This is a genomic window from Algoriphagus iocasae (assembly GCF_014206875.1).
Taxonomy (GTDB): domain Bacteria; phylum Bacteroidota; class Bacteroidia; order Cytophagales; family Cyclobacteriaceae; genus Algoriphagus; species Algoriphagus iocasae.
Genome location: NZ_JACIJO010000002.1, coordinates 749729 through 865071 on the forward strand (window position 1 = coordinate 749729; position 115343 = coordinate 865071).

96 protein-coding genes and 1 pseudogene (2 of these 97 running past the window's edge) are annotated in these 115343 nt (G+C 39.1%); 55 read left to right on the top strand and 42 right to left on the bottom strand.

Going from position 1 to position 115343, the window contains the following annotated elements:
* A protein-coding gene (locus FHS59_RS10710) for a DUF4139 domain-containing protein (protein ID WP_184495136.1) crosses the window boundary here: on the bottom strand, positions 1 to 7 show its 5' portion. Its footprint begins 1871 nt before the window's first position; the window shows 7 of its 1878 coding nt (coding positions 1–7); it begins with the start codon at positions 5 to 7; its stop codon lies beyond the left edge, outside the window.
* Between the two features lie 128 nt (positions 8 to 135).
* A complete protein-coding gene (locus FHS59_RS10715; protein WP_246388457.1) occupies positions 136 to 2550 on the bottom strand; it encodes a S9 family peptidase in 2415 nt (804 codons plus the stop codon).
* Between the two features lie 1121 nt (positions 2551 to 3671).
* Between FHS59_RS10715 and FHS59_RS10720 the strand changes: the two genes are divergently transcribed.
* From FHS59_RS10720 to FHS59_RS10735, 4 genes are all read left to right on the top strand, one after another.
* Positions 3672 to 4859, top strand: a complete 1188-nt coding sequence (locus tag FHS59_RS10720) for a helix-turn-helix domain-containing protein (protein WP_184495138.1) — start codon at positions 3672 to 3674, stop codon at positions 4857 to 4859.
* A gap of 249 nt (positions 4860 to 5108) precedes the next feature.
* A complete protein-coding gene (locus tag FHS59_RS10725) occupies positions 5109 to 6164 on the top strand; it encodes an HAD family hydrolase (protein ID WP_184495139.1) in 1056 nt (351 codons plus the stop codon).
* Positions 6165 to 6211: 47 nt separating this feature from the next.
* Positions 6212 to 7834 (top strand): arylsulfatase, encoded by a 1623-nt coding sequence (locus tag FHS59_RS10730; protein WP_184495140.1) that lies wholly within the window; start codon positions 6212 to 6214, stop codon positions 7832 to 7834.
* Positions 7835 to 8063: 229 nt separating this feature from the next.
* A complete protein-coding gene (locus tag FHS59_RS10735; protein WP_184495141.1) occupies positions 8064 to 9638 on the top strand; it encodes an arylsulfatase in 1575 nt (524 codons plus the stop codon).
* A gap of 241 nt (positions 9639 to 9879) precedes the next feature.
* Here the strand turns inward: FHS59_RS10735 and FHS59_RS10740 are convergent, their stop codons facing one another.
* Positions 9880 to 10641 (bottom strand): DUF2490 domain-containing protein, encoded by a 762-nt coding sequence (locus FHS59_RS10740; protein WP_246388400.1) that lies wholly within the window; start codon positions 10639 to 10641, stop codon positions 9880 to 9882.
* A 577-nt stretch (positions 10642 to 11218) separates the two neighbouring features.
* Here FHS59_RS10740 and FHS59_RS10745 point away from each other — a divergent pair.
* From FHS59_RS10745 to FHS59_RS10765, 5 genes are all read left to right on the top strand, one after another.
* The gene (locus tag FHS59_RS10745; protein ID WP_221444488.1) at positions 11219 to 11782 is read left to right on the top strand and encodes a type 1 glutamine amidotransferase domain-containing protein; all 564 of its coding nucleotides are present in this window, start codon (positions 11219 to 11221) and stop codon (positions 11780 to 11782) included.
* 179 nt (positions 11783 to 11961) lie between these two features.
* On the top strand, positions 11962 to 12750 hold the full coding sequence (locus tag FHS59_RS10750) for a hypothetical protein (RefSeq protein ID WP_184495144.1): 789 nt from the start codon (positions 11962 to 11964) through the stop codon (positions 12748 to 12750).
* A 49-nt stretch (positions 12751 to 12799) separates the two neighbouring features.
* On the top strand, positions 12800 to 13876 hold the full coding sequence (locus tag FHS59_RS10755) for a hypothetical protein (RefSeq protein WP_246388402.1): 1077 nt from the start codon (positions 12800 to 12802) through the stop codon (positions 13874 to 13876).
* Positions 13873 to 14571, top strand: coding sequence for an outer membrane beta-barrel protein (locus tag FHS59_RS10760; RefSeq protein ID WP_184495145.1), 699 nt, complete (start codon positions 13873 to 13875; stop codon positions 14569 to 14571). Before FHS59_RS10755 ends, FHS59_RS10760 begins: the two co-directional genes overlap by 4 nt.
* Positions 14572 to 14656: 85 nt before the next feature.
* The gene (locus FHS59_RS10765; protein WP_184495146.1) at positions 14657 to 15154 is read left to right on the top strand and encodes a hypothetical protein; all 498 of its coding nucleotides are present in this window, start codon (positions 14657 to 14659) and stop codon (positions 15152 to 15154) included.
* 4 nt (positions 15155 to 15158) lie between these two features.
* Here FHS59_RS10765 and FHS59_RS10770 read toward each other — a convergent pair whose 3' ends face one another.
* The gene (locus tag FHS59_RS10770; RefSeq protein ID WP_184495147.1) at positions 15159 to 15602 is read right to left on the bottom strand and encodes a DoxX family protein; all 444 of its coding nucleotides are present in this window, start codon (positions 15600 to 15602) and stop codon (positions 15159 to 15161) included.
* Between the two features lie 186 nt (positions 15603 to 15788).
* Here FHS59_RS10770 and FHS59_RS10775 point away from each other — a divergent pair, with 186 nt between their 5' ends.
* Complete coding sequence (locus FHS59_RS10775) at positions 15789 to 16634, top strand: glycoside hydrolase family 16 protein (RefSeq protein ID WP_184495148.1); 846 nt, start codon at positions 15789 to 15791, stop codon at positions 16632 to 16634.
* 2 nt (positions 16635 to 16636) lie between these two features.
* On the opposite strand, the gene rluF is transcribed toward FHS59_RS10775, so the two are convergent.
* The 3 genes from rluF to mfd form a co-directional block, all read right to left on the bottom strand.
* On the bottom strand, positions 16637 to 17368 hold the full coding sequence (rluF, locus tag FHS59_RS10780) for a 23S rRNA pseudouridine(2604) synthase RluF (RefSeq protein ID WP_184495149.1): 732 nt from the start codon (positions 17366 to 17368) through the stop codon (positions 16637 to 16639).
* An 81-nt stretch (positions 17369 to 17449) separates the two neighbouring features.
* Entirely contained in the window at positions 17450 to 18673 is a 1224-nt protein-coding gene (gldJ, locus tag FHS59_RS10785; RefSeq protein ID WP_184495150.1) for a gliding motility lipoprotein GldJ, read from the bottom strand.
* A 175-nt stretch (positions 18674 to 18848) separates the two neighbouring features.
* Positions 18849 to 22202, bottom strand: coding sequence for a transcription-repair coupling factor (gene mfd, locus FHS59_RS10790; protein ID WP_184495151.1), 3354 nt, complete (start codon positions 22200 to 22202; stop codon positions 18849 to 18851).
* A 124-nt stretch (positions 22203 to 22326) separates the two neighbouring features.
* Here mfd and FHS59_RS10795 point away from each other — a divergent pair, with 124 nt between their 5' ends.
* Both FHS59_RS10795 and FHS59_RS10800 read left to right on the top strand, forming a co-directional pair.
* The gene (locus FHS59_RS10795) at positions 22327 to 22941 is read left to right on the top strand and encodes a cytochrome c oxidase subunit 3 (protein WP_184495152.1); all 615 of its coding nucleotides are present in this window, start codon (positions 22327 to 22329) and stop codon (positions 22939 to 22941) included.
* A 7-nt stretch (positions 22942 to 22948) separates the two neighbouring features.
* Complete coding sequence (locus tag FHS59_RS10800; RefSeq protein WP_184495153.1) at positions 22949 to 23392, top strand: SRPBCC family protein; 444 nt, start codon at positions 22949 to 22951, stop codon at positions 23390 to 23392.
* Here FHS59_RS10800 and FHS59_RS10805 read toward each other — a convergent pair.
* Positions 23389 to 23862, bottom strand: a complete 474-nt coding sequence (locus FHS59_RS10805; protein WP_184495154.1) for a Fur family transcriptional regulator — start codon at positions 23860 to 23862, stop codon at positions 23389 to 23391. The two genes, FHS59_RS10800 and FHS59_RS10805, sit on opposite strands and share 4 nt — an antisense overlap.
* 289 nt (positions 23863 to 24151) lie before the next feature.
* Between FHS59_RS10805 and FHS59_RS10810 the strand changes: the two genes are divergently transcribed.
* The 11 genes from FHS59_RS10810 to moaA all read left to right on the top strand — a co-directional run bounded on the left by FHS59_RS10810 (position 24152) and on the right by moaA (position 33977).
* Positions 24152 to 25324, top strand: coding sequence for a pepsin/retropepsin-like aspartic protease family protein (locus FHS59_RS10810; protein WP_246388404.1), 1173 nt, complete (start codon positions 24152 to 24154; stop codon positions 25322 to 25324).
* 121 nt (positions 25325 to 25445) lie between these two features.
* Positions 25446 to 26036 (top strand): LemA family protein, encoded by a 591-nt coding sequence (locus FHS59_RS10815; protein WP_184495156.1) that lies wholly within the window; start codon positions 25446 to 25448, stop codon positions 26034 to 26036.
* A gap of 9 nt (positions 26037 to 26045) precedes the next feature.
* Positions 26046 to 26483, top strand: a complete 438-nt coding sequence (locus FHS59_RS10820) for a TPM domain-containing protein (protein ID WP_184495157.1) — start codon at positions 26046 to 26048, stop codon at positions 26481 to 26483.
* Entirely contained in the window at positions 26461 to 27264 is an 804-nt protein-coding gene (locus FHS59_RS10825; RefSeq protein ID WP_184495158.1) for a TPM domain-containing protein, read from the top strand. Before FHS59_RS10820 ends, FHS59_RS10825 begins: the two co-directional genes overlap by 23 nt.
* Before the next feature lie 194 nt (positions 27265 to 27458).
* Entirely contained in the window at positions 27459 to 28631 is a 1173-nt protein-coding gene (locus tag FHS59_RS10830) for a molybdopterin molybdotransferase MoeA (RefSeq protein WP_184495159.1), read from the top strand.
* Entirely contained in the window at positions 28628 to 29230 is a 603-nt protein-coding gene (locus tag FHS59_RS10835) for a molybdenum cofactor guanylyltransferase (RefSeq protein WP_184495160.1), read from the top strand. Before FHS59_RS10830 ends, FHS59_RS10835 begins: the two co-directional genes overlap by 4 nt.
* A 104-nt stretch (positions 29231 to 29334) precedes the next feature.
* Entirely contained in the window at positions 29335 to 29571 is a 237-nt protein-coding gene (locus FHS59_RS10840) for a MoaD/ThiS family protein (RefSeq protein ID WP_184495161.1), read from the top strand.
* A 1-nt stretch (position 29572) separates the two neighbouring features.
* Complete coding sequence (locus FHS59_RS10845) at positions 29573 to 30604, top strand: HesA/MoeB/ThiF family protein (protein ID WP_184495162.1); 1032 nt, start codon at positions 29573 to 29575, stop codon at positions 30602 to 30604.
* The gene (locus FHS59_RS10850) at positions 30585 to 31013 is read left to right on the top strand and encodes a molybdenum cofactor biosynthesis protein MoaE (protein ID WP_184495163.1); all 429 of its coding nucleotides are present in this window, start codon (positions 30585 to 30587) and stop codon (positions 31011 to 31013) included. The genes FHS59_RS10845 and FHS59_RS10850 overlap by 20 nt, the downstream gene beginning before the upstream one ends.
* 1046 nt (positions 31014 to 32059) lie before the next feature.
* On the top strand, positions 32060 to 32977 hold the full coding sequence (gene moaCB / locus FHS59_RS10855) for a bifunctional molybdenum cofactor biosynthesis protein MoaC/MoaB (protein WP_184495164.1): 918 nt from the start codon (positions 32060 to 32062) through the stop codon (positions 32975 to 32977).
* Positions 32961 to 33977, top strand: coding sequence for a GTP 3',8-cyclase MoaA (gene moaA / locus FHS59_RS10860; protein ID WP_184495165.1), 1017 nt, complete (start codon positions 32961 to 32963; stop codon positions 33975 to 33977). The genes moaCB and moaA overlap by 17 nt, the downstream gene beginning before the upstream one ends.
* Before the next feature lie 141 nt (positions 33978 to 34118).
* Here the strand turns inward: moaA and FHS59_RS10865 are convergent, their stop codons facing one another.
* From FHS59_RS10865 to FHS59_RS10880, 4 genes are all read right to left on the bottom strand, one after another.
* Positions 34119 to 35777: a serine hydrolase domain-containing protein gene (locus FHS59_RS10865; RefSeq protein WP_184495166.1), complete on the bottom strand. Its 1659-nt coding sequence runs from the start codon at positions 35775 to 35777 to the stop codon at positions 34119 to 34121.
* 73 nt (positions 35778 to 35850) lie between these two features.
* Positions 35851 to 37014, bottom strand: a complete 1164-nt coding sequence (locus tag FHS59_RS10870; RefSeq protein WP_184495167.1) for a helix-turn-helix domain-containing protein — start codon at positions 37012 to 37014, stop codon at positions 35851 to 35853.
* Between the two features lie 173 nt (positions 37015 to 37187).
* Entirely contained in the window at positions 37188 to 37847 is a 660-nt protein-coding gene (locus FHS59_RS10875) for a response regulator (protein WP_184495168.1), read from the bottom strand.
* A gap of 218 nt (positions 37848 to 38065) precedes the next feature.
* Positions 38066 to 38488, bottom strand: a complete 423-nt coding sequence (locus FHS59_RS10880) for a nucleoside-diphosphate kinase (protein ID WP_184495169.1) — start codon at positions 38486 to 38488, stop codon at positions 38066 to 38068.
* 187 nt (positions 38489 to 38675) lie between these two features.
* Here FHS59_RS10880 and FHS59_RS10885 point away from each other — a divergent pair, with 187 nt between their 5' ends.
* Genes FHS59_RS10885 through FHS59_RS10900 form a run of 4 tightly spaced genes read left to right on the top strand, consistent with a single transcriptional unit; the run spans position 38676 to position 41840 of the window.
* Positions 38676 to 39710 (top strand): DHH family phosphoesterase, encoded by a 1035-nt coding sequence (locus FHS59_RS10885; protein ID WP_184495170.1) that lies wholly within the window; start codon positions 38676 to 38678, stop codon positions 39708 to 39710.
* A 47-nt stretch (positions 39711 to 39757) separates the two neighbouring features.
* Complete coding sequence (locus tag FHS59_RS10890; RefSeq protein ID WP_184495171.1) at positions 39758 to 40684, top strand: FKBP-type peptidyl-prolyl cis-trans isomerase; 927 nt, start codon at positions 39758 to 39760, stop codon at positions 40682 to 40684.
* Positions 40685 to 40730: 46 nt separating this feature from the next.
* Positions 40731 to 41285 carry an FKBP-type peptidyl-prolyl cis-trans isomerase gene (locus FHS59_RS10895; RefSeq protein ID WP_184495172.1) on the top strand — a complete coding sequence of 185 codons (555 nt, stop codon included), beginning with the start codon at positions 40731 to 40733 and terminating at the stop codon, positions 41283 to 41285.
* 3 nt (positions 41286 to 41288) lie between these two features.
* Positions 41289 to 41840, top strand: a complete 552-nt coding sequence (locus FHS59_RS10900) for an FKBP-type peptidyl-prolyl cis-trans isomerase (RefSeq protein WP_184495173.1) — start codon at positions 41289 to 41291, stop codon at positions 41838 to 41840.
* A 13-nt stretch (positions 41841 to 41853) separates the two neighbouring features.
* On the opposite strand, the gene FHS59_RS10905 is transcribed toward FHS59_RS10900, so the two are convergent.
* Positions 41854 to 42444 (bottom strand): methyltransferase family protein, encoded by a 591-nt coding sequence (locus FHS59_RS10905; protein WP_246388406.1) that lies wholly within the window; start codon positions 42442 to 42444, stop codon positions 41854 to 41856.
* 147 nt (positions 42445 to 42591) lie between these two features.
* Between FHS59_RS10905 and FHS59_RS10910 the strand changes: the two genes are divergently transcribed.
* Positions 42592 to 43800: an NAD(P)-dependent oxidoreductase gene (locus tag FHS59_RS10910; protein ID WP_184496097.1), complete on the top strand. Its 1209-nt coding sequence runs from the start codon at positions 42592 to 42594 to the stop codon at positions 43798 to 43800.
* A gap of 6 nt (positions 43801 to 43806) precedes the next feature.
* Entirely contained in the window at positions 43807 to 44472 is a 666-nt protein-coding gene (gene deoC, locus FHS59_RS10915; RefSeq protein ID WP_184495175.1) for a deoxyribose-phosphate aldolase, read from the top strand.
* Here the strand turns inward: deoC and FHS59_RS10920 are convergent.
* On the bottom strand, positions 44469 to 45578 hold the full coding sequence (locus FHS59_RS10920) for a Na/Pi symporter (RefSeq protein ID WP_184495176.1): 1110 nt from the start codon (positions 45576 to 45578) through the stop codon (positions 44469 to 44471). The two genes, deoC and FHS59_RS10920, sit on opposite strands and share 4 nt — an antisense overlap.
* Positions 45579 to 45815: 237 nt before the next feature.
* On the opposite strand from FHS59_RS10920, the gene FHS59_RS10925 reads away from it, so the two are divergent.
* The 4 genes from FHS59_RS10925 (at position 45816) to FHS59_RS10940 (ending at position 50747) form a co-directional block, all read left to right on the top strand.
* Positions 45816 to 46952: a hypothetical protein gene (locus tag FHS59_RS10925; RefSeq protein ID WP_184495177.1), complete on the top strand. Its 1137-nt coding sequence runs from the start codon at positions 45816 to 45818 to the stop codon at positions 46950 to 46952.
* Positions 46953 to 46957: 5 nt separating this feature from the next.
* Positions 46958 to 47401, top strand: a complete 444-nt coding sequence (locus FHS59_RS10930) for a nucleoside deaminase (protein WP_184495178.1) — start codon at positions 46958 to 46960, stop codon at positions 47399 to 47401.
* A 104-nt stretch (positions 47402 to 47505) separates the two neighbouring features.
* The gene (locus FHS59_RS10935; protein ID WP_184495179.1) at positions 47506 to 48111 is read left to right on the top strand and encodes a superoxide dismutase; all 606 of its coding nucleotides are present in this window, start codon (positions 47506 to 47508) and stop codon (positions 48109 to 48111) included.
* Between the two features lie 206 nt (positions 48112 to 48317).
* Complete coding sequence (locus tag FHS59_RS10940; RefSeq protein WP_184495180.1) at positions 48318 to 50747, top strand: outer membrane beta-barrel family protein; 2430 nt, start codon at positions 48318 to 48320, stop codon at positions 50745 to 50747.
* Between the two features lie 39 nt (positions 50748 to 50786).
* Here FHS59_RS10940 and FHS59_RS10945 read toward each other — a convergent pair whose 3' ends face one another.
* Complete coding sequence (locus FHS59_RS10945) at positions 50787 to 51947, bottom strand: hypothetical protein (RefSeq protein WP_184495181.1); 1161 nt, start codon at positions 51945 to 51947, stop codon at positions 50787 to 50789.
* Between the two features lie 54 nt (positions 51948 to 52001).
* Between FHS59_RS10945 and FHS59_RS10950 the strand changes: the two genes are divergently transcribed.
* Together FHS59_RS10950 and FHS59_RS10955 are read left to right on the top strand one after the other, a co-directional pair.
* Positions 52002 to 52652: a TatD family hydrolase gene (locus tag FHS59_RS10950; protein ID WP_184495182.1), complete on the top strand. Its 651-nt coding sequence runs from the start codon at positions 52002 to 52004 to the stop codon at positions 52650 to 52652.
* Positions 52645 to 53370, top strand: a complete 726-nt coding sequence (locus FHS59_RS10955; RefSeq protein ID WP_184495183.1) for a tRNA threonylcarbamoyladenosine dehydratase — start codon at positions 52645 to 52647, stop codon at positions 53368 to 53370. Before FHS59_RS10950 ends, FHS59_RS10955 begins: the two co-directional genes overlap by 8 nt.
* On the opposite strand, the gene FHS59_RS10960 is transcribed toward FHS59_RS10955, so the two are convergent.
* On the bottom strand, positions 53371 to 53835 hold the full coding sequence (locus FHS59_RS10960; RefSeq protein ID WP_184495184.1) for a MaoC family dehydratase: 465 nt from the start codon (positions 53833 to 53835) through the stop codon (positions 53371 to 53373).
* Positions 53836 to 54036: 201 nt separating this feature from the next.
* Between FHS59_RS10960 and FHS59_RS10965 the strand changes: the two genes are divergently transcribed.
* The 5 genes from FHS59_RS10965 (at position 54037) to mtgA (ending at position 61409) form a co-directional block, all read left to right on the top strand.
* Positions 54037 to 55887 (top strand): DUF3857 domain-containing protein, encoded by a 1851-nt coding sequence (locus FHS59_RS10965; RefSeq protein WP_184495185.1) that lies wholly within the window; start codon positions 54037 to 54039, stop codon positions 55885 to 55887.
* A 90-nt stretch (positions 55888 to 55977) separates the two neighbouring features.
* Complete coding sequence (locus FHS59_RS10970; protein ID WP_184495186.1) at positions 55978 to 57903, top strand: DUF3857 domain-containing protein; 1926 nt, start codon at positions 55978 to 55980, stop codon at positions 57901 to 57903.
* Positions 57903 to 59840 (top strand): DUF3857 domain-containing protein, encoded by a 1938-nt coding sequence (locus tag FHS59_RS10975; protein WP_184495187.1) that lies wholly within the window; start codon positions 57903 to 57905, stop codon positions 59838 to 59840. Before FHS59_RS10970 ends, FHS59_RS10975 begins: the two co-directional genes overlap by 1 nt.
* Before the next feature lie 66 nt (positions 59841 to 59906).
* Positions 59907 to 60704, top strand: coding sequence for a class I SAM-dependent methyltransferase (locus FHS59_RS10980; RefSeq protein ID WP_184495188.1), 798 nt, complete (start codon positions 59907 to 59909; stop codon positions 60702 to 60704).
* 9 nt (positions 60705 to 60713) lie between these two features.
* Positions 60714 to 61409: a monofunctional biosynthetic peptidoglycan transglycosylase gene (mtgA, locus tag FHS59_RS10985; protein WP_184495189.1), complete on the top strand. Its 696-nt coding sequence runs from the start codon at positions 60714 to 60716 to the stop codon at positions 61407 to 61409.
* 449 nt (positions 61410 to 61858) lie between these two features.
* On the opposite strand, the gene FHS59_RS10990 is transcribed toward mtgA, so the two are convergent.
* A complete protein-coding gene (locus FHS59_RS10990; RefSeq protein ID WP_184495190.1) occupies positions 61859 to 63637 on the bottom strand; it encodes a chloride channel protein in 1779 nt (592 codons plus the stop codon).
* Between the two features lie 69 nt (positions 63638 to 63706).
* Complete coding sequence (locus tag FHS59_RS10995; RefSeq protein ID WP_184495191.1) at positions 63707 to 64630, bottom strand: M28 family peptidase; 924 nt, start codon at positions 64628 to 64630, stop codon at positions 63707 to 63709.
* 70 nt (positions 64631 to 64700) lie between these two features.
* Between FHS59_RS10995 and FHS59_RS11000 the strand changes: the two genes are divergently transcribed.
* On the top strand, positions 64701 to 65684 hold the full coding sequence (locus tag FHS59_RS11000) for an NTPase (RefSeq protein ID WP_184495192.1): 984 nt from the start codon (positions 64701 to 64703) through the stop codon (positions 65682 to 65684).
* 193 nt (positions 65685 to 65877) lie between these two features.
* On the opposite strand, the gene yjjX is transcribed toward FHS59_RS11000, so the two are convergent.
* Entirely contained in the window at positions 65878 to 66444 is a 567-nt protein-coding gene (gene yjjX, locus FHS59_RS11005; protein ID WP_184495193.1) for an inosine/xanthosine triphosphatase, read from the bottom strand.
* A gap of 26 nt (positions 66445 to 66470) precedes the next feature.
* Complete coding sequence (locus FHS59_RS11010) at positions 66471 to 67178, bottom strand: YebC/PmpR family DNA-binding transcriptional regulator (protein ID WP_184495194.1); 708 nt, start codon at positions 67176 to 67178, stop codon at positions 66471 to 66473.
* A gap of 145 nt (positions 67179 to 67323) precedes the next feature.
* Between FHS59_RS11010 and FHS59_RS11015 the strand changes: the two genes are divergently transcribed.
* Together FHS59_RS11015 and FHS59_RS11020 are read left to right on the top strand one after the other, a co-directional pair.
* Positions 67324 to 68655, top strand: a complete 1332-nt coding sequence (locus FHS59_RS11015) for an NAD(P)/FAD-dependent oxidoreductase (RefSeq protein WP_184495195.1) — start codon at positions 67324 to 67326, stop codon at positions 68653 to 68655.
* Between the two features lie 89 nt (positions 68656 to 68744).
* A complete protein-coding gene (locus FHS59_RS11020) occupies positions 68745 to 69176 on the top strand; it encodes a DUF4890 domain-containing protein (protein ID WP_184495196.1) in 432 nt (143 codons plus the stop codon).
* Between the two features lie 93 nt (positions 69177 to 69269).
* Here FHS59_RS11020 and FHS59_RS11025 read toward each other — a convergent pair whose 3' ends face one another.
* From FHS59_RS11025 to mutY, 5 genes are all read right to left on the bottom strand, one after another.
* Positions 69270 to 70748: a glutamate synthase subunit beta gene (locus FHS59_RS11025; protein ID WP_184495197.1), complete on the bottom strand. Its 1479-nt coding sequence runs from the start codon at positions 70746 to 70748 to the stop codon at positions 69270 to 69272.
* Position 70749: 1 nt separating this feature from the next.
* Positions 70750 to 75240: a glutamate synthase large subunit gene (gltB, locus tag FHS59_RS11030; protein ID WP_184495198.1), complete on the bottom strand. Its 4491-nt coding sequence runs from the start codon at positions 75238 to 75240 to the stop codon at positions 70750 to 70752.
* 393 nt (positions 75241 to 75633) lie between these two features.
* Positions 75634 to 76983: a gliding motility-associated protein GldE gene (gldE, locus tag FHS59_RS11035; protein WP_184495199.1), complete on the bottom strand. Its 1350-nt coding sequence runs from the start codon at positions 76981 to 76983 to the stop codon at positions 75634 to 75636.
* Between the two features lie 69 nt (positions 76984 to 77052).
* Entirely contained in the window at positions 77053 to 77508 is a 456-nt protein-coding gene (locus tag FHS59_RS11040) for a single-stranded DNA-binding protein (RefSeq protein ID WP_184495200.1), read from the bottom strand.
* 46 nt (positions 77509 to 77554) lie between these two features.
* Positions 77555 to 78622, bottom strand: coding sequence for an A/G-specific adenine glycosylase (gene mutY, locus FHS59_RS11045; RefSeq protein WP_184495201.1), 1068 nt, complete (start codon positions 78620 to 78622; stop codon positions 77555 to 77557).
* A gap of 145 nt (positions 78623 to 78767) precedes the next feature.
* Here mutY and FHS59_RS11050 point away from each other — a divergent pair, with 145 nt between their 5' ends.
* From FHS59_RS11050 to FHS59_RS11060, 3 genes are all read left to right on the top strand, one after another.
* The gene (locus FHS59_RS11050) at positions 78768 to 79076 is read left to right on the top strand and encodes an HU family DNA-binding protein (RefSeq protein WP_074225800.1); all 309 of its coding nucleotides are present in this window, start codon (positions 78768 to 78770) and stop codon (positions 79074 to 79076) included.
* 19 nt (positions 79077 to 79095) lie between these two features.
* Entirely contained in the window at positions 79096 to 79911 is an 816-nt protein-coding gene (locus FHS59_RS11055; protein WP_184495202.1) for a tetratricopeptide repeat protein, read from the top strand.
* 181 nt (positions 79912 to 80092) lie between these two features.
* Positions 80093 to 81664: an Rne/Rng family ribonuclease gene (locus tag FHS59_RS11060; protein WP_184495203.1), complete on the top strand. Its 1572-nt coding sequence runs from the start codon at positions 80093 to 80095 to the stop codon at positions 81662 to 81664.
* Positions 81665 to 81766: 102 nt separating this feature from the next.
* On the opposite strand, the gene FHS59_RS11065 is transcribed toward FHS59_RS11060, so the two are convergent.
* From FHS59_RS11065 to FHS59_RS11120, 13 genes and pseudogenes are all read right to left on the bottom strand, one after another.
* A complete protein-coding gene (locus tag FHS59_RS11065; protein WP_184495204.1) occupies positions 81767 to 82873 on the bottom strand; it encodes a DUF4221 family protein in 1107 nt (368 codons plus the stop codon).
* 47 nt (positions 82874 to 82920) lie between these two features.
* A complete protein-coding gene (locus FHS59_RS11070) occupies positions 82921 to 84138 on the bottom strand; it encodes a hypothetical protein (protein ID WP_184495205.1) in 1218 nt (405 codons plus the stop codon).
* Between the two features lie 11 nt (positions 84139 to 84149).
* Positions 84150 to 84902, bottom strand: a complete 753-nt coding sequence (locus tag FHS59_RS11075) for a LytR/AlgR family response regulator transcription factor (protein ID WP_184495206.1) — start codon at positions 84900 to 84902, stop codon at positions 84150 to 84152.
* On the bottom strand, positions 84899 to 85972 hold the full coding sequence (locus FHS59_RS11080; RefSeq protein ID WP_184495207.1) for a sensor histidine kinase: 1074 nt from the start codon (positions 85970 to 85972) through the stop codon (positions 84899 to 84901). Before FHS59_RS11080 ends, FHS59_RS11075 begins: the two co-directional genes overlap by 4 nt.
* Positions 85973 to 86050: 78 nt before the next feature.
* The gene (locus FHS59_RS11085) at positions 86051 to 86695 is read right to left on the bottom strand and encodes a tetratricopeptide repeat protein (protein WP_184495208.1); all 645 of its coding nucleotides are present in this window, start codon (positions 86693 to 86695) and stop codon (positions 86051 to 86053) included.
* A gap of 11 nt (positions 86696 to 86706) precedes the next feature.
* Positions 86707 to 88866, bottom strand: coding sequence for a TonB-dependent receptor (locus FHS59_RS11090; protein WP_184495209.1), 2160 nt, complete (start codon positions 88864 to 88866; stop codon positions 86707 to 86709).
* Positions 88867 to 89038: 172 nt separating this feature from the next.
* Positions 89039 to 90700, bottom strand: a complete 1662-nt coding sequence (locus FHS59_RS11095) for a DUF748 domain-containing protein (RefSeq protein ID WP_184495210.1) — start codon at positions 90698 to 90700, stop codon at positions 89039 to 89041.
* 83 nt (positions 90701 to 90783) lie between these two features.
* Positions 90784 to 92583 (bottom strand): M14 family metallopeptidase, encoded by a 1800-nt coding sequence (locus FHS59_RS11100; RefSeq protein ID WP_184495211.1) that lies wholly within the window; start codon positions 92581 to 92583, stop codon positions 90784 to 90786.
* 73 nt (positions 92584 to 92656) lie between these two features.
* On the bottom strand, positions 92657 to 94039 hold the full coding sequence (locus tag FHS59_RS11105; protein ID WP_184495212.1) for a sulfatase: 1383 nt from the start codon (positions 94037 to 94039) through the stop codon (positions 92657 to 92659).
* A gap of 26 nt (positions 94040 to 94065) precedes the next feature.
* Positions 94066 to 95400 (bottom strand): glucuronyl esterase domain-containing protein, encoded by a 1335-nt coding sequence (locus tag FHS59_RS11110; RefSeq protein ID WP_184495213.1) that lies wholly within the window; start codon positions 95398 to 95400, stop codon positions 94066 to 94068.
* A 103-nt stretch (positions 95401 to 95503) separates the two neighbouring features.
* Positions 95504 to 96070, bottom strand: a complete 567-nt coding sequence (locus FHS59_RS23605; protein WP_394353571.1) for a carboxylesterase family protein — start codon at positions 96068 to 96070, stop codon at positions 95504 to 95506.
* Positions 96050 to 97162: pseudogene (locus FHS59_RS11115) on the bottom strand (carboxylesterase/lipase family protein); the annotation flags it as partial. The gene FHS59_RS23605 and the pseudogene FHS59_RS11115, both read right to left, overlap by 21 nt.
* A gap of 289 nt (positions 97163 to 97451) precedes the next feature.
* Positions 97452 to 99983 (bottom strand): M14 family metallopeptidase, encoded by a 2532-nt coding sequence (locus tag FHS59_RS11120; protein ID WP_184495215.1) that lies wholly within the window; start codon positions 99981 to 99983, stop codon positions 97452 to 97454.
* Between the two features lie 217 nt (positions 99984 to 100200).
* Here FHS59_RS11120 and FHS59_RS11125 point away from each other — a divergent pair, with 217 nt between their 5' ends.
* The gene (locus FHS59_RS11125; protein ID WP_184495216.1) at positions 100201 to 100515 is read left to right on the top strand and encodes a rhodanese-like domain-containing protein; all 315 of its coding nucleotides are present in this window, start codon (positions 100201 to 100203) and stop codon (positions 100513 to 100515) included.
* A 64-nt stretch (positions 100516 to 100579) separates the two neighbouring features.
* Positions 100580 to 100708, top strand: coding sequence for a hypothetical protein (locus FHS59_RS23450; protein WP_262890865.1), 129 nt, complete (start codon positions 100580 to 100582; stop codon positions 100706 to 100708).
* 67 nt (positions 100709 to 100775) lie between these two features.
* Here FHS59_RS23450 and FHS59_RS11130 read toward each other — a convergent pair whose 3' ends face one another.
* The gene (locus FHS59_RS11130; RefSeq protein ID WP_184495217.1) at positions 100776 to 101354 is read right to left on the bottom strand and encodes a hypothetical protein; all 579 of its coding nucleotides are present in this window, start codon (positions 101352 to 101354) and stop codon (positions 100776 to 100778) included.
* Positions 101355 to 101444: 90 nt separating this feature from the next.
* On the bottom strand, positions 101445 to 104261 hold the full coding sequence (uvrA, locus tag FHS59_RS11135; RefSeq protein WP_184495218.1) for an excinuclease ABC subunit UvrA: 2817 nt from the start codon (positions 104259 to 104261) through the stop codon (positions 101445 to 101447).
* Positions 104262 to 104401: 140 nt separating this feature from the next.
* On the opposite strand from uvrA, the gene pnuC reads away from it, so the two are divergent.
* Genes pnuC through FHS59_RS11150 form a run of 3 tightly spaced genes read left to right on the top strand, consistent with a single transcriptional unit; the run spans position 104402 to position 107067 of the window.
* Positions 104402 to 105016 (top strand): nicotinamide riboside transporter PnuC, encoded by a 615-nt coding sequence (gene pnuC, locus FHS59_RS11140; RefSeq protein ID WP_184495219.1) that lies wholly within the window; start codon positions 104402 to 104404, stop codon positions 105014 to 105016.
* A complete protein-coding gene (locus tag FHS59_RS11145) occupies positions 105006 to 105530 on the top strand; it encodes an AAA family ATPase (protein WP_184495220.1) in 525 nt (174 codons plus the stop codon). The genes pnuC and FHS59_RS11145 overlap by 11 nt, the downstream gene beginning before the upstream one ends.
* 10 nt (positions 105531 to 105540) lie before the next feature.
* On the top strand, positions 105541 to 107067 hold the full coding sequence (locus FHS59_RS11150; RefSeq protein ID WP_184495221.1) for an arylsulfatase: 1527 nt from the start codon (positions 105541 to 105543) through the stop codon (positions 107065 to 107067).
* Between the two features lie 23 nt (positions 107068 to 107090).
* Here FHS59_RS11150 and FHS59_RS11155 read toward each other — a convergent pair whose 3' ends face one another.
* Positions 107091 to 108176 (bottom strand): serine hydrolase domain-containing protein, encoded by a 1086-nt coding sequence (locus FHS59_RS11155; protein ID WP_184495222.1) that lies wholly within the window; start codon positions 108174 to 108176, stop codon positions 107091 to 107093.
* Positions 108177 to 108301: 125 nt separating this feature from the next.
* Positions 108302 to 109846 (bottom strand): M20/M25/M40 family metallo-hydrolase, encoded by a 1545-nt coding sequence (locus tag FHS59_RS11160; protein WP_184495223.1) that lies wholly within the window; start codon positions 109844 to 109846, stop codon positions 108302 to 108304.
* 278 nt (positions 109847 to 110124) lie between these two features.
* Between FHS59_RS11160 and FHS59_RS11165 the strand changes: the two genes are divergently transcribed.
* The 4 genes from FHS59_RS11165 to FHS59_RS11180 form a co-directional block, all read left to right on the top strand.
* On the top strand, positions 110125 to 111171 hold the full coding sequence (locus FHS59_RS11165) for a family 43 glycosylhydrolase (protein WP_184495224.1): 1047 nt from the start codon (positions 110125 to 110127) through the stop codon (positions 111169 to 111171).
* 24 nt (positions 111172 to 111195) lie between these two features.
* A complete protein-coding gene (locus FHS59_RS11170; RefSeq protein ID WP_184495225.1) occupies positions 111196 to 113343 on the top strand; it encodes a beta-L-arabinofuranosidase domain-containing protein in 2148 nt (715 codons plus the stop codon).
* Positions 113336 to 114883 carry a glycoside hydrolase family 43 protein gene (locus FHS59_RS11175; protein ID WP_184495226.1) on the top strand — a complete coding sequence of 516 codons (1548 nt, stop codon included), beginning with the start codon at positions 113336 to 113338 and terminating at the stop codon, positions 114881 to 114883. The genes FHS59_RS11170 and FHS59_RS11175 overlap by 8 nt, the downstream gene beginning before the upstream one ends.
* A 64-nt stretch (positions 114884 to 114947) precedes the next feature.
* Positions 114948 to 115343: the beginning of a glycoside hydrolase family 2 protein gene (locus FHS59_RS11180; protein WP_184495227.1), read on the top strand. The gene runs 1458 nt beyond the window's last position; the window shows 396 of its 1854 coding nt (coding positions 1–396); the start codon lies at positions 114948 to 114950; its stop codon lies off the right edge, out of view.

A 115343-nucleotide genomic window follows, 5' to 3' on the forward strand; every position in this document is an offset into this window, starting at 1 on the left:
GTTTCATAAAAAGCAGGCTACGATTCAAATAAATTTTTAGTAATCAACGTAAAAAACAAAGCATTGGCAACTCTTGGCATAAAAAAACCTCTCCAAAATAATTTTCGGAGAGGTTTTTAACTAAAGAAAGATTACTTATTCTGTTCCTTTCTGAATATCATTTTTGTTCTTCACATATTTCTCCAGCCAGGTATTCATTTCCCATAAGGTGTGCAAAATAGATTCCTCGGCGGCATAACCATGACTTTCATTCGGCAAGAAAACCAATCTAGCTGTCGCACCATGGCCTTTCAAAGCATTGTAATAACGCTCAGATTGAATTGGGAATGTACCGGAATTGTTGTCGGCCTGTCCATGAATCAGCAAAATCGGAGTTTCTACTTTGTGAGCGAAAGAGAAAGGAGACATGTTGAAATACACATCTGGAGCTTCCCAATAAGTTCTTTGCTCATACTGGAAACCAAATGGTGTCAAAGTTCTATTGTAAGCACCACTTCTCGCGATTCCCGCAGCAAACAAATTGGTGTGGGAAAGAAGATTTGCCGTCATAAATGCACCGTAAGAATGGCCTCCTACAGCAATACGATCTCTATCCCCAATACCTAATTCAACGATATGATCGATGGCTGCTTCAGCATTTGCCACCAACTGCTCGATGAAATAATCATTCGGTTCTTTATCTCCTTCACCTACAATTGGCATCTCTGTTTGATCCATAATAGCATATCCTTGAGTCACCCAATAAATCGGAGAACCCCAGCTTAATCTGGTAAAGGCATATTTCGAACCACGAACCTGAGCCGCTACTTCTTTAGACTTATATTCTCTTGGATAAGCCCACATTAAAACTGGAAGAGGTCCGTCTTTGGCAGCATCATATCCAGCAGGCGTATAAATTACCGCAGATAAATTCAGTCCATCATTTCTTTTATAGGTAACCAACTGTTTTTGGATGCCTTTTAAAGACTCATAAGGATGAGCAAATGCGGTCACCTGAATTGGGGCCATTCTCTTTTTGGTATTTACCAACCAATAGTTAGGCTGGATATCAGTGCTTTCTTTCAAGGTGATAAATTCAGTGCCGTTATCGTCAAGCACTTTGACTACCCGCTCGTAATACGGAGCTTGTGATCTCCATAGGATTTCCTGCTCTTTCGTTTTAGTGTTGAAAGTAGAAAGGAATGGCATATTTCCTTCTGGAGATCCGCCTGGGCTAGTCATGAAAACCAGATCACCTTTGCGAAGCAATACATTTCTACCAAACTCATTTTCTGTATACAAAGGATCCCCAGGATCGTTGTACAAATCATCAGATGATCTTTCGATGATTACCTTTTTCGGTTGAGAAGGATCTGATGGATTGATTACAGAACGAACCTCTTTTCTGGATTGAGACCAGCGCTCATTTAGAATGGCGAAAGAATCATCAGACCAAGCAATTCCAGCATATCGATACGGAGTGGAGGCTAATTTTTTCTTTTGAGCAGTAAAAGGTGCATCAAGTGTAAAGACAACATCTCTTTCCTTCGTGTCGACTCTCGCATCTCCTCCATCTTGTGCCTCTACCCAATATAAAGTAGATGGCTTATCTGCTCTCCAGCTTATATTTCTTGGGCCAGTCACAGTAGCATCAAAACCAGTTGGTCTGTTTTCATCCAAAGGAATTTGAGCCAAAGTCTTTACCTTTTTGCCATCCTTGGACCAGATTTCCACGTCGTAAGGGAATCTGGATGCTGGAACGAGATAAGAAAATGGCTTTTTGATCAAATCCACCATGATGTAAGAACCATCTGGAGATAGATCCATTCCTTTGATCATTCCACTTGGGCCAATTGGCTTTTTGCTACCATCCAGATTCACTAGCATAATCTGAGAATCCATGAAGTAAGCAAAAAGTGCTTCATCGTACGGATCTGCCAGTAAATCTTGGTAAGTTCGGCTAGGAGCCGCATCTCCAGATGTTTCCTGGATGATGGGACCTGCTGGAGCTGCCGGTCTTTGAGGAATTGAGCCGCGGCTTGGATTTGCTGCTTTTACCAGCAATTGATTTTCTGGGGTCCAAAGTATTGAATTTCCATAGACATCATTGACGATGGCATCTGTCAATTTTTTTGCTTCAAAAGTGCTTAAATCCACCACCCAAAGACTGATTCCATTTGCTTCAGTCTGAGTAAAAGAAAGATATTTCTCATCATGTGACATAGAGAAATCTCCCATATTAGGATTAGAAGGCAAGCCAGTAATTTGTGTTTCCTCACCACCACGGGTCATTTTGATTTTGATGTTTTCTACTCCTCTTCCTCGACTTGGGCCTGAGGTGGCTGGATTGATCCTTAAACCGGCAATTCTTAATTCCGGTTGGGAGAGGTCTTCAATACTAGGGTTGTCAGCCCTTTCCAAAAGCAGCATCCAGCTTCCATCTTTACTAAAATTGACGGAAGGAGTGCTCGGTGCATTTACCAGATCCAAAATGGATTTTGGAGGTTTCTGATAGGTGGTTTGAGCTTGCGTTCCAGGTAGAACAGCCAAAGCCAAAATCCCTATCATCATGCTGATAGTAAATCTTTTAGTCATATTTTTTGGTTTATTTTCTCTAGTGAAATTAATTAATTCAATTCCGATTAATACCTAAAAAACCATCAATGGTTAGAATCTTGGATGAAGTCGCATATTGGCTTCCTTAAGTGAAAATTAGATTTCTCAAGTTGATTTGACTAATAAGAAAAATTGAATTGAAAAAAGTATCGAGTATAACCCTGAATATTTCGTGAGACATTAAATATTTTGCGATTTAGTTCAGCATTCAATAAAACTATCTGGGCTTCTATGTAACTCAAGCTGTAGAAGTATCACACCTAAACAAAACTAGTACTATCTCCCTAGGTGCTCCCTTAATCCTCCCTTGCAGTTCCCTTGATTCTCCGAGTGATTTAGGGAGGTTCAAGGGAATAGTGAGGAATTTGCAGTGGTACATAGTAAGCTTTGATACGACTCTGAGTCGGCTATTACCCTACTTAGATATGAACCATCTACAATGGTATATCGAAGGAGCATCGTACAAGCATCGGAGAAGGATCGTAGGAGATTAGACTTTTCATGTATGGCATTTATTCAGATATACTCTCTGAATGCTGGATTTTTTCTGCCGAGAATTCAGGTGCTACTTAGGTATAAGAAGTCATTGAGATTAATGTATAAAATCAGAAGTTAATTGGGAAAGCATAGTACATTATACTAAAGGGTTCATATCTGTTTTTATGAAAAATAGGGACGGTTTTATTGCACTAATTACTGACAAGAACAAGTAATAAATTGACTTGGAGATCATTCTTGCTATGCACAACACCCTGGTATTAAGGGGAAAAGCCACTAATGAGACTTTTAGCTGGGTTTACTATGCCATCAGTTGGTTAAAGAGAAGATTTTGGGAATCAAACATATCATCATGCCAAACTACCATAATGAATTTTTTACAAGCTCAATAGAAAATAATTTGAATGGAAACTGTTTGGAAGACTGATTCTTATTTTATTTTCGTCTAAATCCAGAGTTCTAATATGATTAAAAACTAATAGTAGAGACCTTCCCAAAGAAGTTTTATTTTTTTTAAAAGAATCAAAGCAAGGTGTTTAATTTATGGGGATTTTTCATGGAAGTAATCAGTAAGATAAATGCAACTTGAACTCAATTTCTTTAATTTCATCTATATTATTTCTTGTGCTTTTGGCTATGTATTAGGATTAGTTTTACTAACCTATGGGGTTAAGAAAAAGTCTACCAGTATCCTTTTAGGTTTAAGTTTTTTATTCCTTTCCCATGCTATATTGTTGGCTGGATTGATTGATTCTGGTTTGATCATTCATTTTCCGAATCTTTTTAGAACAGGAAATGTGGCGGCTTTGATCTATTCTTTTTTGCCTTTTTTATACATTCAATATTCCTTGTTTCAACCAAAATTTAGGATTTGGCATTTCATTCACTTTCTTCCTGCGATGATCTTCATCATCGATTTTATGCCGGTATTTCTGATGGATACAGCTGATAAAGTAACAATGATTTCTTCACAGGTCAATGATCCTTCTTTAATAGTCAGTTATACTCAAAGCAGATTTTTCCCAGATAATTTCTATACTGAATTTAGAACTATCCTGATCAGTATTTATTGGATTAGTAGTGTCATTCTTGTTTGGAGGTATAAGAACAAAAATCCCCAACTTGGAAGTAAGCAAATCCTATTCAGATGGATTCAGACGTATTTGTTTTTTCAGATAATCATAATTGCTCCCTTTTATTTAACATTCCAAAGCTCAAACAGTGATTTGGCGTATAAAGCAGTTCATTTTTCTGGCGCTCTTATGAATTTGGGTACAGGTATTTTTCTTCTTTATTTTCCCAACATACTTTATGGGACCAATTTTTATAGTAAAAAGAACGTCTCTTATGAAAAAGAGGATGTTCAGACATCTAAAGATGAAAGATCTGTTGAAATCGATAGTGAAAAAGCGGCGGAACTCAATAAGACATTGGACGAACTTTTAAAAACTCAAAAAGTGTATCTTAGAAAAGGCTATTCAGTTTATGACCTGTCGAAAGATTCTGGGATTCCTCATTATTTGCTGAGTCAGTTTATGAATCAGCATCTTGGAGTTTCATTTCCAGAATTTATCAATAGGTCAAGAGTGATCCATAGTTGCGAGCTCCTGGAACAAGCACAAACGGAAAATTATACCCTAGAAGCTATAGGAGAATTGTCAGGATTCAGCAATCGAAATTCTTTTTCTTCAGCTTTTAAAAAGGTGACTGGCAAATCCCCCTCAGTTTATCTAAAAGAGAAAGGATTTATGGGCAAAGAGGGATGATCATTCATTATTTATGCACAAATCCCCCTGATTTTTGCAAATTCAAGAATACAGTGTAATAGTTCCTTACTTCAGTTTTTTACCTTCATTGGTCCTTTTTCCCAATGAGAAATATTAGAAAAAATATAGATTAACTCAAGGTTAATATTTATGCTTTCTGGCCATTTTAAGGCTAATTAATAGGATTTTCTTGTTCCTATTTTTAATTTATAATATCCTTTTATTTGTACACTTCCATCTTCACTGTTTATGAATCCTCAATATTCTAGTAAGCTATCGCAATTTCTTTTCTTATTATTAGCGATTTCAATTCTAATCTCATGTGGATCTCCACAAGAAAAATCCCCTACCACTTCAGGAAATCTAGAAGCAACGGAAAATTCTCAAGATAATTTGTCTTCTTGGGAAGATGGGCCAAAGAACAAAATTATGGATTGGGTTAAGTCCACTACGACGGAAGGCTCAACAGAATTTATTCCTGAAAAAGACCGGATTGCTGTATTTGACAATGACGGGACACTCTGGTCTGAGCAGCCGTATTATTTCCAATTGGCATTTGCTATTGATGAGGTAAAAAGATTAGCTCCTGAGCATCCAGAATGGAAAAATGACTCTTCTCTGGACGCCTTGATCAAAGGAGATATGGCTGGCTTTATGGCTGGTGGAGAAAAAGCCCTTCTTACTGCTATAGCGATGACCCATGCAGGGATGACAGCCGAAGAATTTGATTCCAGAGTCAAAAACTGGATCAAAACTGCTACCCATCCCAAAACAGGGAAACATTATAATGAAATGATTTTTCAGCCCATGCTTGAATTGCTTCAATATCTGAGAGCAAATGGATTCAAGACCTTTATTGTTTCTGGAGGAGGAATAGACTTTATGAGAGCTTGGACAGAAGAGGCTTATGGAATCCCTCCTTATCAAGTGGTAGGTTCTCAATTTGGATTATCCTATGTGGACACTACAGCTAGTCCTGAATTGATAAAGATTCCTGAGCTTTTTTTTAATGATGATAAAGCAGGAAAGCCAGTTGGGATTTACCGAAATATAGGGAAGAGACCAGTTTTTGCCGGTGGCAATAGCGATGGCGACTACCAAATGCTTCAATATACTTCAACTGGAGACGGCGCTCGCTTTGGATTGATAGTTCACCATACCGATTCCGTGAGAGAGGTTGCGTATGATCGGGAATCACATATCGGACAATTGAATAAAGGGCTTGATGATGCCGCAAAATACAATTGGCTAATTGTGGATATGGCGAAGGACTGGAAAGTCATTTACCCCTATGAGTTAAAGTAGTTTTAATTAGCAAATTTTAAACATGTAATAACTTTTAATTTATATCTATGAAACAAAAATTATCAATTTTAAAAACTGCCATTTTTGCCTTGCTGTTTTTGCCTTTTTTGGCGAATGCACAGGACAAACCAAACATCGTCGTCATTTGGGGCGATGATATTGGGTATTGGAATGTGGGTGCTTATACGCACGGAATGATGGGTAGAACACCAAATATTGATGGAATTGCCCGGGATGGAATGCTTTTTACAGACCACTATGGACAACCAAGTTGTACTGCAGGTAGAGCAGCTTTCATCATGGGGCAATTGCCGGTTAGAACGGGAATGACTACGATTGGCATTCCTGGTTCCACACAAGGAATCCAAGCTGTGGATCCTACTTTGGCTCAAGTACTGAAAGCACAGGGGTATGCTACTGCTCAGTTTGGTAAAAATCACTTGGGTGATAGAAATGAATTCTTGCCTACCATGCACGGTTTCGATGAGTGGTTTGGTAATCTATACCACCTAAATGCTGAAGAAGAGCCAGAAGAATTGGATTACCCAGGACAGAAAAATCCTGCATACAAAGAAAAATTCGGTCCTCGAGGAGTGTTGCATACTTGGGCCACAGATACCGATGATCCTACTGTAGATCCGAAGTTTGGTAAGGTCGGTAAACAAAGAATCCAAGATACGGGACCCCTTACCCGCAAAAGAATGGAAACCATCGATTCTGAAGTTACCGATGAGACTTTGAAATACCTGGACAGAGTGGGCAAAGAAGATAAACCTTTCTTTGTTTGGTATAATACCACTGCCACTCATATCTGGTCACATAGTACCAACAAATACATCCAGGCTGCTGTTGACGAAGGACGTGCAGAAGAAGATGTCGTTCGTGCAAAAATGATTGAGCATGATGAATTGATTGGTAAGATTCTTCAGAAGATCAAAGACATGGGAGAAGAAGATAACACCATCGTGATCTACTCTACAGACAATGGTAATGAATTGATGTACTGGCCTGATGGCGGATATGCTCCATTCCGTGGTGAAAAAGGAACTACCTGGGAAGGTGGACTGAGAGTGCCAATGTTAGTAAAATGGCCAGGTAAAATCCCTGCTGGTACTTATTCGAATGGTATCCAAAGTCATGAGGATCTTTATGTTACTCTTGCAGCGGCTGCAGGTGCTCCAAACTTGAAAGAAGAGTTGTTGACAGGTAAAAAAATAGGGAATACTACATTTAAGACGCATTTGGATGGTTACAATAACCTGGATCTGTGGACTGGAAAAACTGATAAATCAGCCCGAAGAGAAATGTTCTATTACGATGAATCCGATTTAATGGCAATTCGTGTAGATGCTTGGAAAATGCACATTGGGGTGAAACATGGAGGAAGCTGGTTTGATGAAAAATCATATCCTAGTGTACCTTACATTGTGAATCTATTGATGGATCCAATGGAAAAAATGACTCCAGATTCGGAAGAATGGGGATATGCAGGTAGAAAATTTGTAGCCCAAAAACTTTGGGCGCCAACTGCAGCTGTTCCGTTCATTCAAGCACATTTGAAATCACTTCTAGATTATCCACCAAGTCAAGGTGGTGAGTCTTTGAATATGAAAGCGTCTATAGAGAGAGCAATGAAAGCGATGGAGCAACCGACCGGTGGAGTTCATTAATATTAATTAGTTACAACTTGATAAAATACCAAGCAGGACATCTTTAAAAATGTCCTGCTTTTTTTGAGCATTTACATCTTCTATAAATTGATAAGAGTCAAAACAGGAACCAAATTTTTAAATGCCAAATGGATTATTTAAAGAATTAAGTTTAACTTTTGGACAAATCTATCTATAAAAAAACTTGATATGTAATTTCTTTATCGACAACTTTTAAATTTTAACAGCGATGAAACACAAATTTTCAATTTTAAAATCAGCCATCCTGATGCTTTTTTGCTTACCAGTGTTGGCACAAGCCCAAGACAAACCAAATATTCTTGTGATTTGGGGAGATGATATCGGTACCTGGAATATAAGCCATAATAACCGGGGAATGATGGGGTATATGACTCCTAATATTGATAGAATTGCAAGGGAAGGTGTAGGATTTACGGACTATTATGCACAGCAGTCCTGTACGGCGGGTAGAGCAGCATTTATTGGGGGAAATGTTCCAGTAAGAACTGGTATGACAAAAGTAGGTATGCCAGGAGCGAAAGAGGGTTGGCAAATGTCAGACATCACCATGGCAACTGTGATGAAAAACTTAGGTTATGCAACAGGCCAATTTGGTAAAAACCACCAAGGTGATCGTGATGAACATCTTCCTACTATGCATGGATTTGATGAATTTTTTGGAAATCTATACCATTTAAATGCAGAAGAGGAACCTGAAAACATGGATTATCCAACAGGTCTTGAATTGAAAAATGGACAAAAATTTGAAGAAGTATATGGACCGAGAGGAGTGATCCATAGCTGGGCAGATGGGAAAGGTGGGCAGAAGATCGAAGATACAGGGGCTTTAACTAAAAAGCGAATGGAAACTATCGATGACGAAACCATCGCCGCAACCAAAGAATTTATCAAAAAGCAAGTAGCGGATGGCAAACCTTTCTTTACTTGGTGGAATGCCACCCGCATGCATTTTAGGACCCATGTGAAAGAGGACCATAGAGGAATCAGTGGACAGGATGAATATTCCGATGGAATGGTGGAGCACGACATGCACGTGGGTGAATTACTGGCTCTTTTGGATGAATTGGGAATTGCTGACAATACTGTTGTGATGTATTCTACAGACAATGGACCTCATTATAATACTTGGCCAGATGCAGGCACGACTCCATTTCATGGAGAGAAAAATAGTAGCTGGGAAGGAGCATTTAGAGTTCCTGCCTTTATCAAGTGGCCTGGTAAATTTCCTGCTGGCGTAACTCTTAATGGAATAGTTTCACATGAAGATTGGTTACCTACATTTGCTGCTATCGGAGGGGATCCTAATGTCAAGGAGAAAATCATGAAAGGTGTTACCATGGGTGGAAGAACCTACAAAAATTACATTGATGGGCATAATCAATTAGATTACTTAATGGGTAAAGTAGAAGAATCTCCTCGAGAAGGTTTTATTTATGTGGACGATGCAGGGTCAGTTGCTGCTCTTAGGTACCAAGATTGGAAGGCGATGTTTATGGAAAACAGAGCAGATAAATTGCAGATCTGGCTAGAACCATTTGTGGAATTGAGAGCTCCGTATTTATTCAATCTGAGAAGAGATCCCTTTGAGAAAGCATTGTTAGGATCTAATACGTATTATGATTGGTATATCGATCGCGCTTTTATTTTGATTGCGATGCAGGGATATGCATTTAATTTCCTTTCTACTTTCCAAGATTATCCTCCTAGCCAAACTGCAGGAGATTGGAGCTTGAGCAAAGTAGAAGAACAAATAAATAATATGGTCAAAGCAAACAACCAATAAAAATAAGAGACCGATCAGTAACTGATCGGTCTTTTTTATTTAATCCAATGGATTTGATGCTATATAAAAAAACAAGACTAAATTATGCCTGAACCGGATTTCTAATATTGAGCAAGCAAAAGCACAATAACATATACTCAGGATAGAAGTTTTCAGTCTCAGCCTGCAGTACTGCTAGGGTTACATCGGTCAAATAGCAATGAATACCAATAAGGTTTCTGGCATTTTTACCGACAATATTTTAATCCACATCATTACTTACCATATCAAAGGTCTCTCTGATTTTGGGTTGGAAATTCCACTTCAAGGCTACCGTTGGTCCGTAATACACGTCAAATTGAGATCCGTTACTGCGTAGTTGCATCTGAGCAATTATGCCAGTAAGTACCGTTAAGTTTTTTGTAAGCCCAGCAGAGTAATAAACTGATTGTCGGAGAATATCAAAGCGGTTTTCAGCATAATCCTTTGAAGGAAACTTGAACATGATCTCCGTGTAATAAGAGATGTTCTGAGAAGTGAAAATTGGATTTTCCTTTTGTTTCAGGTAATGATTGACTCCAAACCGACCTCTTAATCGAGGGATCGTCCGCTTAATACCGTTTTTATCATCAAAGAATTTCGTCTCGAATCTTACCTGCTCAAAAAGACTTCCCTTTACCATTTTTTGCATATAAGTCCCCATCAGGATCAGTCGCCTTTCTAGTATTTCCGGATTTCCGGCCTCCTTAATCTCATATTTCTTGTTTCGTGCGTAGCCAACATAAAACTTCATATGCTTAAAACCTGAGTAGACCAGCCACGGCCTTACTACAAAGCGTTGGACATAAGCATAAGGATTTGAATTGGTATAAGCACCTTGGGAAACTAATTGTACATCTACTTGGCCTGAAATTTTCCATTTTTCGATCATTGGGAAAGCCACATCTATTTCTGAAATCGAGGCAGGAATAAACCCTAATTTGTATTGGGGTTCAGATTGTGCAGATAATTTGAATGGGTTCAAAAAGGATAAAATGAGCACAAGACCGAAAAAAATTGAAATTTTGATTCTTTCCTCAAAAAAGTTTTTATTAAAAATTTCCATAAGTGTGAGGTGGTAGTGGAGCCCGATTTAAATAGCTACTGAATTTAATCTATATGGTAGAATATTTTAATCTTTTTGACAATTGCTATGAATATTTTATAAATGTTAAATGATACCTATTTTCTTTTCATCATTCATTGCTATTCGTGATTTGTAATCGATAAATCAAAATCCTAATACTTGAAGTCCGATTTCATAAAAAGTGAAACATTCTTATCACGATAAACACATCCTAAGGTCTCGACTTTACAATTCCCAACTCTCACATCTAAAATCTATAAGTAGAAATTCCTAAAAAGGCCATCATTAATTCTTCCCAAATACTTGAATAGATTTCTCATTTCGTGGAAATAGTCCAAATCATAAAAAACAACAATCCCCCCTAAACGGGAGTTGAGCAGGATTTATTTTGTGGAACAGTCTTGGTAAACTTTTAATAGCTTCCAAACCGAAGCTACTTTTTGCAAAGAAAGTATTTACCAACTTAACCACTAGTATGATGAGTTTACTAAAAGATGTAAGAGTCGCGATACTTGCGACAAACGGATTTGAAGAATCGGAATTGATTGAGCCAAAACGAGCCCTTGAAAAAGAAGGCGCTGAGGTTTTTATTATATCACCTGAGAATGATGAAATCAAAGGTTGGAAGAATGGAAATTGGAGTGATGCTATAAAAGTAGATGCTCGTGTAGATCAAGTGAGCGCCACTGATTTTGATTCTTTAGTGCTTCCAGGCGGTGTAATTAATCCCGATCTCTTGAGAAGAGATCTGGCTTCCGTGGATTTTGTGAAGAGTTTTTTCCAAGAACATAAGCCAGTAGCTGCTATTTGTCATGGTCCGCAAATGCTGATTGAAGCAGAAGTAACAAATGGCCGCACCTTGACTTCCTTTGAATCAATTCGGAAAGATCTGGAAAATTCTGGTGCCAAATGGGTAGATGAAGAGGTCGTGGTAGACAGTGGATTAGTCACCTCGCGAAGTCCGAAAGATTTGCCTGCCTTCAATAAAAAGATGGTAGAAGAATTCCGGGAAGGAAAACATGCCAGACAAACTGCTTGATAGTTGAAATCCCGATTAAATTATTTAATCGGGATTTTTTTATAAATTTTTTGGGATTCCCATATCCTATTTTTTTCTTTCTTTAGGAATACTTGAAGTGAATAAACTTTAATTCTTTAAATTTAATTACCAGATTTTCAATTTTTTGATTTCTATAAACAACTACTTATTTGATGACCATGAAAAAAATTCTACTCTCCGCACTCATATTTTCCCTTGGAGTAAGTATTTCATATGCCCAGGATGATGCAGCAGAGTTGGCTAAAAAACTTGCTAACCCGATTTCGTCGCTAATTTCAGTTCCATTCCAAAACAACACGGATTACGGAATAGGATCTTGGCAAGGAACTAGAAATACCATGAATATTCAGCCGGTTGTTCCGATTTCAATCAACAAGAATATCAACATGATCACTAGGATTGTTGTCCCGGTAATCACTCAATATAATATCACCGCTCCAGGCGAAAAGCAGGCTGGTTTGGGAGATGCAGTCATGTCTGCTTTCTTCTCTCCTACTAATTCAGAAAAACTTACTTGGGGGGTTGGTCCAGCTCTTTTACTTCCCGTAGGAACAAATGATTTTCTAACGACAAAGAAATTTGGTATGGGGCCAACTGCAGTTGCTTTGAAACAAACCAATGGTTGGACAATTGGAGGTTTAATCAATCAAATCTGGTCTGTGGCAGGAAGTGCAGATAGACCTGATGTCAGCCAGATGTTTGTGCAGCCTTTTGTGGTTTATAATTGGAAATCCGGAGCAGGATTAGGAGCAAATATGGAATGGACCCAGAATTGGAAAGCCTCTACTTCGACAGTTTGGCTAAACCCAACCATTTCTGCCGTAACCTCTTTAGGAAAGCAAAAAACTCAATTTGTCGTAGGCCCAAGGTTAAACCTTGCCGCGCCTGATGGAGGGAAAGCAGATTGGGGATGGAGAGCGGTTGTTATTTTCCTGTTTCCAAAATAGAAAAAGAATTAGTTGAGTTTTTCTACTCTCGAACATAAAATTTATTGAAGTGAGAATACAACAACTTTTAGGTGAAAGATTTACGTTTGGCAGAAAGGCATATTTTATTGTAATCCTCACAATAGTTTTAATTTGCCCAACTCAGCTTTATGCTCAAGGAGCGCAAAAAGTTTTCAATTCAGTTCATGATGCCTATTTCGATAGCCTTAGAAATATGGATTATCCATATACCTTTCCAATCCTTGGAAAAGGGGCGGCTAAAAGAGGATATGACTTGCCTTATGCTTGGGGTGTAAGCGGAATTTATTTTACCCAAAAGCAGGAAATTAACATCAATAGTACTTCCATTGGTTTTAATGGAAGTGAAATGGTTGACCTAAGTAATTTCATAAAATTTGGTCCTACAATTGCCACAACCAATGCCTATACTGTAAGACCTGATCTTTGGGTTTTGCCTTTTTTAAATGTGTATGGGATTTTTGGTGGAGGTACTACCCAAACGGATGTCACACTTTTAAGTCCTGTAGGTTTTGAAACGAGTCAACGGTTTTCTGTGGATAGTTATGGTTTAGGAGCTACTCTCACTGGAGCTTTTGGTCCTATATGGGTGGCTTGGGATAATAACTACAACTTTGCTGATGTAGAAGTAGTCGTGGAACCTGTCCCAGCTTTCAACAGTAGCCTCCGCATCGGTCATGCTATCTCAGATTATAATGACCCCGAAAAAACATTGTCTATTTGGGCAGGAGTGTTTTATCAGGTAATACAAAATGATACCCAAGGAAGTATATCTGTTGCAGAAATTTTCCCTGGTTTTGGTGGAGGAAATTTCATTGGTACATTGAATGACTGGGCAGATGGATTGCCTCCGGCACAAAAGGTTATCGCGAAGCAAATTATTGGTAAACTGGAAGATGCAGCAAATGGTATTGATACATCTTCTAGTATGATTAATTACAAGCTAGAAAAAGAAGTAGCAGCCCCCTTTAATTTAATTTTCGGTGCCCAATACCAATTTAATAAGCACTGGATGCTTCGGTCAGAATTGGGGGTTTTTGGCAAAAGAAGTCAATTTTTACTTAATCTTAACTGGAGATTTCCGGGTTTTAAAAAAGCATCACTATGAAGTTTAAAGCCATATTAATTATTCTACTTTTTGGTCTTCAAACTTCCCTTCGAGCTCAGGTAATCATGAGCTTGATCTTTGGGGACAAATTGAATAATGAGAACAATCTCTTTGGAATTCATTTGGATTACAGTTTGAATAACATGTCTATGTCTGGTGCCCAAGATCCATTGAAATCATTTAATTTGGGGCTCTTTTACTCCCATAAGTTTGATGAGAATTGGCATATGAATATTGACCTGATGGCTAAGTATCGACGTGGAGCAGGCGGAATAGCTGCCTACGACTTAGAAGATTCCAGCCTTAATTCTTTTTATGCTGATTCTGAATTGACTCGGAAGATTAATTATTTTAGTATTCCTGCTTCCATGCGTTATGCCTTCCAGGGAACCTATTTTGTTGAATTAGGACCTCAAGTTTCATTTCGATTAAAGGCTCAGGACATCTTTACTTCTGACCTTACTCAAGGAGATTTGACATTAGAAAAGGATATCCGAGAGCAGGTTAAGCGTTTTGACTTTGGATTTGTTTCAGGTATAGGAATGTATATAGGAAAAGATAAGGTCAATGCCTTCGGACTTCGATATCATGGTGGATTTTCAGATGTGATGAAAAATTATGAGGGAAAACAAAACCATAGTCAGATAGCCATTTACGCAAACCTTCCTATTGGAAGAGGAAAAGCTGGGCTTTAATTAGCTGATTTTCATGTAGCTTTTGGCTTTTAATGTCCGTATTGTCAAAAATTTCCTTTTCACTATTTCTTCAAAGAAATCTGATATGAAAACTAGAACTGCATTTATTCTTTGTTTATTGGCCCTATGCTTTATATCCTGTAAAGACAAGGAAGAAATGTTGCCATTAACTCCATTAGAGGGAACTTGGGAATATGCTTTCTACAATTCCGACCAAAATTTCTTTTTTATCTACCAGTACATTTTTGACCCCTCAGGAACCATGGAGAAAAATATACTAGTGAGAGAAAGTGAATCTCCGACCATTTTGGGATATTATAGTCATTCAACCGGAAGTTATGAGCTCCGGGGTGAGGAATATAAAGAAGTGGTTTCCAAGCAATATGAATTGGCATTAGATGCATACCTTTTTTATGTCCCAAAAGATAAATTAAAGGAAACATCAGTCAACGCCTCTCCAAAGCAAACCGGGAAGCTTACTTTTTCACCGAATAACAGATCTTTTGAACTCCTCTATCCTTGCAATGACACACCTTCATCAAATTGTTTAAGTGCTTTAACCTATCGACGGGTAGATAATTAAGTCTTTATTCATTTGGATGCTTTTTCATCCAGTGATCAACCGAGAATTTTCCTGATCCATAAACAAGAAATACGATTAATAGAATCAGGACAACCAAAGAAATTCCAAATTCAAGGTTGTTGGAGACGGAAAGAAAACCTTGTTGGCTATTGACAAAAAGCACTGCTCCTAATAAGATGGGAATCTGAAAGGAAACGGCGATTCTCGTCACTAGCCCCATGGCGATCAAAAGCCCTCCCACTAAGTGAGCAAAAGCTACAAAGTGAGCCAATCCTAAATTCACAAACTGCAAATCGGCATTGTTCATTATTGCCAAAAGGGCATCTGTGTCTGAAATAAAGAGAATCCCCTTATAGAGAATAAATAGACCTAAAATAATTCTTAGGAAGTCGATCCATTGTGGATGATGGGCATCTGCCCAGTGTTCAATTTTGGTGACTGTGTTCATGGCATTTTGGGTTAGGTACAGTGTTTTTTACGAAAAAAGTAAATTAATGATTTGAAATTCAGCTGATTATATTCTTGTTTTTCTTTGGACTCCAAATCACTAAACAGAATATTCAAGTTTAGAAATTGGAAAAATTAGTCTTCAACAATTATAAAACTGTTAATTTGGATAAATAACCTTATTCCTATGACCTCAATTTTAAGATTTATTTCGAGCGCCTTTCTACTCTCTGTTTTCAATTTTTCAGTTGCCCAGCAGTTACCAAGAGGATATCAATTGGTTTGGCAGGAGGAGTTCGAAAAGGAAGGTGCGGTAAGTGATGAAAACTGGAATTTTGAAAAGGGATTTGTAAGAAATAATGAAATGCAATGGTATCAGGAAGCCAATGCTGGTCAGAAAGGCGGAATGCTTTTTATAGAAGGCAGAAGAGAAAAAGTGGCGAATCCAGCATATGAGCCTGGAAGTGAAAACTGGAAAAAATCCAGAGAGTTTGCAGAATACACCTCTTCCAGCATCAATACCAGAGGCAAATTTGAGTTTCAATATGGGATTTTGGAAGTCAAAGCAAAGATTGACACGGCCTCTGGTATGTGGCCAGCGATTTGGACTTTGGGTATTTCAAAGCCTTGGCCGGCAAATGGCGAAATTGATGTGATGGAGTTTTATCAGGTCAAAGGTGAGCCAACGATTCTGGCCAATGCTGCTTGGGCAGATGCCAGCAAAAGAGCAAATTGGGATGAAGCTAAAATCCCATTTGCAAATTTTTTAAAGAAAGACCCTGAATGGGCAGAGAAATTTCACATCTGGAAAATGGATTGGACCGAAGACTATATCCGGCTTTATCTTGATGGTGAACTTTTAAATGAGGTAAATCTGAAGGAAACTATTAATCCAGATGGATTTAACCCGTTTCATCAGCCACATTATATACTGCTAAATCTTGCTTTGGGATCCAATGGAGGTGATTTGTCTCCTACTGATTTTCCAAGGGAGTATGTGGTGGATTATGTAAAAGTTTATCAGAAGAAGTAGGTTTATTCAAAGGTTTTGGAACTGTCAGAAACCAAGTAATTCAGCTCTTTAAGTTCCTTTTCAGTCAGATCTCTCCACTTTCCTACTGGAATATCCAAGTGAACATTCATAATCCGGATTCTTTTAAGCTGCTTCACTTCGTATCCTAAATATTCACACATTCTTCTGATTTGTCGGTTTAGCCCTTGGGTAAGTATAATCCGGAATTTAAAGCGTGAAATTTTTTCCACTTTGCAAGGATCTGTGACCGTATCGAGTATGGGAATTCCACCTGACATTCGTTGAATAAACCGATCGTGAATAGGTTTATCCACTGTTACGATATACTCTTTTTCGTGATTGTTTTTAGAGCGGAGAATTTTATTCACAATGTCCCCTTCGCTGGTAAGGAAGATGAGACCTTCGCTGTCTTTGTCTAATCGACCAATCGGAAAAATCCTTTGCGGATGACCGATATAATCAATCATATTGTCTTTTTCCCCCTTTGTATCAGTAGTCGAAACAATTCCAACAGGCTTATTGAAAGCGATGTAAACATGGTTTTGAATGGGCTTTCCAACAGGCTTTCCATCTACACGGACGATATCTGCAGGCATTACTTTGGTGCCAACCTCTGGTATTTTGCCATTAAGAGTGATTCTTCCAGCCTCCAATAATTTATCTGCTTCTCTCCTCGAGCAAAATCCTACCTCGCTTAGATATTTATTGATACGGATTCCCTGTTTCTCTTCCATGATGCAAAATTCCGGATTCTATGAAAATAAAAAAGCCCCGAGGAAATTTTTCTCTCGGGGCTCTTTAAATATTATAATGGATTACTTTCCTTTTTCTCCAATTGAAATCATTGCACATCTGAAACCGATAGAATTGGTTGCAGAGTCTTGGTGCATAAATCTACGTGTACCTGGGGCTAGCCAATAAGCAACATCTTTCCAAGATCCACCTTTATAAACTCTAAACTCATCGCTTAGCATGGAAGTCTCATAATTATCAACTTCGTCATATACTCCATCTTTTCTTAATGGGTTTAAGTCATCAAAATCCTGATAAGAAAGTGGGCGATAGATATCATAAACCCACTCATTCATGTTTCCAGCCATGTGATACAAGCCAAAATCATTTGGAGCCATGTCATACACGTTGGTAGGAAGGATTTCACCGTCATTTCTTTGGTTACCCGCGATACCCGCGTAGTCACCACGACCTCTTTTAAAGTTGGCCAAGAAATCACCTTGTTTTCCTTTTCTCTTTACGTTGTATGGATTTCTAACACCACGACCATCCCAAGGATAAATTCTCCCGTATTCTTGATTTTCGTCTAAGTATTGAGTTCCGATCATTGCTTTTGCTGCATATTCCCACTCACCTTCGTTTGGTAAACGGAAATCAGCCATAGCAACACCTCGCTCGATCAATTGATTCTTAGTAAAAGTAGAGTCAATCTCTCTTTCCTTTCTAATGATTTCCTGAACGTATTCAGTTCTCCACTTAGAATAGACATTTGCTTGAACCCAAGAAACACCTGCTACTGGATAGAAGTTAAATCCAGGGAATCTAAAGTAGTAAGACTGGTAAAGATCGTTGAAAGACATAGCACCAGACCATACATTTTCGGAAGGCTCCAATTTCAACAATGAATCTGCGCTGACATTTTTCTTCATTGCGAAAAGAAATTCACGATAATCATTGTTAGTGATTTCTGTTTCATCCATGTAGAAATTTGAAATCGTAACAGTTCTTTCCTGATTATCACGGAAGGCCATTACATCCTCTTCCTGAGAACCTAAAACTGCTCTACCACCTTGAATAAATTTCAAGTTTGGCCCAGGTATTTGCTCGGCATTCTTAGCCACAAAAAAGTTCGTGGAGTCGTTTTCATCGAAACTGAACTCGGCTCCTGTCGTCGCACTTTTTTTGCCTGGGTTATTGGCAGTTCTTCTACCGTAACCTGGAGTTTTGTTACAAGAGGTTAAAATTGAACCTGCGACAATTGCCAATGCCGCTGTCCACATTCCCCATGATTTGTTACTCAGACGCATATTTATATCTATTTTGGTCTTGATCAATTTGTAAATATAGAAGCAATAGACACTACTTCCAATCAAATTTATAGAACGCAAGTTTATGAAAAGGTGCTTATTATGCAAATTTCAAAGTATTCTACAAAATTGGTATGGAAAACTGCAATATTTATGCCAGTTAAAGTTTAATATTTCAGGCGTTTGACATTTCTTTCAATGCGATCTGGGCCTTGTTAATATTAGGTATTTCAGATACTGTAAGTATCAAACGGTTTTTGTGTTCTTTTATTTTGCTACGCTTCGCATGAAGCTGAACAAATTTCATGATTTTGCCGAAAATTTCTGAGGAATAAAAATCATCTCTGGAAGAAGGCAACAAATAACATTTCATCTGATTTCCTTTTAGACTTAGTTTCTCAATCCCCAGACGTTCAGCCATCCATCTCAATCTTACCGTTTCCATCAAATCCTCCACAGAATTTGGCAATGGACCAAATCGGTCAAGCAACATGCTGGAAAACTTAGCAAGCTCTTCCTCATTTTTGATGGCATCGAGTTTAGAATAAAGTCCCAATCTTTCGGAAATATTAGACACATATTCCTCTGGAATTAGAAGTTCCAAATCAGTTTCGATGGTACAATCCTGAACTAAAACTTTTACTTTTTCTTTGAGATCCACTTCGAATAAAGCAGCAAATTCATTTTCCTTGAGCTCTTGGACTGCTTCATCCAAAATTTTGTGATACATCTCGAATCCTAAATCGGTGATGAATCCGCTTTGCTCCGCTCCCAATAAATTTCCTGCTCCACGAATGTCCAAATCTTTCATGGCAACTTTAAAACCATCTCCAAGATCAGAGAATTCCTCCAATGTTTGGAGACGTTTTCTAGCTTCTGGAGTCAATCCCGACATAGGCTGAGTCAATAGATAGCAAAATGCTTTTTTATTACTTCGGCCCACACGACCTCGCATCTGATGCAGATCGCTCAAACCAAACATATGCGCTCTATTGATGATAATTGTGTTGGCATTTGGAATATCCAGTCCTGACTCGATGATATTGGTGGAGACCAAAACATCGTATTCATGATGAATAAAGTCCACCATAATTTTTTCCAACTTCTTCCCATCCATTTGCCCATGGGCTCCAATAACTCTGGCATCTGGCACCAATTTCATGATCAAATTGGCGATGCTATCAATTTCTCCCACTCTGTTATGGACAAAGAATACCTGTCCACCTCTTCTTAACTCATAAGCTACAGCATCTCGAATGGTTGCTTCTTGGAAAGTAGCTACCTCTGTCGTCACAGGCTGCCTGTTTGGGGGCGGTGTTGCGATGACTGAAAGGTCTCTTGCACCCATCAATGAGAAATGTAGCGTTCGAGGGATTGGAGTGGCAGTCAATGTCAAGACATCGACATTCACTCGAAGATTCTTAAGCTGGTCTTTCACTTTCACTCCAAACTTTTGCTCCTCATCAATAATCAAAAGACCGAGGTCACGGAAAACGATGTCTTTGTTGACAATTTTATGCGTTCCTACCAAAATGTCAATCTCACCGGTTTTCACCTGAGCAATAATTTCTTTGATCTCTTTGGCAGTTCGGAATCTGTTGATGTATTCAACTTTTACCGGCAAGTTTTCCAATCGCTCGCTAAATGTCTGGTAGTGCTGCATGGCCAAAATGGTCGTAGGTACCAAAACAGCCACTTGTTTTCGATCATTCACGGCTTTGAATGCCGCCCGTATTGCTACTTCGGTCTTTCCAAATCCAACATCTCCACAAACCAGTCGATCCATTGGATATGATTTTTCCATATCGGCTTTGACATCAGAAGTGGCCATGGCCTGATCTGGAGTGTCTTCGTAAATGAAAGAAGATTCCAATTCCACCTGTAGGACAGAATCCCTGTTAAAAGCAAATCCCGGAGCGGATCTTCTTTTTGCATAAAGCGCGATCAAATCCTTAGCGATGTCCTTAACCTGCCTTTTGACTTTACTTTTCTTATTGTCCCACTCAGGTGAGCCAAGTTTGGACATAGAAGGCATGGTTCCCTCTTGGCCAGAATATTTAGAGATTTTGTGAAGTGAGTGAATGTTTACATACAGCAAATCATCATCCCGAAAGACCAGTCGAACGGCCTCCTGAAGTTTGCCATTCACATCTACTTTTTCCAGTCCTGCGAATCTTCCAACTCCATAATCAACGTGGACAATGTAGTCTCCAGGATGAAGGGCTTTTAATTCTTTGATCGTAAGCGCCTTGGATTTACTTGCTTTGTTTCTGGTTTTATACCGGTGAAATCTTTCAAATAGTTGATGGTCTGTATAGCAAACCAATTTTAGAATTCGGTCTTCAAATCCTTCTCTAAGCCCCAGAAGCATACTTTGCACTTGCAAAGTCGGATCAAGTTCCCTGAATATGCCAAGCAAACGTTCGATCTGCTTTTCGTTTTCAGCAGTTAGTATATTGGTAAAGCCCTTCTTTTCATTTTCTGCAAAATTGCTGACCAACAAGTCAAAATTCTTATTAAATGAAGGCTGCGGGTGACTTTCCCATTTGATCTCTTTTGCGCCTTTGAGGTAAAATTGCTTTCCAAACTCGATTTGGGAATGTGCCTCAACCAAGGCTGAAAAGTCCTTTCCTTTGTCAAAAAGATCGGATGGCTTGAGCATCAACTTGTCTGTCTGAGTTTGTTTTGCGATCACTTCAAAAGCCTGCTCGGCTTTGTGAAAGCACTCATCCATCACATCTTTCGTCAGCTGAAAATCCTTGTGCCATACCTTTGCATGCTCAGGCAAAAAGCTCAAAAACGATTGTCTGACTTCCTGTAAGAGCTTGGTTTGAACATTTGGAATCAATGAAATCTGATCCACACTTGCGATAGAAAGCTGAGATTCCGGGTCAAAAGTCCGGATACTTTCTATCTCTTTTCCGAAGAGTTCTAAACGATATGGATGCTCATTGGAAAAGGAGAAAACATCCAAAATACCTCCCCGGATGGCATATTGCCCAGGTTCGTAAACGAAATCAGTCTTTTCGAAATCATAGCTGGTCAATATCTCAGCGACAAATTCCATATCCACTGATTCACCAACTTTTGCCGAAAATGTGTTTTCCAGCAAGGATCGTTTGTTAATTACCCGCTCGTAAAGAGCTTCGGGATAAGTGATAATAACTTTTGATTGGGAATTGGATTCCAAAACCTGATTTAGAATTTCCGATCGCATCAGGACATTGGCGTTGTCCACTTCTTCATATTGATAAGCCCTTTTGAAACTCGAAGGGAAAATCATGTGATCCTCGATTTGAAGCAAGTTTTGAAGATCCGAGTTGAGATAGGCGGCTTCTTCTTTATCAATCGCCACGATCAGATGAAATCCTCCGTGCTGCTGGAAATAGTTGGAAAAAAGCACCATATCCAGACTGCCGGCAAGACCTTTTAGTTGAATCTTGAATTTTTCCTTCTGATTTAATTCATGAGAAAGCGTCTGAAAAATAGGGTCTGACTGATATATTGATAGAAATGACTGGCGATCCAAAATAATAATGTTTGTGGCGAAAGTTTCGGAAGCCCAAATTTAGGGCATTCTATTGTCTTTAAAGCTAAATTGAATTGATTTAGAAAATTCTGAACCTACAGGCTTTTAAAATGTTTAGCTAAACATGGGCAGAACAAAAGAAGATCAAACCTGGTTTCAAAGGCTGGAAAATCTGCATCCATATGAAACCATTTTATACCTAGGCATGCTGGGAAGTGGTCTGATCTTTCTTTTTTTAGTGGTTGCTTTTCTTTTTTCCGGGTTAAATCAACTTGCTGGTCTGAACCACCAAATTCCAATCGCATTTTTGATTTCTACCTTTCTGATCATCCTTAGTGGATATACGGCTACAAAAATGCGAGTCTTTTATGTTGAGGAAAATACTGAAAAGCTTCAGGTTTCACTTAGAAACACCCTGATTCTAGGAGTTGCATTTACTGTTTTTCAGTTTGTGGGCTGGAAGGAGCTCAGTGATATGGGAATCAATTTCACCGGTATTCCAAGTGGAAGTTTTCTTTATGTCCTTTCTGGAATTCATATTTTCCACTTGATTGGAGCAATGATTTTTGCCCTGATTATGTGGATTCAGCTGAAAAAATATCAGCGTGATCAAATCAAAAATCTGGTTCTTTTGACCAATCCTTATGAGAAGATGAGGATTCGCCTGTTTACCATTTATTGGCATTTTATGGATGCGATCTGGTTGGTTTTGTTTTTTCTGTTTGTATTGAGTTTTTAAAGAAAGAATGAAGATAAAAATCAAAACCAAGGTTGAGCAGGATTACCTCAGTGTAAAAGAGGGGTTTAATGAATCACTTTTTAAAAAATTGAGTCCGCCATTTCCACCCGTAAAACTGATTCGATTTGATGGCTCTCAAAAAGGAGATTTGGTGGCTTTGGAGTTGAATTTTTTGCTTTTCCGACAAAATTGGGTCAGTGAAATTATTGAAGATCAAACTGATAATAAGGAGTTCTATTTTATTGATAAAGGAATAGAATTGCCATTTTTTCTAAAATCATGGACCCATAATCATCGAGTGATCAAAAAAGGTAATGGAAGTATTATTCAAGATGAAATCAGCTTTCAGGCACCATTTTTTCTCCTGACGCTGCTTTTATATCCAGCAATGCTACTTCAGTTTGGATATAGAATTCCTATTTACAAGAAGATTTTCAAAAGGGGGAATTAGTGAAGAGTAGGTTTGTTTTCACAATTTTCGATCAGACAATCTCCATATAGAACAAGAGAATGGCTTTTGATCGAGGATTGAAATTCCTTGCCCATCGCTTCTTTGATCTGATTGATTTTCGGGTCAGAAAACTCACGGATTTTTCGACATTGAATACAGACATGATGATCGTGGTGTTTGTAAGTCAGTGCCTGTTCATAAAGGGCAACTTTATCTTTAAACTGATGTTTAACAGCCAGTCCACTTTCGACCAAAAGATCCAGCGTGTTATAAATAGTGGCTCGACTAATGGTATACCCTTTATTCCTCATACTTAAAAAAAGCCCTTCTACATCCATGTGCTCATCTTCGGGCAAGGAATATAATTCATCAATTACCGAAAACCTTTCAGTGGTTTTTCTGCTTCCTTGTTTAGCTAGGAAGTTTTCAAAAATCTTTTTTGCTTTTTCTATGAGTGCTTTGTCAGCCATAATTTGGGTTGCTAAAAAATAAAGATGGATTATTCTTCAAATTTTGGCAAGGAAGGCACCAAATTCGACCCTTATTTGGTTTAAGTCTAATTTAACAAAGCAATAGCTTTTGCGTAAAACAAGAAGTAGAAATGGATTTTGAAAAATAGTGTATGTATATTTTTCAAAAAAGGCTAACTTAATTCTGTCACCCTGTTTTCTTACCCAAATGACTCTGAGAATTGTAATTCTTACATTTTTTTATTTTCTGCTGTCGGTCCGAGGACATGCACAGATTCCTGGGTTTTTTATGAAAGAGGAGCAGCATAAAGTAGAATTACCATTTTATGCTTCCAATAATCTCATTATCGTCACTGTTTCTATCAATGATAATTATCCGGTAAACTTCTTAGTGGATACAGGGGTCCGGGCAAATATTCTCTTTAGTAAAAATCTAGGTGACGCCATGGGTTTGACCTATTCCCGACAACTAAATTTAGTCGGGGCTGATGGAGCTGCAAGTTTGGTGGCTTTTGTTTCCGCTACAAACCATATGGACTTAGGCCCAGTAGAAGGGCTTTTCCAGAATTTACTGGTTTTAGAAAAGGACTTTTTGGAATTGGAAACGGTTATCGGGGTTCCGGTTTATGGAATTATTGGCTATGAATTTTTCAAAAATAATCCTGTAAAAATCGATTATGACAAAGGGATAATCAGTTTTTATGAAACGGAAGCCCTGAAATGGAAACCATTATTCTACAAAAAAATACCGATCTCCATCGAAAACCATAAGCCTTATATCACAGCAAGAGTCAAGCAACAAGCTGGACCTGTGTTAGATGCTAAATTGCTGGTCGATACTGGCGCAAATCATGGGCTATTATTGAATAAAGAAACCTCTGACCAGATCACACTTCCAGAACTATTCATAGAAACAGAGCTGGGACAAAGTCTCGGAGGAGAACTTTTTGGGTTTGTAGGTCGTGTCAAAGATTTGAATATTTCAGGATATCATTTGCAAAACGTACTCACCTCTTACCCAGAGGAAACGCCATTTAGTTTTGTCATAGAGGAATCAGGTCGCCAGGGAAGCCTTGGTTCTGAGGTGCTGGGCAGGATGAAGCTGATTTTTGATTATCCCAGAAATAGGATGTTGATTCAACGTGGGGATAAGTATTATGCGCCATTTGAATACGACATGAGTGGTCTCTCTGTGAAAAAAGTGCCTAATGACGAAAACCGGATTTATGTAGGTCAAGTCAGGGTAAATTCTCCGGCCTCTGAAGTTGGAATAATTGAATTCGATGAAATTCTTTCTATCAATAAGATTCCGATTTTTATTTGGGAACTTTCTGATATCATAAAATTATTTAGATCTGAAGAAGGAAAAGAAATAGAATTGGAAATCCGGAGGTATGAGGGATTGGATTTGGAAAAATACGAAGACCTCGTTTTTCGAATAATACTCAAAAAGCAGATTTAATCTTGGATCCTCTGCATTGGAATAAAAAATGGATACTTTTGATCTTATTGGAGAATTAATTTTCGAACCTCTTTCCGGGATTTTCGTGATTATTTCCGATTTATAAACCAAAAAACAGACTATGAAAAAGCTATTGATTCCTATTTTGATTTTAGCCGTTTTGGGTATTTACATGTATACCAAGGCAGTAGGAACTTATAATCAATTTGTTCAGACCGAGGAGCAAATCAATGGTCAATGGGCAGAGGTGCAAACTCAATATCAAAGAAGAGCAGACCTGATTCCAAACTTGGTTAATACTGTTAAAGGGTATGCAGAATTTGAGCAGGAAACATTGACAGGTGTTATCGAAGCAAGAGCGAAGGCTACCTCTGTAAATGTCGATGCAAGTAATTTAAGTCCAGAAAAACTGGCAGAATTCCAGCAGGCTCAAGATCAACTTTCCGGTGCCTTAAGCCGATTATTGGTTACTGTGGAGCGTTATCCTGATTTAAAGGCAAACCAAAATTTCTTGGAGCTTCAGGCACAATTGGAAGGGACCGAAAATAGAATAGCTGTGGCCAGAAGGAACTTTAACGAGTCTGTTCAGGCTTATAATGCAAATCTGAGAACCTTCCCGAACAATATCTTTGCGGGATGGTATGGCTTTGAGGCCAAAGGCTATTTTGAAGCATCTGCCGGTGCTGAGAATGCCCCTTCCGTACAATTTTAAATAACCATCATGGCAGAAAAGTTATTTTCTTCTGCGGACAAGAAAGCAATTGTTGATGCTATCAAGTCCGCAGAAGTTGCTACTTCCGGAGAAATTCAGGTACATATCGAAAGTCGCTGTAAAGGCGATGTGTTAGATCGTGCAGTGGATGTATTTGATAAGCTGAAAATGTATCAGACAAAGGACCGAAACGGTGTTTTGTTTTATCTGGCTGTAGAAGATAAAAAGTTTGCAATCCTTGGAGATGCCGGCATCAATAAAGTAGTTCCGGAGAATTTCTGGGAGCAAATAAAAGAACAAATGACCATCCAATTTAAGGCTGGTAAATTTACTGAAGGTCTGATCGAAGGCATTAAATCTGCCGGAAACCAACTTGGTGCCCATTTCCCATATCAGGGCGATTCAGACATAAACGAACTTCCAGATGAAATTTCTTTTGGATCCTAAGATCCGATCACTAGTTTTCATTTTACTCTTAGTTGCAGGAACTGTGTTTGCACAGGATTTTCCTCCTGTTCCTAATCCTCCGAGGTTGGTAAATGATTTCACCAACACACTTTCCAATTCGGAAAAGCAACAATTGGAGAATAAACTAGTGGCCTATAACGACAGCACCTCAACCCAGATTTCTATTGTGATGATGCGCTCAGTGGGTCAATATGACATTTCTGATTATGCATTTAAGCTAGGAGATGCCTGGGGAATCGGAGGGTCTAAAAATGACAATGGGATTTTGATTTTGGCAGCCATGGATGATCGGAAGGTTTTCATTGCAACTGGATATGGTTTAGAAGGAGCAGTTCCCGATGCCTTGGCAAAGCGAATTGTTGAGCAATTGATTGTTCCAAATTTTAAAATGGAGGCTTATTATCAAGGATTGGATCAGGCAACTGACATGATTATCAAATTGGCTTCTGGCGAATACAAAGCCGAAGATGTAGAATCTCAGGGTAAAGGTGGAGGCGCTATTTTTCTGCTGCTGATATTCATTTTCTTCTTCGTTATTCTTCCTTTGATCAGAAACAAAAACGACAATGATAACCACATGGGTGGTCGAGGCGGTGGAGTGGATCTTTGGACTACCATTATGCTTGCAAATATGCTTGGTGGAGGTGGTCGTAGAGGTGGTGGCTTTGGCGGCGGAGGCGGCTTCGGTGGTGGCGGCGGAGGCTTTGGTGGCTTCGGAGGAGGATCCTTTGGTGGAGGCGGTGCCGGAGGAAGCTGGTGAGATAAAAAGTCAGAAATTAAAATTCAGAAATCTGAATGGCCTGAAATCGAAATTGGTTTCAGGCTTTTTTTGAGTTTAATTTCTTAAAAGGACAATTCTTTGGGAAGTTTTAGTGGATTCCTACAAAACTCTGTGGCCCAAACGTGCATTTCTACTTAGGACTATGTATACTTAGTATTCTGACATTAATAACTATGATTTCTGTATTCCAAGCACTTTCCATCATAGATCAGCACACGACAATACTGGATTCAGTTGTATTGCCTTTGGACCAAATCAATGGATCAGTTTTGGCAGAAGATGTGTTTGCACCGATGAATTTGCCTCCTTTTCGTCAATCCGCGATGGATGGATATGCATTTCGATTTGGTGACCCAAATGAATTAAGCTTGAAAGGTGAAAGTAAGGCTGGGGATTTTGTGGAATTGCCGATCCAAGCTAATGAAACGATCCGGATTTTTACAGGAGCGAGGGTTCCCGATCAGGTAGATACTGTCGTGATTCAGGAGCATGTTGAAAAGCTAGAAGGAGGGATCAGAATTCTTAAGAAGCCTGCAAAAGGAACCAATGTACGCGCTGTTGGTGAGCAAATTAAAAAAGGTGAGCTGGTTCTAAAAAAGGGCACAAAAATCAATGCTGCGATTGTAGGTTTTTTGGCAGGGATGGGGATTGCAGAAGTACCAGTAGTACGAAAATCAAAAGTTGCTTTGATTGTCACAGGCAATGAACTTCAAGAACCGGGAACTGAATTGAAACCAGGATCGATCTATGAAAGTAATCGAGGGATGCTGGAAGCTGCGCTGGAAAATGAACTAGTCGATTTGCAGTCTTCAGTACATGTACTAGACAATCCTGATGCTACTTATGAATCTATTAAAGAAGCACTGAAGGCAGATTTGGTATTGATTTCCGGAGGGATATCTGTTGGAGATTACGATTATGTCAAGGAAGCATTAGAGAAAAACCAGGTTGAAGAGAAATTTTACAAAGTCAATCAAAAGCCCGGTAAACCGCTTTGGTATGGTAAAAAAGGGAAAACCCAAGTATTTGCTTTGCCAGGAAATCCAGCTTCTTCCCTTACCTGCTTTTTAATTTATGCGGTGGCTGCGATCCGCAAAATGAACGGAACTGCCAAAATTGATATCAATCTCAAGAAAGGGAAAATGAAGGGTACTTATGTGAATCAATTTGAAAAAGCTCTTTTTCTCCAAGTAAAAGAGAAAGCAGGCGAACTTGAAGTTTTCCCAAAACAAGTTTCAAGCATGTTGGTTTCATTCACTCAGAGCAATGCTTTTTTGTTTGTTCCGGAGGATGTAAAAGAAATCCAGGATGGTGATGAAGTAAGTTTTATTCCCTTCAAATTATGAAAGACCAAATAACTGAGAGAATAGCTGTTTATATTCTTTGTGGGGGGAAAAGCACTAGGATGAATGCTGAAAAAGGACTGGTCGAGTACCAAGGAAAAGCCTTTCTCCAATGGATTCTTGAAGCAGTTTTACCTTTGACAAACCAGATTAAATTGGTAACTCAAAACGAAGCATATGCTCAATTTGGATTTCCATTGATCGGAGATTTAGTGGAGGACAAAGGTCCTGTGGGAGGAATTTATACAGCATTAGCCGATTCTAAGATTTATTTAAACCTGATCTTAAGCTGCGATATTCCTAAAATTTCGACAAAGTTGATTTCCCATCTTATCCAATCGGCACAGTCTTCCAAAAAAGAGGTATCAATGTTGACAGACGGAATGCATGATTATCCTTTGATCGCTTGCTATAGAAAATCGGTTGAAGAGGATTTTAAAATAGCGATCAAGCAGAATCATTTAAAACTTTGTGCATTGGTGGAGAGTCTTTCTCCTCATAAAATTTTGATAAGCAGTCCAGATGACCAAAGCCTTCAGAATATTAATTCTGACAAAGAGCTGAAGAAACTAAATCAAGAAGCTTTCTATTCGGGTAGCTGAAAGGAACAAAGCCTAGGTTTTTCGAGTTGGATGCCAAGAGGATAAAGATTTAAAAAGGTCCATATATTTCCTTTTTGTAAATTGTGTTGATTTAAATTAATCCTATGATTCAGGTAAAGTATTTCGGTTTGATCGCAGAAGCAGCGAATTGCAATTCTGAAAATGTTGCTGAAGAGAATAAAACCTTGTCTCAAATTCTTTCGGATTTGACCTCTAGGCATCAGCTTGGAGATTATAATTTTCAGGTGGCAGTAAATAAAAAGATTGTTTCCAATCTTTCGGATCATGTGCTATCTGACGGAGACGAAATAGCGTTTTTGCCACCATTTTCCGGAGGTTGAGATGAGTCGATATATCCGCCAAATAACTTTGCCCCAAGTGGGAGATTCCGGACAACAAAAACTGAGATATAGCAGTGTTTTGGTTGTAGGTGCCGGCGGATTAGGATGTGCTGTTTTGCCCTACCTCGCAGCAGCAGGAATCGGAAAAATCGGAATTATTGATGGTGACAAAATCGAAGAATCCAATCTTCACCGGCAGGTGCTTTACTCTACCGATCAACTTGGTTTTTTTAAAGCGAAAGAAGCAGCATCAGCTATTGCCAAGAATAACCCAGAGGTAGAAGTCACTGTTTATGAGGAATATCTGACTGTAAAAAATGCCCCTCAAATCTTTCCTGAATATGATTTGATCATCGATGCCACTGATAATTTATTTATCCGATATGTGATCGACGACACTTGTCTGGCATGTGGAAAATCCTTTGTTTACGGATCAATTCATCAATTTCAAGGGCAGGTTTCAGTTTTCAATTATAAAAATGGTCCGAGGTATCGGGATATCTTTCCGCAGGAAAATCAATCAGTTCCCAATTGTGCCGAAGCAGGAGTATTGGGAACCACTGTTGGTATGATTGGCATGCTTCAAGCGAATGAAGCCATGAAAATTCTTCTCGAAATCGGAGAAGTGCTTTCTGGCAAGTTGCTGATTTATGATTTGCTGAGCAATTCCCAGCAAGTGTTTGAATTTGGTAAGGCTCCAGAGCAGAAAAAGCCTGATCTTTCTATTTCCTTTGAGATGGTTCAGCTGGAAAGTTTAGATATAGCTGAAAGCATTTTATTGGATGTTCGGGAATTGGGTGAAATGCCGGAGGTGAAATTCCCTCAGCTGATTCAGGTGCCACTTTCTGTTTTGGAAAAGGAATCTGGTAAATTGGAGGTTGACAAGGAATATTTGATCTTTTGCCAATCCGGCATTCGAAGTAGAAAGGCCGCTGAGTTGCTTTCCAAAAAAGGATTTCAGAATTTGAAGTTGATACGTGGAGGAGCAAAGGACATATTACAATTAACACAAAATGAAAAAAGTATTTCTTGAGGGAGCAATTTCCCCAGAGTTCATAGCAGATTCTATCGCCAAGCATCAAGGCAAACACAGTATTGGTGCCCATAATATCTTTTTGGGTCAGGTGAGAGGGGATGAAGTCGATGGTAAAAAGGTAGAATCGATAGAGTTTACCAGCTATGAGGAAATGGCCAATGAAAAACTTCATGAGATCCGGGAAGCTGCTTTTGAGAAGTTTGATCTGACCTGCATACATATCTATCACAGTTTAGGAAATGTGAAAGTTGGAGGAATTTGCATCTTCGTTTTTGTCTCTGCACCTCGCAGAAAACAAGTATATGAGGCCACCGAATGGCTAGTGAATCAGGTGAAAACGGAAGTTCCGATTTTTGGGAAGGAGATATTTGAGAACGAGGAGTCACAGTGGAAGGTTAATAGTTGAGGAAATCAGAAGTTTAAAAAGTTTTCAGTTGGCAGTCGCAGTAGGCAGTGTGAAAAGTCAGAAAGCTAAAGTCAGAAGTCTGAAAAGGGAAAAGAAAATAGGTAACGGAATGAATGTCAGGCTGAGCGGAGTCGAAGCCATTTCTTTCACAGTGAAAAAAAAGTAGTCATTAGGAAGAACATAAATTCAGAAAGCTGAAATCAGAAGTTTAAAAAGTTTTCAGTAGGCAGTCGCAGTTGGCAGTTGGGGAAGTCAGAAAGCTAAATTTAGAAGTCTGAAAAGGAAATAAGAGGTTAGAAACTGAAAATAGGAAACGGAATGAATGTCAGGCTGAGCGGAGTCGAAGCCTTTACTTTCAAAGTGTAAAAAAAATAGTCTGAAGGAAGGACATAAATTCAGAAGGCTGAATTCAGAAGTTTGAAAAGTTTTCAGTGCGCAGTCGCAGTAGGCAGTGTGAAAAGTCAGAAAGCTAAAGTCAGAAGTCTGAAAAGGGAAAGAAATTAGAAACTGAAAATAGTAAACGAAATAAATGTCAGGCTGAGCGGAGTCGAAGCCATTTCTTTCACTTGATAAAAAGTAGTCAGTAGGAAGGGCATAAATTCAGAAAGCTGAAATCAGAAGTTTAAAAAGTTTTCAGTGCGAAGTCGCAGTTGGCAGTTGGGGAAGTCAGAAAGCTAAAGTCAGAAGTCTGAAAAGGGAAAGAAATTAGAAACTGAAAATAGTAAACGGAATAAATGTCAGGCTGAGCGGAGTCGAAGCCATTTCTTTCACTTGATAAAAAGTAGTCAGTAGGAAGGGCATAAATTCAGAAAGCTGAAATCAGAAGTTTAAAAAGTTTTCAGTTGGCAGTCGCAGTAGGCAGTGTGGAAAGTCAGAAAGCTAAATTTAGAAGTCTGAAAAGGGAAAGAAATTAGAAACTGAAAATAGGAAACGGAATAAATGTCAGGCTGAGCGGAGTCAAAGCCTTTTCCTTCACAGTGATAAAAAGTAGTCAGTAGGAAGGGCATAAATTCAGAAAGCTGACAAGTAAATTTTGAAAATTAGAAATGGTAGATATTACTCATAAAATAACCACGCTAAGAATTGCAAAGGCAAAAGCCATTGTGCAGGTAAGTATGCCTGAAACGATTACGGCTGTGGTAGAAAATAAAGTGCCGAAAGGAAATGTCTTCGAGATGGCCAAAGTTGCCGGTCTTTTCGCCGTAAAAAACACACATATTACCATTCCTGATTGCCACCCTCTTCCGATAGAATATACGGCAGTTGAGTATGAGATTCAGGGTTTGGAAATTCATATCTTCATCACCGTCAAAACGGTATACAAAACAGGCGTGGAGGTTGAAGCCATGCATGGAGCGTCGGTGATTGCATTGACCATGTATGACATGTTAAAGCCGATTGATAAAGGGATTGTGATTCGAGAAGTGGGTTTGGTGGAGAAAAAAGGCGGAAAGAGCAGCTTTAAGCAGCAAAGCCCGAATTCCATCAATGCTGCTGTGATTGTCTGTTCGGATTCTGTCTCCAAAGGCATCAAAGAAGATGCAGCCGGAAAAGCCATTGTGGCAAAACTGGAATCCATGGAGGTGGAAATTACTTCTTATGAGGTGATTCCGGATGAACTGGAACAGATTCGTCAAAAGGCATTGGAATATGCAGACACTAACAAACTGGTGATTTTTTCCGGAGGAACAGGACTTTCCAAGCGGGATGTGACTCCAGAGGCTTTAGAACCAATTTTGGAAAGAAGAATTCCTGGTATTGAAGAAGCCATCCGTAGTTATGGCCAAAAAATAATGCCTTATGCGATGCTTTCCAGATCGGTGGCTGGAACGATCGGGGACTGTTTGGTTTTGGCTTTGCCAGGATCCACAAATGGAGCAAAGGAATCCATGGACGCGGTTTTCCCACATTTATTGCATGTATTTAAAGTATTGAGAGGAACGCAACATGACGGAAAAGACTGAAAATCTTCAGGTACTCAAAGATCAATTTGGTAGGAAACACGACTATCTCAGGATCTCTCTGATCGAGAAATGCAATCTGCGTTGCCAGTATTGCATGCCCGAAGAGGGGATCCCTTTGACTCCTTCCAAGTTTATCATGAATGCTTCAGAAATAGAAAGTCTGGCGAAAACCTTTGTGGGGATGGGAGTGAAGAAAATCCGATTGACAGGGGGAGAACCGTTGTTGAGAAAGGATTTTGAGGATATACTGAGTCGCTTGTCGAAGTTGGATGTGGATCTTTCCATTACAACCAATGGAATTTTGGCCGATCGCTTTCTCCCTATATTTAAAAAGCACCGACTCAAAAAAGTCAATTTCAGCCTTGATACCCTAAAAGAGGAGCGATTTAAGGAAATTACCAGAAGATCAGGCTATGAGAAAACCATGGAGAATCTCGACCTGTTTATTCGGGAAGGATTTGAAGTGAAATTGAATATTGTACTGATGAAGGGCATCAATGATGATGAGGTGGTGGACTTTGTGAAATTTACCAAGGATTTGCCGATTTCGGCTCGATTTATCGAGTTTATGCCTTTTGATGGAAATAAATGGGATCGGTCCAAAATGGTATCCGAACAAGAGGTTTTAGCTGCAGTAGGATCCACTTTGGGTTCAGAAAATTTAATAGCACTTCCTGATGAGGAGAATCTGACTGCAAGAAAATTTCAGATCAAGGGATACCAAGGGAATTTTGGGGTGATTTCATCTGTCACCAATCCCTTTTGCGGTACCTGCAACAGAATCCGCTTAACTGCCAATGGTAGAATCAAAAACTGCCTGTTTTCTAATCTAGAAACTGATTTGTTGACTGCTCACAGAGCAGGTGAAGATGTAGAGCAATTGATCTTGGAAACCATTCTTCGTAAAAAGGCCGTGCGTGCCGGTATGGATAATTTAGAAAAATTGTCTGACCCCAACTTACATTCCGATAATCGCAGTATGATTGCGATTGGGGGATAAGTATTAATGCATTGAAGTTTACTCTAAAGATTTATTGATAATATCTAAAGATCCAGATTTTAAATCTGATGATTTAAGTTCAGCTAAATAAAACCAATTGTCCGAGGACTTTTCAGCTGACCATAGACATCAAACACCCATTTAATCCACTCTTACAAACTTGACATTTTTGATTCTGTCACCATTGAGATAGAGTGCAGGAATTTTAGACTCTATCTTTCGAATTTCCACCCCATAGTTTCCAACAAGTAATTTGGAAGGAGAAATTAATAAGCCATTTCTTGGGTCACCATCTGCAAGACTTATCTGATAATTCTGATCCTTGAGGTATTCAATGTTCAACTTCGTATTTGTTTCCGTGTTTAGATAAATACCTTCCAAACTTTTGAACTCAAAACCTCTAAAATCTGCATTCAATTTTGTCAAGGAATAGGGAGCATGATTAATATAATAGGCTGTGACTTCCAATTCTCCATCTTTTGAATAAGTAAATTCCTGCTTAAAGTCCGGGTCGTATTTCTGATGAAAAATATTAGCAGCTTCCCTTTCGAGTTCCACATCATTTCTGCCATTTCTAATCAGAAAAAGACTTCCATCCCGCATTTCGAACTGGAAGGTGAAATCATTTTCCGTCAAATAAGTGCCTTCAATTTCTGCCTCAGAAACCATCTCACCAACACTTTCTGGCTTGGTCACCAGGTATTTTTGAGCTTCCTCCAGATCAAAGATAACATCCGCCATCTGCCTTGTCTGCATGGATGGAATTGATTTTCCCGTATTAGTCAACGTAACCATAGAAATATTCTGATCAGTAAACCTCAGTACTGTTGCTTTCCAGGCTCCAGTAGCTCCTTCGTGAAAGCTGTAATCCAAGCCTTTGTACTTCCCAAATTCTAGCGCAAATCCATAATTTTTGAATTCAGAACCAGGAATTACCTCCTGGCTTTTTTTGATTATTTCCGGATTAATGCGAGTGATAGCTTTTCCTTGCACCACTTTTTCCCATTGGATTTGGTCCTCCAGTGTAGAGAAAAGATTTCCATCCCCCACTGCATTCCACATCCAATTGTAGCCTGTCCAAGTATCAAAATTAAAATACGCATAAGCGATTGGTCCTCGAATGGAAGTATGATCAGGTTCAAATGAAGTATTTGGCATATTCAGATCCTGAAACATCTGATTGGTATAGGCCACAAAACTTTTCCCTGATAGTTTCTCTATTATAAGAGCTAATAAAATGTAATTGCTGTTGCTATACAGAAACTTACTACCCGGACTAAAATTCAAATCCTGTTGCTTCTGTAGAAGAGCAAATACGTCTAGATTGTCATAGGTTTGTTGCCACCAAGTAATTCCCTGCAAAGCCCATAAATCGTAGCAATCCCGGATCCCACTGGTATGGTTCAGCAGATGCTGTATGGTGATTTCTTCTTTTATTTTTGGGAATAAATCTGGAAAAAACTTTCTCAAGTCGTCTGATAAATCCAGTTTTCCACTTTCGATTAGAGTTAGAATGGCAAGGGCTGTAAACTGCTTTCCATTGGATGCCAAATTAAACCGGGTATTTTCTCCGATCTCCACACTGTCCTCCAAATCAGCAAAACCAGAATATTTTTTAAAAATCACATTTCCATCTTTGATAATTGCAGTTGCAATTCCGGGAGCATTTGGAGGTACATCCTGAGTGGCAATTGACTCAAGCTCTTGAAGCTTTTCTTTGGAAATTACCTCTGTAATTTGGGCTAATAAAGGCGTCGCCGAAAGAAGAAATAAGGTGATTACAATGGAAAGAGATTTCATGTGTACTTCTTTTTTCTTGCAATGATCCCTCATACTATCCAAAAAAGAGCTTCAAATCCTGATTTGACACACATTATTGGAAATTTTCTTTGATATAATCGTTAGGAGAGCGGGATGTGTGTCTTTTAAAGGCCCTATTGAAAGTGGATTTGGAATTGAAGCCTACCTCCAGCGCTAGACCAAGCAAGGTCTGAATAGTATGTTCACCTGCTTCCATTTTTTTGATAACGGCTTTGACCCGGTACTGATTTATGAAATCATTGAAGTTCATATCATAACCTTGGTTGATGACCTGCGAAATTTTCTTGGAGTGAGTATCCAGCTTTTGAGAGATTTCGAATATTGATAATTCTGGATTCTCATAAATTCGCTCGATTCGCATCAAACGATCAATTTTTTCTTTCCAGATTTCTAAATCCTGTACTTCTACTTTTTCAGAATTGGAAGATTCAGTTGGAGGTAGTATCCTTTTTTGATCCGGTGAAGTTTCTAAAAATGAGGTGACCGAACGGATAGAGTTCAGATATCCACTGAGAGAGATATAATAGAATAGGATGGAGAAAACCAGGTAATACCAGAATTTCCTTCCAAACTCAGCCCATTCAGGATTGAGAATGAAAAATAGGCCTCGAAAAATCAATAAACCCAGGAATGCAATCAGAAATCGCTGCGCCCATTTAAAAGTAATCGAATCTGCGTAGCTGATGGTATCATAGGTGATATTCCTGTAAGTTTTATATGATTTTAAGCTTAAGATCAAGTATAAAACCAAAGAGACAAATCCAGCCAATTGATATTCGAATATAAAATCCTTGTCTCGTCCATCTTCATAAAAATAGGCTTCTTTTAAAATGACTTTATCCATTAAAAAGATCGAAAGGGAATAAAGAAGATATAAAAAGGCAGGTAAAAAATGAAAATAATCGACCTTTCGAAAGGTAAATGTTCTATCAAATAAGCTTTTGCAATAGAAGTATAAGATAGGTGGCAAAAGCAGAAGTTGCTGGAAAGGGATATAAAATAAAATATCCCGATATGGATTTTCTGTATACCAACCAGCATATCCCAGCATAAATGGGGAAATGTATAAGGTGCATAGGAAAGTGAAAAGACTCAACCAATAGCTAGGCTTGTCGTTACTTTGGATTCCTTTCACTAGAAGGAGACAAGAGAAAATCAGCCCATGCAGGAAAAAGACAAATAATAGAGAACTCTTGGAGTTAAAATCAAAAAGCATGGGGCAGGTCTATTACCTTTTTTAAGAGAAATACTATCGTTAAACCTTAAGAATTCACAAATAGGGAAGATTTACCTGAAATTTTTAGAGTGAAACAAACATTACTTTCCAGTCAATCGATCTTAATCTTTTGGGTTTAAATCACTTTAAATCAAGACTAAAGATACGGTAACTTAAATCAAATCCAGTTCCCCTGCCTTTTGAGTAAGTTCTGCCAAATTGCTCACCTGAAGTTTTTTCATCAGATTAAATCGATGTGTCTCTGCCGTTCTTCTGCTGATTTTAAGTGCTTCTCCTATTTCATTATTCCCTTTCCCTTTCAAAATCATGTTCAGGGTCTCTTTCTCACGCTTGGTCAAAAATGCAAGCTGTCCTGGTTCCTCTTCTTTTTCTTGACTAGGAGCAGTCTTTTTTCTTAAATAATTGCTGATAAGGATTCCAGAAATGTCTCCTGAGAAATACTTTTTACCATTTAGAATGGCTTGGATTGCTTTGAGAATTTCGGACTTGGAGGAGCCTTTCAGCACATATCCCGCAGCACCATATTCCAGGGCTCCCATTACTTGATCTTCAGAATCAAGCATGGTCAGGATCAATATTTTTACTTTAGGGAACTTTTCCGAAAGCTCATCCATACTTTTTACTCCGCCTAATTCAGGTAGAGCCAAATCCAGAATCAGCAAATCCGGTTTTTTTTGTTCGAGTACCTTGGCAAGTACATTCCCATTAGAAACCTCGTGGATGACTTCTAGTCCTGCTTCAATTTCTACCAAATATTTGATTCCGTCACGGACGAGTTCTTGATCATCTGCTATAATAACGCTGGCTGGCATGAGGGGTATTTTTCAAATTACTTAGTAAAGTAAGGGAATTTACTTAGGGGGACCCTACGTATAGCGTTGGTTTTTTCCAATCATTTGATTCATTTATAAAAAAGTGGGCAGTTAGGATTTTTTGACTTTTTTCTCACTCATTTTTAGAGGTTGATTGACTAAAATCAAAAAAAGCACCTCCAGAGAGGTGCTTTCGATAGAAATAATGTGCTAAATAATTAGGCTACTCTTTCTGTCTGAGAGAAGAAGAAAGCGCCTTCGATAGCTGCATTTTCGTCGGAGTCAGAACCGTGAACAGCATTAGCTTCGATAGACTTAGCGAAGATTTTTCTGATAGTGCCTTCCGCTGCATCAGCTGGATTAGTAGCACCGATTAATTTTCTGAAGTCTTCAACAGCATTGTCTTTTTCAAGAATAGCGGCGAAGATCGGTCCAGAAGACATATAAGCACAAAGATCAGCGTAGAAAGGTCTTTCTTTGTGAACTTCGTAGAATTTTCCAGCTAGTGCCGGAGTCAATTGGGTAGCTTTCATTGCCACGATTTTGAAACCTGCTTCTTCAATCATTTTAAGAATAGCGCCTGAGTTGCCTGCTGCGAATGCATCTGGCTTGATCATGGTAAATGTTCTGTTTGCTGCCATGGGTTTTGTATTTATCATTGGTTCAATTCGGCCGCAAAAATAGGATAATTAAATCCATCTTCCGAGGATTATAAATGATTTATCAGCTAGATGGCTAATTTTCAGCAAAATGCATAAGTTGGGAATTGTCAAAAAATTACTGACCTTTGCGACTTACTTAGAGCCAAAGTGCCGCTAATTCTAAAAAATGGACGCATTAGCCTCGTTTAAGAAAGAAATTTCAACCCCCAAAAAAATATTCATTACCACACATGTCAAGCCCGACGCGGATGCATTGGGGTCTTCATTAGGTATGGCAAATTACCTGATCAAGAAAGGACATGAGGTTTCGGTAGTGACTCCTTCGGATTATCCTTCTTTCCTTAATTGGATGAAAGGCAATGATGATGTCTTGGATTTTAGCAAACCAGAGCATCAGGAAATTGCCACACAAAAACTGGAAGAAGCGGATATTATCTTCTGCCTTGATTTCTCAGTTTTAAATAGAGTTAACGAATTGGGTGAAATGATCCGTGAATCCAAAGCCTATGTGGTCAATATTGATCACCATCAGGATCCGGAAGATTTTGCTGATTTTGAATATTCCAGTACCAAAGCTGCAGCTACCTGCGAGTTGGTGTACGAACTGATCGATGAATTGGGAGACAAAGATTTGATCGATAAGGACATTGCCGAATGCCTTTACGCTGGAATTATGACCGATACTGGCGGGTTTAGACATCCAAATACGACCAAAAATGTACACTTGGTAGTAGCTGAATTGATAGATCTGGGAGCAAATAGCTCACAAATTGCCAATTGGATATATGATTCTAATTCCGTCAACCGTTTGAAGTTTATCGGATTTGCAATCAGCCGAAGACTGATTGTGAGAGAAGATCTGCATACCGCCTACTTTGCGATTAGCAAAAAAGATCTTAAAAAATATCAAAGCCAGACCGGAGATACTGAAGGATTGGTCAATTATGCTTTATCTTTGGATGGCATAAAACTGGCTGCTTTGTTTTCTGAGCGGGAAGATGGCATCAAGATCTCATTCAGATCATCCAGTGAAGTAGCAGTAAATAAATTTGCTGCGAAATTCTTCAATGGAGGAGGTCATAAAAACGCATCTGGAGGCAAATCAACCTTAGGATTAAAAGAAACAGTGGAGCGATTTGAATCATTAGTAGAAGAAAACAGCGAGTCACTTTTCTCAGAGGAAGCCATCAGCGCCAGCTAAAGCAAAAAAACCACCCACTTAATACCTTAGAAATTTCAAAACTCTTTATGAAAAATAACAAAAGCCTCTTGGCTCTTATCGTTCTGATGTTTGGTGTATCCATCGTCTCTTCTTGTCAAAAGAAAAAAGTAACCGAAAAAGACGGAATCGAATACACCTACGTAAAAGAAGGAAATGAAAAAGCTCCTAACGGAAACTTCCTTCTTTATAATCTGGAAATCACAAATGCTGATGACTCAGTGATTTATTCTACTGCTACTCAGCCATTCCCTGGTTATTTGATGGCAAATGATTCAATTACTCCTAATAACGGTATGGATGAAATCTTCTTAAACCTAAGAAAAGGAGATAGCATTGCATTTGAGTCTACTGCGAAAATCATTTTTGGAGAAAATTTCCCTCCTTTCCTAAAAGAAGAAGATGTGGTAAAAGTTCGTCTTGGAGCTTTCGAAATTATGGATCAAGCTGCAATTGAGACGTTTTTTAACCAAACCATGGAAGCTGAAGAGCTGAAAAGAGCTGAGAGAGCGAAAGAATTGGTAGCGGAAGAAGCAAAAACTATTGAAGCATATGTTGCGGAAAAGGGTTTGACTGCGAATAAGACTGAGAGCGGACTTTATTATGTCATCGAAGAAGAAGGAACAGGTGATGCTGTCACTCCAGGTACTACCATGAATGTAAACTATGCTGGGTACTTGTTAGATGGAACCTTGTTCGATACTTCTATTGAGTCATTGGCAAAAGAAAACGACATCTTTAATCCTCAAAGACCATATGAGCCACTTCCGGTAAATGTAGGAATGGGTCAGGTTATTCCAGGATGGGATGAAGGTTTGTTATTATTGAAAAAAGGATCCAAAGGTAAATTCTTGATCCCTTCTCCTCTTGCTTATGGAGAGAATGGTGCCGGAGGTATGATTGGACCAAATGCCATTTTGATTTTTGACGTAGAAGTGGTAGATGTTCAGAAATAAGTTCGCTTAGACTTATAAGAACAAATAATTAAACTACACCAACAAAATGAGAATTAAACTGTATTCACTGGTAGCACTTGCAATGGGAAGCATTTCCCTGTTTTCTTGCGTAGATTCTGAAGAAACTACAGAGGCTATTTTCCTAGCGGACAAAGAAGCAATTGAAAACTATCTAGATACTGCGTCTATTGTTAACGTAAAAGAATTTTCCCTACCAGAAGATGCCTATTATCAAATCTGGCAATTTGTTTCTGGCAGCCAAGATTCAGTATTTGTTGGTGATACGGTTAAAGTCCATTACATAGGTAAGTTTCTAAGCGGAACTGTATTTGATACTAGTATAGAGCAAATTGCAGTGGATAACGGATTGTATAATCCAAATTACAATTACCTCCCCCTAAAGTTTGTAGTGGGAGATGGATTAGTACTTACATCATTTGCCTTTGGAATTTCAAAAATGGAACTTGGTGATAAAGCGACCATCATCATTCCTTCAGAACTGGGATATGGAAGACAAGGATATGGCCCTGTTCCCCCAAACACTCCTTTAGTCTTTGAGATGGAATTAATGGAAATTACTCCTGGTCCAAGAAATAATTAATAAATGAAGAATCTATTCAATATTCTATTACTTGCTTTTTTTGGTGCAATCGTAGCCTGCGAACCTAATAATCCATTTAATACCGGACCTGCGTATGATGTGGAAGGTAACTTGGCAATTGATTCAGTTAAGATTGCGGCTTACCTTGATACAGCTCAAATAGATAGTTTGTATAGAATTCATGACCCTTCTGGTGTTATCATTATTGTTCAGGAAGAAGGAGTTGGATCTAGGCCTACCGGTGGAAATGTTGTCTATACAGATTTTATCGGCTCTTTAATGGAAGATGGTTCAGTATTCGATACCAATCTTGAAACTGTAGCAAGAGAAAATGACTTGTATGTCGAGGGCAAAGATTACAATCTATTCAGATTTAAATTTGGTATAAAAGAAGTAATTACTGGTTGGGACATTGCTTTCGGAAGATTAAGGCCAGGCTCCAAAGCTCGATTTGTTATTCCTTCACCTTATGGATATCAGGACTCTGAGAACAGAAGTAGAATACCTGCCAATTCCATATTGATTTTTGATATTGATTTCAAAGGTACAGATTAAATAAAAAGAGGGTTTAGGCCCTCTTTTTTTTGCTCCAGGTTGGAAATAACATCGGTACATTTTTCTGATAGTTGAGGTAAGCATCTCCATATTGGTCTACCAAATTTTTCTCTTCGAAGTATATTCCAAATGGTAAATACACTACAAGACAGAAAAAGTGAACCAAAGCAGTGTATTGGGCGGAAACCAACACGAAGCCTAAAAAGATCATCAAAAGTCCTAAATACAGTGGATGTCTCATCTTACCATACAAACCGGAGGTGATCAATTTCTGGCTTTTTGGCTCTGATTTTAATCCTAAAAATTCTTTTAGATGAATCTGCTTGCTAGATTGGACAGTGAGGATCGTTCCGAAAGTAGCAATCATATATCCCAAATAAGTCAATAGAGGTTTTTGAGGAAGAAAGTTTTGTGGAGGAATTAGAATGGATTGGATCATGATTCCCAAAAAAAGTAAAGTGGAAACAATTGAGTATAAAAGTCTGTAGCTTTTAAATCCTTGTTCCCATCGGACTTTTAGAATTCTTTTTAACTTGGCAGAAGCGAAAAAGCTGTGTGTAAAATAGAAGAAGCCCCAGCTTAAGATTAACAAGAAATAGCCCATTTATAAGTAGAATAACCGATAACTTAATTTTTATGAAATCGAGCATTACTAAAAAGCAACACCCTGAAACGACAATAAATACAGCGCAATCCTTCCGAAACAATATCGGGACAAGCTATGAGTTCATTAATAAACAATAATAATCTCATGAAAATCGGAATTATCCGTGAAGGAAAAAACCCTCCCGATCGTCGTACGCCTTTTACACCTGTTCAAATCAAAAAGATTCTAGAGGAGTTTCCCGGAAAATACTCTTTTCGGGTTCAGTCTAGTGCCGAAAGAAGCTATTCAGATCAGGAATATCTAAATGAAGAAGTAGAAATCGTGGATGACCTGATGGATTGTGATTTTATTTTCGGGGTAAAGGAAGTTCCGATTGCCCAGTTGATCCCTAATAAAACTTTTATCTTTTTTTCCCATACCATCAAAAAGCAAAAGTCTAATAGAAATCTCCTCAAGGCAGTGCTTGATCAGAATATTCGATTATTGGATTACGAAGTTTTGAAAGATAGAAATGGAAAGCGCGTGGTAGCTTTCGGTAGATGGGCAGGAATTGTTGGAGCATATAATGCCTTTTGGACTTATGGCCAGAAAACAAATCTCTTTGATATAAAAAGGGCTTACCAATGTTATGATCGAAAAGAACTGAACTTAGAATTGAAAAAAGTACAGCTTCCCCCGATCAAAATTATTGTGACCGGTTCTGGAAGAGTAGGAAAAGGGGCAGTGGAAATTTTGGAGGCTTTGGGATTAAAAGAAGTATCCACTCATGATTTCCTTCATGGCTATTTCGATGAAGCAGTTTATGTTGTATTACATTCTTCGGATTATAACCGGAGAAAATCGGATGGAGGCTATGAAAAAGAAGAGTTTTATCAATTTCCAGAGCGCTACGAAAGCCATTTTTTGAAGTTTGCAGAAGCTGGAGAAATTTTAATATCAGCTCACTATTGGGATCCTGAAGCTCCAAGACTCTTTGAGTTGAAAGATATCGCGAATCCGGATTTTGCTCTGTCGGTTATAGCAGATGTTTCTTGTGATGTCAACGGATCTGTTCCCACGACCATTAAATCCACTAACATTCTAAATCCTGTTTTTGATATTGACCGAGATAGTGGAGAGGCTATAGAGGCGTTTGGGAGTCAGACGAGTATTTCGGTCATGGCAATAGATAATTTACCCTGTGAGCTACCGAGAGAGTCCAGCCAGGACTTTGGTAACCAATTGATCCAATGGGTAATGCCTGAATTGGATAAAGAAGTATCTCCAATATTGGAAGGCGCTACGATTGCCAGAGATGGGGATTTGACATTGGAGTTTATGTATCTGACCGATTTCGTCAATTCCGAATCTTAAATACTTATGAAAAACTTTCACCGATACTTGGAGTCTACCTTGCTAAAGCCCACTCTCAACGGAGAAGAGGTTGATTCCTTAATCAGAGAAGCGATTGAAGAGCAATTTGTAGGGATTTGTCTTCCTCCATTTTGGCTAAAGAAGGCAAAAAGAGAATTGAAAGAAGAGGACATTCAGCTGGTCACAGTGATTGGGTTTCCTTTGGGCTACACAGATACAGCTACAAAAGTTTTCGAAACGAAAGAAGCGATTAAACAAGGAGCAGATGAACTGGACCTTGTTTGGTCTCAAACTGCATTTCACTCGGGTATGAATTGGCCAAAGATCGAAATTGCCCAGATTTCAAAAATTTGCCATGAGGAAGAACGGATTTTGAAAGTGATCATCGAAACTGCGAATCTCAGCGAAAGCCAAATCAAGGAAGCTTGTATGATTTGTCAGGATGCTGGTGCTGATTATGTCAAAACCTCTACAGGCTTTGCTTCAAGAGGGGCGACTGTTGAAGATATATTGACCATGAGAGCGTCTCTGGCATCACATGTTGGAATCAAAGCTTCAGGAGGGATCAAAACGCTGGATTTTGCAATCGAATTGATCCAAGCCGGAGCTGATCGTATCGGTACCAGTTCAGCCAAACAACTGATGGATGCTTGGAGGGAACGTTTTTCTTAATCTGTACTGAAATAGATCAGTAAAAAAGGGATGATGAAGAATGTCAATAAAATGTAAGCAAACCCGATGAATTTGGTCTGCAATGATTTTTCTCCCATAAATGCAGCGATTTTCACTGGGATGTTTCGGATGACTGGGAATGGAAGGAAAATTAAAGCCCCGAAGAAATTGATCAGGAAATGGACAATGGCAAGGGCAATGGCTGCTTCGGTTTTGTAAAACGCAGCAATTCCCGCCGTAATAGTTGTACCGATATTTGCTCCGATTATAAAGGGAAATGATTTTTTAAGACTTACTTTTTTATTGGCGACCAAAGGAACCAATAAGGAAGTCGTAACCGTGCTTGACTGGACTGCAGCGGTAAAAAACATTCCATAGATAAATGCCAGGTTGGTTTTCTTGAAAACGAAATTGTTTATTTCCTGAAAGCTGTCCAAAACAAAAGCTTTGTACACGGAAGAAGAAAGCATTTTGATCGCTGCAAAAACCAAGAAAATCGCAATTACAAGAGTTAGAAATGGGATCTGGATTGTATCAGAGATCCACTCTGTCAATGGTCTGGTGAATACTTTATTGTAAGTAAATGGTCCGGAGTATTCTGGATTTGCAATGAACAGAGAAGCTAAGTAGTGTGCAATTTTTGATAAAAATTGGAAATACACTTCCAGAGGAAGCAAAATAAACACTGTGATAATGTTAAAAATATCATGAAGAATCCCTGCCGATATTGCTCTCTTAAACTGGTTTTTCTTCATGATGTACGAAAAAGAAACCAAGGTGGAAGTCAAAGTCGTACCAATATTTGCTCCCATGACCATAGGTACAGCTTGCTCCAAGGATAAATTTCCTGCAGCGACAATTGCAACGATACTTGAGGTTACTGTAGAGCTGCTCTGTATAAGAGCAGTCATCAACAAACCAATAAATAAGCTGACGAAAGGATTTCTGGTCGCTTTGAGGATATCTGAAGCTACTGAATTGTTTAATTGCCCCATGGCAACTGTCAGTAGATCGATCGAAAAAATGAATAAAATGATTGCCAAAAGCATCAAGAGATAACTCTTGGTTTTATTTACTTCGGGTTTTTCTTGACTGTTTAATTCCATCCCGCTTTTATTCGATGATACTTTACTTCAGTTTTCTTTTATTTCAGTAGTTGACTTGAATTGGAGGAAATTCCAAATTTTCATTAAAATAATTGGCAAAAGTTGAAATTTTTTTGCGATTTGCAAGTCGATTTTCGAGGAATAGAGAAGATTTTGTGTTTACTTAACAATTTCTTAACATCCTCGGGAAATTATCTTCATTAATTTTGCAGCCTAAATGAAAATTTAAAACAGGCCATGGCTAAAAAAAAGAATCTTGACCAGAATATTAACCAGGAGAAATTAAGTAAGACCGCCTACTCCTTATTTGATTTCGCTAAGAAAGAAAAGCAATTCCTAGTTGGTATTTGTATTTTGATATCCGTTGCAGGTTTACTTTTACCTTATACCTATGCGGCAATGTGGTTTGGTTTTGCTTTGGCGGCATATTCAGCGATTGCAAATGACAGTATCCAGACCATAGGAACGTTTATCGCTTCCAATCAGGAGAAAAAGTGGTATTGGCTTTGGCTATTCATGGGTTTGATTTTCGTTGGGACTGTTACGTATAGCTGGATTACTTTTGGTGGAGATGTGAGTTATGAGAGATTGACGACCAAAGGTCTGGACAAAGCCCCTGATAGTTTTGTTTTCTTACAGTTGGCGGCACCGATCGTCTTGTTGATTATGACGAGAATGAGGATGCCAGTTTCTACTACATTCTTGTTACTTAATGTTTTCACCTATAAAGCCGGAACGATAGTAGACGTGATGCAAAAGAGTTTTGTAGGTTACCTACTTGCTTTTGGTATCGCTATCGTAGTTTGGTTTGTTTTAGAAAGATTTGTTCAAAATTACCTAAAAGGAAAACCTGCTCCTTACTGGATTTATTTGCAGTGGTTGACATCAGGTACTTTATGGGCTGTTTGGATCATGCAGGATGCTGCGAATATTGCCGTTTTCCTTCCAAGACAATTGAATGTCTATGAATTTGCTGTCTATGCAGGCTTTGTTTTCTTAGGCTTAGGGTTTTTGTTTTACCTGAAAGGAGACAAAATCCAATCCATAGTCAACGAAAAATCAAATGTCACCGATGTCCGAGCAGCTACGATTGTGGACTTTGTTTACGCGATCATCCTTTTCTATTTCAAAATCCACAGCAAAGTGCCAATGAGTACTACTTGGGTATTTATCGGATTGTTGGGAGGACGTGAACTGGCGATTGCTTTGGGTAAAGCCGGCAAACCAGAGAAAAGAAGAGACTGGGTTTCGAGAGCATTTAAGTTGGCCAGAAAAGATGTTAGCAAGGCCTTTATAGGATTGTTGGTTTCACTTATTCTTGCTGTTGTAATCAACGAAGGCATCAGAGAAGAGATCTTGGACTTTTTTAGGTAATTGAATTGGACATATTTACAGACGAATATTTCATGAATGAGGCCTTCAAACAGGCCAAAATAGCATATGAAGAAGGAGAGATTCCGGTAGGAGCTGTCATCGTCTGTAAGAATAAGATAATTGCCAAAGCCTACAATCAGACAGAAATGCTGAATGATGTCACTGCTCATGCAGAAATATTGGCCATTACTTCAGCTGAAAATTACCTGGGAGCAAAATATCTCACAGATTGTAAATTATATGTGACCTTAGAGCCCTGCGTCATGTGCGCCGGGGCTCTTTTTTGGTCACAGATTACAGAAGTTCATTATGCGGCGCCCGATCCCAAAAGAGGTTTCCGCCAATGTAATCCTAGTATTTTGCATCCAAAAACGAAGCTGATCCAAGGATCTTTGGCCTCAGAATCAGAGCAATTGCTACTTGATTTTTTTAAAAAACTGAGAAATTAAAAGGAAATTGATTTTAAGGGAATTTTTTTTCTTTTCTACCAGTTCATTAGACAGATTATTTGAATGAATTAATTTTAAATCGTTTAACCTTAAATTTTAACAATATGGCTTTTGAACTCCCTTCATTACCTTATGCATATGATGCATTAGAACCAAATATCGATGCAAGAACAATGGAAATCCATTATACCAAGCATCATAACGGTTATGTGACAAACCTAAACAATGCGATCGCTGGAACAGATCTAGAAGGTAAATCACTAGAAGAATTATTGAAAATCGCAGGTTCAAATACCGCGGTAAGAAACAACGGAGGTGGTCATTACAATCACTCACTTTTCTGGTCTATTCTTTCTCCAAATGGTGGAGGCGCTCCTACAGGCGAATTAGCTGCTGCAATTGATGCTAAATTCGGTTCTTTTGACGCTTTCAAAGAAACTTTCAACAAAGCTGCTGCTACTAGATTCGGTTCTGGCTGGGCTTGGCTTTGTGTAGACACCAACAAAGAAATCTGTGTTTGCTCTTCTCCAAATCAGGACAATCCAATGATGGATGTGGCTGAGTGCCCAGGTACTCCGATCCTTGGTCTTGACGTTTGGGAACATGCCTATTACTTAAACTACCAAAACAGAAGACCTGATTATATTACAGCTTTCTGGAATGTGGTAAACTGGGATGAAGTAAGCAAGCGTTACGCTGCTGCTAAATAATAATTTCAGATTAAATTTTAAGTCCCCTGCCTAACGGTGGGGGATTTTTTTTGTTTAAAAGTGGTCGAATTACTGTACGGTTTCGATACAGTGAAATTTTTTGGCATTCTAATAAATTGCTCCTAGGGCTATTTTAGGCACTTTCTTGAGACTTGGCATTTTGTTTTCATTGAGTGGAATCGTCAACACATATACATTTCATTTCAATGAAAACTACCAACTTACTTTTCTTGACCCTTTTCACCTACTTGTTAGGGATGAATAATCTTGCTGCAAAGGACTTCAGCAAGATTTCAGGGAAAATTCTAGACCAAAATGGACAATCCGTACCTTATGCCAACGTGGCCTTGATCGCCGTAAACGATGGACACTTGGTAGACGGAGCTGTTTCCGACGAAGATGGATTGTTTTTGATCGAATCTTCCAAAACCGAAAAAGTGAAACTTGTCATTTCATCCATTGGATTTAAATCATTCGAATCTGAAGCTTTCGATTTAAAGCCAGGAATGATCAAGGACATGGGTGAAATTCAAGTAATTGATGAAGCCACAGGTTTGGATGAGGTGACTGTTCAGTCTACTAGACCTGAAATCATCATTGAGCCTGATAAAACCATCGTCAACGTCGAAGGTACTGTTATGGCGGAAGGATCCACTGCATTGGATGTGATCGGAAGATCTCCGGGGATCTATGTCGACCAGGATGGGATCATAAATCTCAATGGCCGTACAGGTGCTGTGGTCATGATCAATGATCGTCAAACTTACATGAGTGCTACTGATCTTGCTAATTTCCTACGAGCAATGCCAGCTGATAACATCAAGAGCATTGAGGTGATCAATAATCCATCTGCGAGATTTGATGCGGAAGGTTCTGCTGGTGTGATTAATATCCGTCTGAAAAAGAATACAGTTGATGGCGTATTTGGGAATGTCCAGGCTGGTGGCCAGTATAACGGTTATTGGGCTCCTATCGGAGGAGTCTCTCTCAACGTGAAAAAAGGAAAATGGTCTACTAATGCAGACTTGAATTATAACCACTACGCCAATTTGAATGAATTGGACATTGAAAGAAATTTCGATGTGGAAGGTGGAGTTTCCAACTTCATGCAAGAGTCAAGAATCAAACAAAGGAATAAAAACTTGTTCTTTAATGGTGCTGCCAATTATGAAATCAATGAAAACCACAACATTGGATTGAACTTACAAGCTTCTGATTTCAATAACACCACTACCAATCCTTCTTTGACGGCGATTACTACTCCAGGCCAAGCGGATAATAATTACCTTGATTCCTACAATGATTCTCAAGGTGGAGGAAACCGTTTCTTTGGAAACCTTCACTATGGAGGAAATTTGGATACTTTGGGTACAAAGCTTACTTCCGATATCGACTTTACCAGAATGAATTCTGACAGCGAATCCTTGTTGAGCACTACCACTTGGACAGGGGAAGACCTTGCCAATGCAAGCAGAGGAAAATTGAATACTCTGAATGACATGTACTATAATATCTTCACTGCAAAAGTCGATTTCGTGAAGCCGCTATGGAAAGGTACTTTGGAAACTGGAGTGAAAGGATCTTGGGTAAAATCAGATAATAATCTGGATCTGACCTTATCTGTTGAAGATGGCCCATTTGAGCCTACAGGTAACAGTAACCACTTTATTTACAATGAAAATGTATTGGCAGGTTATGTTTCCTACAAAGGGAAGTTTTCAGATAAAGTAAGTTATCAAGCAGGTCTAAGAGGTGAATATTCTGATATAGAAGGAAACTCTGTGACATTGGATCAAATCAATACTCAGGAATATTTCAACCTCTTCCCAAGTGCATTCGTTCAGCATAAAATTTCTGACAATTATCAGATTGTGTATAACGCGAACAGACGAATCACTAGACCAAATTATAGATTGTTGAATCCATTTGTGTATTACATCGATCCATTGACTTCGGAGAGAGGTAACCCTAATCTGAAGCCTCAATATTCCAATAATTTTGAAATGAATCATGTGATAAAGGGAAGCTACCAATTCACACTTGGATACAGTGAAACGACAGATGCATTTATGCAGGTGTTTATCCAAGATGATGAAGAAAGAACGACGACTACCTACACTGATAATTTCGACAAAACCAGAAACGCGAACTTCAGAGCAATGGTACCGGTTCAGATCCGCGAATGGTGGGGAACTTCGAATATGCTGCAAGTGAACTATAACCGTTTCAAGTCTCAGATCGGAGATGATTACCTAGACAATTCACAGACCTCCTTTATGGTGAGATCTCAGCACAACATCAATTTGCCAAAGGGCTTTAAATTGGAAGTGGTAGGAATGTATCTAGGTCCACAGATCTGGGGTCAGGGAGAGCTGAAAGGTTTTGGCTGGGTTGATGCAGGAGTGACTAAGACGATCATGAAAGATAAGCTAACGATCGCTGTCAATGGTACTGATTTATTCAGAACTCAAGTGATCAGAGCAAAAGTTGATTTTGCGGATATTGATACTTCCTTCAGACAATATAGAAGTAACCAAGGAGTGAGATTTACACTTCGATACAGATTTGCCAAAGGAGAAAGCTTCAGGGTAAATAAGAGTACAGGAAGCTCCGAAGAAAGAGATAGATTGAATTAATAAATAAAAACCTCCCAAATTTTGGGAGGTTTTTTGTTTTTATTCGATAGAAACTTGGTACAGTTTGACAAAATCTTCTTCAACGTCGGGATTTGCTTTTCCAAAAAACCATAAGTCACCTTCCCTGCTTACAAAAATGTTATCGAATTCTTGGGGAGATTCTAGATCTGCCAATTGGTTACCGTCTAGGTCTAAAATGAGGTAATGAGTTTTATATTTTTTGGAAACCCGCTCATTGAAAGCATTCCAATCTTCCTCTGTTTTGTTTTCTTTTTGCAGCTGAACATCTTGTTCATCATAGCCTGAGACATAGGAGATGACCAATTTATCCTGGACCTTGGCCATTTTCAAGATATTCCCAAAGCTTGGATCATAGGAGATCGCATTTGGATCAGCTTTTTTGGGATCTTCTCCTGGATTTAGTTTGTAGTCTTTAAGAGCTAAAGGAATTCTGGAAATTCTCTCATAGGGAGGATCGTTTTTGTAAATGTTTAAAAATGGATCTGTTCCATTGATCACATACAATTTATCATCAATCACCTCATACTTCGGAGATAAAGTGGTTGGTTCATGAGACATATTATTTTGGAAAATACTCTCCTCCTCCAAATTTAGGAATCTTTCAAATTTTCCTGTTGCGGTGTCAACCCAGACCAATTGTAGAAAGGTGTCATAAAATTCAGGTTGAGTTTTATTAAACTCAGTTCTGGGGACTACGCCAGCCAAAAGGATTTTATCATCAACAAACTGGATCTCCTGGATAGCATCAAATCTTCCGGAAAAAGGTTGAATATCGTCCTTCGGTATTTTTTTGCTATTCAATAGATTCCCTTCCTGATCGTATTCAAATAAACCCTGGGCAGAAACAATCTGAATTGATCCATTCTCTTTAAACTTACCAGCTGCCATGGGGAAAAACCCAAAACCATCTGGAGCGTCTCTACCTTTGCTGAATTCACTGACCACATTTCCATCAAAATCTGCGATTACAAATTTCATGGCCTGTGTATCAAAAAATAAGATTCTTTGAATAGAGGGTTTGACATCCATGAGTTTTGGAAGACCGATGTAACTCACCTTGATGGAATCCTTTTTTATAAACTCAATGGATTCATTTTCTTTGTTGTTTTCTTTATCGACAGATTGAGAACAAGAAAAAACGAATAAAGCGAGGACTAAAAATAAGTTGGTTTTTTTCATAATAGGTAAAGTTTAAATCATAATTTATATCATTTAGTTTAACTTAAAAACTTAATGAACCTATTAGATATTCATACCCATTCTTCAACTAATGAATTTGCAATTTTTAACATTGAGCTAGAGCGGCCTAAAGAATCTACCAGTTTTTTTTCTACAGGCCTGCATCCATGGAACCTTCAAGAAAACTGGGAAGATAACTTTGACAAAGTGAAGGCTTTTGCCAAAGATGAAAAATGCATGGCCATCGGGGAGGCGGGTTTTGATAGAATTTGGGGGCCGGATAAAGAAGTTCAGAAAAAAGCTTTTTCTGCACAAGCCAAGCTGGCTTTCGAATTGGAGATTCCGCTGATTTTACACTTGGTCAAATCCCATGATTTATTGCTTGAGTATTTAAAAAATGAGACAGAAATCCCTTCGATCATTTGTCATGGTTTCAATCTCAAGCCACATCTAGGAGAGCAACTTTTGCCATTTCCGGTTTCTTTCTCCTTTGGAAAGGCTTTGAAGCAGAAAGATTCAAATGCTGTTTCCTGGCTCAAAAAATGTCCAGAGGATCGTTATTTTTTTGAAACGGATGATTCTGATGAGACTATTGATTCCATTTTTAATGCGGCTTCAGTAATTTTGGGCCGTTCTGTGGAGGAGCTTTCCGAGCAGGTACTATCAAATTGGAATAGGATTTCAAAAAGGAAAATTTATGAGTGAGTTTGCCTGGCTTAGCCGGACCGAACTGATAACCGGCCGCGGTGGGCTGGAGAAATTGGCAAAAAAGCATGTACTGGTCGTGGGTTTAGGAGGAGTAGGATCTTTTGCAGCAGAATTTATCTGTAGAGCTGGGATCGGTGAGATGACAATTATAGATGGGGATATTGTCGACATCACTAATTGTAACAGACAATTACCCGCGACTCAGAAAAATGTGGGAGAATCCAAAGCTACCTGGATGCAAGAGCGATTGACTTCCATCAATCCATCATTAAAGATCCATACAATCAAGGAATTTTTGGGACCAGCAGAAATGACTCAGCTTTTGGAATCAAATCATTTCGATTATGTCGTGGATTGCATTGATAGCTTTACCCCAAAACTCCATTTAATAGATGGTGCCTATAACAGAGGGTTCCCTTTGGTCAGTTCAATGGGTGCGGGAGGAAAAGTTGATCCTACACAGGTCAAGGTGGTGGACATTGCCGATACTTATGCTTGCAAACTGGCGAAAATGGTCAGAAAAAGATTGAAGAAGAAAAACATCAAAACCGGTTTCAAGGCGGTTTTTTCCTCCGAAATAATGATCAAAGAAAGTATGATGATGACCGATGGCAGTAACTATAAGAAATCTGCCTACGGTACGATGTCATTTCTTCCAGCAGCATTTGGCTGTGCCTGTGCTGCTACGGTAGTCAATGACCTCTTGGCCTCCTGATTATTTGAAATGGTAAAGGAATACTAAAACACCGGTGAAAGCCGGTTTTTTCTGGTCTTTGATCTCAAGCTTTACTGAGACTTCAGCTTTAACAGTTCCTCGTAGGTTTACGACAGATTTTAATGTGGCAGCTAGCCTTACCTGATCCGTAACCAAAACCGGATGTGCAAAACGGAAATTTTCGATTCCGTAATTGATCATCATTTTGAGGTTATTTACTTTGAGGATTTGCTCCCAAAGATGAGGGACGATACTCAGAGTCAGATAGCCGTGGGCGATGGTATTTCCAAAAGCGCCTTGAGATTTGGCTCGCTCTGGGTCAGTATGAATCCACTGGTGGTCATAAGTGGCATCAGCGAATAAATTAATCTGTTTTTGGGTGATTTGAAAGTAATCTGAAGTCCCTAATTCTTTGCCGCTGTACTTTTCAAAATCCTCAAAACTTCCAATTTCAATTGCGCTCATTCCTGATATTTTTTGTAAAAAATCAAAATAGGGAACTTTTGACGGGAATTACAAGGAGAATTACCCAAAACACAGTGCAACTATTTGAGTGTTAAATTCAAAAAAAGACCTGTATTTTCCCCTAAATTTTTTTATCTAATTATTGATTAGTTTGTTTTAACTTTTTTCATAATTTCAGCACAGTTATCCCCAATAATTTGCATGATAAGAACGTTACTCGGAGTTCTGTATATTTTCAGTTTTATACTCAACTCCACCTATGCTTCCAATAAGGATTCTGTTGATATTTATTCAGAGCTTTCCGAGAATCAGACTATTTCCATTTCCAAAGACTATGAGGTAACTTATCTTATAGAGAAAAATTTTACCATTTTTTCAGTCGAGGGACTAGATCATGCCTACACTTCACTTTTTTATGATCGATTAAATGAGATTGAAAATTTTGAATTAGAAGTTAAAGACCCGAGAACAGGCAAAACACTTCAAAAAGCAAAACTCAGAGACATGAGTGATGCCGCGATCTATTCTAACTCTACTGTTTTTGATGATAATAGGCGGAAATATTATGAAGTCAAAAGTGGCGTCTTTCCGATTGAAGTTAAGATCATTACACAGACAAAATCAAAAACGAATTTTTTTCTACCGACCTGGATCCCTGTTCATCGATACAATCAAAAAATCAAGAATTCAGTATTGACTGTCACCTATCCAAAAGGAATGGGATTAAGGTTTAAAGAATTGAACCTTCTTGGAAACAGGGAGGAAAAAGAAGAGAATGGGTTAGTTTCTATGATTTGGAAAGAAAGTGATCTCCCTATTCAGGAACCGGATTTAGATGAGGATGATGATCATAGATTGTTATTGGCACCCGTAAAGTTTGGTCTGGAAGATTATGCAGGAGAAATGAATGATTGGTCAGGTCTGGCAGATTGGCTTTATAAATTGAATGAAGGTCGTGATAAACTACCGGAAAATCTTAGGTTGAAAATCCATGAATTGACGGTTCATTTGGAAACTCCTTATGAAAAAATAGAAGTGTTGTATTCTTACTTGCAGGAAAACTTCAGATATGTAAGTATACAGCTTGGTATTGGTGGATGGCAGACCATGAGCTCTGATGAAGTGGCGAAATACGCTTATGGAGATTGCAAGGGCCTTTCGAATATCATGAGAGCCATGCTTACTGAAGTGGGAATTGAATCCAATTATACCTTGGTTCTTGCAGGTGAGGGAGAAGACGATATTGAAGTTGATTTTCCTTCGAACCAGTTCAACCATGTTATTTTGCAGGTCCCTACAGATTCAGATCCGATTTGGCTAGAGTGTACCTCTAATATGTTACCAGCTGGTTATTTAGGTTCGTTTACTAAAAACAGACATGTTCTTGTTACAAAAAATGGAGGAGGCTACCTGACTAAAACACCTACTTACGATCATCCTACTTGGAACAAAACGACCTCTTCCACCTCAATTGAAATCGATGCAAGAGGGGATGCATTTATTGAAACAGATTTACAGTTTGAAGGCAATTTTGCTGAGGATTTGATGTATGTGAAAAATCGGCTTGATGACCGAAAACAAAAAGATTTTTTCAATCGAAACTCTCCAGTTTCAGGATTGATTATCAGTGAATTGACTATCGATTTGGAAAATCAGGACTCTGTGCCTTTAGCAAAAACAAGCTATAAAGGTGTGATCCAAAAATTCACCCAAAGTACTTCTAAAAGGATCATTCTGAAATCTTTTATGGGACCGATTCAAAAAGACATGTTGTCCAGTAATCGCTTAGTTAAGACAGATTCTTTTAAGATTGATTTAGGTAGTAGTTTATCTCCCGAAACTAGTTTGGACCCTTTGATTTATGAAGAAGAGGGAAATAAAATCCTAATTGAGAGTAGGCTTGATGGAAATAATTTGACCATCAAAAGGGAAATTGATCTGACTTTTTCATCAGATCTGGAGGAGGAGGAAAAGGCTGAATTGATCAAAAAAATCAATTCAAAAGCCGTCAAAAGTTACATTTTTTTAAAACCCGAAATCCCAACTAATTAATATAAAGCGAGCAGACTGAAGGGTTTGGAATGTTATATCACTTTTCGTCAGTTTGAATCAATACAAGCAATAAAAACTAAAAACCATCATATGAAAAAAGTGTTTACAATTATTTTTCTCTTTTTCACATCGGTAACCTTCGCTCAGAACGTCAAAATGGGGAAGTTCTCAGAAGAGGAGATCGCAATCAAGCAGGTTTCTTATGAACCAGATGCAGGCGCTGTAGTTTTGTGGGAAGAAGGCGAATCGCAGTTTTTTTCAGACTTGTTAGAAACTACATACTTATTCCGAGTTAAGATTCTGACTGATGCAGGAAAAGAGCATGCTGATGTCCGTGTGAGATATTATTTGGGAGATAATAAAACAGAGAATATATCCTCTGTAAAAGCACAAATCACCAATTTCAACGGAGACGATGCTGAGACAATCAAATTGGGCAAGGAGAATATTTTTGATGTAGACCTAGGAGACGGATTGCGAGAAATGAGAATTACATTTCCCAATGTCCAGGTAGGTTCCATTTTGGAGTATACTTATAAAAAGGCCGATAAAAATCTGACGTTTTTGGATGGCTGGACATTCCAGAATTCGATACCTACTTTGGGCTCCCAATATCAGATCAAAATGATTCCAAATCTGGATTATAAAATGATCACTCAGGGTTATAATCTTATAAATAATGCTGAAATCTCTAATGAGTATGGGATGTATAAGTGGACTTTGAGGAATCTATTTTCCCTTAAAGAGGAGCCTTTTATGAAAAATTATAGGGACTATATTGAGAGAATTGAATTTCAGCTTTCACAATACCAGACTAATACCGATAACATGGGTCTGCAATGGAAAGACATGTTGAATACATGGGAACTGTTGGGTGATGAACTAATTTCTACCTACCGGGAAAAAGGCTTTTATAGAAACAATCCAATTGAGAAAGAATTGATGGATACCGATATCAGTGGTAGTACCCAAATGGAAATAGCAGAGAAGGCTTATTATTATGTACGCGATAATTTTACTGCCGAAGGAGAGGATTTCATTTATGCAGATCAGCAGATAAACCAATTGCTTAAAACCAGAATCGGCAGCCCTCAGGAATTGAGTTTGCTATTGATGGGGATTTTAAAATCTCAAGGTATTTCCTGCGATCCGATTTTGATCGGAAGTAAAGGAAATGGTAGAACCAATATCGTCCCATTCCCATTTTTGACTCAGTTTGATGAGATTTTGCTCCGAACAGAACTTGATGGTAAAATCCAGTACCTTGATTTGTCCGATAAAGATGCGCCATTTGGCTATGTGGATTTAGATAAACATGTGCTAGCGGGATTGTACCTGGTACAAGGTAAAAGTGCAATCATTCCTCTTGAGTTCAAGCATAATAGTAACAAGGTTTTTTATAGTGAAGTAAATTTGGAAGGTTCTGATTTGGTCATGTCAAACACCTTGCGACATTATTATTACGAAGGTTTGGACTGGAATAAATCTGTCTCCAGTTTGGAAAAACAAAAAGAGCCTTTGGAAAAATTGTTTTCACAAAACTCAGAAACAACAGTAATAAAGGATGTAGAAGTAGAAAACTCATTAATAGAAAAGAACTATGTTTCGACGAATTTTAAAATTGTCTTAGAGTCCGCTGGAGATCAGGATATGATTGTTTTTAACCCAATAAAATATTCCTCTTTTTCAAAAAATCCATTCACACAGGAATATCGAATATTCCCGGTAGATTTTGAGTATGCATTTACTGAAACCAGCAATGTCAATATCAAAATACCAGAAGGATATGAATTGGATGATTATCCAGAGGAAACAGTGATGACAATAGAAGGAAATTCGATTGTGTTTAGCTACAGTGCAAAACCAATGAATGGAGTTTTGGTAATTGGAGCTAAAATGATGGTTAAAAATCCTTTGATTTCGGCGGCACAATATGCAGATCTAAAATACCTGATGGAATCAGTGGCCTCTAAATTAAATGAACCTGTGGTCCTAAAGAAAAAAGCCAATCCTTAATGAAATCGTGTTTTCGAGGAATTCTATTTCTCGTTTTTTCGATTTTATTGAACCCTAAACTTTCCTATTCTCAGATTGAGTTTGGACAATATTCTGAGGAGGAATTGTCTTTGACACAGGTACCGTTTGAGCCAGATGCCCAGATAGTGACTTTATGGGAAGAGGCCAATAGCTACTTTATGGTCACTGGTCTTCATACGAATTACCATTTTAGATATAAAGTATTAGATGATAGGGTAGAAAATTTTGGAAATATAATTATCCCTTTTTATCGTGGGAAATCCCTCGTAGAGGATATAGTAAAAGTAGAAGCACAGGTATCTTATATTGAAAATGGCCAACGGATCTCTAAGATGTTGACCAAAGAAAATATTAAAGAAGTAAGCATAGGAAATGGTCAATTTGAAATTCGATTGATCTTCCCCCATGTAAAAAAAGGGAGTATTTTAGAATATAGGTATAAGAAAATTGATCACCAATATGGGATTTTGGAAGGTTGGAGTTTCCAAGGTACCTACCCCGCTTTGGTGAGTAAATTTACTTTTAAAGCTCCTGACTTTTTTCAATATCAAATGATCCAGCAGGGCAAAAAGGTAGCAGAAGTTGCCTCAATTAGCCCTAAAAAGAATCTTTTTTCTTGGGAAAGAAGGGATGTGCCTTCATTGCCTAATGAACCCTATGTCGGAAATTTTATAAACTATGAAGAACGGGTAGATGGATATCTTTATTCTAGTGAGTATGTGAATCCTGAAAAATTGGAAGAGTCCGAAATGGTCTATGCCACTTGGAATCAGTTGGCAAATCGTTGGTTAGAAATGGATGAAGTAGAAAGCTATGTTTATGCTGACCCAGAAGCCATCCCGGAATTCCCAAAGCTGAAATTGGATTCTCTTTCTAAATTGGATCAGGCCAAAACCATTTTCGAATACGTTTCCAACAATATCGAATTAAAAAGATCTAATTGGCTAGAACCATATTATTCTATATATGGTCTTCTTCAAAAGAAGGAAGGGAATTCTATTGACAAAAACTTATTGCTGACCTATTTACTCCGAAGACAAGGAATAGCTGCTGACATGGTTTTGATCAATGATAGATTCAGAGGGAGAAGCCAATTAATTGAGGTGCCATTTATCAATCAGTTTCAATCGGGCATTGTGAAAGCTAAAATTGATGACAAAGATTATTTGTTGGACGCCAGTGACTCCGTCACCCCATTTGGGCTATTGGCACACAATAAACTTGTCGAAAGAGGATTTATCCTTGAAAAAGATCATGGTCGATTAGAGGAGCTTCAGCATCAATTCCGGTCAGGAAGCATCCAAAATATCAATTTGGAATGGAATGACTCATCTGGATTTGTGTATAAAAATCAGATTAAACTTTTTGATCATGAGGCATTAAAATTTGGGAAGTTATTAGAAGGCCTAAAAGCTGATGAAAAGGTTTGGAAAAAGGATACCAGAATCGAATATGGAGAAATTGAAAATTTCTCTGTGGTGGATGAGCTTTCTTCGAAAAGGAGTATTTCGATAAGCTTTAATTCTAAATTGATTTCAGAAGAACCCAACTTGATTGTGGTCATGCCTTTTCAATTTTCTGAATATTTAAAAAATCCATTTACTCAGGAATCTAGGTTGCTGCCAGTTGAATATGAATTCCCATCTTTTGAAAATATCAATGCGACGATTACCATTCCGGAGGGTTTTGTTGTGGATGATTATCCCGAAACCATGACATTGACTATCCCATCTAAGAAAGTTAAGTTTACTTATCAGTCGTTCTTGGGAGAAAAAGAGCTTAAATTTTCTTCTAGGACAGAGGTGTCTACATATACTTTTTCGGCTTCTGAGTATCAAGACTTGAAGTTTATCATGGAGTCTATTTCGGTCCAGCTTAATTCGCCGGTTACTCTGCGGAAAGTTATTAATCCGTGAAATGCTTCACATTTTGAGGGGTCGGCATTTTTGTCCCTTTTTTTGTGATATTTTTGAAAGAAAAAGATGACAAAATACATCCACGGATATATCCCTGAAGAGCAGGAAAGGCTTTTAATACAGGCAGGAGTCTTGGCACCTCTGATTTATCCATGGATTGATTTTACTGGATGCCAGCATGTTTTGGAAATTGGGTCTGGAGTTGGAGCCCAAAGCCATTTGTTGCTTTCTCTTTATCCTCACATTGAATTGTCCTGTGTGGAGATTGAGAAAAAACAAATCAAAAAGGCCAAGCATAACCTGACCCAATTTATGGATCGAAGAATCCATTTTATGAATCAGGATGCGGGAGATCTTCAGTTGAAGAAAAAAGCCGATGGAGTATTTATTTGTTGGGTTTTAGAGCATTTGAATGATCCAGCAGCAGTACTAGCCAAAGCCCGTGAAAACATGTTTTCAGGCGCTGTAATTTATATAACGGAAGTATTTAATTCCAGCTTTCACTTTTATCCTCAATTATCAGGTCTGGATCGCTACTATCAAGCGTACAATCAATTGCAGCGGAATCTGGGAGGTGATCCAGATGTTGGATTAAGATTGGGTAATCTTTTGAAAGAATCGGGTTTTTCAGAGATTGAACTAAGTAGAAGTGGTTTTCATTTAGATCAGACTCAGCCTAAAGAATTGAAAAAAATAGCCAATTACTGGAAAGAATTGATGAAAAGCGGCTCGGAAGCTTTACTGGCCGCCGGAATAGTCAACACTGCCGATGTTTTGCAAATGGAACAAGATTTGGATCAAATCGCTTCGGATCCAGATGGAGTTTTGTTTTACCAATTTATCCAAGCCAAAGCAAGAGTTTAATAATCGTCTATGAAATTGATTAAAAGGATTTGGAGGTTTTTATGGAAAACTGTTATGTGGTTTTTCATTATTTCAGTGGGTTTGACCATCATCTATAGGTTTGTGCCAGTACCTGTGACACCTTTGATGGTCATTCGTCTTTTTGAACAGACCTTTGATTCGGAAAAAAAAGTCAGACTTTCCAAAGACTGGGTTCCTATTTCTGAAATCTCCAAGAATGCTCCCCAGGCTGTTATAGCTGCTGAAGATCAAAAATTTTTAGATCACCATGGATTTGATTTTGAAGCAATGAAAAAGGCTTGGGAGGGAAATAAAAAAGGGAAAAGAATTAAAGGCGCTAGCACCATAACTCAGCAAACAGTAAAGAACGTCTTTCTATGGCCGAGTAGAAGTTACGTAAGAAAAGGTTTAGAGGCTTATTTTACCGTTTTGGTAGAATTGATCTGGAGTAAAGAGCGGATTATAGAAGTTTATTTGAATGTCATCGAAATGGGAGATGGAATTTATGGTATTGAAGCGGCAGCTCAGAATTATTATAACAAACCGGCCATAAAATTAAACAGAAACGAAGCAGCAATGATCGCAGCTGTTTTGCCTAATCCGATCAGATGGAATCCCAAAAAACCAACTGCTTACATTATTGGGAGGCAAGGATGGATTTTAAGACAAATGAACAATCTTGCTCCAGTTGGATTTGGGAACTAGCTAGTACAGATTTGTATTCGGGTTGTTAAAATTGAATTATTTTTAGGGGATATTTTCTTTGATCAAGATTTGATAATTCTAGTTGTTGAAATCATTTTCAAGATTACCTGCTCAAATTTACTGCAACAGAATATTATTCTAATGAGGCCTATTTGTCCCTAAGAAATTGTGTTTGCTACAATATGTAAATCTGCTGCTCCCAAATGATAAAAATGGCCTAGGAAGGCTGTAATTCAAGTTTATTATTTGCAAGAAATATTTATCCACAAATTCAATAATTTATCCACACTTTTCCACATGATGGAAATAATGTATTGAAAATCAACATTTTAAATGTTATTCAAGGAAGATGATTTTGTGGATAAAAGATGCTAACTTGAAATAAAAGCGAAAAAACGTTAGTCGGAAAAGTGGATAAATTCAGATTCCAAATTTTATTCTTAATTCCTTTAATCTTGCTTTTGTCTAATCAATCTTTTACGATACGCATTAAAAATTCTTGATTTGGAAACAAATCCCAGATAGATTCCATTTTCGATTACCGGTAAGTTCCACGCTCCTGAACTCTCAAATTTTTCCATTGCTTTTTGCATATTTTCAGTAGCCAATAGGATTTCTGGTGGACTATGCATCAAATCCCGAATAAAAACGGTGTCTTGCTGACTGGCATCAAACATAATGTCCCGAATATCATCTAATGTGACAATCCCTCTTAAGGACTTTTTCTCATCTACTACCGGGAAAATATTTCGTTTTGAGATCTTTACTAGATTCGTTAAATCCTTCAACTTGGAGTCCGGGTGTATGGGTAGTAAATCCCGTTCAATTACATGGGTAATATCTATGAGCTCCAAGAGCTCTTGGTCTTTTGATTCTGGCAGGAACTTTCCTTTGTCCTTTAACTGTAATGAATAAAGGCTGTCTTTTTGGTAGTAAGTAGTAGTGATATAAGATATCGCAGAAACAAACATCAGTGGCACAAATAATTCATAGCCTCCCGTAATCTCTGCAATTAAGAATATAGCAGACAGTGGAGAATGCTGAACGCCACTCATGACTCCGCACATGGCTACCAGGGTAAAAGAAGCTAAGGGCAAGGGAATATGAAAGCCAAAAAGATTTTTGGAATAGGCAAATACGAATCCCACAATTCCTCCTACATAGAGAGATGGAGCAAATATACCTCCGCTACCTCCACCGCCGATGGTCAAAGCAGATGCTATTGGTTTTACTAAAATGATCAAAACCAGAAAGATGATGATCATGTATGGATTTTCTATGACAGAAAAGAAAGGACTTCTATTGAGGATTTCAGCAGATTTTCCCTCGATTAATTGATTTAGCGTAGAATAACCTTCACCATAAATAGGAGGGAAAAAGAAAACCATAAAACCTAATAACGCTCCGCCGTATAGCATCCTCATCGATTGACTCTCCAACCCTTCAAGAGCTGATTCGGTTTTTCGTACAGCTCTATTGAAGTACAATGAGACCAAGCCACAGATTATTCCCAATAGCAAATAATATGGCATATGGGATGCATGGAAAGTTTCCTGGAAATTAAAGTTGAAAATGGAGTCTTTTCCGATCAGAATCATAGAAGTCAATGATCCCATCACGGATGCTATCAGCAAGGGAATGAAACTCGCTGTACTGATCTCCATTAATATAACTTCAATCGCAAATATCACTGCACCAATTGGTGCTCCGAATATGGCGGATATAGCCGCTGCAGCACCACAACCAATCAATAAGGTTCTTTTTTTGGCATTCAGGTGCATAAGTAGGCCCGTATTGGAGCCGATCGCAGAACCGGTCACTACCATTGGAGCTTCAAGTCCTACCGACCCTCCAAAACCTACAGTCAAAGCCGAAGTAAATAATCGACTGTACATTTTTACCCGAGGAATTAAACTCTGCTTTTTTGAAATAATAAAAAGTACATCCGGAATGCCATGCCCCCCTACATCTTTAAAAATAAATTTACCCACTAAATAAGCAGCGGTAATCCCTATCATGGGATAAAGGATGTAAAGAAAATTTGCGTATTCGTTATAAAAATCCTCCGTCAAAAACTCCTGAATGGCATGAACACCACTTTTAAGTATGACTGCTGCCAAGCCTGAGATGACCCCTATAATTCCACTTAGGATTATAATAAAGGCTTGATTACTCAGATGCCTGAGTCTCCAGATTAAAAGTTTTGTAATAAAATCTGATTTAGGCAAAATTTGACTGGATTTCTATGAGACAGCCTGCAAATTACGCATCAATTCAGGCAATCCGAAGGATTCGCTTCATTCTTTCAGTAATTCTTGATCTAAGGCAATTGTACATTTAAGAATCAGATTTACTGCTTGATAGTAAAAGTCAGGTTGGATGTTCTTAAACTCGTCACTTGGCTTGTGATAATCAGGATGATCTTCTACGCCAAAGTAAATATGGGGAACACCTCTATCTAAAAAAGGACCATGATCGGATGATTTGCTCCAATCATCGCTACCCGTATTTGGCAGGTCATGACCAAATTTTAGTGTTGGGCTTTGGCCAGAAGAAGCAGCTTCTAAAATTGGTTTTAGATCTGGGTTTTGATAGGTCCCAGAGGCATACAATTCATTATTGTCATTTCTGGAAATCATGTCCATATTGATATTCAGAACTATGTTTTCTAATGGAAATGGAAAGTCATTGACTATGGCTCTAGCTCCCTGCAATCCCATTTCTTCTCCATCCAATGCTGCGAAAATCATACTGTGCTCTGGTCTATTCTTTGAAAAATATTCTGCAAGTGCCAATAAGGCAGCAGTTCCAGAGGCATTGTCATCAGCACCATTATAAATAGAGTCACCATCTACGGGTCTTCCCACTCCTACATGGTCATAATGCGCAGTGATCACAATAAGGTTTCTAGATTTACTGCCTGCCACAAAACCCACAATATTGACGCCTTCTATGGTTTTCTTATCCCTTCTGCTTTCGAAGTTAAAATGCTGCTCATGATTTTTGTATTGAGTAGGCAATTCCAGTTTTTCGAATTTTTCTTTGATAAAGTTTCTAGCCTTGATATTTTCTTCTGTTCCGGATTTTCTTCCGCGGAAACTATCTGAGGATAAAAATTCTATATTGCCTAAAAGTGATTTTCTATCAACTTTTTGGGCGATTGAAGAATGCCATACTAAAGCCAGAGTGAGACATAGTATGGATTTCAAAAGCTTATGCATCTATGATAATATTTTGCGTTATGTATATTCGTAAAATTACTAAGCAAAGGGACTTCACCTATTACTACGAATGAAATATATTTTATCGGTATTAATTATTTTTAGTTTTATCGCCACAAGTTTAGGACAGGGGTCCATGCCTGAAACTTTTTTTAATGGAAAGTCAATAGTAATGGTTTCCAATGATCCTGGAGCTAAACCAAATATGTCCTGGAAGGCCTTAGCGGACAGTTTGCATTCTGCTATTGTGGAAGCCGGCGGAGATCCTGTGGGGTATTTTGAATTAGAGCAAGTTGCGATATCCGAAGCTGTGCAAGCAGACTATGCTCAGGCATTTTCCAGTCGTCTGGTCAAAAATATCATTTTTATAACCAGGCAAAAGAATGCGACGAGTATTCATGTTGCTCCGTTTACTGAAAATACCCAGATCATTCCAAGTACAGCATTGTACGGAGTTTCAGGATCGGATTTTCAGGCGGCGAGTGAGCAATTTGCAGCACTTGGCAAAACGAATAAGTCTAAAAATCTTCTCGTCATCGATGTGCCGGAATTTCCGTCCATCAGCCAATCAGAATCCACATCAAGTCAAAAATTCCTGTTGTCTAATCCGCTGAATTTGGAGGTTTTCAAATTAGGTATTCCAATTGAAGGTTCTTCAGCTGAAACTGGGCTTTTAAGTTATTTCAGGTACGATATGTACGGGAAATCCCAGGCGACTATTTTGGCAGAGCAAGAGGCACAAAAAGCTGGGATAGAACAGATTTTAAAAGCAGAATACCCTTATGACATCGAATGGCTGACCGAGGCAAAAACGGATCAGGAATTAATTCAGGATCGGGTTCAATTCCTCTTGGTGAAAGTGGAGGCGAGAGAATCAGATATGATGAAGAGTATGGGAGTTGCTGTTCCCGAAGGAGATGCCGCAAATCGTACCGTGGTGAAATATTACATTAAGTTGATTGTTCGAAATGAACTATACATTGGTCCTGAGTGGGATGCCGATCCAGACTGGAGGGTTGCATTGCGAAACTTCCTGAAAAATCTAAAAAAATAGACCTCCAGTGGAGGCCTACCGTTGAGTCAAAATTAGGGGTGATTGAAACAACTTCTATTATTTATTAGCTAACGAATCTGTGTCATGACATTTAATGTCTAAAAGAAGTTATTTTAATTGAAAATTCCAACGATTGCTAAAATTTTTTATATACCGAATAACTTAATTAATATTTTCGGCTATTAAATCCTTTTTAATAAAGATTTTGATTTAAAAATGGGATTAAGGCAAGAATGATCGCCTGGGAATAATAGTTTTTTCTATCAAGTACTCCGTGTGTCAAAATTCCAACTGACCCACCTTGTTGTTTAGAATTTTCTTTTTGAAAAACCTGGTCATCGGCTTCTCCTAGCTCCATTCCAGAGTGGATCAATTCCGTGACTTTCTTGGGTAAATAGAATGTTCCGGTTTTTGCCTGGGAAGATTTTCCTGACTTATCCAGAATATAGATCCATGCAAATGCTAGCATGCCATGCTCATCTTCTTCGATTCCTCCCTCTATTCCCACCCAATAATCTGCTTCAGGAAAAGTGTTTTTAGAATTTAATGCTCTGTTTTTGGCACCTTCAAAAGTTTCTTTGCTTCCTTTGGGCTGATCTGAGACTCCTGAAGAAGCATTTACGCCATTGACTAGAAATGATTTTGAAAAAGCTTCTGAAAATGCATTTTCTGTGCTGCTAAGTTTGACTGGATTTTTGCTTCCAACGATGACTAATTGCTTTTCAGAATCTTGATAATTTACTCTTTTTGGGAAATTCATAGACATAAAAAAACCTAGGCAAATGCCTAGGCCATATTTGTAAAAACTTGATTGACATCATCATCCTCTTCCATCTTCTCAATCATTTTATTGATGACTTCTTCTTGTTCTTCATTAAGTTCAGTCAAAGTGGTTGGGAAACGTTGGAAATCGGCGCTGATTACTTCTATTCCTTTTTCTTCCAGGGCTTTTTGCATGGTCCCAAAGTCTGAAAACTCTGTATAAACAAATAGTTCTCCTTCGTTTTCATCAATTTCTGAAAGACCAAAATCGATCAGTTCCAATTCCAGCTCTTCCATATCCCAATCGCCCTGAGCAAATCTAAATACGGCTTTGTGGTCAAACATGAAACTTACAGAACCAGAAGTACCTAATGATCCGCCTGCTTTTGTAAAATAGGATCTTACATTGGCAACAGTTCTGTTGATATTATCAGTGGAAGTTTCGACGATCACAGCTATTCCAAAAGGACCGTAACCTTCGTATACTACTTCTTCGTAATCTTTTTCATCCTTGTTAGAAGCTCTTTTGATAGCCGCTTCTATTCTGTCTTTAGGCATTTGAGCGCCCTTCGCATTTTGGATGATTGTTCTAAGTCTTGGGTTGGATGCTGGGTCAGGACCGCCGGCTTTTACCGCCATTACTATTTCTTTTCCCAGACGCGTAAAGACTTTGGACATTTTGTCCCAACGCTTGAATTTTCTTTCTTTTCTGAATTCAAATGCTCTTCCCATGGATATACTTTATTTGGGTGGTAAAAATAACAAATCTTTTGATGATAGGGCTAATCAAAAGAAAGGCAAATAAGATATTGCAAAAACAACCTCAATTTTTGTCCTCCAAAAGTTCAAATTCGTTAGGGAAGGAAAACCCTTACACATGTTACTTCCAGCACAAAAACCTATTCCAAATATTCCTCAATCCAATCTTCCAAAGGTCGTTATTGTAGGCGCCGGTTTTGGTGGATTAAAGCTTGCCCGCAAGTTGATCAAAGGTCCTTACCAAGTGATAGTTCTTGATAAAAATAATTACCACCAATTTCAGCCTTTGTTTTACCAGGTGGCCACAGCAGGATTAGAGCCAAGCGCAATTTCATTTCCACTTCGAAAGGTATTTCACAATACTCCGAATACAATTTTTAGGATGGCGGAAGTTCATTCTTTTGATACCAAGATGAAAAGGCTGTACACCGATATTGGCTTTTTGGATTATGATCATTTGGTGCTGGCCATGGGAGCTGACACCAATTATTTCGGGAATAAATCCATCGAATACAATGCTATTCCGATGAAAACTGTTTCTGAGGCTCTCTATATCAGGAACAAAATCATCTCCAATTACGAGAGAGCCATCAATATCGAAAAACAAGAGGATAGAAAATCTCTGATGAATGTGGTCATTGTAGGTGGAGGACCAACAGGAGTGGAACTTGCAGGTGCGATGGCAGAGCTTCGGAATAATGTTTTTCCAAAAGATTATCCGGAGTTGAATTTCAGTAATATGAAAGTTGTCCTGATAGAGGCTGGTCCCAAATTACTCGGAGCAATGTCTGAGGAATCTCAGAAACATTCACTCAAATACCTTCAAGATTTGGGAGTAGATGTGATGCTGGATACCAAAGTCCATGATTATAATGGCGAAGAAGTGAAATTGGAAGGAAAAGCGCCGATTAGCACTCATACACTTCTTTGGGCAGCAGGTATTAAACCAAATTTTGTCGATGGTTTAGGAAAAGAACATTTCGCTCCAAATGGAAGAATTTATGTTGATGAATATAATCGCGTCATCGGGGAAGATGGTATTTATGTGTTGGGAGATGTTGCTTTGCAAAGAGAGGAAAACTACCCAAAAGGTCATCCTCAAGTAGCACAAGTGGCATTGCAGCAAGCTGATAATTTAGGAAAGAACCTAATCGGTTTAGCTGGTGGTAAACAGATGAAACAATTCCATTACAAAGACCTTGGTTCTATGGCAACTGTGGGCCGAAAACTGGCTGTGGTAGATTTGCCTTTTATCAAGTTCCAGGGATTAATGGCTTGGTTGACATGGTTATTTGTACACTTAATGGCTATTCTGGGAGTAAAAAATAAGATGTTCATTTTTATGGACTGGGCATGGAATTACTTAAGCTTTGATCCGAGTTTAAGATTGCTGATCAAACCAAAATATGTCAGAGCAAGTGAGCGAAAAGAGTTAATTGAAGAAAAGTAGCTTTTAAGGTTTGTTAACATGGAAAAGAGAAATATCGATTAAACTTCTTCCTTTTGCCTGAGTCTAAAAGACAAACAAACCATAAAAAGATGAAAAATTTAACATTCGCAATGCTTTTGGTTTTGATGACCGGAATCACAGCTTTTGCTCAGGACATGAGAACAAAAGAAAGGCCTTCTCCGGAGGAAAGAGCTCAAAAGCAAACTGAAATGATGGCTAAACAGCTTGAGTTATCAGAAGATCAGAAAGCAAAGATTTTAGCGATAAATCTAGAAGGCGCTAAAAAGAGAGAAGCGGAAATGGCAGCTAAAAAAGCTGAAATGGATGCCAGAAGAGAAGAGATGAAGGCTATGAGAGAAGAAATGAAATCTCAGGATGAAGCAATCAAAGAAGTTTTAACAGAAGAGCAGAGAGCTAAATGGGAGGAGTTAAAACAAAGCCAAAGAGATAGACGAGGTAGAAGACCAGGAGGTCAAGTGGGTGAGCGGGGTGATATCCCAAGAAAAAGAGGAGGAAACTAAAATAGGAAAGCCATCTGCCGAAGCGGATGGCTTTCTGTTTCGCAGGGTTGTCAACTAAACAGGGATTCTATTGGAAAATATGAGCTTTTTGGCTCAATCAATACCTGCGATTTCTTCCTCCACTTGAAAGAATGATTCATCTTTCTGTGGCAGAGATGAGCTTCCCATTAGGTATTCGTCCACTTTGACAGCAGCTTCTCTACCTTCTGAAATTGCCCAAACTACAAGTGATTGACCTCTTCGCATATCTCCGGCAAGGAAAACCTTGGAATTTGTACTCTGGTAATTTTTTGATTTTGGAAGTGTATTTTCCATGGTGTCTACACCAAAGGCTTTCAATAAGCCATCTTGTGCAGGACCACTAAATCCAATGGCTATAAATGCTCGATCACATGGTTCGACCCTTTCGGTTCCTTCCACTTCTTCAAAAGTCATTCTTCCGCCATTTTCCTTCCACTCTATATCGACTAATTTTAATCCTGTTACTTCACCATTTTCATTTCCTACAAACTCCTTTGTAAGAATAGAGAATCTTCTTTCAGATCCTTCCTCATGAGAACTTGACGTTCTCAAGGTCATTGGCCATTCTGGCCAAGGATTTAAGATAGTTCTTTGTTTTGGTGGCTTTGGCAACAATTCTAATTGGGTAATCGATGCAGCACCGTGACGATTTGAAGTGCCAATACAGTCACTTCCGGTATCTCCACCGCCGATTACAAACACATGTTTATCTTTGGCAGAAATTGGATTCTCTTCCAGCTCACCATTGATCACTTTGTTCTGGTTTCCAAGAAATTCCATTGCAAAATGAACGCCTTTTAGCTTGTCGCCATTGATTCTCAACTCTCTAGGCTGACCTGCTCCAGTACAGATTACCACTGCATCGAAGTTTCTAAGGATATTTTCAGCTTTGATATTAAAGCCTACTTCTGTTCCACAGGTGAAAATCACCCCTTCTTCTTTCATCAGGTCAATTCTTCTGTCGATAACCCATTTTTCCAATTTGAAATCTGGAATACCATAGCGAAGCAATCCACCAGGTTTATTATCCTTTTCAAAGACAGTTACCTCATGACCAGCTTGGTTCAATTGATCTGCAGCTGCCAATCCAGCAGGACCAGAACCGATTACAGCGACCTGCTTTCCAGTTCTTTTCTCAGGTGGATTTGCTTTGATCAAGCCTAGTTCATAGGCTTTTTCAGCAATGCTCTTTTCGATCAATTCGATTGCAACTGGATCCTTATTGATTCCCAATACACAGCTTGCTTCACAAGGAGCAGGACAAATTCTTCCTGTAAATTCAGGGAAATTGTTTGTGCTCTTCAGGATGTTAATGGCCTGACCCCATTCCTCACTATAAACAGCATCGTTAAAATCAGGAATCACATTGCCTAATGGACATCCATTATGGCAAAATGGAATTCCACAGTCCATGCATCTTGCAGCCTGATGATTTAATTGCTCGCCAGAAAATGGCTGATATATTTCTTTATAATCGCCAACCCTATCTTTAGGGTCTCTTGATGATGGCGTTTCTCTCTTGAATTGTAAAAAACCTTCTTTCGCTCCCATCTTACACCAATGATTTAGATTGTTCTGAAGCTCTTTTTTGCAAAACAGCTTTGTAATCTCTAGGGATTACTTTAATAAATTTCTCTTTTGAATTTTCCCAGTCCTCTAGGAATTTCGTAGCCAGCTCACTTTCGGTCAGCTTGACATGTCGCTTCAAGAATGATTTAATTGTAGCAAAATCTTCCTCCTCCACGATATCGATATCCACTAGCTCAGGGTTGATTTCCGTGATATACTCTTTCAGGATATAGGCGATTCCTCCACTCATACCTGCGGCAAAGTTTCTTCCGATCTCTCCTAAGTTGATCACTAATCCTCCGGTCATATATTCACAGCCATGGTCTCCGATACCTTCCACCACAGTTTTTACTCCTGAGTTTCTAACACAGAATCGCTCTCCACCTTTTCCATTGATATAGGCCTCTCCAGATGTAGCACCATAGAAGGCAACATTGCCAATGATGATGTTTTCTTCAGGAGCATATCTTGCATTTCTGCTTGGATAAATGATCAATTTCCCGCCGGAAAGTCCTTTTCCAAAATAGTCATTGGCTTCACCTTCTAGTTCGAAGTTCACTCCCTTTGTCAGGAATGCTCCAAATGTCTGACCAGCTGAACCTGTAAACTTAAACTGAATGGTATCTTCCGGAAGACCTACGCTGCCGAAGATTTTTGAAATCTCATTAGAAAGCATCGCACCGACTGATCGGTCTGTATTCTTGATCTGGAAGTTGCCAGTAGAAGAAACTGCTTGCTCCAAGGATGGATGTGCTGCTTTGATCAACTGTCTGTCAAGAACTCTTTTCAGTTCAAAGTCCTGATCGATTTGCTTATGAATACCCACATGATCTGGCACTTCCACTCTGTGGAAAATTGGAGTTAAGTCCACTTTATCCCACTTCCAGTGATTCAAATGACCTGTTGACTGAAGGATATGGCTTTGTCCTACCATCTCATCGATAGTTCTGAAACCTAGAGAAGCCATGATTTCACGTAGATCCTGTACCAAGAAGTTGAAGTAATTAACCACGTGATCTGGATCTCCAGTAAATAGCTTTCTCAATTCTTCATTTTGGGTAGCAATACCTACAGGGCAAGTATTCAAATGACACTTACGCATCATAATACAACCTTCTACAACTAGGGCAGCTGTGGAAATTCCCCACTCTTCAGCACCTAGTAAAGTGGCAATGGCCAAATCTCTACCGGTTCTTAACTGACCGTCAGTTTGAAGCGTAACTCTACTTCTCAGGTTATTTTTCACCAAAGTCTGGTGGGCTTCAGAAAGTCCTAGCTCCCAAGGTAAACCTGCATGCCTGATAGAGGAAAGTGGTGATGCACCCGTTCCACCATCAGCACCGGAAATCAAAATAACATCGGCCATCGCTTTTGCAACACCTGCTGCAACCGTACCGACACCAGCTTGAGAAACCAGTTTTACGTTGATTCTAGCTTTTCTATTCGCATTTTTTAGATCATAGATCAATTGAGCTAGATCTTCAATAGAATAAATATCGTGGTGTGGTGGAGGCGAAATCAAACCTACTCCAGGAGTAGAATGTCTCACACGACCGATCCAATCATCCACTTTATGTCCTGGCAACTGTCCACCTTCACCTGGTTTTGCACCTTGAGCCATTTTGATCTGAAGCTCAGCGGCATTGGTGAGGTAGTTACTGGTTACACCAAATCTACCAGAGGCAACTTGCTTGATAGCTGATCTTTCCCAATCACCATTTTCTTTTTTCTCAAAACGAACTTCATCTTCTCCTCCCTCACCAGAGTTACTTTTTCCACCGATTCTGTTCATGGCGATAGCCAAAGTAGAATGGGCTTCATGAGAAATGGATCCAAAGGACATAGCACCAGTCGCAAAGCGTCTCATGATGCTAGAAGCTGGTTCTACCTCATCAATTGGAACAGTAATTCTTTTCTTAAACTCGAATAAGCCTCGAAGTGTCAATGCGTCTTTTGACTGCTCATTGATTTTGTTTGCAAACTTTTTATAAAGTGCAAAGTCATTTAGGCGAGTAGATTTCTGAAGTAAATGGATGGTTTCAGGATTAAACAAATGTTTTTCTCCTCTTCTTTTCCACTGATAAACCCCGCCAGTTTCCAAAACAGGGCTCTTAGTACCGTAAGCAGCTCTGTGTCTGATCAATACTTCTTCAGCTAATTCATCAAATGAAATACCTGAAATTCTTGAGATTGTTCCTTTGAAGCATCTGTCGATTACTTCAGGGCCTAAACCAAGTGCCTCAAAGATCTGGGCGCTCTGATAAGATTGAAGAGTAGAAATACCCATTTTGGAAAGCACTTTTAACAAGCCTTTTCCAATGGCATCCTGATAATTTGAGAATAATTTTTTACGATCTTTTACTTTCGTCAGCTGGCCTTTTTCAAACATCTCCAAAAGAGATTCAAGTGCCATATATGGGTTGATTGCCGAAGCACCATAACCGATTGCTGTCGCAAAATGGTGGGTTTCACGGATATCACCTGATTCTAAAACCAAACCAGCTTTAGTTCTGATATTATTTTTCACCAAGTGATGGTGAACAGCACCAATTGCCAATAAAGATGGTATTGGAGCCCAATCTTCAGAGCTGTTTCTATCCGAAATAATCAGGATATTTTTGCTGTCTTTGATTGCTTTTTCAGCTTCAAGACAAAGACGATCCAAAGCCTCAAGCATTCTACCTGGCTGATGATCTGTCTTAAAGTGAGCATAGATTTTCTGACTTCTATAGCCCAAATGCTCCATATTCTGGATTTTATCTAAATCTTCATTTAGTAAAACAGGTTGTGAAATATGGATCTGACGCGTATGTCTAGGACTTTCTTCCAATATATTATGCCCCTCACCTAATCTGGTAAATAGAGACATGACCAATCTCTCACGGATTGGGTCAATTGGTGGATTACTTACCTGAGCAAATAGCTGTTTGAAATAATTCGAAATGTGCTGACTTTGCTTAGAAAGTACTGCCAAAGGCGTATCCGCACCCATTGAGCCGATTGCCTCATAGGCAGTGTCTCCCATTGGGGCAAGTACCACTTTGAGTTCCTCGGAAGTGTAACCAAATACGGTTTGGCACTTTTTAAGATCTTCAAAATTATATGGATGAGAAAGTACCTCAGGGTCTGGCATCAAACGAAGCTTGATTCGCTGGTCTGCTACCCACTCCTCATAAGGCTGCTTGGTACAGATTTCTCCTTTTACTTCTTCGTCAAATAAAACTCGCTGCTTTTCCAAATCTGCCCAAAGCATTCTTCCTGGGCTGATTCTTCCTTTTTCCTCGATAGTTGCCTCTCTTATTGGTAATGCACCAGCTTCAGAAGAAAGAATAAGTCGCTTGTCTTTGGTGATGAAATAACGAAGTGGTCTCAGACCATTTCTATCCAAAGTTGCACCAACAGATTTTCCATCAGTAAATAAAAGCGCTGCTGGACCATCCCATGGCTCAACTAGAGAAGCATGGAATTTATAGAAAGCTTTTCTATCTCTATCCATCACCTCATTATCCTGCCAAGCTTCCGGAACAAGCATCATCATGGCATGTGGCAATGATCTACCAGTTAACGTAAGTAATTCCACCATGGCATCAAGGTTCGCCGAGTCAGAATTCAGGTTATTGGTGATTGGAAGTAATTTCTTCAGTTCCTCATCCGAATAGTATTTGGTTTTCATCAAAGATTCCTTTGACTTCATTTTGGTGAGGTTGCCTCGAATCGTATTGATTTCTCCATTATGAGAAAGGAATCTAAACGGCTGGGCAAGTCTCCAATTCGGGAAGGTATTGGTGGAGAATCTGGAGTGCACGATGGCAAATGCAGATTCAATTTTGCTGTTCTGAAGGTCCTTATAAAAGGCCAAAACCTGATCGGTTCTAAGCTGTCCTTTATATATAAGTGTATTGCTACTTAAACTCGCGAAATAAAAGGAATTATTAACTCCAGGAATTTTAGAGTTAATCTCAGACGTAGCATAGTTTCTTAGTAAGTAGAGCTTTCTCTCTAGATCAATTCCGGTCAGTCCTTTTTTATGCTTTACAAATAGCTGCTCTATATTAGGCATCACTTCCAAAGCACCAGAACCTGGTACCGTTTCATCCACCGGAACTTGTCTGTATCCGATCAACTCAAAATCCAGCTCTTCAATTATTTGGTTAAGCAGCTCCTTAGATTTTTGGAACAACTGTTTATTCTTAGGGAAGAATGTCATTCCCACCCCATAATATCCAGCCTCTGGCAAATTAATTTCTGATCTTGCTGTGATGTCTTTTAGGAATTGATGTGGGACTTGAATTAATACCCCAGCTCCATCACCAGTTTTTGGATCAGACCCTCTTCCTCCACGATGCTCCATGTTACTAAGCATGTATAAGGCATCGCTAATTGTCTCATGGGAAGGAACTCCCGTCAGATCGACAACCGCACCAATACCGCAGGAGTCATGCTCAAACTCCGATCGATATAACCCTTTTTGCATTTTTTCTAAATTTAATAGGTTCAAAATTTCCAAAAAATACAGAAAAAATTTCTTTCATTAAAATTAAGGCAATAAACAGCCCTTCTCAATGCCTTATTTTTTATGAAAATAGAGATTATTGATTTTTTCGTAAAAAAGTTAAGGGTTAATTAAACCCATCATCTATTAAAAAATGATGTGCTTTTTGAAGTTGTAGGGTGAAAAATGGCAAGTTTATAGCCAAAAAAATGTAAAAAATTCAAAAACTGGTTTAATGAATAAAATTTTAAAATTTTTTAAATTTTTTTTTCGGTAAAATATCACTTCACCTCCTCCTAAAGAATTACTTCCTTAAAAATGCAGAATATTATTCTGAGCTTGAGAACAATTTAAAAATCAGGTGATTAGGGGTTGTCAATCGGTATAAAGGATAGAACTGCCCTTTTTATCCCCTGTCATATGAACTTTTACCTTTTTGATCTTTCTGGCATCCACCGCTAATATCGTGAATTCAAAATCCTCAAAATTTATTTTGGTTCCGTTCTTTGGAAGCTTGGAATTAAGCTCCAGAAGCAAGCCGCCTAGGGACTCATTTTCTCCTTTGACTTCATCAAAGATTTGGGAGTCAAGCTCTAACTTTTTGCAGAAATCATTGAGGGAAACTTTCCCTTCAAAAATGAATGTGTTAGGATCTAATTCCTGGAAAAAGATATCATCCGTATCATCGAACTCATCATTGATTTCTCCGATGATCTCTTCAATAAGATCTTCGAGAGTTACCAAACCTGAAGTCCCACCGTATTCATCCACGACTATTGCCATATGGACTCTCTTTAATTGGAAGTCCTTTAATAAGGTGTCGACTTTTTTGTTTTCAGGGACGAAAAAGCTTTTTCTGATAAGATCTTTCCATGCAAAAGTTTCATCCTGTTCGATGAATGGAAGTAGATCTTTGATATAAAGTATCCCGGAAATATTATCGATGGTTTCCTGATAAACAGGGATTCTAGAATAACCACTCTTATTGATTTTATCCATCAACTCATGGAAATCCATCTCCTCATCGATAGCTGTAATTTCCATTCGGCTTCTCATTACCTGTTTTACTGTCAATGTGCCGAAGTTGACAATGCCTTTTAAAATGTCTCTTTCTTCTTCTGGAGTATCTTCCGTAGTCATTTCAAGTGCTTGATTCAGCTCATTAACAGAAAGTGAATACCCTCTTTTTTGAATATTCTTCTCGATGACATTGCTCATGGCCATCAGGAAAATTGAAATCGGCTTCAGTATCGTGCTGAAAAAACTGATGCTCGGGGCCATTGTCAAACTGAAGGACATGCTTGCTTTGGCAGCATAAACTTTAGGAACGATTTCACCGAAGAAAACAATCGCAAAAGTGACACCGATAGTTTGGACCAAAATGACTAGAATCCCGGTAGCATTCATTCCAAAAATGGACCATGAAACAAATGTCGTCAAAGTAACGATTCCGATATTGATAAGATTATTTAGGATCAAGATGGTGCTCAAGAGATTTTTAGGATTCTCGACCAGTTTGATCACTTTTTTAGAATTTCCAGATGTGTCTAATTGAAGGTTATCAAGGTCATCGTTGGAAAGTGAAAAAAATGCAACTTCAGAACCAGAAACCAAGGCAGAGCCAAGTAATAACAAGACAAAAAGTAAACTGTTAAAAATCAGGTAACTTAAGCTAAGCTCACTGATCTGTGCGAGTAGTTGGTAACTCGGATAGGGGTCGTCCATGGATAATCCAGAATGTTTGATACAAAAGTAAAAAAAAATCCTCCGAAAATTACTTTCAGAGGATTTGAATTAAAATGGAAGATCGTCGTCAGCATCATCCATGACCATTTTATCTGATCCTGAAGGTGCTGCCGCTGTAGCCGGTTTCGATTGTGGGCTACTGTTTTGTGGACTGGAAGGTCCCATTCCTTCTGGTTTTCCTCCTAGCATAGTGAAACTCAATACTCTGATTCGGACTTTTTTACGATTTTGACCTTGCTCATCAGTCCATTTATCAGATTTGATTTTCCCTTCCACATAAATCTGAGACCCTTTTTTTAAATATTGCTCAGCAATCTTTGCCTGTTGGCCCCAAAGTTCAAGATCATGCCACTCGGTTTGTTCCACTCTGTTTCCACTACGGTCTTTGTAAGCCTCTGTAGTTGCTAAACTTAAGTTGGCAACGACATTGTCTCCTTCCAGATATTTCACTTCCGGATCAGCTCCCAAATTTCCTACTAAGATTACTTTATTTACTCCTGCCATAATTTTTGATGATTAATTAACTGAAAAAATGAAAGAATGAAGTTACTCAAATACCTTGGTCATTCAAAAAATTGACAATCAATTTGGGCTTTGCCAAATAGTCAATTTTTTCTTCGTTGACCAGGATAAAACCGCGCTCTTCGCACCAATCAGCCAGTTTTTGATAGTTTTTAGATGGGATTTCCACTTTGGAAAAAGTGGCATTTAACTTCTGATGTGACAAAATATGTCGGTATTTTTTGTCGATTTGCTCAAACTCCTTCCCGTCCAAAGGCTCAAATTGCAAAGAGTCGTTCGGTTTTTCTTTTTCTAATACTGGGAAATCAAATAAACCTTCCCAGATATCTCCGGAACCTCTTTTTTTCCAAACCCAATCTTCTCCACATTTGATGATATAATAATGGAGGTGCCGTTCTTTGATTTTTAGCTTTTTAATTTTGACCGGAAGGTCTTTGACTAGGTTTTGTGTGTAAGCAAAGCATGATTGTTTGAGGGGGCAAATGCCACAGTCCGGATTTGTAGGTGTGCATTGCCTGGATCCAAAATCCATGATTGCCTGATTGTATTCTCCCGGCTGATCTTTTGGAATTAGTTGGTCAGCTAGAGCCTCAAATTCTTTTTTTCCTCTGGAGCTGGCAATGTCAGTTTCTATTCCGAAATAACGGGCAAGTACACGGAAGACATTACCATCGACGACAGCTTTGGCTTCGCCAAATGCAAAACTTGAAATAGCGGAAGCAGTGTAGCTCCCTACACCTTTTAATTTTAATAGCTCAGCGTAAGTTTCCGGAAATTTTCCTCCCAGTTCAAAGTGAATATACTTGGCACAGGTATGTAGATTTCTTGCCCTACTATAATAACCCAAACCCTGCCATAATCTTAGGACATCTTCCTCGGGAGCGAGAGCGAGGTCCTCGACTGTAGGATAATTCTTAACGAATTTATAATAATAAGGCATTCCTTGAGCAACACGGGTTTGCTGAAGGATGATCTCAGACAACCAGATTTTGTATGGATTTTTGGTTCCTCGCCAAGGTAATTCTCTTGGATTTAAACTGTACCAAAGAAGTATTTGATGCGAAAATGCCTGAAAATCAGTATCTTTATGGTTCATTAAGGATAAAATTCTATTCTACAAATCAAGCTAAATTTTACCAATTTGTTTTTTAATTGCGTTGGTTCTCGTACATTTGCAGTCCCAAAAACACTTGGTTAATAGGTTGTTAAGCTTATTTCATAATTTCTAAATTTAAATTACTGTGACAAAAGCAGAAGTAATCACTAAGATTTCAGACAAAACAGGAATCCAGAAGGATGATGTTACACAGGCTGTTGAGGCCTTCTTTAAGGTAGTAAAAGATTCTATGTCTGAGGGAGAAAACATTTACGTAAGAGGATTTGGTAGCTTTATCAATAAGAAGAGAGCTAAGAAAATTGCCCGTAATATCTCTAAGAATACAGCTATCGTTATTGATGAGCACTACATTCCGGCTTTCAAGCCTTCTAAAGTGTTTGTAGAGAAGATCAAGAACAGTAAGAAAATTAAAGAATTGGCTCCTCAGGATTAATCTGAGAAGATCATTTAAAATGAAAAAAACGCAACTCATTCTCATTGTAGTGGGAATCATCGCAGTAGTAGGCTTATATGCTCTGCCTAGTGTGGTGGTCGATAATGAAGGCGAAGTCAACGCAATTACTGAAGATAATGCAGGGGCATCCACTTCTGAGTCTAATCCCGTTGCAATGCATGAGGCGGAGTTTTCTCCTGATCAGCAGGCTACAGTAGCTTCATTAAGAAGCAAATTGAGTGAAGGGTCTTCCCATGAGGCTCTTGATTCACTGGGGTCGATTTATCAGGAACTGGGAAAATATGACAGTGCAGGGTACTATTTTGCATTGGCAGCAGACGAAAGCAATGATTTAGCACTTGCCGAAAAGGCCGGTGAATCTTATTATGAAGCTTTTACGTTTGCGCTGGATGCGGATAAAGTAGCTTATACTGCCGAACAGACCCAGAAGTATTTTAATCAGGTGCTGGAAAAAGATCCCACCAGATTGGATTTGAAAACCAAAGTCGCGATGACTTATGTTTCCTCATCAAACCCAATGCAAGGCATTACCATGCTTCGGGAAATTCTCGAGCAAGACCCTCAAAATGAGGATGCTTTGTTTAATATGGGTATCTTGGCGATTCAATCAGGTCAATACAAGCGAGCGGCGGAGCGATTTGAGGAGTTGATCCAGTATCATCCTCAGAATCTTCAGGGTCAGTTTTACCTTGGGGTGAGCTATTTTGAAGCCAATCAAAAGAATAAAGCAAAAGCCCAGTTTGAGGCAGTTAAGGAAATGACTGAGGATGAAATGATCCTTAGTAGCATCCAAGGCTACCTTGACAGGCTGTAAATTATTATATCACTTAAATTCTAAAGACTATGCCTTGCGGTAAGAAAAGAAAAAGACATAAGATCGCTACGCACAAGCGTAAGAAGAGACTTAGAAAAAACAGACATAAGAAGAAGTAATCACTTCTTCTTATGCCCGTTTTAATTAAACACGTTCATTTACATTATTATTAGACGCGATTTTGAGTACGGAATTATTAATTGATTCTGCTCAAAGTGGTAGTCGCATTGCACTCCTTCAAGATAAAAGCTTGGTTGAATTGCATTCCGAAGGAATGGATAATCAATTCAAGGTTGGGGATATATATTTGGGGACGGTCCGCAAAATCGTCAATGGGCTCAACGCAGCTTTCATTGACGTAGGTTATGAGAAAGACGCCTTTCTTCATTACCAGGACCTAGGCCCGAATTTCAACAGCCTGATGAAGTTTACCAAACTGGTACGCAACAACAACTATAGCAATTACATGTTGAAGGGTTTCGAAAACGACCCTGAAATAGACAAGATTGGGAAAATTTCCAACATCCTGTCAAAAAATAATCAAGTGTTGGTTCAGGTCGTCAAAGAACCCATCTCCACAAAAGGACCCCGACTATCCTGCGAGCTCTCTCTACCAGGTCGCTACCTCGTTTTGGTTCCCTTCTCGGATTCAGTGAATGTTTCCAAGAAAATCAGAAGCAACGACGAGCGTAAACGTCTTTTGAGACTTATCAACTCAATCAAACCTGCCAATTTTGGTGTGATTATACGCACTGTGGCCGAAGGTCAGTCTGTTACAGAACTAGACAAAGATCTTCGAAATCTTCTCACAAACTGGGAAGAAGGAATGAGAAAGTTGCTGAAAGCCAAAAGCCGTGACAAGGTAATAGGAGAGATGAGTATGGCTTCCTCACTTGTGAGAGACCTCCTCAATGAATCCTTCGATGCAATCACCGTAGAAGAAGAATCCACTTACGATCAGATCAGATCCTACATCAGGTCCATAGCGCCTGAGAAAGAAAAAATTGTCAAGCTTTACAATGGTAAAGCGAAGCTATTTGAAAATTTTGGAATAGAGAAACAGATCAAAAGCCTGTTTGGACAGACGGTAAGCCTTCCTCAGGGAGGTTATGTCATTATTGAACATACCGAAGCCCTTCATGTCATTGACGTGAACAGTGGCAATAAATCCAATCAGGAAAGTGACCAGGAATCAACAGCATTAAAAACCAATCTGGTCGCTGCTAAAGAAATTGCCAGACAGCTGCGCCTCCGAGATATGGGAGGTATCATCGTAGTTGACTTTATAGACATGAGAAAGGCCGAAAATAAAAAGGTCATCTATGAAGCAATGAAAGATGAGCTGAAACTCGACAGGTCTAAACATACTGTTTTGCCGCTGAGCAAATTTGGGCTCATGCAAATCACCCGGCAAAGAGTAAGGCCGGAAGTTAATATTGTCACCAAAGAAACCTGTCCCGCTTGTAATGGAACCGGCAAAATCCAAGCCTCGATCTTGGTAGCCGACAAGTTGGAAAAAGATCTGGAGCATATTGCAACTATCCAAAATGTGGCTAACATCCACATCGGGCTGCATCCCTACCTGCACGCATACTTTACTACCGGTATTATCAGCCGCAGAGTAAAGTGGTTTTTCAAGTATTACAAATGGATTAAACTGATCAAAGATTCTTCCCTACCAGTGACGGAATACAGATTCCAAGATGAATCTGGAGAGGAAATAGAACTTCAAGTAAAAAGCGAGACTGAATAGTCTCGCTTTTTTTTTGCTTTTATAACCGCAAAGTTCACAAAGTTTTCGCTGAGAATGCCTATATCAAATTGGCGCTTATTTTCTGTTTGCTTGACGCTTTTATTAGTCCGAAGCGTTGGTCTTTGAGAAATCCAATCTGACAAAAGCAACTCTATCCTCTGAATTTGGATATCCAATATTGAGGTAGTATCCTTTTGGTGTAGAGAAGCCCTTGGTGGGAAAAGGGAGTAATATCTCCATTGCCTTATTAAAGGCACTATCTAAGATTATTAATTTTGTCAATGGTTTTTTTCCTTGACTTCTGTTTTCTTCAGTATCGGTAGTGACTATTGCTTGTCTTATATATACTTGTGCTAAAGGATCATAATCTACCCAGTTATATTTACTTGAATTGTAATTGGGATGATAAGCTATCCATTCCCCGCTGGGTGTCGTAGTGCCAGGAAGAAAGATCATTTTTTCTTGTAATCCTGCGTATACCTTTTTACTTCCTTTGTTAGATAATACAATCAATGAATCACTTGTGGGGAGAGAGATTATTTCGAATCCTTCTGAAGTATAGGTGCTTAAATAGGGGCCTAGGTTCGGGTCATCTAGAAACTCTTTATAATACCCTGGATATTTAAATTTGAAATGATCAACTTTTGAATTTTCAGGATCAAATTTTAAAATCCAGTTTTCATATTCTAGGTTTGGTTCTTTAAGAACATAGGGAACATCAGCAATAATCAAATTATCACCGGATTTAAACATCCTGTTTCCCATCATTGTGCTATAATTAGCCGCCAATCTCTTTTCAGAAACTTCTGGTAAATCAATTCGATTTTCAACCTTTCCGAATAGATCAGCTTCAATTAACTTATTGTTTGAAAGAAACCAAACTGTTGAGTCGTCAACAAAACTACCTGAAATAAAACTGCCAATTCCATCTGGACCTTCTTCATCGTAAAATTGGTCTCGGATTAGTTTTCCTTCAGGATAGCTATATTCCATCAGTCTATGATTTATGGAAGTGACCAAAAATTCATCGGCACCTTTCTTTACATATTTGAAATTAGATCCAATATCTTTTGTCAGCGTATCTTTTTCTAAATAAAGGGTATCTACGATCAATTCCTTCAGATCCAAAATCTGGATTTGTTTTTCAGTTTTTGGAGAGCAGGCTGAAAAAAACGAAATGGTAAAAAGTGTGAATAATAAATTTCTCATTCCTTATCATTAAATATTTTTAAAACAAAAAAATATCCTTACCTAATCTACTTCTTGATAAAGCTGAATTTTGACCAATTCTCCCTATACCTTAATTCAGGTTCATTATCAGTAAATCCATAGATCAAAAGTATTTTTTCTACTCTGACCTGATGCACTCCATCCTTAAATGATGAAATGTCTACTATTCCCTGATAAATTCTTTGGTCAGTTTCAGGCATCCTGAATTTTTTCCAATTTTTTACAGCCACCAACGAATCATCAATATAAATACGATGTAAGTCAGCAGTTTCTTTCAATTGATGCCAGTTTAAAGTATCGATTGAAGTTTGATACTTGCTGTTCATATCCTCTAAAATTTTTCTGTCTCCTTCAAACCTCGCTATTCCAATTTTCAAAAAATCTTCGTCGATCTCTTCAGATGGAATAAATACTCTTGAGAATCGTTTACTCGGATCATGTTGATCCTGAAAGATTTGATTTTTAGAGGGCCATTCTAACTCGAACTCATTTAGATTCCTTTCATTGGCAAATAAAGAGAAGTCTTTTACATCAGATGAAATGATAGGAAAAGCCAAAATAAAAATGAAGAAGCTATAAAAAACCGCAAACCATTTTCCCAGATTGCTTTGATAGATCGCTCCGATAGAACTGATAATTGTCTGTGAATACCAGGTTTTTAACTTCGATCTTTTTTTACTCAGCTGCCCTAAAGACAGGATAAGAATTGAAGTCATAAAAATCAGATAGACCGTAAGATAAGTCAAATCAAACCATACATAAAGACTAACTAAAAGGCCTAAATAAAGCGTAACAACTAAGACGGTTATCACCAAAGAAAGAGGGAATGCAAAAGTCATACTGCATATCTTTTCCATTCTTAAAACCATTTTTTCAGGCTTTTGGTAATTATAATTTTGTGCCATCTTAAATAACTTCTCGTTAATAACACCTTCTGGAAATGCATAGCTTAAACCCAAAAGTCCGGTCCAAAAAAATCTTAAGCATAAGTGAACCACGAAAAATATTTTGAAAACAGAGATGATTGCTGTTAGATAAAATACAAGTAACAAGCTAAATAAATATCCTACTCCGATTTCCTGATTGATATAGGCACAGAACTCGTAGATTTTGGCTGGGAAAACAAATAAAAATGCGAGCGTAATACCCGAAATAATGACTTCAGGTTCCCAGCTGTTGCGTTGGAGATTTTCCAGCCAAGTCAGCTCTTCTTGTTTTCGTTCAGTGTCTGGTCCGTTTTCCATTTTTTAAAAAATTATCCATCAAGCCAATTCTTGAAATCTGTTACTTTTTCCCTACTGATTAGTATATCGGTATCTCCACAATTGTGGAGTTTTATTTTCAATCGACTGTTGGAGTAAGTAAAAATATCAGAAATCGAAGAATAAGAACAAAGGTATTTTCTGTTAATCCTGAAAAATAACGCAGGGTCGATTTGCGATTCCACCTGCTCTAGCGTCGAGTCGAGCACATACTTTTTACCCTCCTTGGTTTGGATAAAAGTCACGCGCTCTTCACTGAAAAAGAATGCGATTTCATCCACCAAAATGCTTTGGATTTTTTCTCCATACTTCACCAGAAATCTGGTTTTAAAGGAGGTCGTTTTAGGTTCGAGCAAATTTTTGATCAGTTCTAAATCTATACTCGATTTGAGTTGGTTGGATTTGAATTTTTCGACAGCTCTCGATAAATCCTCTGGATCAATCGGCTTCAAAAGATAGTCTACCGCATTGACCTGAAATGCCTGGATCGCGTATTGGTCGAAGGCCGTAGTGAAAATAATCGGCGTGGATAACCTGACTTTTTTAAAGATTTCAAAGCTGATTCCATCTGCCAATTGGATGTCACAAAAAATCAAATCTGGTGAAGGAAATTTTTGAAACCATTCTATTGCAGCCTTGATGCTGTCTAGGTTTCCAAAAATCTCGGCATCTGGAAAATGTTCCTTAATTTTCTTTAGAAGGAGGTTAAAGGCTGGTTTCTCATCTTCTATGATTAAAATTCTCATTTGGAAAACTCTAAAATTGGAAGTTTGACAAGGAATTCATCTTCGGTTTGGATGACTTCCATTTCTTTTGATGAAATCAGTTGATATCGCATTTTAATGTTTTGTAAGCCAATACCTGTGGAAGATTCTGGTTGACTGGATTTTGGTTGAAAAGTATTGCTGATCCAAAGCTCATTTTGTTTTCTAAAAATGTGGATAAACAATGGGAGTTCTGCGCTGATGATATTGTGCTTGATGGCATTTTCGAGAAGAAGCTGAAGTGAAAGAGGTGGTATCAGTCCATTTTGATCTTCTATTTCAATCGAAAACTGTAAGCTTTCTTCAAATCTGATCTTCTGGAGTTCCAAGTAGTTTTTGGCAAAATTAATTTCCTTTTCAAGCTCCATTAATTCTTCTTTCTGAGCTTCCAAAACGTATCGATAAATCTTGGATAACTTCTGAATGAAAGCCGCTGATTTGTCTGCACTTTCATAGACGAGATTCGAAAGGACATTAAGGGAATTAAAAAGAAAGTGTGGATTGAGTTGATCTTTCAGCGATTGATATTGACTGGATAATTTTTCATTTCGAAGAATTTCTGCCTCCAGTGCTGACTTTCTCCATTCTAATAACCAAGAACGTGTAGTGAATAATGCCATAAAACCTAAAGCAATTCCCATTGGCACCAAAGAGTACTCAAATAGAGTTCTCCATGGCAAATTGTCTAAAGATACATCCCCTAAAAGCCAACCATAAAGGGTAACTAGAATAAATGAGACAATAAATGCATAGGTCAAATAGGTAACACTCGTCAAAAGCAATCGCTTTACAGGATGGTGAATCCAGGAAATCCTACTGTCGAAATAAGTTTCAACTTTGTTTCCTCCATAACTCATCGCCACTGTGATGGCTAAAGAGAAGAAAAAATCAGGAAACAATGCTTTTATTCCACTCCAAGATAAAAAGCATCTTGGGCAGAATGAGACCATCAAAACCATTACTATTCCCAAATTGATCAGCAAAAAACTTGAGGTTTTATTCCAGATTCCTCTATCAGGTTGGGGAGTGTTGTTCTCAGATTTTACTGTCATGTTGGGAATTTAATTAAAAACAAAGAAATCCTTCCTCTCAAAAAAGTGCAGAAAGGATTTCTTTATCAATTTTTCGGATTAATTACATTTTGAAGCAACTTCATTTGCCTGTGACTTACCCCAGGTAGGGAGAATATAATCTTCTGAGATTTTAGCTTCTTCCTTTTTATAAAGATCCAATGCCATTCTGCCCATTCCACAAGCTTTTTCAGGTCCGGATCCAAAAAATTGCGCCATCCCTAATTCCATTTGGGCCATCATGGTGACCGCTCTTGGATTCGCCCGGTCTAGATTAATCGCTTTTCCAAATAACTGCATGGCTTGAGGACTCATTTCCTGCCCACGGGATGCCGGATCAATACTCAATTTTCCCATAATGGCATATCCATGAAGCGTTGTGATTTCGGAATTGTCTGGAGCGATTTCCTCCGCTTTTTTCACTAATTCCAATGCCTGATCAAAATATTGGTCCTTATTCACATCAAATCGAAATGCAGCTATAATTTGGTTATATGCAGCGTAATATAAAGGCAGCCATTCTTCTTTTTTAGCTTCCGAAATTCTCATAAAACCATTGGTGACTTGCTGGGAAGTTTCCAAATCCGGGATGGAATTCATGGCAGTAATTTGCTTTTTCATAGCGGCTTCGTAAGCAGGATCCGCTGCGGTAGCAAAAGTTATCCACATAAATAAAGCGGCGATAGTTAAGATTGATTTTTTCATGATTTTAGTTTTTAAAGGTTGTTTAGATTATTAGCTGTTTTATCTTTTGAAAGTGTTAGGAAAACTCCTAAAAAGAGGAATCTAGGCGCTAGCTGTCCCTGAGGGATAGATTCAAAGACTCCTGTTTCATTTGGTGTTTGACTATAAGTATATCCGAAAACATTGTCCCGACCCAGTACATTGGTACATGCCAAGTGAATGATCAAGTTCGGTTTAGGGAGATAACTCCAGGATAAACTCAGGTTTTGGAAACTCTTGGTTTTAGCATTCATGGCAGAGTTATCCACATTTGGATCAGAGTAGGTATAGCCATCATTGTAAGAGAATGACATTCCTAGCTGGGATTTCAAATTGACGAAGAAATGTTTTACTACGACTGAGAGATTGTGTTTTGGAGCAAAGCTAGGCTGAACCCGCGTTTGAAATTGGTTAAAACTTCTTTTGCTATCCACAAAGCTGTAAGTGATCCAATAGTCCGTTTCCTTAAAGGTTTTTCTGTCGCGGAAAAAGAAGTCAACTCCCTTGGCATAGCCTGAAGCACCATTTTCAAGATTAATAGGGGCTGTTTCAGACCCTTCAAATGTGACCAATCCATCATAGCTTTTGTAGAAAGTCTCTGCCCGAAATGTGAATCCTTCTTTGGAAAAGAGATAATTCAAGATCAGGTGATCGGATTCAGAGTTTTGAAGGTTGGTGTTAACAACTCGATAGTTTTCCAAAGGCAATTGATGAAACTTGCCAGCAGCAAAAGAAAGTTGACCTTTATCGCCTAGTTGATAAGCAAGTGAAGCTCTTGGGTCCAGCCATTTTTGATCCGACACAGTGCTGATTCCTGCACGAAGTCCTGATCGTAGCACCAAGCTTTTATTGAAGTAATAATCCCACTCGGTGAATGCATAGGTTTCCTGATCCTTGTAATTCCGAACTTGGTTTTCTTCCACTAATTTTTCAGAAAATGGATGGATAAAATGCTCCAGGCCAAACTTAGCCGAAAGACGATCAGAAAAGTCTTTGGTAGCAGTGGCTTTCATGTGGATAAGCTGATTTGATCGCTCCACCTTTAAGCTGTCATAAGCGATATTGTCAAGGTTTTTGGAATAGGAGATCCCTGTGAAAATCATCCAGTCTTTCTTTAAAATTGTTCTCCAGTTTGCTTGTGCATAACTGTAATCATTTCTCAAGTCAACCAGGATTCTTTTGTCTGTTCCAGGAAGCGGTTGCCATAATTTCATTCCTCCAGATTCTGTTCTCGCCATTACTTTGAGCAGACCGTTTTTCCCTGTTTTCTTTTGCGCAGCAACTTCCAAGTCCCATGATCTTGGTGCCTGCTCAAAATCAACTTTTTGTTTGATGAGTTGCTGGTAAGGGCCCAAGTTGAAATAATTGGCACTTGCGGTAATACTTTGCTTTTCGTTTGCCAGAGTATGTGAATATCCACCCCCAACAGTCATCAAACTTAGATCGCCTTGACTTCTTATTGACAGGTCTTTTGTATTCAGTGCCAAAGCAGAGGAAAGTGCTTGGCCATATTCTGCAGAATAGCCTCCGGTGCTGAAAAAGGTTCCTTTGAATAAGTTCGGATTGAATCGGGTACGGGTTGGGACATTACCGGTCGTTGTCCCGTAGGCATTTCCCACACGCATTCCGTCAATATAGATTCCCACTTCGCTGGCATCGCCTCCTCTTACAAACAATCGCCCGTCATTTCCAACCGTGCTGGTTCCTGGAAGAGTCTGAAATGCGCCCATGATATCTCCCATAGCACTTGGGGTGGTAACGATATCGAGAGGTTTTAGAATTACGGATTTACTTTGGTCAGATGCCTGCATGGCTCCTGCTGAAATAGTCACCGCATTCATTTCAGTGATCATTTCGATCAATCTGATTTCAGGAATTTTTACCGTTTCCTGATCACAATTGATTTCAATCTCTTTGCTTTTAAACCCAAGAAACTGGAAGATGAGAATTTGATTACCTTTTAATTCTGTAGGGAACTCAAAACTTCCATCCAGCTTGCTGCTGGTTCCATCAAAGGAATCTTTTATAAAAATGTTGACACCTGGCAGGGCAACACCTTTTTCATCGTTGATTTGACCAGAAATAATTGACTGCCCAAAAGCGATACTTACTTGAAGGAAAAGAAGTGTCAGAAATAAAAATGTGGCTTTCATATCGGTTTAGATTTACCCAAATATGAAGCGTGACATCAGGTTGAAAAATTGAAAGCGACTGAAGTGTCATGATCTGAAACTGAAATGTATCAATGACAGACTGAATTTATTTTAAAAAGTTGGGATTGTTGAAAATTATCTCTTAAAACTGACCTAAGAACCCGGCCCTAACTCATGATTTGGCTTTTTTTTCACTCTTTTTTTTCTCCCTTTCAGTTTTCTTATGGTTTTTTTCTTGGTTCGAATGAGGCATTAGCTTTTGTGCCATTTTGCTGGGGATGGTAGCCAAGAGGCCATCTTTCGCACTGAGCCAGATTAAATTGATAGGGCCTTTGTATTGGTCTCTTTTGGTGGAATAAGACAATTCATGGTATTGTTTATCTCCTGGCAAATTTTGCTTGTGCACTGCCAGATTAGCCAAACTGCTTAAGAATCCTTTTTTGTGATTTTCCGAATTTTGTAATTCTATTTTAAAATCCTCGTATTCCATTAAAAAATGATTGTCTGAGAAGTTGGGATTTGCCTCCATAAGAAGTTGAAGCTTGTGTAACTTGCCCGAAGCTATGTTAATACCTGCAAGGTTATTGACCGTTTGGTTTAGTTTAGTCATTTCCATGTCTTCCAAAGAAATTTCCGCCTCCCACTTTCGCTCAAAGTAGTTTTCGTTAACTTCCATGGTCAACTTCCCTGATCCGCCAAAAATGGCATTGATAGAAACATAAAGACTTTTTTCTCTTTCTACTTCCTCAATAGTCGAAACATTCAATATCAGTCCATTGACTTCGGATAAAGTAATGGTACCAGGCAAGGTCTGGCCGTTTCCAATTTCAGAATAGGTGATGTTTGAATTTGTGATCTGGAGAGAATCGATTTCCATCGGAAAAGTCAATGCCTCCAATAAATAGGAGAAGTCTTTTTTTAATTCTTTTGGTGGGAAAGGCCTGTTTTTATCTTTTCCAATTTTGAAATCCAGGCTATCCAGGCTTACTGATTCTGCAATAATCATTAAAGAATCCCCAAATTGGCTGGCCTCACTCAAGCCTTTGACAGCAATTCTACCAATCTCAAATTCCATGATTTCTTTTTGAGTAGGTTGGCTTTTTGCATGTTCATACCAATCCAAATCCAGTTTCAAACTGAGATCTTTAAGATCCATTTGACCTGCCGAAAAATCAAAATCATAAGATCCGAAGCCGAAGGTTTCATGCTCTGAAAGCTTATAGATCAGGTTTTTAAGTCCGATTTTCAGCTCTTCTAATTTAAATGGAATTGCTTTATCAAGTTGAATGGAATCTGTTTCTATACCTTTGGCAATAATTTCAAGATTATCAAGAGAGCCGATTTTTTGAAGACTGTCCATCTGATGGAATAGAGTTGCTTTTCCTCCAGTTAAAGAGAAATTCTTTATTTCCCCTCTAGAAATGATATCTCCAAATAGCGACTGGAAAGGTCTGGCAGATTCTACGTGAGTCTTCTGAAATTCTGTGTGAGTTAGCGTGAATTCGGGATTTACGAAACTCAAATTTTGAATGGAAATCTCTTTCGATCTCAAAAAGTCAATAAATCCGATCCCTTCTAGATCTGCCCGTTCTACTGAGCCCTCTATAATTGTGGGAATGCTGTCAACAGTCAGAGGTGTAATCTTTACTTTATTCAATTCAATTTTTCCCAGGAGAATGCTGATGTCCAGGTTTTCATAAACCAAATCATATTTCCTGTTAGGATTTGTATTAAGGGTTCCCTCAAACTTCTTTTCAACCCAATTTTCTAAAAAAAATATTCCTACAACAATAAGGAGCAATAGGGATCCAAAAGTTATAGCTAGTTTTTTCATTCAAAATGGGATAAAGAGCCTGGATTCAATTTAATGAAAAACTGACCTTTTATCCATCTTGAGACTTTTATTCCTAAAATAATTTACCACTCTCTTCCGACTGGAATAACTTTCCAATTTTGATCTAAATAAGGAGTTTGTTCATAAAACCAACGATAGATTCTTCGTGGTGATTTGGCAAATGCTTCATCTTTGGCCAACTCTTCCTCAAATCTCGTTTTTAGCGCCGGATCCTTATCAAGCATGCTTTGAATCATTGGCTCCATTACATAGGTTTCCATGTATTCCGTTTGGGACAAAATCGTATTGAAATATCCCCATTGGAAGAAACTATCCACAGATTCTGGTTCCATTAAGATCACTGCTAATTCTCCAAGAGCCTGATCTGTTTTGACTCTGACAGAACCTGGCTGTAACGTAACTTTTCTATAATTTTTGTCCAGATCAAAAGATTGGAAGCGCATCAAACCTTCATAAGGTTGACTGACCATTTTAAATTCATTTACTGTGGAAAACTCCAGATTCAATTCTTTTGGCTCGGTCAAAACTTCCATCTCGATTCCATGCTCCTTCATTTTTTGGATGACAGCATTCCATTCTACAGGAACCCAGTAGGCTTTTGGCACGGGGACAGAAGAAACAGGTTTGTCCATCAGAATACTTGGAACCAATTGTGTGTCAGGTTCACCCAACCAAGCCACATATTCATTTCCTGTCAGCTCGGAGGTTACCTTTTCAGATTTGACTGCTAAAAATTCCACAGAATCAGCTGGAGTATCCCGGAATCCAAATTTTACCACAATCGATTCTTTAGGCTGATCCTGATCGGATGAAATGGCCGCCTGTAATTCCTCAAAATGATTTCCAACAGATTTAATGGCTTGTTCCAAGAATACATAGGTCCCCAAAACCCGCTGCTCAAATGGTTTTAAGGAATGGTTTTCAATCAGAATAGAAGGAAGGTGTCTGATATCTCCGTAGGTATGGGAAAATCTCGGGCTGAAGGAAAAGGCAATGTTACCTTCTGTAAAGTCCTCACCATTTGCTGCGAAAAGCAAAGGACCTGGAATATGTCCCTGATCTTTCAAAGCCTGATCCACTTCTGGTTTGAAATTAGTAGCAAGCCAAGAAGAAATCTCGGGAGAATAGCCGCCTGTTTCCACAAAACCATACGTCACATCATATTGATAATCGGCTCCATCAGTCACGTGAATATCGATGTATAAATCCGGATCATAATCCTTAATCACTTTGGCAATGGCTTGAATCCCCGCAGTCTCCAACTTGGTGTAATCGCGATTTAAATTCAGATTTACTGCATTGCTTCTCCAGCCCATGATTTTTGGGCCTCGTTGATTGACTCTGCCATAAGCACTTTTTCGTTCATGTCCATCCACATTCAAAATTGGAATAAAAAGCAAGTTTGCATAATCCAAAAGCTCCAGTTTTTCTCCCACATTGATATCTCTCAGAAGCATCATTCCCGCGTCTTTTCCATCGATTTCTCCAGCATGAATTCCTGCTTGGAATAGAATCAAGGGCTTTTTAGATGTGGATAACTCCTCTGCAGTGAAGTCCTGATCCTTTGAAACCATCACCATTTGGATAGTTCTTCCTTGTTCACTTGTACCAATGGAATTAATCGAGATATAAGGGGAGCTCTCGTTTAATTTTTCCAGCCAAGCCATGGTTTCTTCGTAACTCGGTGATTCTGTCAAACCTGATTTTTCGCCAGGTGTGATCCATGGATCTGTAGGCTCTGCTATCAAACTCTTGCTTTTACCTGACCAAGGAATTAGAGGCGGAAGAAAATCCTGTGCTGCTACTTGAAGTGAAAAAAGGCAGATGGAAAAGAGTAAAAGGGATTGTTTGTAACTTTTCATAAATGGTATTTAAGCTATAAATATCGTCAGGATAATTTCAAGAGCAACGACATGAAAACGAATCATTCTTCGTTTAGTCATTCGATACGAATTCTGGGTTTTTTGTACTTGGAATTGGCGCGTTAGTCTCTTTCCACCAATTGGACAGAAGCTCCATAAGTTCTTCTTTTTTGGCTACTTCAATTGTGGATAAGTCTTTGGTTTCGGAAATATCATTTTCCAGATCATAGAGTTCTACTTCTTGGTTTTCGAAATAATAATGGAGTTTCCAATTTCCAATTCTTACAACCGAACCAGGCCTTGTTCTGAAAATAGGATCTCTGGTTTCATTTTGACCATACTTATAAGCTTCCAAATAAATGGGAAAATGCCAGAATAAAGGTCTTTCTCCAAGTTCTTTATTCTGAGTTAAAAGTGGGATCAAACTTTCTCCATCCAAGGAATACTCTTCTTTGATTTCTGCAGCCTCCAGTATTGTTGGGAAGATATCCAGATTTGTAATGGGGGTATGTTCGTTTGTTCCAGCTTGGATTTTTCCTTTCCAAAGGAAAAAGAAAGGAACACGAATTCCTCCTTCATAATAACTGCCTTTGCCCGATCGCAATGGTTGCTGATCGGTAATTCCTTTCAGGCCTCCATTATCAGAAACAAAGATGAGGATCGTGTTTTCGAGTTGATGGTTTCTCTTTAATGTGTTGATAAGTAAACCAATATTTCTGTCCAGGTTTTCCACCATGGTTGCGTATTCCGCATTTGATTGGCCGATTTTGGAGGATTTCTGCTCATACTTCGAAAGCAAAGATTTTACAGGCATAATCGGAGTATGGACTGCATATGGAGAATAATAAAGGAAAAATGGTCCTTTGGTTTTGTCCATTTCCTCAAGAGTTTTCAACATTATAGCATCCGTCAGATAATGTTCATTTTCTCCTTCCAAATTCACATTGCCATAAGGGGGATAATAGCTGGTAGGATGACCATTATGCCCTCCGCCGATATTCACATCAAAACCGAATTCCTGTGGAGAATCGCTAAGATGCCATTTCCCTGCATGAATGGTTTTGTATCCATTGCTTCTCAGAACTTGTGGTAATATGATTTGGTCTTTTCCGAGTGTGGTGGTGTTTTTGGTTGGTATGATTTTCCTGTCCTTGGATTTTCCTCTTTCTGAACTTCCTACTGTATATATTCCATGTCGGGGATTCCATTTCCCTGTCATCATGCTTGCCCTGCTTGGAGCGCAATTGGAGGAAGCAGTATAGCCTTGAGAGAATATCTTTCCCCTTTTGGAAAGGCTGTCTATAACTGGTGTTTCATAAAAATCCGATCCCATAAACCCCACATCTCTCCATCCCATGTCATCAATATTGATCAGGATGATGTTTGGTCCATTGTTTTGAGAATATGCCTGTAGGCTAAATACAAAAAACAAAAGGATTGAGAAGGATTTCTTCATGAATGGAAAAGAATAAGAGATCGAATTTAATCCTCTAAGTACCGCTTTGCAAATTCAATGAAATATGCCCAGTTAGGACCTTCGGTATGGCCTCCATCGTGCTGGCGGAATACTAAATCCCCGTCCAATAATCCGACATTCGTTCCTGGATATTGGTCGGTTTCTATACCCTTTTTACCCAATAGCTCATAAACTGGCGTAGCAGCAACCGCAGTTTTAAACATGCCTACCGCATCAATCCAGTGTCCCTCCACATCTGGATCTCCCCCGGAAATAAATACAGGTCGAGGCGCACAAATCGCAACCATTTCATGTGCATCCACTGGTAAATCCATGGGCGTAAGTGGACCTGCGTACTTGATGAAATTAGGAGTAAACCAATGATATTCTCCGGAAGAAGCCAAGTTCTCCACTTGTTCTCCGTAGATTCTTCGGAAAATTTTTGCCCCGCCGGCTCCGGAAGAAGCAATAAATCCTATGGCGAATCGAGGTTCGTCAACCATGGTAACCAAAGCTGCTTTCCCGTATCTGGAAAGACCTTCTATGGCAACTTTTCTGGCATCGACGCTTGGATCAGTTTCTAGGTAATCCAAAGCTCTGCTCGCTCCCCATCCCCAAGCTCTCAAGGTTCCCCAATCATCCAATTTTCTTGGTTGACCTTTATTGACCAAACCTATAATTCCAGCTCTTAACCCGGCTCCGTTATCTGCCTGAAAACTTGTTGGAATTAACATTGCAAATCCCCAACCTTCTTTCAACATCTGCTCTTGCCAAGTCGGCCCTTGTGGTCTTGGACGCTGCATACTTGCTGGCCAAATCCAACTGAATTGCATCACCAAAGGCACATTTTTGGCTTCTAAAGGGGTGGCCATATACATTTCAATGTTTACATCGATTTCTGGATAGGATGAGTTATCCACATGTCCAATTAGCTTTTTAAACCTGGCAGGAACTTCACCGAATAGGCTGTCTTTTTCTTCGAGGACTTCCCAGGTAACGGAAGGGGTATTTTCTGGGATTCTTCCATAAATCTCTGAAGCAAAATGCTCTTTGATCTCAGCCTTTCTTTTTTCCCAATCTTTTTTGTTTCTCACTGGCTGGCCATTATCAAAAACCAAGGGGTCAGGAAGAGAGCTGTATGGAGTTGCAATCGACTCATCTTTGTTTGCCGCATTGGGAGCTTCTGGATTTCCAGAAGGACCAGGTCGAAGCGACTCAATTCCTAATTTTTGCATCATCAATTGATGATCTTCTTGGCTGAGTTTTGCAATGCTATCTCTAGCCTGTTGGGACATTTGGCCAAAAGAGGGAATACTGTTCAGGAAAATAGCCGATGCAAGAATAAAAATGAGCTGTTTCATGAGAGGAATATTATTGGGTAGACTGCTTGTTTACAATGTAATAAAAAAGCTCAGGCCTGAATACACAAACCTGAGCGATGGTAAATAATTGATTTATTCTTAATTAGCTAGGCAAAGCCTCTCTTCCTCTTTTGTCAGGATTATTTTTGAGGGCGCTGACGTCATTGAGAATCATGGTTTCTCCACCTTCTGGAGAATATTCTTTCCAATTTGGTAATGCACCTGCATTTGGATTGCCTGTGCGCATGAAAGCTAAAAGGGAAGCAGACATGGCTTTGGATAACTTTCTTGGTCTATCGCCTCCGCCAGTATGCGTATACATCCGATCGGTGTTATCAAACCAAAAACAGATATCAATACAGTGAAAAGCTTTCATTCTTCCATTGTATAATTCTGGTTCCCAGCCGAACCAAGCCAAATAAACCGGAGCTTTCTGTTTGGCTTTTGCATTGGCGGTGTTGATTGCACCTTGTCTGTTAGAAAGGACCATCGCCCAAATATCAGCTGGAGAAGCATCCGGGAAATCCTGTCTAAAGGCATTCACAATTTTCTCTGAATCAGCACCAAATCTTGGTTGGATTTTTTCGACCACTCCTGCCCAATCAATTTTTTCCAATTCAGGAGATGTTCTGGTTGGATTCCACTCGTGGAAGGTCGTACAAACCAACATTGGAATATCAGAAGCAAGACCATTTGGATCGGAGAAAAACTCTCCTTTAGGGATATTTACACCATCCGCGACCGGACCAAATCCACCTCGGAAGCCTGGAGTAGGATTATCTTTCCTCATTTTTTCCAATGCTTTGTTAGCAATGTCGATGTATTCCCTCCAGCTTAATTCCTGAAGTTTATCGACATTTTCAGGGCTTAATCCTGCCTCCTTTAAAACATATTCTCCGAGCTTTCTGGAATATTCCTGATCATTTGCTACCAGCATAGATCCACTCAAAGGAACGCCTTTGTGTACCAAACCTTTTGCAGCAGGCATGGACATGGTGGCAGTAACTTTTGCTCCACCACCTGACTGACCCATAATGGTGACATTACCAGGATCTCCCCCGAAATTGGCGATGTTATCACGGACCCATTCCAATGAAGCAATAATATCCAATTGGCTGACATTGCCAGAATGGGCATATTTTGATCCACCGACACCCGAAAGATCTGTAAATCCGATTGGACCTAGGCGATGATTGATGGAAACGAAAACGATGTCTCCGTTTTTACTGATGTTTTCACCATGGTAGCCGTCTTGTTCGATGCCATTTCCGTTGGTAAATCCACCTCCATGTAGCCAAACCAGAACCGGTCTTTTTTTGCTGTCCAAAGCTGGAGTCCAAACATTTAGTTTGAGGCAATCCTCACTTACATCATCATAATTCCAATGGTCGGCAAAAGAATAGTCAGGACTCGCATAGCGGTTGTCCATGATTTGAGGAGCCGTATTTCCCCACCAGATCGTAGGCTTTACTCCAGTCCACTTTTCAGGTTTCTGTGGAGGCATAAATCTGTTTTTACCAGAAGTATCAGCCCCATAAGGAACTCCTAAAAAAGTATAAACATCATTGAGAATATATCCTCTGATTTTGCCGGAATCTGTATTTGCTTCTGCAATACTATCTCCTATTTGTAGGAATTGACCAGAGCTGGCTTGTTTGGAATTGCTTTCTGCATGGGTAGAAAAAGGAACGCTTGCAGCCAATCCAAGGCCTGCTGTACCTACGCCGACTTTCTTAAAGAATTCGCGTCTTTGGTTTTTCATCTGAAATAGTTTGTTTTTAAAATCAGATGGAATCTTGCTAGCCTGAATAATCCTTCCAGATTGGAAAGAATGTGCCTAGCATGATTTCATGATTTTGGGTTATTGATAATGGTTTGAAATTCAATAAAATATAGCTTGCTAATTTTTGTAATCTCAAAATAATCAGGATTTCTTATTGAAGAATTATTTAAGTGGGAAAATATTGTTTCAAAATGAAAAAATAGTGGGAGGACACATAAAAAAACCGACCACTTTTCAGCAGCCGGTTTTCTTTTAACCTATTTTATCTTTATTGGCCTACCATAAAAATGGCGTTACTCAAAACCAGTTTTCCTGATTCCCAGAATCCTCTAAAGATCGGATCATCCACAAAATAAACGATTTGGCCTCTTCCAGCTCTTTCAGCTCCTACAGCCATGGACTCTCCCATTTTAGATTTGATTTTAAATCCAATATAGCCTGTTCGGTATGCATCGTTGTTGGCGATGATACCCGCATTTACTCCGTTATTAAGGAATGCATACCTACTTGAGTTGTTTTTCAGGGTATAATATTTTCCTCCTGTGCCATATCCAAGTGGATGCGTTTCGTCCATGGTGATTTCATAAATCGCACCTGCTGCACCGCCAGAAATTGCTACTCGCTCACCTTCTTGGTAAGGAGCCAAACGCTCTTCTTTTTCTAATGCTGTCGCTTCTTTTTCAGCAGCTTTTTTCTCTTCGTCTGTGTCAAAAGTCGCTAGATCAAAGCCTTCTTTGTTGGCAAATGCTCCCAAAGCACCATCGATCGCTATCAATTTTCCTCCTCCACGAACCCATTCCATGACATTGTCCATCGCTGGTTTTGATAAACCTCCGCCTCTAGTGGAAGGCATGATCAACACATCGTATTTTCTCAGATCATAGCGACCCATGTTTTCAAGTTCCAGATTCACCAATGGATAATCCAGCTCTTTTTCAAAGAAATGCCAGATCGCTCCATAGTTTAAGGAATTGGTTCCGGATCCACCTATTAATGCAACTTTTGGTGCTTGAATGATTCTGATATTTGGCGAGCCAAAGTCTTTGCCTTTGTCCATATAGCCACTCATAGTGGTGGCCAAGGTTACCCCGAATTTATTAGCGATTTCAACCACTTTTTGGTCAAAATTCGTCACATATTCATTTCCTCCTTTTGTGATCAAAAGTGAACCTGCCGGGAAACTTTTTCCTTCCACTTCGAAAGGAAACTCAGGATATTTCACTCTGATTCCTTCATTTAGCAAAGCTGACAAGAAAGCTACATCTCTTGTTCCTTCCCACGCAGCCATGTAAGCAACTGGAGTTTTTCCAACCTGATTTGCTGTAAATTCCGGTGCTTCATACGCTCCAGCAGGATCTAATCTAGTTTCGACAGCATAGGCCTCCAATCCATAAGCATAAGGCAAAGCCCAACTGGTGATATCATATGTTATACTGTCATGCAAAGCCGGATTCGGCTCGAAGAAAACTTGCGTCAATACAGATTTAGGTTGATAGGCACTGATAATGATGTCTTCATCTGAAGTGGCAAAGGAACCACTTTTACCTGTTTGGTATTCATATCCTTTCAGACCTGATTTAGAACCTGCTTTACCATATTTGATTCCATTCTTATCCAACAATTCCAATAATTTGGCTACCTGCGCAGGGTTGCTTTCTCCTTTAATTACAAAGCTTTTGTATTTGCCTTTCGGGCTAGAAGAGTTTTCATCATAAAACTTCTGATACTCCGCCAATAGTTTTTCGGCATTTTGGCTGGTTACCTCAGCCGCAGACATGGCAGCCGTATAATGCCCAGCAATTCTATAGCTCAAAGTCACAGTATCCCCAACAGAGTTATATCCACCGATACCGGCTTGACCACCGCCACCTTGCTCGATAGTCATCCCGATGGCTCCATTAAACATTGGGTAGGAATCTCCATAAGATGGATAAAGTAGGTCGAAACGCTCTTTGGTAAAATAGAAACGTCCCGCTTCGTCGAAGTATTTGGCTGTATTTCTACCGAAAGTATCCTGGAATTCATGCTGCCAAGGAGTCAATTGCTCATGCAAAGGTTCTGCAGCTGGAGCCATGTAGAATGGGTTGTTGATTCCCTGCTCGTGAAAATCCAAATGCAATTGTGGAAGCCACTGATTGTAAAGTTTCATTCTCTGTTGAGATTCCACCTGTACTTGCCACGCCCAGTCTCTATTTAGATCAAACAAGTAATGATTTGCACGACCTCCCGGCCAAGGTTCATTATGTTCTACCGACTGCAAATCAGGCTGCAATCTTGTGTTCATTTTCTGATTGTACCAGTTGGAATAGCGATCGCGACCGTCAGGGTTGATACAAGGATCCAAAATGATAACCTGATTTTTTAGCCAATCCTGAGATTTTGTATTAGCGGGATTCGCCAAGGTATAAAAAGAGGAAATTGCCGCTTCCATGCCTACGGATTCATTTCCATGCACATTGAAAGACATCCAGTTGATCGGAACTGAAGTGGAAGGTTCACCTTCCAAAACCCCGGCTCTTTTCAAATTATCCTCACGGATTTGCTCAATTCGAGCCATATTTTCTTCCGAAGCGATGATGGCTACAATAAGTGGACGCTTTTCGTTAGTCTCTCCATATTGGATCAGTTTCACATTGGGGTTATTTGCCGCAACATGCTCGAAATAATCCACCATTCGATGATGTGGAGTAAAACGATCGCCAGGTTTATAACCCAAAAACTGCTCAGGAGTCTGGATCTGAGCCCAAGAGCTTAAGGTGATCGAAAAAGCGAAAATTGTTAGAAGTATCAGTTTTCTCATAAAGTTGGGGATAGTATGAAGCCATGAATTTAAAAGGAATTGTCTTTTGGATTAGCACCAGTTAAAAAAATCTTGAATTTCAGCGGATTAAATATTTCCGAAGAGGGATTCTGTTGGAAATGAAGCTTTCAAAAGTCTTGTGTGACAAAAGTTCCTGTTTTTAAGAAGATTAGGTTTGAAATTGCATGCATAATCTTGAAACAAAAACAATAATCATATGAATTTCTTCTCAGCATTATTTGGGACAACAGACAATACCAAATTGAAAGAGGCGATTGCCGAAGGCGCATTTTTAGTAGATGTGCGATCTGCAGGTGAGTTTGCCTCAGGATCCGCTAAAGGTGCGGTAAATATTCCTTTGGATAGAATCAATAGTCAATTGGCGAAGTTTAAAGGAAAGAAAAATATCGTAGTGTTTTGCCGAAGCGGAAACCGTAGTGCTCAGGCTAAGAGCATTTTAGAACAAAATGGTTTCCAGAATGTTGTCAATGGAGGCACTTGGAACAACGTAAGTGAATGTTTAGATAAATAAAGGGTTTAGGTTGCAAAAAAGGGAGAGTCATTCGGCTCTCCTTTTTTATTTAATTCCACTTAACATGAAAATCGTAAATCATACTTTCGATTTCCAGATCTCTATGGAAAATACAGGAGAAAAAGAAGGTTTTCCACTTACGGAAAAGGTGAAGACTGTGGGATTGAGGGAGTTTTTATTTGGAATAGTTTAAAGTATTTCAATTATTCGGATTGTAAATCTCGAACAGCTCGTACCTAGCAAATTCTCAAATTTGAAATCTACTGTTTCTCTGCTTTAAAGCTTTGGATAATTCCTGAAAAAATAGGTTTGACTTTTTCTGATGCACTGGCAGGTGAGGACCCCAGGATTTTGAAGGATTGATTTAGCTTTTGGAACATATAAAAGACACCGGTTTGATCTTGTTTTTCCCCATGAGAAAATTTGGCCCACAAAGCGGGAGCGCCATCTATAGTGGAATTTCCAGTTTCTTCCAGTTGGAAATTCTTCATTTCATCGGGTAAATTATAATCCAACTCAAATTGAAAATCATCTTTGAATGATTGAGATTCTACGACGGAGTCGAATTTTTTATTTCCCGTAGCCTTTTCTACATAAGTAATGGAGATGTAGGCGTTGTTCGAGTCTTTTGATTCAATTTTGTAATCGTATCCATCATCATTTACCTTCCATCCTTCCGGTAAAATATAGCTGAACTTGATCTCTGGATCTTTGACTTCAACTCTATTTTGCGCAAAAGTGATAATGGGAAAAAATGCAATGGCAAGGATTAGTAAAAAACGATTAATCATGATGAATTTTGAATTAGCTGCTGATAATGCCTGAACTAATATATTCATCAGACCTTCTTTACAAAAATTCTTACCCTTGATTTAAGGTAAATTAAGAGATTAGGAGTTTTCAGAACCAGTTTATTGGAAATGAAAACACTAAACAAAAGCTTCTCTCAAATATTTCGCAGTATAATTTTCCTTTTCCTTCATCATATCTTCTGGAGTTCCTTCAAAAGTCAAATGCCCACCTTTGTTTCCTCCTTCAGGCCCCAAATCAATGACCCAATCAGCTGATTTGATCACTTCGGTATTATGCTCAATGATGATCACAGAATGACCCTGATCAATCAACGCATTGATGGAATGAAGTAACTTCTTGATGTCGTGGAAATGAAGACCAGTGGTCGGTTCGTCGAAAATAAATAAGATATGATCTCCAGATTTGGTGCCGCCTTTTCCTAAGAACGAAGCCAATTTTACCCGTTGCGCCTCACCACCAGAAAGGGTATTTGAGCTTTGACCCATTCCGATGTAACCCAGTCCTACTTCCTGGAGTGGAAGGAGTTTATTGATAATCTGGGTTTTTCCTTTGAAGAACTCGATGGCTTCATCTATAGTCATGTCCAAAACCTCAGAAATGTCCTTCTCCTTGTACTTGACATCCAAAATCTCATTCTTGAAGCGCTTGCCTTTACAGGATTCACAGGTCAAATGGATGTCAGCCATAAACTGCATTTCAACCGTTGTGATTCCTTCTCCGGCACATGCCTCGCATCTACCACCGTCCACGTTGAAGGAGAAAAATGCAGGTTTGTAATTTCTTTGTTTCGAAATTGGCTGGTCGGAAAAAAGCGTTCGGATCGCATCATATGCTTTTACATAAGTCACAGGATTGGATCGGGAAGATTTACCGATTGGGTTTTGATCGACAAATTCGATTTGGGAAATAGATCGATAATCACCTTCGATTTTATCATACTTTCCACTTTCATCGATGACCGTTCCTAGCATTTTTCCCAAAGCCGGATAAAGGACTTTCTTCACTAAGGTTGATTTTCCTGATCCAGAAACCCCTGTTACAACGGTAAGCGTGTTCAAAGGGAATTTTACCGTGAGATTTTTAAGATTATTTTCTCTTGCACCTTTGACGAGGATGCTGTCTTTCCATTTGCGATTTCCATCTTTCTTGAAAATCAATTCCTCTCCTCGAAGGTATTTCGCAGTGTAAGTCTGAGCAGAAGTCATCAACTCTTCAATCGGCCCTTGGAAAAGTAATTCCCCACCATTAACGCCGGCATCTGGTCCGATATCAATAATTTGATCGGCTGCTTTCATCACCTTTTCCTCATGCTCCACGACGATAACCGTATTTCCAAGATCACGAAGAGACTTCAATACGCCGATCAAGCGATCGGTATCCCTTGGATGCAAACCGATGCTCGGTTCATCGAGGATATACATCGATCCCACCAAAGCAGAACCCAAGGAAGTCGCCAGTTTGATTCGCTGATATTCTCCACCAGAAAGGGTAGAAGTCAGTCGATTTAATGTCAAATATCCCAAACCGACTTCATCCATGTAAGAAAGTCTACTTTGGATTTCCTTCAGTAGTCTATTTGCAATTTTTGCCTGATGTGGAGGAAGGTCCAAGCCATTGAAAAATGATAGAGCTTCGTCAATCGGCATCAGAACCAAGTCAGTAATGGACTTTCCTTCAATTTTCACATAGGAAGCATCCTTTCTAAGTCTGGTGCCTTTGCAATCAGGGCATGTTGTACGTCCACGGAATCGGGAAAGCATCACGCGGTACTGAATTTTATGAGTTTTGGATTCCAAGTCTTTGAAGAAGGCATCCAATCCTTTGAAATATTTATTTCCTGTCCAGATCAGTTGTTGCTCTTTTTCTGTGAGTTCGTTGTAAGATCTATGAATTGGAAAATCGAATTCAATTCCTTTTTTCAATAAGGGCTCCAGCCAGCTTCTGGAAGATTCCCCTCTCCATGGGGCAATTGCTCCTTCATACACTGACATTTCCTTGTCAGGAATGACTAAATCAGGATCGATTCCGAGTACATTTCCAAAACCTTCACAGGTTCTGCAGGCTCCGTATGGATTGTTAAAAGAGAAAAAGTTGACAGTTGGGATTTCGAACTGCATGCCGTCCAACTCAAATCTGTCGGAGAAGGAACGTGTTTCTTTACCTGGAACAGTGATTTTACAATCTCCATGGCCTTCAAAAAGTGCAGTCTGAACGGAATCAGCTATTCTGAATTGGTTGTCTTCATCATCCTTAATCACAGATGCCCGGTCGATCAAAATCTCGTATTTGCCCTTTGGAACTTTCTTTTCTCCTAGTAAGTCTTCGACGAAATAGACTTCTTCATCGATTAGAATTCGGGTATACCCTTTTTGAAGGAGTAGCTCCAGCTCTTGTTCAATTTTTCTACCTCTTTCTATCTGAAGAGGACAAGAAATCATCACCTTACTGCCTTCGTCAAAGCTTTGGATGAAATCCACAATATCTGTAACAGTATGATGTTTTACTTCTTTGCCAGAAATTGGAGAGATGGTTTTCCCGATTCTTGAGAAAAGCAACTTCAGGTAATCATATATCTCCGTGGTGGTTCCGACAGTAGAGCGAGGATTTTTGGTATTGACTTTTTGCTGGATGGCGATGGCCGGAGCAACACCTTTGATGTATTCCACATCGGGCTTTTCCATTCTGCCTAGAAATTGCCTTGCATAGGAGCTCAAGCTTTCCACATACATCCGTTGCCCTTCGGCAAAAAGCGTATCGAAAGCCAAAGAAGATTTTCCTGATCCCGAAAGCCCAGTAACTACGACCAGTTTATTTCTAGGAATTGCAACGCTCAGGCTTTTCAGGTTATTGACCCGTGCATTTTTGATGATGATGTAATCCTTCGGATCAAAAGAGTCAATATCGGTTTTCGCAGGTAAAGTGCTCAAAGTCATAGCTGGCAAAGTTAAACAGGAAAGGGGTAAAAGGGTAATAAGTCCCAAAACTTGTTGGACAAAATGGATAAGTTTTGATTCGAATGTTTATAACCAAAGTTTGAGGGGAATAGGTTTAGAAAAAATCACTTATTTCGGGAATGGATTTACAGTGGTTCCTTGATGGCTTAACCGAAGGGCTCAGAAACATGACTTGGCTGGAAGCTGTGGCTGTGTTTTTTGGGATTGCATCGGTTTTTTATTCCATGAAGGAGCATATCTGGGTTTATCCGACCGGGATTATTTCCACATTGATTTATGTTTGGATTTGCTTCCAATATAAACTCTATGCCGATATGGGCATCAATGCCTACTACTTTAGTATGTCAATTTATGGCTGGTATGTTTGGACTCATCCGAATGCAGGAGAAAAAGTCCTGCCAGTCACCTGGCTAAAACCAAAAGGGTGGCTAGTTTCCTTGGGGATATTTTTTGTCTCGTATCTTACTTTGTATTTAGTATTGTCCAATTTCACTGACAGCGATGTGCCTTATTGGGATTCATTCACCACTTCCTCCGCTTTTGTGGGGATGTGGCTGATGGCTAAAAAGAAGGTGGAAAACTGGATATTTTGGATTATTACTGATTTGGTTTCTGTTCCACTTTATTTTTATAAAGGACTGATATTGACAACTGTCCAATTTACTTTCTTTACTGTGTTAGCCACGATGGGGCTGATAGCCTGGATTAAATCTGCAAGAGCATATGAAGCCTAAAAGAATCTTGATATTAGGACCAGAATCTACCGGGAAAAGTACACTTTGTAAAGACTTATCCACAAAATACGGAGAGCCTTGGGTTCCTGAATTTGCCCGTGAATATCTCGATAAACTGGGCAGAGAGTATCGTTACGAGGATTTATTGGAAATAGGTAAGGGGCAAGTTGCCTTGGAAGATAGAAAAGTCCTTCAGGCAAAAGACTTTCTTTTTTGTGATACCGATTTACGAGTTATCCACATTTGGTCTCAGCATAGATTTGGCAAAACAGACCCTTGGGTGCTAGAACAAATCCAAAAAAGAACCTATAGTCTGATTTTATTAACAGATACCGATATGCCTTGGGAACCAGATCCATTGAGGGAATATCCGGAATTGGAAATGAGACAATATTTCTTTGATAAATATTTGAAACTTGCAGAAGAAAGCGGATTTCCCTTTGAAGTGGTGAGTGGAAACGAATCTGTTCGATTAAATCAGGCTTCTTCCTATATTGAAAATTATTTTAATTAAGCCTTTATCCATGTTTAAACTCGTCTTATCCTTCCTAGTTATATCATTGTTTTTTGCTTGTAACAAACCCGTTGAGGAGCCAAGCAAGCCAAACATCGTTTACATTTTAGCTGATGATTTGGGTTATGGTGAAGTGGGATATCAAGGTCAGGAGAAAATTCACACACCCAATATTGATGCTTTGGCAGCTTCTGGGATGGTATTTACCAACCATTATTCTGGTGCTCCTGTTTGTGCTCCGGCGAGATGTATTCTCTTGACAGGAAAGCATGGAGGCCACGCTTATATCCGTGGGAATGACGAGTGGAGAGAAAGAGGAGAGGTTTGGGATTATGCCAAGGCTGCTGCGGATCCGAATCTGGAAGGACAACGGCCATTGCCATCCAATACCAATACGCTAGCAAAAGTATTAAAGGGTGCTGGCTACAAAACTGGAATAATTGGAAAATGGGGTTTAGGAGGTCCGACTACTGAGTCCGTTCCGACCAAAATGGGCTTTGATTATTTTTATGGATTTAACTGCCAGCGTCAGGCTCACAATTTATATCCACCACACCTTTGGGAAAATGAAAACAAAGTACCACTCAATAATCCTATTGTTGTTCCAAACACCAAATTGGATGAAGGCGCTGATCCAAATGCAGAGGCAAGCTATGCAAAATACAATCAGGCAGACTTTGCCCCGACATTGATGCATGAAAAGGCACTGAAGTTTATTGAAGAGAATCAGGAAGAGCCTTTTTTCCTATACTATGCATCACCTCTGCCGCATGTGCCACTTCAGGCGCCGTTAGATAAAGTAGCAAACTATCAAAATGAATTTGGGGCGGAAGACCCCTATTTAGGCAATAGTGGGTATTTCCCTAATCAATATCCACATGCTACTTATGCTGCAATGATCAGCTTATTTGATCAGCAAGTCGGCGAAGTGAAGGCAAAATTGAAAGAGCTTGGGCTGGAAGAAAACACGATTATCATTGTCACTAGCGATAACGGTCCAACCTACACAGGAGGAGTTGATTTTGATTATTTCAACAGCTCGCAGCCATTCACCAATGGATATGGAAGAACAAAAGGCTTTGTTTATGAAGGAGGTATTCGAATACCTATGCTGGTGAACTGGCCGGGTAAAGTGGAAACCGGAAGTAAAACAGATCTTATTTCTGCCTTTTATGATGTGATGCCTACCATCTGTGAATTGGTGGGGATTCCGGTTCCTGAAGATGCCGATGGGAAAAGCTTCCTTCCAACCTTACTTGGAAAGCCACAATCTGACCCTGATTATTTATTTTGGGAATATCCCGAATATGGCGGTCAACAAGCGGTAAGGATGGGCAAGTGGAAAGGAATCAGACAAAATATTGTCAAGGAAGGTAATCTTGAAGTGGAGCTTTACGATTTATCCACAGATCCCAGAGAGCAGAATAATATTGCGGAAGCACATCCAGAGATTGTTCAGAAAATAGAAGAGATCATGAAAAAAGAGCATTCAACACCAAGCTTGGAGCGCTTTAGAATGGATGCTCTGGAGAATTAATTAATTGTATAAAACTGAATTGTTTACCATTTTCCTAAAGATAATGTTGCAGCTTCTACAAGGCGCATCATGTCTGGATGGTAATTGTTATTGAGGATAATAATAGTTTTGTTTTCTTCAATGTAACGTACGATGATGGTCTTGTACCCCGGGTTATCTCCAGTGTGCATGACCATTTTTCCAAGCGGGCTTTTTGGTTCCAGCACCCAACCAAAACCATAATAGCTTCTTGTGCCATCATTCAGTTTGGCCGGAGTAAATGCAAGTTCCAATGTTTCTTTGGAAACCAATTTGTCTCCATACAAAGCTTGATCCCAGAGTAACAAATCTTCTGCTGTGCTACTTACCCTTCCCGGGCCTTTTCTGTTTCCTAACCATACGGTATAATCTGAAGAGTGAAAATTATTGGCATTTACATAGGATCCGTTTTCATCTTTGATATGTCCAGCTACAAAGTTCTTCACCTTGGCCTTTTCTTCTGGTGACCGGATATCAGTACTTTTCATGTTGAGAGGTTTAAAAATCCACTCTCTCATCAATTCCACAAAATCTTTCCCGGTTGCTTTTTCTACAATGCTTGCTAAAAAGACATATCCTGTATTGCTGTACTGATATTTCTCTCCCGGTTCAAAAAGCATAGGAGGCTGGTATTTATTCAGATACTCCAAGATGTCCGGATTTCCAGCCACTTTACTTTTATCCCAATGTTCATCCATCACTGCTTGATAATCCGGTAACCCGCTGGTATGTGTTAGTAGCTGTCTGATGGTAATCCCTCGATATGGGATATCCAAATATTTCCCGACTGGATCGTCATAATTCAGAAGACCTTTCTCTTGGCACATCATGATCATCATAGCGGTAAATTGCTTGGAGACAGAGGCCATTTCAAAAATATCTTTTGTCTTTAATGCCACATGATCTTCAAAAGATCTCATTCCGATTGCTTCTTCATAAAGTATCTTCCCTTCCTGAGCAACTAAAACTACTCCGGAAAAACCCTCTACTCTGGCTTTCTCCAAGGCATCAACCAAGATTTTTTCCTGAGCATGAACAAGCGTGGAAGTAAAGAATAGGACAAAAAGTATCGATAGGAAAAGTCTTTTCATTGTTGGGGATTTAGGAAATAGAAAAATACAAAACCTTTTCCTCTTGCGCTAATAGTCTTTTCTCTAAAAATTGAAACAAAAAAAGCCACAGAATGCTGTGGCTTTTTCATATTAATAAAAGTTGATTAGTTGTCTAATCCTCCTTTGCGTGTTGGTGATCTCATCGCTGGCCATTCAGTAGGCTCTCCATTTCTTCCGATTGGAATTCTTACTTCTCTAGAAACCATATTTTCTTCTTCACTTGCCATGTAAACCATGATTGCAGCCATGATCACATTGCTTTGAACGTCGTCAAAAATGATTTTGTCATATGTGTCCAAATTGGTGTGCCAAGTATAATTGAAATAAGACCAGTTTAAAGAACTTAAAGAGAAAGCTGGAACTCCTGCTGCCACGAAGGAAGCGTAGTCAGATCCTCCACCTCCTGGATTTCCAGGGAAGTTGGTTTCGATATCTCTTGTGATTTCTCTAGGAACTTTTGACATCCATCTTCCTAAATACTCATAGCTATCCACAAAACCTTGACCTGAAACATTCGCCACGCGGCCAGTTCCATTATCTTGGTTAAACAAAGCCTGGATTTTAGCCATCATTTCTGGGTGATCTTCTACGAAAGCTCTAGAACCGTTCAATCCTTGCTCTTCAGAACCCCAATGACCAACTAGAATAGTTCTTTTAGGATTTGGGTACATTTTTTTCAAAACTCTCATGACTTCCATCATCATGATGGTACCGGTTCCGTTATCAGTGGCACCAGTTCCGCCATCCCACGAGTCAAAGTGTGCAGAAAGCATTACATACTCATCAGGCTTCTCTGTTCCTTTGATTTCAGCGATTGTGTTGAATGTTGGAGCTACTCCAAGATCTTTAGACTGTGCATTTAAGTTGATTTGAGGTTTCTCACCACCTTCAGCTAATCTGAAAAGAAGGCCATAATCTTCTAGAGAAAGATCGATGGTTGGGACTTTCTTAGTGGAAGCTGAGAAAATTTTATTAGCCCCGAAGCCTTGAGACCAATAAGAAGTGATGATGCCCAAAGCACCTGCATCTTCCAAAGCAATTGGAAGTTCTCTTCTTCCCTTTCCTGTTTTTTGAAGTCTCGCATTCCAAGCTCTGTTTGACTCAGTGCGCTCTTCTTTCATTTTCTCGAAAGACTCTTCAGTAGCGAATTCTTCCCAGTTGTAATCAGGTCTACCTGTAACTTGAGGAGCAGAAATCATCACATATTTTCCTTTTACAGAAGGAAGCCAAGCTGCAAAAGCTGCCTCATCGGCCAAATCAGGGATAACTACCACTTCTCCAGTTGCGCCGCCTTGGGGTGAAGCTGGGCTCCAAGCCAATTGCTGTCCGGCTAATGATTTGGTCCAAGGTGCAACCATATCGATATGGGTAATTCCTCTTTCCCAAGATTTCCACTCACCCCATTGCTCATTACGAGCTTCAATTCCCCAACCTTGGTATTTTTCAACGGCCCAATCATGTGCCTTCTTCATCTGAGGAGTACCCACCAATCTTGGTCCGATTCCATCCATCAATTCGTGAGCGATCTGCTTCAACTGAGAATTTTCAGTTTCCTCTTTGATAATCTTTTCAATGACTTCGTCTTGAGCCTGGACGTTGGCGCTAAGCAAGAGCATCAAGCCCAGACCTAATAAGTAGTGTTTTTTCATTTGGTTTATATTTTTTCAAAAGTTCAATAGCAGCCCCGAACTTGTTTCGGGTGAATCTCGCATTTTTCTAAGCTTTCGCTTCTTTAAAATTTGTAATGCTTGATTTTATCGCTGTTTAGTTCAGGATTTAAAAATATCAGTAGAAAATGGCATTTCCACACCGTTTGTGGATTTGTATCCATTCTTATCCTTTTCAGTGTTGTTTTAATATCATATCAATTAAATTGTAACCCCTTGATAAATCGAACCTCGACAGTTAAGAAATTAACATTAAAATCATGTCTATTTTTCTAATTCTGGCATTCCACTTTTTTTCAATTTTTCCAAATGAAAATGATCAGTTTGATCTCAATTTAGTAACACCAAAATCAGATAGTTTACAATTTAAAAACCCCGTCTTCGAACCCGTACTCGCAGATCCTAGTGTAATCAAGGATGGAGACTACTTTTATGCATATGGGACAGAGGACAATTGGGGAGAAGAAGGAGGATACCATTTGGTGCCAGTGATTCAGTCCAAAGATTTGGTACACTGGAATGTGGTTGGAAATTCGATGGAAAAAAAGCCTAACTGGAAACCCAAAGGTGGAATTTGGGCACCGGATGTTACTAAAGTTGGTGACCGATTTTTTATGTATTATTCCTTCTCGACCTGGGGAGATCCAAATCCTGGCATTGGCTTGGCCATAGCGGAAAAACCAACGGGCCCATTTGTCGATCAAGGCCCTGTTTTTACCTCTGAAGAAATCGGGGTAGCTAATTCAATTGACCCTTTCTATTTCGAAGAGAATGGGAATAAATATTTGATCTGGGGAAGTTTTCACGGGTTGTATCTTACACAACTTTCCTCTGATGGCAGCAAAGCGGAAGGTGAAAAAATAAAGCTTGCCGGAAATCACCTTGAAGCTGCCTATCTAATTAAAAAAGATGGCTATTTCTACCTATTTGGTTCATCAGGAACTTGTTGTGAAGGAGCAAAAAGCACCTACAAAGTCCTAGTTGGAAGATCTAAAAATCTATTTGGGCCTTATTTGGATCAAGAAGGAAATGAACTTCTGAATGGCTCAGCAGGAAGTTTGGTAGTAAAAAGTAATTCTGGAGATACGGGATATGCCGGACCAGGCCATAACGCCGAGATTATCACAGATGATAAAGGTCAGGATTGGTTATTGTACCATGGAATGGATAAATCAAAGCCAAAACTCAATAATGGAACCAATAGAAGGGTACTTTTGATGGATCCATTAATTTGGAATGAGGGATGGCCTAGTATCAAAAACCATGTACCGAGCACCTCTATTCAGGCGGCTCCAATTTTTAATTAAGGAAAAAGGAAAGTAAAATTGGAGATGTTAAAATTCAGAGGAAAATCAATTTTAGTTCTAGCCCTTTCCATTTCAGCTATAGCTTGTCAGCCTGAAAGTGAAAATGCTGAAGTGAGGTTTGTGGAGAAAATAGATTCTCAAAGCACAAACCAATATTACGTCAGTAATAGAGCTCCTTTGGTTCCCAGTGCTTTAATCAAATTACCCGTTGGGGCTGTCAAGCCAAAAGGATTTCTAAAGGAATACCTGCTGAGGCAAAAAGAGGGATTGACCGGGAATCTGGGTCAAATTTCAGCTTGGCTCCAAAAGCAGGACAATGCCTGGCTTTCTCCAGACGGTGAGGGCGAATGGGGCTGGGAGGAAGTTCCCTACTGGTTAAAAGGATATGCCAACATCGGGTACATTCTCGAAGACCAGAAAATGATCGATGAAGCAATGGTCTGGATTGAAGGCACATTGAATAGTCAGCGGGAAGATGGAAATTTTGGTCCAAAGCATTTCGATGGGGAAAATCAGGATTTTTGGGCGAATATGATCATGCTCTATTGTCTCCAATCCTATTACGAGCATTCGGAAGATCCACGGGTATTGGAGTTGATGACCAATTATTTCAAGTACGAATTATCGGTTCCGGATGAGAATTTTTTAGAAGGATATTGGCAAAAGCTGCGTGGAGGGGATAATCTTCACAGCGTCATTTGGCTGTATAATCGTACTGGCGATGAGTTTTTATTGGAACTGGCAGAAAAAATCCACCGGAATACAGCCAACTGGGAAGGAAGAGATTTGCCTTTGGACCAGATTAAGAATTATTACGAAGTTAGAGATGGAGGGGAAGTTCCTGATTGGTACAGGAATCAAGTCGATTGGCACAATGTGAATCATGCTCAGGCTTTCCGGGAACCGGCACAATATTACTTGCTGAGTAAAAATAAAGCAGACTTAAAAGCTTCCTATGAAAACTTTGAGATCATGCGCAACCATTTTGGTCAGGTGCCAGGTGGGATGTTTGGTGCAGATGAAGATGCCCGACCAGGATATGCTGATCCGAGACAGGGTGTAGAAACCTGTGGGATGGTGGAGCAGATGAACTCAGACGAGCATATGCTTCGAATAACCGGGGATCCATTTTGGGGAGATCATGCGGAAGAAGTCGCTTTCAATACCTATCCAGCGGCAGTTATGCCTGATTTTAAGGCGTTGCATTATATCACTTCGCCAAATATGGCTTTGTTGGATGCGGAAAATCATTTTCCAGGAATTGGAAATAAAGGCCCTTTCTTGATGATGAACCCCTTCAGTTCGAGATGTTGCCAGCATAATCATTCTCAGGGTTGGCCCTATTTTATAGAAAACCTTTGGATGGCTACTCCGGATAATGGAGTCGTTGCAGCGATTTATGGAGAGAGCATTGTCAAAGTGAAAGTGGGTGACGGTACAGAAGTTCAACTGGAGGAAACAACTCATTATCCTTTTGAGGAGGAAATCCAATTTGCTGTCAGCAGCCCAAAAGATGTAGAATTTCCACTTTATCTTCGAATTCCTGCTTGGACGAATGGAGCAAGTATCAAAATCAATGGGGAATTGGTGAAGTCAGATCTTTCTGGAATAGGCTTTGCCAAAATCCAAAGAACCTGGAAAAACGGAGACTTGATTTCCCTCACTTTGCCAATGGAAGTCCAAACGAAACGCTGGGAAAAAAATAACAATAGCTTGAGCATCAGCCGAGGACCTTTGACTTATTCTTTGAAGATCCGTGAAAAATACCTGAAGAAAGACAGTGATGAAACTGCGATTTCAGATTCTAAATGGCAAAAGGGTGTGGATACAAAAAAATGGCCTTCTTGGGAAGTTCATCCGGTTACAGACTGGAATTATAGCATTTTGGTGGATGAAAATGATCCTGCTTCTTCCGTGGAAGTTATGATGGGAAAATGGCCAAAATCAGACTTCCCTTTTACTTTGGAAGAAGTTCCGATTAAAATGGTCGTAAAAGCCCAACAAATTCCTGAATGGCAATTTGATGAATATGGCTTGGTGGGTGAATTGAAAGACCTGCCAAAAACTTCCGATCAACCCATCGTCGATGTGACTTTGATCCCTATGGGAGCAGCAAGGTTACGGATTACAGCTTTTCCAGAATTAACTACTAACCCCAAAATCGATGAATAAACGATTGAACATCGTTGGTTTTATTTGCATGCTATGCTTGATTGGAGGATTTTCCACAAGTAGTATTGCACAAAAGAGTTCTTTTGAAAACCCAGTTTTGGCAGGTGATCGTCCGGATCCCACTGTCGTAAAAATCGGGAATTATTACTACGCTTCTGCCACTTCCAATGAATGGGCACCACTTTTTCCGATTTTCAAATCCAAAGATCTAATCAATTGGGAGTTGGTGAATTATGTTTTCCCAGATGGAGCACCGGATTGGGCAAGAAATAACTTTTGGGCCCCAGAGCTTGCTTATGATGAAAAGCAGAAGAAAATCTATGCCTATTACACGGCTCGGGATAAGGAAAGTAACAGACTGAGTGTGGCTGTTGCAAGTGCTGCTACGCCAGAAAGTAAATTCACTGATCATGGTCCTTTGGTGGCTCAGGAATATGGTTCTATAGATGCATTCGAAACTCGGGATGAAAACGGCAAACTCTTTTTACTTTGGAAAGAAGACGGAAATAGCAAAGGACAAAAGACCCCGATTTGGGCTCAGGAAATAAATGAAGATCGGACAGCCTTAGTGGGTGAAAAGCATGAGCTGTTTCATAATGATCAGGAATGGGAAGGTGGTTTAGTGGAAGGAATAGCAATTTTCCGAAAAAACGGATATTTCTATGCGACCTATTCTGCTCGGGGATGCTGCGAAATCACCTGCGATTATGTGACAGGCGTGGCTAGAAGTAAATCACTTTTGGGTCCCTGGGAAAAGTATGATATGAATCCTGTCATCCGTGACAACGAAAGTTGGAAATGTCCTGGACATGGCACTGTAGTAGAAAAAGATGGGGAGCTTTGGTTGCTTAATCATGCTTACAATCAGGAGGGAAGTGTCTATGTAGGAAGACAGGGAGTCCTTCAAAAAGTGGAATGGACAGACGATTTGTGGCCGGTTTTTTCTAACGATGAGGCTTATACGAGAAGTAAAGCCTCTCTCGACTTCACAGATAATTTTAAAAAGAGATTGGATCCTGTTTGGCAGTGGAGAGTGACTCAGGACATTCAATATGAAACAGGAAAAGATGGGCTGAAACTTCAAGCTTCTGAAGAAAATGAAACCTTGGGCACTTTGCTTGTGCAGGGTACTAAATCCCTTAATTATCGTTATGAGGCAATTGTGGTTCCTGTATCTAATGTGGAAGCAGGATTAGCTGTCATCGGAGGAGCAAATAATGGATTTGGAGCTCCAGTGGCTGGGATGGGAATTTCTGTTGAAGGAAATGAAGTGACCCTTTGGGAAACCATCAATCAGAAAACCAAAACAATTGCTACCCAAACAATCCCTGATGCTAAGGAAGTGAAATTGATTTTGGAGATGAAAGATGGCTATAAAATGAGTACTTCCGTGGATGTAGACGGTAAATCCATTCAAGTAGGAGAAGTCCAAGACGTAAAGCATTTGGTTCCTTGGGGAATGGGATTCCGACTGGGTATGGTCGCCAAAGGTGACAAAAGTTCCTATGCCCATTTTAAAGAAGTGACGATTTCTAACTAAGACAATTCTTGCTAGAAATCTATTGATAAGAAAAAATTATACATGTTTGATAACCGATAGACCTATGAAAAAAACATTAATTTTTGGTGCATGTCTGCTTTTTACCCAGCAGGTTGCTACTGCACAAACGAGCGCGTACAAACCCGTGGAAGGGAAAATCATGTCCGAATGGGCAGCAACCGTAACCCCAGAAAACGTCCATCAAGAATATCCAAGACCACAGATGACCCGATCCAATTGGGTAAACTTAAATGGGCTTTGGGATTACGCCATCCAGGCAAAGGGAGGTGCAGCTCCAAGCGAATTTGATGGGGAGATTTTAGTGCCTTTTGCTGTGGAATCAGCTCTTTCTGGAGTTGGTAAAACTGTAGGAAAAGACAACGAATTATGGTATCATACCAGCTTTGCAACGCCAAAAAAAGGAAGCAAGGATAAAGTATTATTGCATTTTGTGGCTTCT

What these genes read in the sequence shown, in the direction of transcription:
- FHS59_RS10715 (WP_246388457.1), bottom strand. Translation starts at nt 2,550, where the DNA reads ATGATGATAGGGATTTTGGCTTTGGCTGTTCTACCTGGAACGCAAGCT.
- FHS59_RS10720 (WP_184495138.1), top strand. Translation starts at nt 3,672, where the DNA reads ATGCAACTTGAACTCAATTTCTTTAATTTCATCTATATTATTTCTTGT.
- FHS59_RS10725 (WP_184495139.1), top strand. Translation starts at nt 5,109, where the DNA reads ATGAATCCTCAATATTCTAGTAAGCTATCGCAATTTCTTTTCTTATTA.
- FHS59_RS10730 (WP_184495140.1), top strand. Translation starts at nt 6,212, where the DNA reads ATGAAACAAAAATTATCAATTTTAAAAACTGCCATTTTTGCCTTGCTG.
- FHS59_RS10735 (WP_184495141.1), top strand. Translation starts at nt 8,064, where the DNA reads ATGAAACACAAATTTTCAATTTTAAAATCAGCCATCCTGATGCTTTTT.
- FHS59_RS10745 (WP_221444488.1), top strand. Translation starts at nt 11,219, where the DNA reads ATGATGAGTTTACTAAAAGATGTAAGAGTCGCGATACTTGCGACAAAC.
- FHS59_RS10750 (WP_184495144.1), top strand. Translation starts at nt 11,962, where the DNA reads ATGAAAAAAATTCTACTCTCCGCACTCATATTTTCCCTTGGAGTAAGT.
- FHS59_RS10760 (WP_184495145.1), top strand. Translation starts at nt 13,873, where the DNA reads ATGAAGTTTAAAGCCATATTAATTATTCTACTTTTTGGTCTTCAAACT.
- FHS59_RS10765 (WP_184495146.1), top strand. Translation starts at nt 14,657, where the DNA reads ATGAAAACTAGAACTGCATTTATTCTTTGTTTATTGGCCCTATGCTTT.
- FHS59_RS10770 (WP_184495147.1), bottom strand. Translation starts at nt 15,602, where the DNA reads ATGAACACAGTCACCAAAATTGAACACTGGGCAGATGCCCATCATCCA.
- FHS59_RS10775 (WP_184495148.1), top strand. Translation starts at nt 15,789, where the DNA reads ATGACCTCAATTTTAAGATTTATTTCGAGCGCCTTTCTACTCTCTGTT.
- rluF (WP_184495149.1), bottom strand. Translation starts at nt 17,368, where the DNA reads ATGGAAGAGAAACAGGGAATCCGTATCAATAAATATCTAAGCGAGGTA.
- gldJ (WP_184495150.1), bottom strand. Translation starts at nt 18,673, where the DNA reads ATGCGTCTGAGTAACAAATCATGGGGAATGTGGACAGCGGCATTGGCA.
- FHS59_RS10795 (WP_184495152.1), top strand. Translation starts at nt 22,327, where the DNA reads ATGGGCAGAACAAAAGAAGATCAAACCTGGTTTCAAAGGCTGGAAAAT.
- FHS59_RS10800 (WP_184495153.1), top strand. Translation starts at nt 22,949, where the DNA reads ATGAAGATAAAAATCAAAACCAAGGTTGAGCAGGATTACCTCAGTGTA.
- FHS59_RS10805 (WP_184495154.1), bottom strand. Translation starts at nt 23,862, where the DNA reads ATGGCTGACAAAGCACTCATAGAAAAAGCAAAAAAGATTTTTGAAAAC.
- FHS59_RS10810 (WP_246388404.1), top strand. Translation starts at nt 24,152, where the DNA reads ATGAAAGAGGAGCAGCATAAAGTAGAATTACCATTTTATGCTTCCAAT.
- FHS59_RS10815 (WP_184495156.1), top strand. Translation starts at nt 25,446, where the DNA reads ATGAAAAAGCTATTGATTCCTATTTTGATTTTAGCCGTTTTGGGTATT.
- FHS59_RS10820 (WP_184495157.1), top strand. Translation starts at nt 26,046, where the DNA reads ATGGCAGAAAAGTTATTTTCTTCTGCGGACAAGAAAGCAATTGTTGAT.
- FHS59_RS10825 (WP_184495158.1), top strand. Translation starts at nt 26,461, where the DNA reads ATGAAATTTCTTTTGGATCCTAAGATCCGATCACTAGTTTTCATTTTA.
- FHS59_RS10830 (WP_184495159.1), top strand. Translation starts at nt 27,459, where the DNA reads ATGATTTCTGTATTCCAAGCACTTTCCATCATAGATCAGCACACGACA.
- FHS59_RS10835 (WP_184495160.1), top strand. Translation starts at nt 28,628, where the DNA reads ATGAAAGACCAAATAACTGAGAGAATAGCTGTTTATATTCTTTGTGGG.
- FHS59_RS10840 (WP_184495161.1), top strand. Translation starts at nt 29,335, where the DNA reads ATGATTCAGGTAAAGTATTTCGGTTTGATCGCAGAAGCAGCGAATTGC.
- FHS59_RS10845 (WP_184495162.1), top strand. Translation starts at nt 29,573, where the DNA reads ATGAGTCGATATATCCGCCAAATAACTTTGCCCCAAGTGGGAGATTCC.
- FHS59_RS10850 (WP_184495163.1), top strand. Translation starts at nt 30,585, where the DNA reads ATGAAAAAAGTATTTCTTGAGGGAGCAATTTCCCCAGAGTTCATAGCA.
- moaCB (WP_184495164.1), top strand. Translation starts at nt 32,060, where the DNA reads ATGGTAGATATTACTCATAAAATAACCACGCTAAGAATTGCAAAGGCA.
- moaA (WP_184495165.1), top strand. Translation starts at nt 32,961, where the DNA reads ATGACGGAAAAGACTGAAAATCTTCAGGTACTCAAAGATCAATTTGGT.
- FHS59_RS10865 (WP_184495166.1), bottom strand. Translation starts at nt 35,777, where the DNA reads ATGAAATCTCTTTCCATTGTAATCACCTTATTTCTTCTTTCGGCGACG.
- FHS59_RS10870 (WP_184495167.1), bottom strand. Translation starts at nt 37,014, where the DNA reads ATGCTTTTTGATTTTAACTCCAAGAGTTCTCTATTATTTGTCTTTTTC.
- FHS59_RS10875 (WP_184495168.1), bottom strand. Translation starts at nt 37,847, where the DNA reads ATGCCAGCCAGCGTTATTATAGCAGATGATCAAGAACTCGTCCGTGAC.
- FHS59_RS10880 (WP_184495169.1), bottom strand. Translation starts at nt 38,488, where the DNA reads ATGGCAGCAAACAGAACATTTACCATGATCAAGCCAGATGCATTCGCA.
- FHS59_RS10885 (WP_184495170.1), top strand. Translation starts at nt 38,676, where the DNA reads ATGGACGCATTAGCCTCGTTTAAGAAAGAAATTTCAACCCCCAAAAAA.
- FHS59_RS10890 (WP_184495171.1), top strand. Translation starts at nt 39,758, where the DNA reads ATGAAAAATAACAAAAGCCTCTTGGCTCTTATCGTTCTGATGTTTGGT.
- FHS59_RS10895 (WP_184495172.1), top strand. Translation starts at nt 40,731, where the DNA reads ATGAGAATTAAACTGTATTCACTGGTAGCACTTGCAATGGGAAGCATT.
- FHS59_RS10900 (WP_184495173.1), top strand. Translation starts at nt 41,289, where the DNA reads ATGAAGAATCTATTCAATATTCTATTACTTGCTTTTTTTGGTGCAATC.
- FHS59_RS10905 (WP_246388406.1), bottom strand. Translation starts at nt 42,444, where the DNA reads ATGGGCTATTTCTTGTTAATCTTAAGCTGGGGCTTCTTCTATTTTACA.
- FHS59_RS10910 (WP_184496097.1), top strand. Translation starts at nt 42,592, where the DNA reads ATGAAAATCGGAATTATCCGTGAAGGAAAAAACCCTCCCGATCGTCGT.
- deoC (WP_184495175.1), top strand. Translation starts at nt 43,807, where the DNA reads ATGAAAAACTTTCACCGATACTTGGAGTCTACCTTGCTAAAGCCCACT.
- FHS59_RS10920 (WP_184495176.1), bottom strand. Translation starts at nt 45,578, where the DNA reads ATGGAATTAAACAGTCAAGAAAAACCCGAAGTAAATAAAACCAAGAGT.
- FHS59_RS10925 (WP_184495177.1), top strand. Translation starts at nt 45,816, where the DNA reads ATGGCTAAAAAAAAGAATCTTGACCAGAATATTAACCAGGAGAAATTA.
- FHS59_RS10935 (WP_184495179.1), top strand. Translation starts at nt 47,506, where the DNA reads ATGGCTTTTGAACTCCCTTCATTACCTTATGCATATGATGCATTAGAA.
- FHS59_RS10940 (WP_184495180.1), top strand. Translation starts at nt 48,318, where the DNA reads ATGAAAACTACCAACTTACTTTTCTTGACCCTTTTCACCTACTTGTTA.
- FHS59_RS10945 (WP_184495181.1), bottom strand. Translation starts at nt 51,947, where the DNA reads ATGAAAAAAACCAACTTATTTTTAGTCCTCGCTTTATTCGTTTTTTCT.
- FHS59_RS10950 (WP_184495182.1), top strand. Translation starts at nt 52,002, where the DNA reads ATGAACCTATTAGATATTCATACCCATTCTTCAACTAATGAATTTGCA.
- FHS59_RS10955 (WP_184495183.1), top strand. Translation starts at nt 52,645, where the DNA reads ATGAGTGAGTTTGCCTGGCTTAGCCGGACCGAACTGATAACCGGCCGC.
- FHS59_RS10960 (WP_184495184.1), bottom strand. Translation starts at nt 53,835, where the DNA reads ATGAGCGCAATTGAAATTGGAAGTTTTGAGGATTTTGAAAAGTACAGC.
- FHS59_RS10965 (WP_184495185.1), top strand. Translation starts at nt 54,037, where the DNA reads ATGATAAGAACGTTACTCGGAGTTCTGTATATTTTCAGTTTTATACTC.
- FHS59_RS10970 (WP_184495186.1), top strand. Translation starts at nt 55,978, where the DNA reads ATGAAAAAAGTGTTTACAATTATTTTTCTCTTTTTCACATCGGTAACC.
- FHS59_RS10975 (WP_184495187.1), top strand. Translation starts at nt 57,903, where the DNA reads ATGAAATCGTGTTTTCGAGGAATTCTATTTCTCGTTTTTTCGATTTTA.
- FHS59_RS10980 (WP_184495188.1), top strand. Translation starts at nt 59,907, where the DNA reads ATGACAAAATACATCCACGGATATATCCCTGAAGAGCAGGAAAGGCTT.
- mtgA (WP_184495189.1), top strand. Translation starts at nt 60,714, where the DNA reads ATGAAATTGATTAAAAGGATTTGGAGGTTTTTATGGAAAACTGTTATG.
- FHS59_RS10995 (WP_184495191.1), bottom strand. Translation starts at nt 64,630, where the DNA reads ATGCATAAGCTTTTGAAATCCATACTATGTCTCACTCTGGCTTTAGTA.
- FHS59_RS11000 (WP_184495192.1), top strand. Translation starts at nt 64,701, where the DNA reads ATGAAATATATTTTATCGGTATTAATTATTTTTAGTTTTATCGCCACA.
- yjjX (WP_184495193.1), bottom strand. Translation starts at nt 66,444, where the DNA reads ATGAATTTCCCAAAAAGAGTAAATTATCAAGATTCTGAAAAGCAATTA.
- FHS59_RS11010 (WP_184495194.1), bottom strand. Translation starts at nt 67,178, where the DNA reads ATGGGAAGAGCATTTGAATTCAGAAAAGAAAGAAAATTCAAGCGTTGG.
- FHS59_RS11015 (WP_184495195.1), top strand. Translation starts at nt 67,324, where the DNA reads ATGTTACTTCCAGCACAAAAACCTATTCCAAATATTCCTCAATCCAAT.
- FHS59_RS11020 (WP_184495196.1), top strand. Translation starts at nt 68,745, where the DNA reads ATGAAAAATTTAACATTCGCAATGCTTTTGGTTTTGATGACCGGAATC.
- FHS59_RS11025 (WP_184495197.1), bottom strand. Translation starts at nt 70,748, where the DNA reads ATGGGAGCGAAAGAAGGTTTTTTACAATTCAAGAGAGAAACGCCATCA.
- gltB (WP_184495198.1), bottom strand. Translation starts at nt 75,240, where the DNA reads ATGCAAAAAGGGTTATATCGATCGGAGTTTGAGCATGACTCCTGCGGT.
- gldE (WP_184495199.1), bottom strand. Translation starts at nt 76,983, where the DNA reads ATGGACGACCCCTATCCGAGTTACCAACTACTCGCACAGATCAGTGAG.
- FHS59_RS11040 (WP_184495200.1), bottom strand. Translation starts at nt 77,508, where the DNA reads ATGGCAGGAGTAAATAAAGTAATCTTAGTAGGAAATTTGGGAGCTGAT.
- mutY (WP_184495201.1), bottom strand. Translation starts at nt 78,622, where the DNA reads ATGAACCATAAAGATACTGATTTTCAGGCATTTTCGCATCAAATACTT.
- FHS59_RS11055 (WP_184495202.1), top strand. Translation starts at nt 79,096, where the DNA reads ATGAAAAAAACGCAACTCATTCTCATTGTAGTGGGAATCATCGCAGTA.
- FHS59_RS11065 (WP_184495204.1), bottom strand. Translation starts at nt 82,873, where the DNA reads ATGAGAAATTTATTATTCACACTTTTTACCATTTCGTTTTTTTCAGCC.
- FHS59_RS11070 (WP_184495205.1), bottom strand. Translation starts at nt 84,138, where the DNA reads ATGGAAAACGGACCAGACACTGAACGAAAACAAGAAGAGCTGACTTGG.
- FHS59_RS11075 (WP_184495206.1), bottom strand. Translation starts at nt 84,902, where the DNA reads ATGAGAATTTTAATCATAGAAGATGAGAAACCAGCCTTTAACCTCCTT.
- FHS59_RS11080 (WP_184495207.1), bottom strand. Translation starts at nt 85,972, where the DNA reads ATGACAGTAAAATCTGAGAACAACACTCCCCAACCTGATAGAGGAATC.
- FHS59_RS11085 (WP_184495208.1), bottom strand. Translation starts at nt 86,695, where the DNA reads ATGAAAAAATCAATCTTAACTATCGCCGCTTTATTTATGTGGATAACT.
- FHS59_RS11090 (WP_184495209.1), bottom strand. Translation starts at nt 88,866, where the DNA reads ATGAAAGCCACATTTTTATTTCTGACACTTCTTTTCCTTCAAGTAAGT.
- FHS59_RS11095 (WP_184495210.1), bottom strand. Translation starts at nt 90,700, where the DNA reads ATGAAAAAACTAGCTATAACTTTTGGATCCCTATTGCTCCTTATTGTT.
- FHS59_RS11100 (WP_184495211.1), bottom strand. Translation starts at nt 92,583, where the DNA reads ATGAAAAGTTACAAACAATCCCTTTTACTCTTTTCCATCTGCCTTTTT.
- FHS59_RS11105 (WP_184495212.1), bottom strand. Translation starts at nt 94,039, where the DNA reads ATGAAGAAATCCTTCTCAATCCTTTTGTTTTTTGTATTTAGCCTACAG.
- FHS59_RS11110 (WP_184495213.1), bottom strand. Translation starts at nt 95,400, where the DNA reads ATGAAACAGCTCATTTTTATTCTTGCATCGGCTATTTTCCTGAACAGT.
- FHS59_RS23605 (WP_394353571.1), bottom strand. Translation starts at nt 96,070, where the DNA reads ATGTTGGTTTGTACGACCTTCCACGAGTGGAATCCAACCAGAACATCT.
- FHS59_RS11120 (WP_184495215.1), bottom strand. Translation starts at nt 99,983, where the DNA reads ATGAGAAAACTGATACTTCTAACAATTTTCGCTTTTTCGATCACCTTA.
- FHS59_RS11125 (WP_184495216.1), top strand. Translation starts at nt 100,201, where the DNA reads ATGAATTTCTTCTCAGCATTATTTGGGACAACAGACAATACCAAATTG.
- FHS59_RS23450 (WP_262890865.1), top strand. Translation starts at nt 100,580, where the DNA reads ATGAAAATCGTAAATCATACTTTCGATTTCCAGATCTCTATGGAAAAT.
- FHS59_RS11130 (WP_184495217.1), bottom strand. Translation starts at nt 101,354, where the DNA reads ATGAATATATTAGTTCAGGCATTATCAGCAGCTAATTCAAAATTCATC.
- uvrA (WP_184495218.1), bottom strand. Translation starts at nt 104,261, where the DNA reads ATGACTTTGAGCACTTTACCTGCGAAAACCGATATTGACTCTTTTGAT.
- pnuC (WP_184495219.1), top strand. Translation starts at nt 104,402, where the DNA reads ATGGATTTACAGTGGTTCCTTGATGGCTTAACCGAAGGGCTCAGAAAC.
- FHS59_RS11145 (WP_184495220.1), top strand. Translation starts at nt 105,006, where the DNA reads ATGAAGCCTAAAAGAATCTTGATATTAGGACCAGAATCTACCGGGAAA.
- FHS59_RS11150 (WP_184495221.1), top strand. Translation starts at nt 105,541, where the DNA reads ATGTTTAAACTCGTCTTATCCTTCCTAGTTATATCATTGTTTTTTGCT.
- FHS59_RS11155 (WP_184495222.1), bottom strand. Translation starts at nt 108,176, where the DNA reads ATGAAAAGACTTTTCCTATCGATACTTTTTGTCCTATTCTTTACTTCC.
- FHS59_RS11160 (WP_184495223.1), bottom strand. Translation starts at nt 109,846, where the DNA reads ATGAAAAAACACTACTTATTAGGTCTGGGCTTGATGCTCTTGCTTAGC.
- FHS59_RS11165 (WP_184495224.1), top strand. Translation starts at nt 110,125, where the DNA reads ATGTCTATTTTTCTAATTCTGGCATTCCACTTTTTTTCAATTTTTCCA.
- FHS59_RS11170 (WP_184495225.1), top strand. Translation starts at nt 111,196, where the DNA reads ATGTTAAAATTCAGAGGAAAATCAATTTTAGTTCTAGCCCTTTCCATT.
- FHS59_RS11175 (WP_184495226.1), top strand. Translation starts at nt 113,336, where the DNA reads ATGAATAAACGATTGAACATCGTTGGTTTTATTTGCATGCTATGCTTG.